The organism is Alteromonas sp. DY56-G5, assembly GCF_041414725.1.
In the GTDB taxonomy this organism is placed as follows: domain Bacteria; phylum Pseudomonadota; class Gammaproteobacteria; order Enterobacterales; family Alteromonadaceae; genus Alteromonas; species Alteromonas macleodii.
On record NZ_JANHZQ010000007.1, the window covers coordinates 1 to 115343 of the forward strand.

Genomic DNA, 115343 nt, shown 5'->3' on the forward strand with positions numbered 1-115343 from the left:
ATCTTCCCCTCAGTCAGGGTGATTCAGGTTTCTTTCAACCTGACGGGTTTGCCAGCTTCGCTGGGCAAACAAAAAAGGCGAACCCAAGTTCGCCTTTCTTCTCATTGCTTCTTACCGAAGTGCACTACTCGGCCGACTTCTCAGCAACCATGATAGTTTTGATATTGACGAATTCACGCATACCGTAACCTCCGTGCTCACGACCGTAACCGCTGTCTTTCACACCACCAAAAGGTAAGTTTGGTTGTGCTAAAGAGTACCCATTGATATTAACCATACCGGTATCAAATTCATCTTTCGCCAATGCTATTGCTTTGTCGGTATCTGTACTGAAGATACCGCCGCCCAAGCCATAACGTGAATCATTTGCTACTTCCATGGCTTGCTTGTCGTCGCGCACGCGAATGAGCGACGCAACCGGTCCAAATAGCTCATCATCATAAGCGGGCATACCTGGCGATACATCTTCCAGCACCGTAATTGGGTAGAAATAACCATCAGAGTCTGGAATTTCTCCACCCAGTGATAGCGTAGCGCCGTTTTCTAGCGACTTTTTCACTTGCTCATGAAGTTCATCGCGCAAGTCTTCTCTCGCCATTGGGCCCAAATCCGTGTTTTCGTTTGTGGGGTCGCCAACTTTTAGCTTTTTACACTGCGCCACAAATTTGTCTCGGAATTCTTCATAGACGCTATCCACAATAACAAAGCGTTTAGCCGCCACACAGGTTTCACCGTTATTAATAACCCGTCCTTGGATACACATTTCTACAGCATGATCGATGTCAGCATCCTCTAACACCAAAAAGGCGTCGTTACTTCCAAGCTCCATTACGGTTTTCTTAGACAAGCTTGCAGCTTCCTTAGCCACTTCTTTACCTACTTCGTCACTCCCGGTAAAAGTAACGCCGCGAACGTATTTGTGCTTGATTAAGTCACTTGCCGTGCTGCCATCAATTAGCAGCGACTGGTAAACATTTTTAGGAAAGCCAGCATCTTCGTACATTTGCTGAATGGCTTGCGCCATACCAAACACGTTTTTAGCATGTTTCAGTACCGTGGTGTTACCCGCCATTATGTTTGAGGCGCTGTAACGAATAACTTGGTACAACGGAAAGTTCCACGGTTGGATGCCAAGAATAACGCCAATGGGCTGGTACGTAATGATTGCTCGACCGCCTTCGAAAATGCGATGTTCGTCTTCCAAAATTGAAGCGCCGTGCTCTGCCGTATAGCGGCATATTTCAGCGCATAGCTGCACTTCTTGCTTTCCTTGCGCGGTAACCTTACCCATTTCCCGTGTCATCAGGCTGGCGAGATCGTCAATTCGCTCTTCCATCAGATTTGCAAGGTTATTAAATAAATCTGCGCGGGTCTCAAATGACGTACGGCGCCAGTTCAAATAGGCTTCTTGTGAACGGGTAACTGCTTGCTCGGCGTCCTCGGCTGACATCAAATGATAATGATCGATCTTTTCACCTGTAGCAGGGTTGTAGGTATTGATTGTCTCACTCATTGTCACTCTCCTTATTCCGTTTGGTCTGAAGGAAGTGCAACTAAAAAGCCAAGGTGTCAAAAAATATTTTTTAACCTATTTTCAATAATATAGAAGTAACTTGAAGTCTAAGTAATGGATAGTGTCAGAAAGGATCCAGAAAAGATTACCTATCGCAGTAAAGATTTCAGGGCGACCGTTGCGATCGCCTTATCATTTTTCCTAAGTAAGGATACCCTTGCGGCGCTCTGTTTGATTAACGGTGTAATGCGCCTTGTTGTACAGCACAAGAGGTTCAACACTAGTCCGTGTATAAGTCAGGGAAATGGAACTTTGCCATAGCAAGCGTTAACGCCACTTCATAAACACTTTGTCGCGAGGCGTGATTAAGAGTAAGCAAACCAATAGCCCCCCCTTTTTGCTTTATGTTTACTGTATCAAAGAGCTTGTCCATAACTGGCCCAAGTTCTTCTCCACGCTGTAGCGCCTGATATACGCTTACAGGAAGAGGCAAGCTTGCACTTCGCGTTACCGACCAGTGACCTTCATGGTATATCGCCACATAGGCAAAGGTAGCAGGACCATCTTCAAATACATCCACACCACCTTCAATTGCCACATACCACGCATCTGTGAGACCACCTTGATGATGAGCAAGCATGGCCTTCACGCGATTAATGGCGCCCAAGCGCGTTTCATCTTCATTCATTGGCTGGTCAGGCACGCCGCTTGGTACAGCCATACCCTGAGCGTCGAAATCGTGCTCTAGTGTGTCAGAGAGTGTATTGAGCGCAGCATTAATTTTTACCGGATTCAGCGACCCTACATAAATTGTGTCAGAAACCATGTGCTTTCGTCCTTTAAAAACGTCCTTTCGAAACAGTCCCAACAGGGTTCTGCTTAATATCTTCTAGCATTAAACGGTAATCGCGCACCGCTGGAAACTCACTAATATTGCGATTTGGCAAAGTACTATCAGGGTTATCGACAGCAAGTAAATGTTTAATACCGTATGTCTTTGCCGCATTTAAAATTGGCAGTGAGTCATCGACAAATAGAGTGCGATGGGCATCGAACTTTACCCGTGCCTGTAATCTTTCCCATAGCAGCTGAGACTCTTTGGTTACGCCGAACTCATGGGTAGAGATGAGGTTGTCGATATGTGCGTCAAGCTGGGTATGTTCTAGCTTTAGCGCCAAACTGTTTGGGTGCGCATTGGTCACTAATACCACCTGCCTGCCTGAGTCATGAAGCGCATCGAGGAACGGAATTGTATCGTCACGAAGGGCGAGCAAATGTGCCAGCTCACGCTTCAGCGGCATAAACTCATTTTCTAAGTCCATTTCAAGAGATTCAGCCCAGTAATCTAAGCAATACCATTGAATTTGCCCGAATACTGACTCATATCGCGCAGTCATTTCACGTTGACTCTGCGCCTCTGAAATTCCTCTTATTTGTGCTAATCGTTTAGGCAAATGATGTAGCCAGAACTGGTTGTCGTAATGAAGGTCCAGCAAAGTGCCGTCCATGTCTAACAGTACAGTTTCTATTTCATTCCAGGGCAGAAAGGGCAAGCGATTTTCCTTATAATGAAGTAAGCTAAGAAATTGTATACAAGTATGATAACAAAGTTGTAGCGATAGACATGCCAAAAATTGATCCGAACAAACCGTTACCACAAATTCATTCTCGTGAAATCGTTGCGCAAAGCAAACTCTTTAGGGTAGAACGCTTAGACCTTGAGTTTTCGAACGGCGCCACCCGTGAATTCGAGCGGATGGCTGGCGGAAACCGGGGCGCGGTAATGATAGTGCCTATGCTTGATGAAAACACCATGGTGTTAATTCGTGAATATGCAGCCGGCACACATTCGTATCAACTAGGCTTCCCAAAAGGTTTAATAGACCCTGGCGAAACTGCCATTGAAGCTGCTAATCGCGAACTGCAAGAAGAGGCAGGCTTCGCGGCCAATGATCTTGTGGAGCTTCATAAGGTCAGCATGGCGCCCACTTTCTTTAACGCCAATATGACCATTGTTTTGGCTCGAGACTTGTATCCAAAGCAACTTGAAGGCGACGAACCTGAGCCTCTTGAGGTGATTCACTGGCCTTTAGATGAAGCAGATGCTTTACTTGCACGAGAAGACTTTGTAGAAGCACGCTGTATAGCCGCGCTGTTTTTAGCTCAAAAGTGGTTTAAGGAACAATAAACAATGCCCGATGACGCCCATGCCGACCTACTAGAACTTGCGAAAGAAATTGCCATCGAAGCCGGTGAAGCCGTATTAGAAGTATACGATAAAGGGGAGTTTGACGCTTATCAAAAAGACGATGAGTCTCCCGTTACCAGCGCAGATTATTTGGCAAATGATATCATCAACAAGCGCTTACAAGCCGCAACGCCTGATATCCCAATCCTCTCAGAGGAAAACAAACATGCAAGTCTAGAAGAGCGAAAGCATTGGCCTCGATACTGGTTAATCGATCCCATCGACGGAACCCAAGAATTCATTGCTAGAAGCGGTGATTTCGCAGTAAACATTGCGCTAATAGAGAACAATGAGCCGACAATAGGCGTTATCTTTTGGCCTCCAGGGCAGTCGTTATATTACGCCCAGAAAGGCAAAGGCGCGTTTAAGTCATCACCTGATGGCGATCACCCAATAAGCGTACGCAAGCTAGACGACCCTAAAAATAGTGTGGTGATGATTGCAATAAGCCGTCGTCAGTCGAGAGAAAAAGTGCTCAGCAGAATGTGCGCCAAGCGCGTATATCAAACGCTTCCATTGGGAAGCTGTTCCCTGAAAGCCTGCTTTATTGCTGAAGGAAAAGCTGATGTGTTTATGCGCATCGGTATTACCGGCGAATGGGACACTGGCGCATCGCAATGCATTGTTTCTGAAGCGGGTGGGAGTATTGCCGCAGCTAACTTCGAACCTCTTACCTACAATCAGCGTCATTCGCTAGAGAACCCAGATTTTGTGGTAATGGGCGATCAAAGGGTGCCATGGCAAGATGTAGTCCAGTATGATGACTTCGTAAACCCACATCAGCACTAGCGCGTAATAATTTACTTAGCGCAGCGTGTTAACCTACGTATAATAGCGTAGTAATGTTGCTGGGCCACATTACTCTGGTAGTGGTTAAATCAAGCCAGATGGAACCAAAAAGTAAAAGGAGTAACCTATGATGACTACACGTATTCGCACGTTGTCTGCAGCATTGCTCGCATGTGGGCTAGCATTTCCCGCCGCAGCCGATTGGTCAATAGACGGCGAAACAAGTGCACTTCACTTCTTATCGACGAAGAATGCACAAGTCACCGAAGTACATAAGTTTGATAGCTTTGATGGTACGCTGTCTGACGGTGGCAAACTTAACGTGGCGGTTGACTTATCGTCAGTGAATACAGCCATTGATATTCGCAACAAGCGAATGCAAGAGATGCTGTTCAACGTGACCAAGTTTGCACAAGCGACATTTGAAGCCAACTTGCCTGAGTCGATGATGAACCTGAAATCGGGCCAAGTTGTTAACGGGAAGGTAGACGGTATTTTGATGTTGCACGGAAAAGCCGTTCCTACGTCATTTGCTGTTAAAGCAAGTAAAGTAGACGACGATACGCTTACCGTATCAACCACGTCACCAACGTTAATTAAAGCAGAGTCTTTTGGACTTGCTGAAGGCGTAGCTGCACTTCAAAAAATTGCAGGGCTTAAGAGCATAACAACAACAGTACCCGTAACGTTTTCAGTTACGTTTACTCAATAAAACATTGTTATTGCCGCCGTCTATCGATAAAAAGCTAGGTGGCACGTGACTAAACGCAATAAAAAACCGCACACATGTGCGGTTTTTTTGTTTTGATATCTACTTTGAGTCCATTATGCGCTGTTAGGAAGCCTGTGGCGCATAGGCAATGGCTTTTGACTTAGTACTTGCTCTGGCATGCTCTGCCACACGTTATCAGGAAGCGCAGGTACTTCTGCCTTGTGCTGTGATATAGCGAAATACCCCATTGCAACGCGTAAACGCTTAAGTGCTTTACACTCATTCACTTCTTGGTCAATGACAAACACGCCCCACTTACGCATGGCCATGCCTAGTTTATCGCTGCTTGTTAAGCGGATAACCGGCGCCGCTAACACCATGCCTACTAATACGGGTAACAACCACATAAATAGCGACGGGGTGAAGTAGAAAGTAGTTACGCCCCACGCTACCGCTAAACAGCTCATAATTTGCGTGTGTTTAATTGCAACTTTCCATGGCACTTTGCGCCCTTCACGCTCTTGCGCTTCCCATTTAACAGAGTGGCCAACAAAAACGCTAATCACAAAATAACTGTGATAGAACATCATTAGCGGCGCAATAAGCACGGCCATAGTTAATTCAATTGCTGCCCCTTTAAGCAAAGACCACGCGCCACCAAATTCGCCACGACGTTTTATTAAAGCTAAAGTAATACCGAGAAGTTTAGGCAAGAATAATAAGGCCGCCGTACCCCACATGGTTACCATCATCATGTCTTGGCGCGCTACCTGCCAACTAGGGAAAAGCTGGTATTCAGACACGAAGAACTCTGGCACTGACGTGGCGCGAATTAACGCATCTGCTGTACCTAGCGCCAACATGCAAAATAGTATGAGTGAAGAGATGTACGCAAACGCACCAAATAAGAAGTGCAGGCGGTTTGCCATTTTAAGACCTTTAACGTTCAATAACCCTAAATGCTGTATGTTGCCCTGCACCCATCGACGGTCGCGAATTGCGTAGTCAACAATGTTACTTGGCACTTCTTCATAGCTGCCCGTGGTGTCGGTAAGCAAGTAGGCCTGCCAGCCAGCACGGCGCAGTAGCGCAGCCTCAACAAAGTCATGACTTAAAATTTCACCACCAAAAGGCGCGCGTCCTTCGAGGGTAGGTAGCCCGCAATGCTGCATAAATGGTGCAATACGAATAATGGCATTGTGCCCCCAATAGTTTGCACTGTCTGTTTGCCAAAACGATAGACCTGTCGCCAACATTGGGCTGTAAAGGTGAGCAGCAAACTGCACAAAACGACCAAAGAAGGTGTTTTGACGTACCGGCATTGGAATGGTCTGCACTAACGCCGTATCAGGGTTTTGCTCAATACGACGCGCCAAGTCTTGCATGCGCTCACCGCTCATCACGCTATCAGCATCTAACACAATCATCGACTCGTAGTTTGCACCCCAGCGTTCACAAAACTCTTTGAGGTTGCCCACTTTTCTGTGCAGATTCTGTTCGCGACGACGGTAAAACACTTGGCTAGAGAAGGCACCTAAACGTTTCTTCAGTCGGGAAAAGGCACGTAGCTCTGCATCCGCTTTTTCCATATCGCGGGTGTCGCTGAGCATGAAAAAGTCGAATTTAGAACTGTTGTCACTTTCCATTAATTCGCGAATACAAGCTTCAAACCCCACCATAATACGGCGGGTATCTTCGTTATAAACCGGCATGACGACAGCGTGCTTTTGCGTTAATGACACAGAAGTATCAGGAGGCGTTTGATTTCTGCGCAAGCTCAACGGGTCGATGTTAAAAAGCTGCAGAAAGAAACCGATAATGCCTGTCCAAAACGCCATACACAACCATGCGAACAGCGTTAGCCCCAACCCCAACTGTGCAATCTCTAAGTTGGTAAGGCCGTTAGGTAAAAAGATCTCGTACAAACTCCAACCGGCCAGTGCCGTGCTTGGAATAACTAGCATTGCCATGATAAACAAACGCATATGCTCTCCTTTTAAGATGAAGTGTGAAGCACGTGCAGTGCCATCACTTTTAACCTGAGGCACGGCTTTAGCCTCGTCCGATACCGCTATGCAAGCGCGATTATTTTGGTTGGTAGACATAATTCCAAACCTCACTCACACGTTTACCGTCTTTCTCTATGTAAGCGCGCATATCTACCGTCTGCTTTTCTTTCGGCTTAACAAAGAAGGTGGCCCGCCACTCTTGTCCATCAGCAACGGGGTAAAGTCGCTGCTGAGAAATCGTGCCGTTAGTACCCTGTACCACCAACTTCATCGACTCGTTATCAAAAGCAATGGCAGAAGGCGCGCTGAAGTCCACGCTGAACTGTCGTGTCGTATTTAGACTGTCGTTTTTAAACTCGTCACCCGGCAACACAGCCTTGCCTTGGCGGGTACGTACAACTGAGGCCAGTTCACTGACAAACGGATTTTGTTCTACGGTTTTAAGCTCGTAAGCGAAATACAGTGATTCGCCCGAATTGAATGGCTTTTCAGGCGTCCAAAAAGCCACGATATTGTCGTGTATTTCGGATTTAGTCGGAATTTCGACGACTTCTAATCGGCCTTTCTCAAAACCAGCTTCTGGCGTCACCCATAGCCCTGGGCGTATATGGTAATTGGCCTCTGCGTCGAGGTAATTATCCCATTCGCCGTCGCGTTGAAGCATGCCGAATCCTTTAGGGTTTGCGTCGCTAAGTGACGTGACTTGAAGGCGTGCAGGATTAGTCAGTGGGCGCCAAATTTCTTCACCAGCGTGAGTTACCATGAGTACACCGTCACTATCATGCACCTCTGGACGATAGTCGTCATGGCGCTTTTCTGTGTTCTCGCCATACAAGAACATACTGGTAAACGGTGCAATGCCTAGCTTGCTCACGTCATCTCTGGCAAATAACCAACTCTCTACCTTAACGCTGGTATCAATATCAGGCTGTATAACAAATTTGTACGCGCCCGCTACAGAAGGGCTTTCAAGACGCGCATAAACAGTAATAGGTTTACCCTCACTCGGTTCTATGACCCAGAACTCAGTGAAGTGGGGGAACTCTTCGCCTTTGGCTAGCGCCGTATCAATCGCAAGACCTCGTGCAGAGATACCGTACACTTGATTTTTACCTACAAGACGGAAGTACGATGCCCCCAAAAATACAGCAAATTCGTCTTTGTACTCTTCGTTCTTGATAGGGTAGTGAACGCGAAATCCAGCAAACCCTGACTTTTCGTCCGTTAGCCCAGCTAACCCCGACGCAGACCCGTCGTAGTTGAACATGTCACTGTTGAACGCTAGGCGTTCAGGCTTATTGCTTTCACCAATAGTGTGGATAGTGACAGGGTATTCATATAAAAACCCCGGGTGAAAAAACTGCAGTTCGTAGTCATTCTCGCCATGCCACAGACTCTGCTCGGGCTTGAAGCGAATTGAACGATACGTGGTGTAGTCAATTTCTTTAAGCTTGCTGTTTAACCCGTGATCGTCCTGCTCGTAGCTCTCTGTCGCTGACTGGCGTGCAGCATCAATAATTGACTGAAGAACCGGCGATGCTTTTTGAGGCTGATTGTCGTTGTTAACCTCAACTGCACCGGCTTGTTGAAACGCAAATAATGCGATGACACTGCTCATCGCTAAAAGAAGGTGTGACAGCTTATTGCGCTGACGCACATTCGTTTGTAAATCTTTACCGAAAATCGAAACTGGCTTAGCCATTTGTCCTCTCCTTATGAAAACAATGGTTATCCAGATGACCATCAACAACTCGTTACACGCCTTACTTACTGAAAAGCGTCATTTACAAAAACGGTATTGATTGAAGCCACGCGAGAAAGGCGCTCTCTTCCTTTCTTTATCCACTAATATCGTGAAAAACCGAATTCCTTGCCGAAGGGCTAAAGTGAATGTTGGATAACACACAGAGACTTGAGCAAAAGCTGTTCCAACACGAAATAGTCGCCGTTATTTTTTATATTTTTCATAATTTACAATACTTTACAAACACACACATTGTGAATTATTGGAGAACACTGGCTTGTAAAAATGTCCGATGAGTTAGACAAAAGGATAACTGTTGTTTTTTAGAGACAGTTTTGTGTGCCAACGTTTTACTAGGAATACATCAAACTTTGATTTTGAACATTTCAAATGTGTAGCCTCTAAAAAGCCAGACGTATTTTATCTATAAATATTAGCGACATAGATAAATTAAGACATATCAAAATAGTGATTTAGTACGAAGTTGGCAAACGCTTTGCTATTCATCATGTTGATAAATAAATCGGTCACTATTTCTTAACGGAAATAATAAAGATGGCATGAAGGCAAGTACGGCTTTGTGTTCATCAACCAAGTAGCCTTTTGCAGTGTGTCGTAAAGCACTGACTTGCAACACGTTTTGCAAACTGTCTAGAGCCATTGTGTAAAGACTAGAACCATTATGAAAAGGTTAGAGCTTTATAGAGTACCTAGAACGTGTTTAAACAACGAAAACGTTTGCGGTGAACAAGGTGGGTTACTGAACATACTAAGGAGTTATCACATGCGTAAATCATTCACACTTATTGCAGCAGCACTAACTGCGGCAACACTTCCTCTTACAGCTATGGCCGACAAGCCTGACTGGCGTTACGTAGAAGGTGGTTACACCAAAATGGACTTTGACGACAATGAGTCTTTTGAACCAGACGGTTTAACCGTTAACGGTAAATACTTATTGAATAGCAACTGGTACCTAAACGGCGAGTATAGCTTCTCTGAAGAGGGCAACTTTGACTTTGATATGCTGACACTAGGTGCGGGTTACCGTTTACCGGTTAACGCGACAACAGACGCGTATTTTGGTGCCAACTTAGAGCGTATTGACGGTGACGTAAACGACGAAACAGGTTACAGCATCAATGCTGGCCTTCGCTCGATGATCACAGAGCAGGTAGAGCTGGCGGGTGAAGTTGGCTACTACGATGTAGACGATGGTGAAGCGACATTTAGAGTAGGCGCTAACTATTACATCACGCCACAATGGGCTGTGGGTGCAAACTACAGAATCATTGATGATTTAGACATTATGCAGGTAACTGCACGTTACGCGTTTTAAGCCTTCCTCTCCTCAGGTAGGTAGCCGGGTTGCTCGACCCGGCTTTTTTGTGTCTATTGTTCTTCAGCTTCGCTTGGCTCAATATCTTCTTTTCTTTTGATATCTACACTTTCATGAAGCTCTGAATAGACCAGCACCGCCTCACCCGACTTGAGTCTGTTTAACACTTGCTGCACTTTCACATCTAGCGCAACTTCTTCAGCGCCGTAGTCCGTGCCCTCTCGCAGAACAAAAGACTCAGCCAGGCTATAAAGCGTATCGGCTTCTAGCGCGTCAATGGGGATTATCATTCACACTCCTGATAAAAAGCGTTTGGGTAAATTATTAGAACATCAACATTAGCGGCTGACATAACGACACGTAGTATTTACAGGTAAGGCTTCACTTACAAAACGTTTCACCCGTTCGTGCAGCCATACTTTAGGATTTAATATAGAACCTTGCATGAACCCAACGTGACCGCCTCGTTCACTTAGCTCCACGGTAACGTTGCGCGCAAGCTCTTCTTCCTTAGGCACAATTAAGTGATTCATAAAGGGGTCATCAATGCTATGCAATACCAGTGTAGGACAGTGGATCGCGCTTAAAAAGTGATACGCACTACACTTTTCATAGTAGTCTTGAGCGTCTGCAAAGCCGTGAAGCGGCGCTGTGATCTTCTCGTCGAATTGGGTAAAGCTGGTGATCTCTTCCACATCAGTTTTTGTTAGCTGTATAAGCTTGCGATAATCGATGTACTCCATCTTCTTACGCAGCGTATCCTTCATGCTAGTAAGTAAATACTTTTGATATACGCGAGAAAAACCCTGGTTAATTGATTTAGCGCATTCAGAAAGTTTAAGAGGTGAAGAAATGGCAATCGCTGCCTTAAGCCACTTTTGCGCAGGGTTTTCGCCCAACAGTTTCAATAGCATGTTGCCGCCAAGGGAAAAGCCGATGGCCACTTTAGGAATTCGTGGAAATTTATCGTGAAGCCACTCTAAGAAAAAGCTGGGGTCTTCTGTTTCTCCACTGTGATACGCCCGCGCTTTTAAATTTGGCACGCCGCTACAGCCGCGATAGTGCATCATCACCACCTGCCAACCATTCACTGACAATTGAACCATCATATCGTTCGCATAATGCGACTTAATGCTGCCTTCTAAACCATGAAACATCACCACGATACCCGATGTTTCCTGCGGTTTTGGCCCCCACGCCACATCGACGAAGTCGTCATCGGGTAATGTGAGACGCTCCATGTCGTAAGACAAAGGCAACCGCTTTTGAATAAAACGCGGCCATATGGTTTGCACATGACGGTTCTTCGCCCACCCTGGCACCTTAAAGCTGCTTTTTATTATCTTTCCATGCGATAGCGCTGATTTACTCATTTTGTGTTCTTATTGTGTTTTTACGATAGTTGGTTAACCACAAGGCTCACTAGTTGGCGCGCCTCGTTGTTGTCTCGCAGTCCGTATGCATTTATAAACGCTGCGATAGACGCGTTAAATACGTTAGACGATACAGATTGCCCTTGACCCAGATGCGTGACTGGCTGCTCATTGAACGACGCAACAATATCGTGCTGCTGCTGTCTTTCAAGCTCTAGCTCTTGTGCTTTGAGTGCGTCATATTCTGCTTGGTCTCCGCCTTTTTCGGGGCTCGCAGCCTTTCGCCTTGCACGGTGATACTGTAACTTTTCTTCGGTCGCATTTGATGCCGCAATCACTGCCTTAAGCTGTGGCAAATTAATGATGACATTATTCTCTAAACACCAGCAAATCAGCAAAAGAACGTTTACATTAACCTTGTGGTTGTCTTGCAGTAAAAGCGCAAGGGGAGCCATATCACCTTTGGTATAGCGAGAAACGCTATACTCCCAAAACGCGCGGTTTTCGATATTAGGCGTTGGCATTGTCATACTCTTCTCGCTTTAGCTCAATTTGCTCTTGAGCATCTAGCCATGCCATCTCTTCTTCTTCAAGCTGTTGCTTAAGCTGAGTTTGCTTGTCGAGTAAGCCCATAAGCTCCGCTTTTTTGTCTTCGCTGTAAAGCGAAGTATCGGCGAGTGACGCTTCCACCTCAGCCAAAGCAGCGCCACATTTTTCCATGGCTTTTTCGTGTTTTTCAATGGCTTTTTTAAGTGGCGCAACCCTTTGCCTAAACTCGGCTTCACGGCGTTTTTCTTCTTTACGATCTAATTTGCGTTCCGGCTTACTCTGCGCGCCAGTCTCTTGTTGCTCTTCGTTTTTGGCGTCGCTATTGGCCTTGGCTTTTTCCGCTGCCTGCTGTTTTAAAATCCAGTCGCGATAGTCGTCCAAGTCGCCTTTAAATGGTTCAACTTCGCCACTGTCTACCAAATAGAAATCTTCACATACCGAGGAGAGTAAGAAGCGGTCGTGCGAGACCAGTACCATGGCGCCCTCAAAACCTTGAAGCGCGATATTTAGCGCATGGCGCATTTCCAAATCTAAGTGGTTGGTAGGCTCATCCAGCAGCAATAAGTTAGGCTTCTGATAAACAATTAACGCCAATACTAAGCGCGCCTTTTCGCCACCTGACATCGGTGCCACGGGCGCTAATGCTTCATCGCCATTAAACCCAAATCCACCGAGATAATCGCGAAGCTGTTGCTCGGTAGCTTTTTCATCAATACGTTGCAGGTGAAGAAGCGGCGTAGCGTTAGCATCTAATGTTTCTAACTGATGCTGAGCAAAGTAACCAATCTTAAGGCCTTTAGCCGAATTAAAAATACCTTGCTTTGGCGCATGCACACCCGCCAATAGTTTGATTAGCGTAGATTTACCCTGCCCGTTTCGACCTAGAAGACCTATTCTGCTGCCAGGCACTAAATTGAGTTTCACCTGTTGCAGCACAATATGGTCGTCGTAACCCAACTGAATCTTCTCCATTTGCACAAGTGGGTTAGGCAGTGCCGACGGCGGCGCAAAAGAAAAGCTAAATGGGCTTGCCATATGGGCTGGCAACAAGGTTTCCATTTTCTCCAACTGCTTAATGCGACTTTGCGCTTGCTTAGCTTTACTCGCTTTAGCTTTAAACCGGGTAATAAACGAATTGAGATGCGCTACTTTTTGCTGCTGCTTTTCATATTCAATGTTTTGCAAGCGAATACGTTCAGCGCGCTGGGTTTCGTAAGACGAGTAGTTACCGGTGTAGGTGATAAGCTTCTGTTGTTCAACACTGATAATTTGCGCAACCGTGTTGTCGATAAAAGCTTTATCGTGAGAAATCAGCAATAGCGTTCCCGCATAGCGTTGAAGCCATTTCTCTAGCCAAATAACGGCGTCTAAGTCTAAGTGGTTAGTAGGTTCATCAAGCAGCAGTAAGTCTGAAGGACAAAGCAGCGCTTGAGCTAGGTTTAGGCGCATACGCCAGCCACCTGAAAAATCGCTAACTGGTGCGCTTAACTGCACATTGGTAAACCCAAGACCCGACAGAATGGTCGCTGCGCGAGCTTCCACGTCGTATGCTCCCGCTTGCTCGAGCTGCCCGTGAATTTGGCCAATCTTTACACCGTCGCCGCTTTTTTCAGCGGCTTCTAATTGCGCTTGTAGATTACGTAAATGTTTGTCACCGTCCACCACATAGTCTATCGCGGTTCGGTCAGTTGCTGGCGTTTCCTGTGCCACGCTTACAATTCGCCAGTCACTCGGTACGCTGCAGTCGCCAGCATCGACACTTAACTCACTTCTCAGCAGTGCAAAAAGCGTGGACTTTCCGCAGCCGTTGCTGCCAATCAGCGCTACTTTGTGGCCTGGAAAAACCTGCGCCGACGCCTCTTCTAGCAACATTTTGCGACCGCGAAGTAGCGATACATTTGAAAGCTTTATCATGAGTAACCTGTGATGGAACAAACTAGGGCGCGTATAATATCAAAAACTTAAGGTAAAAGCTGATCAACACTTACCATTTCAAGGTATAATAATCGCGAAATTCTCCAAAGGTGTATGTATGTCAAAACGTGTAAAACGCCGCTTTGTTGCAGGGGCTACATGCCCAAAATGCCAAGAGCTAGATACGATTTCGTTATATTTTGAAAATAACGTAGAAAAGTTGGAGTGCGTTGCGTGTGGATACAATGAAGCGCAAACTGATGAAAAGGTGAGTGCCGCCACACGCTCAAACGAAAATGTGATTGGCATCTTTAAACCGCACTAACATTCCTACCCACGTCTCAGTAAATCTTACCGTTAAGCCTGTGTAACACCTTACAACGCTGTGCTCAGGCTTTTTGCAAACGTCTCTTCATGCCACGCCAACGCTGGGTATCCTCGTTACCTAACGAAAGAGGTTGCTCAGGCATAATTTTTGTATTTCCTTCGCAAAGGAGTGAAATATGAAACATGCTAAAAAACGTGCCTGCTATGTCCTTATAGCCTTGTTGCTTACGCTTATTGCCATAAGACTTTACTTGCCTTACGCCGCAGCGTCATACATCAACACGACGCTGAGTCAGTCAAAAGAGTATAACGGCCGCGTGGGCGATGTAGATTTAATGCTATGGCGCGGCGCATACAGTTTAGAACATGTTTTGCTTTATAAGGCGAACGGGCAAGTAGATAGGCCGCTGTTTAAAGCTGACTATGTGGAGTTTACGCTTTCATGGTCACAGCTTTTCAAAGGTGCAGCGGTGGGAAAAGTCATTGTTAATTCCCCCGAGATTAATTTTGTAGACGGCAACACGGAGGAGAGAAGCCAGTCTGGTAAGGATGAAAACTGGTTATCTATCGCCGACCAACTCTTCCCGTTACGCATCGATAAGCTAACTATTAACCAAGGAAAAGTCGCTTTCCACAACCCCGATACTTCTCCGGCTATCGACATTGCGCTTCATGATATTCAGCTTGAAGTGAATAACTTGGTGAATAGCGACAACTTGTCAGACTCACGTGTAGCAACGGCCAAAGCGCAAGGACAAACGGCACAGCAGGGCACGATATCCTTAAACGCTAAACTCAACCCCGCAACAACAGCCCCCACATTTGACGTTGATATTCAAGCTGACAACGTTGGACTAGTGAACTTTAAGAACCTACTTGATACCTACGCACCGTTTGATCTGGAAGCCGGCACACTCACGCTTGCGGCTGAAGTGGCGTCTAATGAAGGGAAAGTAAAAGGCTATATCAAACCCATTTTGCATAATGTGGAGGTATTTTCTTGGAAGGGTGACATTGAACGTGACGGCGATGGTTTTATTGAGGGCAGTATCGAAGCCATTTCCGCGTTTGTCACCGAACTGTTTGAAAACCAAAGCGAAGACCAAATTGCCACACGCATTCCTGTTGAAGGCGATTTATCAAGCCCTGACACCCAAACATGGGAGGCATTTACCGCGATTTTAAAAAATGCATTTATCGAAGCTTTTAACGGCGATGTGGAGAAAAGTATAGAGTTGGATAGACTCGAGCTGGATAAGTTGGAAGCGCCGGAAGGCTCTGAAAATTAAGAGCCCTCGCCGCTGAGCGCGCTTAAATAGTACAGCTATCGCCACAGTCGTTGGCGCCGTCGCGCATACCTTCAATCTCTTGACTCTCTTGCTTGTCTTTTTCAGCCTGTTTCTCTGCTACTGACTGCTCAACAGAGTCAAAATCGATGCTATCAAACGCATCCATATCAAAATCGCTCATAACTCACTCTCTTAAATAGTAAAAAAGGCTTCTTTTTGCTGAAGCCTTTGTATCGGGGCGCAAGTGTAATTCAAATGTATATTCTGGCTAAATGAAGACTTCGCCTAACTCATAACAAGATGAACTAGCGTGATGTTTTTTCAACACTACTGCACATCAACGAAGCGCCTTTGATGTCTTCACAGGCCTCTCCCCACGATGAGCGCCCCGCAATAAGTGTCATCGCCAATGGACGTGATCCAAATGAATACCGCGTTGCAATTACTAGTGCGCTTCAATTGTTCTAGTAATGCGGAGGCGGGGTTTCTTCTGACTGCTTAGCAATATTAGACGGCTCGATAGACTTAACGCGGTCAACGACATGGCGTACTTTAAAGGCTAAATCGTCAAGCTGCTTTTGTTGCGAAGACAGCGCATCGTTTAGCGCCTCAATGGTGTGCTCCTGAAACGCAACTTTAGTTTGAAGCTCTTCGATATAGCTATTCGCGCTATCTATTTGCTGTTGTAAATGCTCAGCGCTTTTATCTGTCATGTAAATTCTCTATCTCTCTCGTTGCCATTCTTCGGCAAGGCCACTACTGCTTATGGACAATATATTATCATTGGGGAGGAAGGCGACGCCATACACAACTGCGGTTGGTGGTGAAACTGACTCTCGTGAAGCAACCTGAATGGATTGCACTTGCTCGCCAGTTTCCAAATCCCACAGGTATACTTTTCTGGCGGGAGAGCCTGTTAGTAAAAACTGACCATCTTTGGAAAACTCAACGTCTGTGAAGATTTTCTGACGCGCTGCATATTTGAGGGATGCCACAGGCTGCCCGGTTTGCACATTCCACACTTGCGACTTGCTCTGGCTGTCCGCAGTAAAAGCAAAGCGGCCTTCATCATCAAGCGCTACTTTTGTTACTCGCGTGGGGTGGGTGAATGTATGAATTATTTGCCCAGTGTCAGTGCTCCATAAATACGCTATGTAATCGTTGCCCCCCGTCAATGCGAACTTACCATTAGGGGAAATATCAATGGAGTTAACCTTTTCTTGATGCCCTAAAAACTCTAGTCGACGCGAAGTACGAGGTTCAAAGTACATAACTTTGCCATTTGAGCGCGCCACCAATATGCCGTTACCATTATTGGTAACCACCACATCTCTAATTGATGACTCGTCAATGCGCCAAAAACCTTCAGGCTCGCCGGTCTCCAGACTCCATAAGGCAAACGCCTCGCGGTCAGCGGTCACAACATAGCTTTTGTCGGCGCTAATATGCACTGACATGACCAGGTTGTCACCTTCACCTTGGTGGCTCCAGTGATAAAGGGGATCACTTTGTCCAATTCGCCATACGTTTACCCCGTTATTCACGCCAGAAACCACCGCTAACGTGCCGTCGGTAGAAATATCTGCGGCATAGGCGCCTTCTTCTACATGACGCCACTGCTGTATTGGCGTACTATCAGGGACAGAGCATCCCATGGAATTACCTATAAGTACGATGAGTAACGCTATTCTATGGAACATTTGAGGCCTAAACATAATCAAATGGGTTTCGCTTTGTAAACGCTAGGTTTAACATAGCATGGATCACGCATCTTTAACTATCGTGCACACTGCCTTGGATGCAGCAGTATAGACATAGACGCATGATGATAAAAATTTATGGAGACGTTTTTATGCAGAAGTCGCTCGTTGCCTTATCTACTATCGCTGCGCTAGGCCTTTTCGCTTGCCAGCCAAATACATCTGATGAGGCCGCTTCTACAAGCGCTGATAGTGCAAAAACAACTTCTGTTTCAGCAGAAGAAATGACAGATACGCAAAAGCAAGCTTACGCCATGGGCGCAAGCATGGGTTTGTTCGTTAGCAACCGTGCCGAACAACAAGAGCAACTGGGTTTAACATTAGACCAAGATGCGCTACAACAAGGCTTTAAAGACGGTCTAAACGACACCCTTAAGTTTACGCCAGAGCAGATTCAGCAAATCGCTCAACAAGGCGAAGAAGTACTTCGCGCTAAGCAGCAAGAAATGGCGGAACAAGCCGCTGAAAAAAATATTGAAGCTGGCCTAGCTTACCTAGAAGAAAACGGTAAGAAAGAAGGTGTGGTAACTACCGAGTCTGGTCTTCAGTACGAAGTACTTGAAGAAGGCGAGGGTGCAAGCCCAGAAGCGACAGACATGGTTAAAGTTCACTACCGTGGCACCTTGCTAGATGGCACAGAGTTCGACTCATCTTACAAGCGTGGCGAGCCAGCAGAATTTCCACTTAATCGCGTTATTTCTGGTTGGACTGAAGGCGTTCAATTGATGAAAGAAGGCGCAAAGTATCGCTTCCATATCCCATCTGAACTTGCTTATGGTGCGCGTTCTACTGGCGCAATCACGCCAAACTCGACGCTTATCTTTGACGTTGAGTTGCTAGAAGTGGTCAAGCCTGAAGCAGAAGCGCCAACGGAATAAGTTAGTGCTTTAAGAAAAAGAGAAAGCCGACGCATAGCGTCGGCTTTTTTGTTTTAGTGAGTCAGCGTGATCCTTGCTTACCTTTTCCCTACGAGCCAGTGGGTTTTCACCACGCGCGTACCCAAATAGTAAAGTGGGTTATTCAATATGCTTGGTGCCTCGAATTACACTGATAAGCTTAGTCTAAATCGACCAAATTTCACGGTCTATTCCAAGCCTTTTTGGAACAATTTCGCCTTAAAACTTGGTGCTTAAAACAAAAGGTTTTAACGCTGAGGGGCGCGCCGTCTTTCTGTGTGTACCTTAAACGTAGCAAAATGATTTAACAGAGACTGACCCACCTTATACATAGCACAACCTAAAATAAGATATATCACGGTTTGCATACTATTTAAGCGAACAACGATATCAAGCAAGGCATACAACAATAACAGCGCGCCACTTAAAAACAGCATAAAACCGATGATAGTACCGCTGGTTTGGAACGGATCGTTCCCCGACCTTCGACGGTTCAACATTGGTATCCTGTTACGCATTCATTTCCCCTAATGGTTTGACTATTATTTATACTACGACACTAAACGAAAGGTTTATGTTCAATAATTATTCAATCTGGCTCTTTTGTCACTTTTTGACGTACAGAAAGATTGCGTTTTGCCTTATTACCCACATAAAGTAGGGGTAATTAGCTGGATTATTTATAGGACATTGTGAAAACACCGCTTATCACTCGAAAGGGCTACTTAAAGCTTAAACAAGAACTGGATTTCTTGTGGCGTGAAGAACGACCTGAAATTACTCGCAAGGTAACCTGGGCAGCGAGCCTTGGTGACAGAAGCGAGAATGCCGACTACCAGTACAATAAGAAGAAGTTACGGGAAATTGATCGCCGCGTACGCTACCTTCGCAAGTGCTTGGAAAACCTAAAGGTTGTGGACTACGATTCACAGCAAGAGGGTAAGGTCTTCTTTGGTGCCTGGGTTGAAATTGAAAACGAAGCGGGCAAGGTGATGGAACTTAGGCTCGTGGGCTACGACGAAATTTTCGGCCGAAAGGATTACATTTCTATCGACTCTCCGATGGCGCGAGCGCTGCTTGGCAAAGAAGAAGACGATGAGTTTGTTGTAAAAACCGAAACGGGCACGAAAGAGTGGTGGATAAACCGTATTTGGTACGACGCAACAGACAAACTGTGAGCACTAATATGCCCTATTTAATCACCCATTTGTAACACAATGATCAGACGACTTCCCCTACACCGCGGTGATATACTCACCGCTCATATTTTCACTACCGACGCTGTGTATATAAGCCTTTCACACACCGTTTATTCGCCATTGCCTGACGCGAATTTTTAGTATCTTAGAGCGACTTATGATTATCAATAAAATTGCAGATGAACTTAGCGTTCAACCTTCGCAAGTAACTGCCGCTGTTAAACTTCTTGATGAAGGGTCTACCGTACCTTTTATCGCGCGCTACCGAAAAGAAGTGACACAAGGCCTTGATGACACACAGCTGCGTACCTTGGAGCAGCGCTTAACCTACCTGCGAGAGCTTGAAGAGCGCCGCGATGTAATCCTTAAATCTATCGAGGAACAGGGCAAACTAACCGACGAGCTTAAAAGCAGTATCACCAGTGCTGACAGCAAAACTACCTTGGAAGATTTGTACTTACCGTACAAGCCCCGTCGACGCACTAAAGGCCAGATTGCTATTGAAGCAGGCCTTGAACCTCTCGCTGATACCTTATTCTCTACCCCAGATACCGATGCTGAAAGTGCAGCAAGCGAATACGTTAACGCAGATAGTGGCATTGCTGATACAAAAGCAGCGTTAGAAGGCGCCCGCTATATCTTAATGGAGCGCTTCGCCGAAGACGCTACACTGCTGGCAAAAGTGCGCAAGTACTTAACTGAAAATGCTTATGTAAAAAGCACGGTTGTAACAGGCAAAGAGCAAGAAGCCGCCAAATATAAAGACTATTTCGAACACAGTGAAAAGTACAAGAACGTACCATCTCACCGCGCGCTGGCGATGTTTAGAGGCCGCAACGAAGGCATGCTACACATTCAGCTAGATGCCGACCCGCAGTCAGAAGACAACGGCCCATCGCATTGCGAACATATTATTGCCAGCCATTACGATATTATGCACCGCGGCCGTGGTGCAGATGACTTCTTGGCTCAAGTTGTACAGTGGACGTGGAAAATCAAAATTGGTTTACACATGGAAACTGAGCTATTCAGCGCCCTTCGAGAACGCGCTGAAGAGGAAGCCATTGAGGTATTTGCTAAAAACTTAAACGACCTGTTGATGGCCGCGCCTGCAGGTGCAAAAACCACTATGGGCCTAGATCCTGGTTTGAGAACTGGCGTTAAGGTAGCGGTCGTAGACAGCACAGGAAAAGTGGTCGCAACCAACACCATTTTCCCGCATGCACCACAAAACCAGTGGGATAAATCTATTCGCACGCTCACCACGTTGTGCAAGCAATACAAAGTAGATTTAATCAGCATTGGCAACGGTACTGGCTCGCGCGAGACAGACAAACTCGTTGGCGAAATGCTCAAGAACAACAGCGAGCTTACTGCACAGAAAATTATGGTCAGTGAAGCGGGTGCATCGGTGTATTCAGCCTCTGAGCTTGCTTCAAAAGAATTGCCTGACCTTGACGTGTCAATCCGCGGCGCAGTGTCTATCGCTCGACGCTTGCAAGACCCGCTGGCAGAGCTGGTTAAAATTGAGCCTAAAGCTATTGGTGTAGGCCAATATCAGCATGACGTAAGCCAAAGCCAGTTAGGCAAGTCGCTAGACCGTGTTATTGAAGACTGTGTAAACGCCGTTGGCGTTGACTTAAACACTGCATCGCCCGCGCTTTTGAGCTATGTATCGGGCTTAAATAAAACCCTAGCGCATAACATTGTTAATTTCAGAGACATCAATGGTGCTTTCCCAGACCGTAAAGCGCTATTGAAAGTCGAACGTTTAGGGCCTAAAGCCTTTGAGCAAGCGGCAGGCTTCCTTCGCATTGTAAACGGCACAAACCCACTTGATGCCTCTGCGGTTCACCCCGAAGCGTACCCAGTGGTAGATAAAATTGTAGATACGACCGCTGTTGCGGTTAATGACATCATCGGCAATACCGAGCTGCTAAAAAGCCTGTCGCCAGACACCTTTACCAGCGACGCATTCGGTTTGCCAACGGTTAAAGACATTCTAAAAGAGCTGGATAAACCAGGCCGCGATCCTCGTCCAGAATTTAAAACTGCCGCGTTTAAAGAAGGCGTTGAAACCATTAACGATCTTAAACCAGGCATGATTTTAGAGGGTGTGGTTAGCAACGTAGCCAATTTTGGCGCGTTCGTTGATGTAGGCGTACATCAGGATGGACTGGTGCATATTTCAGCACTGACTAACAAGTTTATCTCAGACCCACGCGAGGTAGTTAAAGCAGGCGATATCGTCAAAGTAAAAGTGCTTGAAGTTGACGTACCTCGCAAGCGTATCTCCTTCACCATGCGCTTAGACGATACACCGAGTCAAAGCAATAATGCAGGCGGTAAACCAGCAGCAGGAAAACCACAAAGTAAAGGGGCTGGGCGTGCTAACGCAAAAGCAAACCCTCGTTCAAATCAGGGTGGCGGCAATCGCAACAGCCAGCCTCAAAACAGCGCCATGGGCAACGCCTTTGCTGATGCATTTGCTAAAGCAAAAAAGTAAACAGTAGCGAATTTACTGTTGCTTATAGAGGGCCTGTCACTGACAGGCCCTTTTTGTATCACGCTTCCATTTAGCCTGCCGTTTTTGCTACATTAGATTGTGGTACATTAGTTCGGGCGCATAGAAATTTTATGTGCCCAAAAACTCTTTAACCAAAAGCACCAAAATAGAGAATACCGAAATAATGAAGAGGTGTAGGTCACACCGAAACCGAAGTTCGTATATTGGTAGCGTTTAGCAAGGCCGTTGACATGCTTTTAGAGCCTTAACGTTTAACGAAGGTAATGTTGCTCATTTGACCACAGCCTTTTTCTAGGCAGCACTTTCGGACAACCATAATGAGCTAAGGGCCACTAACCTTTGGTGTACGAGCGTAATCATCCAACTGTACAGCAAAGATTATCTGCCCTCATCAAAGGATGATTTTATGAACTCGCCTGTCTCAAAAAACATGCTGAATGTCAGCGCCGATTACCCCGACCTTCGGGATCGTTATTACCAACCGAATCTTACTCCACTTAAGCCTTTTATCGACCCGCCAGGCAATTTGGTTATTTTAGACCAAGGAAAAGATGGAGCGTGTACCGGCTTTGCATTGGCCGCTACCATTAATTTCATTTACCGTCAGCAAGGCCGAAAACATACTGTTAGCCCGTGGATGCTTTATGCCATGGCTAAACGTAATGATGAGTGGTTAGGTGAAGCGTATGAAGGCTCTAGCTGCCGCGGTGCAATTAAGGGGTGGTACAACAGTGGCGTATGTAACGAGTCACTAACTGAAGATATTAAGCACAGCAACGAATTTGAAATGACCCTAGCTATTGCTAACAATGCAAGCAATCACAGGCTAGGTGCGTACTACCGTATTGAACGAGAAATTAGCGATTTTCATGCGGCGCTTAACGAAGTGGGCGTAATCTTTGTTTCTGCCAGAATTCATGAAGGCTGGAAAGATAGCGAAGGTGATGTAATAAGCCTAAGGCCTGAACCCATGGGTGGCCATGCGTTTGCCATTGTTGGCTATAACGATGAAGGGTTCTGGATCCAAAACTCCTGGGGGACGGATTGGAAGAAGTCAGGGCTGGCACTTTGGCGTTACGATGACTGGGCGTTAAACGTTATGGATGCATGGGTTGTTCAACTCGCACTTCCTATTTCAGGCACAGGAACTTACCATCAGGCTACGCGCTCTATTGCACAGGGTTTGTTTTCTCGCTCCACACCACGGGTGAGCATTCAAGATCACTTCGTTCATTTCGACGACGGACACTTTGATACCAGAAGTAAATATTGGAGCAATAAAAACCACGTCGATGCCATTATTGAAAAACTTTCCGAAAGTAACCATCGCCATGTAATGCTATATGCACACGGCGGCTTAAATAGCATAAAAGCTTCGGCTAAACGCATTGCAGCAATGAAAGACACCTTTCTTAAAAACGATATTTACCCCATTCACTTCATGTACGACACGGGTATGCTAGAAGAACTCAAGGATATTCTGGGCTTTAAGAATAAAGAGATTAGCAACAAAGTTGGAGCCTTCACTGACTACACTGACCGCATACTAGAATGGGCAACACGTAAAGTAGGCGGCGCACTGTGGCGAGAAATGAAATCAGACGCTTGCACGCCCTTTACCCGTACCACATCAGATGGTACGTACTTCCTAACGCAATTGGCCGCCTACTTGAAAGGCAATTCAGATATTAAGCTGCATGTCGTCGGTCATTCGGCAGGCTCTATTTTTCATGCCCACAGCCTATCTAGGCTGTGTAAAGTTGATGAAAACATAACGATTAAGAGTCTGCATTTACTGGCTCCAGCCATTAGCTACCCCTTATTCAACGAAAAGCTCTCTGAGCTTATCGAAAGGAAACACATTGAATCGACCACGGTTTACAACTTATCTGAAGCGTTGGAAAAAGATGACCACGTGGCGCGCATTTACCAGAAGTCGTTGCTCTATTTAGTATCAAATGCGTTTGAATCCAAACCAGAGATGCCCTTGTTAGGTATGGCTGTGTTTAATCAGCCGCTGCCTAACGTGACGTTTAAGTACAGTGAGGGGAAAGTAGGTGATGCCACCGCCGCCACGTCCCACGGCGGCTTCGATAGCGACGTAGATACCATGAACTCGGTACTTTCAGACATCACTGGCGGCTCACCTAAATATCCGTTTACAAAGGCAATACTGGATTATTAGGGCCTGCTGGTTTGAAGGCAATGCAAGGGAAGTGAAAGTGCTTTTTTCGCGATTTAGCCCTTAGCTATGACGGGCTAAATCGTTCGTGCAATGTTAAGCAGCTAGCGTTAATTGCACGTTATCATGCTTGAAGCGATAAACCTTCTCTAGAGGGGGTGTAAGCTTGCAAATAAGCATTTTGAATGCGGCCAATTCGTGTTTGCATCACATTAGACTCATTTGCCTGAAAGCCTTGTGTGTCTGCTGATGAAGATTGATTATCTAACACCATATCCGCAATAGAATCGGTTGCGGTGCCTATATTTGTATCGGGCTGCACGGCTGCCCCAGTGTCTGCAACAATGCCATTGCTTTGTGCTGAGGTAGAACCTGCTGAAGCCGTTTCTGTTTGGCCTTTGGCAATCTCGCTACGGGCCTCTGTGGCTTTTTGAGAAGCCTCTGCAGCCACTTTTAAATCTTGTGATGAAGGTTCAGCTGGTGCGAGGGCGGCTGCGCGCACTTGCTCCATTTTTTTCAGCGTTTCCTCTGGCGTTTTTTCTTCTGAAACATCAATCGACACTTCGCCATCGGTCACATAGCGTTTATTGTCAGGGCCTGTAGTGTATTCATACTGCGGAGCACCGGCGTACTGACCGCCTGTTGAAGCATGCGCTTGCTCGTGAACCCTCACTTCCTGATCCCGGGCTTTTAACTGCTCAATTTCAGCAGCGTCTTGTTTCTCTTGCTGTTCTTGTTGCCTGTCTTGCGCGCCCTGCTTGCCTGCACTCTCATCTTGCGCATTATCTTTCTGTTGCCCAAATACGTTTTGAAAGGCAGCTTGAAGTTCTGTTTGTACCTGAGGGCGTTCGTAAGTAACCGGCGCTGGCGGCTGGCCGGGGCTCTTCGCTTTATCGGCTTCTGACCCCAAGCCTTTTTGAGAAGCCCCTTGCTGGGAATCTGACGCTTGAGGAATAGTTTCACGCTGCACGTTATCTCTACGTGCAGACTCTGTATTTATGTTCGCCGTGGGATAAGCAATGGCGTTAAGGATTGGTGTAACGATATTCACCGTAACTGTTCCACCTACGCAAGCACGTCTATGATGGTACCAAGCATCTCATCGGCAACACCTAATACTTTGGCAGAGGCTTGGGCATTACGTTCGTTTACATTGAGCGCGATTAAGTCGTCAGTGAGACGCGTGGAGGTAGACGTTGAATTCGATGACGTGTTTATTGTGTCGGTATTGGTCGCAATAGGTTGAGCGGGTGCTACCGCATCCTCAGCAGTTCGCTGAGCAATATTTGATGCTGCCTGCGAAATTCCGTCGCTGGCATTTTGTAAACCATATTGAGCCGCTGCAAATGCAGAGCCTGCACCTAAACCATCAATACTTGTCATACACTACCCCTAACCTCTCATGTGCAATTATTAACCAATTTCACACAAATGGAAAGACATGTATCACACCCTGTCATTAACTTATTGTAAGCAGGCGATTTTTATTAAGCTGTCAAAGATAAGAAAAGCTTCAAACTATCGGCAAGCCGCGGTTTGAAGCTTCATGTCATCGCTTTATTAAGACGCCTTTTGCTGGTAAACGCCAGCGGCAAAGCGAAATAAAATGTCAGCAGTTTGCTGAGGATGTGAAATAAACGGCGCATGCGACGCATGAGGCAGAACAACGGTATCAGCCTGCGGATGTAGCTCACATATACGATCTATTCCGCTGGTCGGCACTAGACTATCTAACCTGCCATACAATCGTAACGTGGGTGTAGTTATTCGCCCCACGTCTTGACGCATATCTTCAGTAGACAATATGCGTAAACCTTTCTTAAGCGCTTCCTCGGCGGGATCTGGGAATTGGGTTACCTGTTCTCTGATCGCCTTAATATCCTGCTTTGCCGTTTCGCTGCCCATCGCTTGAATTGCCAAAAAACGTTCCAGTGTTTTCTGATAGTTCTTTTCAAGCTGAGTCTCGAACATTGAAAGTAAATCGGCAGCAATACCCGGCCAACAAGGCCCTGCTATAAATCGAGGTGTTGAAGCAATCGTTACCAGTCCGGTAAGTTTTTCTGGTGCTAACAGCGCTAACTTTTGCGCAACTAGGCCACCTAATGACCACCCAACCAACACACACTGGTTTGGAAGCTGGTTCACAATGGATTGAGCCAATGTTTCCACGTTATACGGTGACGGGACGAACTCTGCATTTTCCCCAAACCCAGGAAGATCTATGGTGGTGACGCGAAAATTATCGCTTAAATAAGGAATAAAGGATGTGAACGCTCCGCTGTTCATACCCCAACCATGAAGAAATACCACATCTACGCCTGTACCCTGAGTACGGGTGACAAGCTCGCCGTTTGTATGCAAACTTTCCATTTACACCTCCTTAGGCAGTCACGTGTTTTTGAGGCAACACGAAATAATGAAAACAGGTCGACGTTCGACAATTCAAGGAAGTTGATGGAATCAACACTATGAACCTTTCATGCTTGCTATGTTATCAGGCAAGTCCTACGCCAGTATGTCACTGGTGTGAAGATGACATATTTTTTTTCGATGCCACGTTGCACGGAAGTAACTTACTTCAATATGGCCCTGTGGCAGGCCACGTCAAGCATAGCCACTATGACGCGTTACGCGTTTTGGGACTTCATACGTGGCCAATGTCATCGCTGGTTCACCAGTTAAAGTTTACGCATTCCCTTACGGCAGGAAAAGTATTAAGTAACTGGTTTGTCCATAAAATGCGACAGTGCACTTTATCAGTGCCCAATGTGCTGCTTCCGGTGCCAATTAGTGCATGGCGACTTGCTACACGGCACTACAATCAGGCTACGCTTCTGTGTGAAAGCATAAGCAGTGAGCTGAATGTTCCAGTTAACCAGTCGTGGGCCAAACGACGGGGCTTTAGCGTGCAGCATCACTTATCCAAAATGGCGAGAGCCGAAAACGCAAGCCGTGTATTTAGTCTATCGACGCAGTGTATCGATGATGAGATAGCAATAGCGCAAGGCATTAAAGATGGCAGCAACTTCAGCGTTGCAATCGTCGATGACGTACTCACCACCGGCGTGACCGTGAATACATTGAGTAAAAGGCTCAAAAAACGCTACCCAAATTTACACATTCAGGTGTGGGTCGCGGCATTTACGCCACCGCCTAAAAGCAGTCTGTATCAGAAAGCCTAGTGAGCAGAAGCGGTGATACTGAAAAGCGCGGCATTCGCCGCGCCTTTCAAGCTGATTTAGCGAATAAAGTGAGACTGGTAGATTGCATTGGCCAGCATCTTGTTCGTGCCATACCAGTACCCTCTAAACTGCGTATTGTCGGTAAAGCCAATGATAACGCCGCGCCCCATTTTTTGAGTCGTCACAGCAGTTGATTCAGCCATTAGCGCAACCATTCTTTTGTCACTAAACCCAGCCATGAGAGGCTCATCAGTGTAGCGTGCAGGTGTTATAAAGGGTGAGCTACTGGCCTCCACTATCATATTATTGGTTTTAAACATGGGCAGTGTGTCGTCATCATAGCCGTAGAACAATGGATGAGTATTGTCGATATTGGCTTCAAACACAGCGCCAGCCACCAACTTTCTGGCGTATAACGATGCGCCATCTTTATAGCTGAGTTCGCTTTCATCGAACGCGTTATCAATACTCTCTCGACTAACAATTTCTACGTCTAACCATTTATGTTGAGCGAAATAACGCAACGCGGATTTCTGCCCCACGATCACGCCACCGGCTTTCACCCACTGCTCAATTTGAGTTCTTTCACTTTCGGTAAAGCGATATCCACCGCTAGGGAATAAAAGGTGCGTATAAGTAACGCTCGGATCATTAAGCGCGCTTGTCAGATGTTGTTGCTCAACAATACTGGCAGCCAGCCCCACTTTTGTGTCGAAATAGTGCCATATTTCACCTGCTTCGTATTCACTGGTGCCTTCGCCGCCCACTATTAACACCTGTGGCAAGGTAACAGGTGCCATGCTCCGGCTACCCAAATCGTGCCCAGTGGGTGTTAACCCACTGCGCAAACTAAACACAGGCACCTGAAGTTGCTGTTGCGCTTCACGCAAAATAGCCGCCAGGTTTTCTGGCTGACCCAAACCTTTAGGCACAATAATACTGCCAGGCTGAAGCTCAACGTTTTTCCCGTCATATTTAATAGCAGAGAACGCTTCTTCACTGCTGCGTACCTTCACGCCTGCTTCCAATAGCGTTTGCAGCATGGCTGGCGCATAGTACTGCTGCCATGAAAACGCATACGCGTATGCATCTGGATGGATATCGTTAAGTGTTGGTTGTGCAAGTGCGGTGCTGTCGCTAAGTTTTAGGCTTCGCGCATCGCCCCTATCTAGAGGCGCGTAATCCAAATTGAAAGCCAAAGCCAAATTCCACGTTGATACATCGTAAAACGTGTTGTTCTCAAACGAGGTTTGGGTAGAGAAAATTGACTTTACTAAACGGTATTGAGGCTGGTTTGAAGGAATATAAATCGCGCTACCTGCACCATAGCGAACTTTGCTTACCTCAACATCTTTCGTTAACACCTCGTAATTAATATGATGCTGTTCAAGCAATGCAACAAATGCGTTAAAGCGAGCTGTGTCATTCGATGCACTAACAACAAAACCTACCTGCTCATCCTTTTCAGCCAGTGACTGTGTGCTCTTAACAAAACCCGATTGATAATCGAGAATAGCAGCCTTATTTGCCAATGCGCCTCTAAAAGTGCTTAAAGACGTAGTAATTTGATTTGCTATGGTGTCTTTGAAGGCAAGCTTGCCATTAATAGAGTCCTGAATGTGGCCCCGTGAGCTTGCTTGCTCAAAAAGAATACCCACACTGCCGTGTAAATCTGGGTAGGTCGAGCCTTTGCCTGCGTAGAAATCGTCAAACGCTTCTTGGGTAAAATAGAGCTCCCCTTGCTCATCAAACGCGGCAGCATGATACTGGGCAAGCGCTTCAGTTAGCGTTACGTTCTCATCAGGCGTCAGTGGATTTTTACGCGAGCGCACACCAGGCTGGAAAAAATAGGTGCTGTCTGTCCCCATCTCATGAAAATCGGTGAGGATATGTGGGCGCCATTTATGAAACTGTTTAATTCGCGCCTGCGACTCTGGGTGCGCCAGCAATAGCCAGTCGCGGTTTAAATCAAACCAGTAATGATTTGTTCTACCTGACGGCCACCCCTCATCGTGTTCACGATGTCGACTGTCAGAAACCAGCTGCTTGCCCTTGTGCATATTTGCCCACTGAGCAAATCGAGAAAGCCCGTCGGGGTTGAAAGACGGATCAAACAGCACAATATTGTTATTCAACAAGGCATCAATTTCTTTACCTTCAGCCGCGGCCAAATAATAAGCCAACGCAAGTGAAGCATTGGTTCCGGAAGGCTCGTTACCGTGAATACTGTAGCCCATGTAGAAAATAAGGGGAGCATCGCTACCTACTTTCTTGCCGCTTTCCATTGCATCAATGTGTTGCTGCCTCATCGCCTCAATATTGTTTCTATTTGAGGGCGCTGTGATTGTCAGTAACAGAAGTGGGCGGTTTTCGTGAGTACGGCCGGTTTCTTCAATGGTGATACGGTCAGACTTCTCGGCAAGTAGTTTCATATAATTGACGACTTGGTCGTGACGCACATGCCACTCGCCAATGTTGGCGCCTAGTATCGATTCAGGCGTGGGAATAGCTGGGTTGTAGGATACCGTGTCAGGTAAGTATGCTGTCACCGGCTGCCCGCCTACATCAGGTGCAATAGTAACAGTTGAAGCAGAGGCGGGTTGTGCTAATGATTTCTGACTGGCTGTTGCCCCAAAGGCGATGGTACCAAGGGCTAATAATGAAACGAGTGAGAATGGATTCTTTTTGGCGGTGTAATGCAATTTCGCGAACATAGCGCTTCCCGTCTTGTTGTTATGGTTGAGAATAGTGTCGATGTGCACGCCTCTCAACAAATTCGATTCACTGGAATAATTTATTTAATTAATACCTGACTGTTTTACTCAGGTAAATTTGATACAATAATCCAAATTTCAAAATATGTAGGACTTGCTGATGATAACTATATCAGAAGAAGCCCAGGCTCACTTCGTAAAACTGTTGAGTAAACAAGAGTCTGGCACGAATATTCGTGTATTCGTCGTAAATCCGGGCACTTCGTCGGCTGAGTGTGGCGTGTCCTATTGCCCACCAGACGCGGTTGAAGAAACAGATACCCGTTTGCCATTTAATGGTTTCGATGCGGTCGTAGATGAAGAAAGCGCGCCTTATTTAGAGGAAGCGGAAATTGACTACGTTACCGATCAAATGGGCTCACAGTTAACCTTAAAAGCACCTAATGCAAAAGCGCGTAAAGTGTCTGACGACGCACCATTAATTGAGCGAATTAACTATATGATTGAGTCGGAAATCAATCCTCAGTTAGCGAGCCATGGTGGCAATGTTGTATTGACAGAACTGACTGACGATGGCTATGCCATACTTCAGTTCGGCGGCGGCTGCAATGGTTGCTCAATGGTAGACGTAACGCTTAAAGAAGGTATTGAGAAGCAAATGGTCGAGCAATTCGCTGGCGAGCTTAAGGGCGTGCGCGATGCGACTGAGCACCAAGCGGGTGAGCACTCTTACTACTAAGCGTAATATTGCACTTGCTTAAGTGCATATCTCGATAACTATCTCATGCTAAAGCAAGACATTCACAAAAGCTGGCAACGATTCAAAATAGGTCTATCTATTTTCGTTGTCGGCGTCTTGCTGTTGTTTACCTTAAGTGAACTTCATATCACGCTGCATTACCTGAGCCTTCTTATATTATTTGTCGGTTTCGCTATCGCCATGTTGGGTTACTGGGGAATTTTTATTCAGCGCTTTTCTTTTATGAAAAACAAAAAGCCGCCGCCTAAATTCTGATTACTTCCGGCTCTACGCCATATCTTCTTGCCCTATTCTTTATGTAAGCCAGTCGCTTGCACTCAGTTTTACCCATACGCCATACTCTACATTACGCAGCTGTCTCCCGTTCATTTATGTTCGCCTAGCGCTCGTCTCAGGTTATAGGTAGATTAGAGGTTGCGCAAAGTGCCTAACAAAATAAAAGGGAGCTGTGGTGAATACAACAAAGAAGCTGGGCCTGCTTGGCGGAATGAGTTGGGAATCAACGGTCAGTTACTATCAAGCCATAAACCGTGGTGTAAATGCTCGACTTGGCGGCCTTCATAGCGCACCGCTGATAATAAGCAGCGTTGACTTTGCCCACATAGAGCAGCTTCAGCATAAAGGAGAATGGGATAAAACCGCCGATATACTGATCCGCGAGGCGAAGCACTTAGAAACTGCGGGGGCAAAAGCCATATTAATTTGTACCAATACCATGCACAAAGTAGCAGCTGACATAGAGCAGAAGATCACTATTCCACTTATTCACATTGCCGACGCTACGGGGTGCGTGTTGCAACAAGATAGGGTTAAGAAAGTTGGGCTACTGGGCACCCGCTTCACCATGGAACAAACCTTTTATACATCCCGCCTTAAAGAGATTTTTGGCATTGAGGTTGTTACTCCAAATGCCCAACAACGAGACACGGTTCATAACATTATTTATGAACAATTATGCAAGGGCGTGATTTGTGTTGAATCCCGTAACGCGTATATTGACATTATAAATGAACTGGCGGCCGAGGGTGCTGAAGGCATCATTTTAGGCTGCACAGAAATTGCCTTATTAGTTCAACAACATCACACCAAAGTTAAGTTATACGATACTACCGCTATTCATGCTTCAGCTGCGGTAGATTTTGCATTAGCTCCCTAAAGCGTTAGCAAAGGGTAAGTAGCGAAACACACATAACCTAACTTTGATAAAAGGGAATTGGCCCTACTATTTTCAGAGGACACAGCTATGTTTAGCCACGTAATGATTGGTGCGAACGACCTTGAAGCATCAAAAAAATTCTACGATGCTATTTTAGGAGTATTAGGATACGAACCAGGCGTTTTTGATGAATACGGACGGGTTTTTTACTATACGCCGAAAGGTATTTTAGCGCTAACAAAGCCGATTAACGGAGAGGCTGCCACACACGGTAATGGCACCACACTCGGCCTTGCCGCTCGAACACCAGACATCGTTGATGAATGGCATAAAGTAGGAAGCGAGAATGGGGGCGTGCCATGCGAGGACCCACCGGGTATTCGAGGCAATGGGGAACGCCAGCTGTATCTTGCTTATCTGCGAGACCCAGCAGGCAACAAGCTCTGTGCCACGCACATCGTAAGAAAATAGCTCAAGTGCTGCCTGCTTAAATGATCACGCTCTTTTTGCAGGCTATTCACTTTTAGCTGTCTATTTGGCCCAAAGCCCTTTGAATAATAGCACTTTGAGTAATAGCGTTTTGGGTAATGCCTAGTTATGTCTACATATAAGCCCTAACCAAACGAAACTACATAGGTGTTACTGTCTGGCCGCTCAATATCCTAAACGGGTTTCGCCTTTTCTCTTCTTTGCACTATACATTGTTGCTAGATGAATTAACCTTGAACCAGTAAAAGCGCAGCTAACAGAGGGAATATGACACCTGAAGAAACTGGCAAGGCCTACGACACCATTACACACCTTTGGACTCGTCCTGAATTTAATCAGAAAAATGGGTTAACCGCCTACCAAAAAGCATTGTCATTTTTAGCGGACACCCCATCACAAGAGCCTGATACGGTGCCCAGCGAAGCGCTTGATAAGGGAGAAGCGCTTGGTAAGGGCGAAGCGAGCAATAAAGACAAACCAAAGAAACGAGGCTACGCACTAGACATAGGTTGCGGATGCACCAATCGTTTTGTTCCGATTATCGAAAGCGCAGGGCTAGCTTACGAAGGCATTGATGTTTCCAAAGATATGCTGGCCATTGCGACGTCCCAATTACCCGCTCATACCTTCTATTGCGCCGACGTGTGTACATTCACTATCCCCAAGCACTATTCGTTTATTAGCGCTTGGGATAGCTTTTGGCATATTCCCCTAACGCAGCAAGAGCCTTTGCTTAAGAAGCTAGTGGCTCACTTAGACGATGACGGAGTGTTGCTTTTTAGCTGTGGGGGTACAGATGAAAGCGGCCAACACACAAACGAAGTGATGGGTCCAGAAGTCTACTACGCCTCGCTGGGGCTACATAGATACATAGAAATATTGATTGAAGCAGGCGGGTTTGTTCGTCACGTTGAATTCGATCAGCACCCTGAACTACATACTATTATCATTGTGCAAAAAAGAACCGCGAAAAAAACACAGTAGCAAGAATAATACTGAATGATGCCCTAGAAAAACTGAGAGAGGCAGCGTGCTCAGCACGCCTTCCCTAAGTAAGGTCAGCGAAGCATTATAAAACTCTAGCTTTGCGGTATCGCTAGCTCACCGCGTTTATTTAACCGATAAAAGCTCCAAGCCAATGTCACGCCCCGGGCGAGCAAGAAGGCAAGAAGGGCGTACCACAGGCTGACATTACCTTGGTTTTTGGTGAGATACCAAACGGGGAAGTACACGCCTAGTGCACTAATTATCATGGTATTTCGCATTGCGCTGGCTCGGGTAAGGCCAACAAATACGCCATCGTACAAAAAACACCAATGCGCTAATAGAGGAAGTAATACCATTAAACCAAGATAAGGTAGCGCAGCTTTTACAATGTCACTATGTTCGGTAAGCAGCGCGATAATGGCCTCACCGCCAGCGAAAAATATCAAGCTATAAACAAGGGCAAAAATACTCGACCAGACTAACCCTTGGTAGGTGCGTCGTTTCACTTCGCTGCTGTCTGACGCCCCCTTGGCTTCACCCACCAGCGCTTCCACCCCATAGGCTATGCCATCAAGTCCCAATGCAATAAGAACAAAGAACTGCATGAGTATGGCATTGACGGCCGCCGACGTTTCCCCGTAACGTGCACCTTGAATGGTGAGAAACGCTAAGCAGCCCTGTAATGCTAAGTTACGTAATAGCATGTCACCGTTAAGCTTCATCAGTACCTTCCGAGCTGCACGGTTAAACCACGATGCACTCACCGCGACACCGCCAACGCGCTTAAACGCCACCGCTAGCGCCATTATAGCCATGGTATACTCAGCGATAACACTGGCCAGCGCCACGCCAGCTACAGACAAACCAAGCTCGAACACAAACACTACATCGAGTCCCGCATTCAATAAATTTCCCACAATTTGAATAGCCATGACGCTGCGCGTTTTTTGCTGCCCTACTAACCATCCAACTAATGCCAGATTAAGCATGGCAGCTGGTGCGCCCCATACCCGCGTCGAAAAATAGTCTTGAAGATGCAGGGCAACTTCACTGTTTGGCTGAGTTAAAGCTAAACCTATAGACAAGATAGGAGATTGAAGAGCAAGTACCACAGCCCCCAGCACTAGAGCAACCGCCACCGTTTGCCACAGCACTTTTGCTGACTCTAATGTATTGTTCGGTGAGCCTTTAGCTTGTGCACTCAAGCCTGTTGATGACATGCGAAGAAACCCGCACACCCAGTATATTTGCGTTAAGATAAGTGCGCCCACCGAAGCCCCTGCAAGCATGGCTGGTAAAGACATGTGTCCCAAAACCGCGGTATCCACCAAACCTAATAGAGGCGTAGTAATATTCGCTAAGATCATGGGAAGCGCTAACGCCAACAGACGGGAATGGTCGTCAAAAAAGGAGCGCTGAGTTAGTTGGGCAGGGGACATAAATGATCTCAGTAGGGGTTAATTTCGCTATATACTATCAACCTATGCAGCGGCATAAGTGAAATGCGTACCAGCTTGACCATGTATAAGATTGGCCAAGTCGCATTATTTGGAGTTTACCATGCTATTGAATTTGATTAGGCACTCAGTGGATGATGATATGAAAACCAACAATGTAATTCAAAATAGAACGACGAGTCGTACGCGTTTGAAGATCTTATCTTCAATGCTTGCGGGAATTTTCAATGTTTTGTTGGTCTCACCTAGCATTGCTTCAAGCTCAGATGCAAACCCTGTTGCTGATGCGACTTCCACTACAAAGGAACAAAGTGGTAATAACATCGACTCTAGTGTGAGCACCTCGCCTAACGCCGCCATTTTGCTTTATCACCATGTGTCGTCTTCAACACCAGCCAGTACCAGTATTTCACCTGAAGCCTTTAAATCGCACATGGAATACTTGGACGCACACCACACTGTTGTTTCGCTTCAGGACGTTGTTTCTGCGATACAACACAACACTACACTGCCAGAAAATGCAGTTGCGATTACGTTTGACGATGGCTACGCAAACATTTTAGACAATGCTCACCCAATACTGGCTGACCTAGGTTTTCCCTATACCGTGTTTATCAACCCTGATGAAATCGGCGTAGGTCCTAAGCAGCTAACATGGGAGCAAGTTATTGCTATGCATAACGATGGCGTTGTTTTTGCCAACCACACGCTAGACCACCTTCATATGCTAAACGGTGAGCAGGAAATGGGAGAACGCGCATGGTTAGAAAAAGTATGGCAAAACGTAGCACGTGCTGAAAAGAAGATAGAAGATAAATTAGATATCAGTTTTAAATATTTAGCCTATCCATTTGGCGAGTACAATACGGCGCTCGCTAGGAAGCTCAAAGCTGAAGGTTACATAGGATTCGGGCAGCATTCCGGGGCTGTGGGCCCATCTAGCGACATGCAGGCACTACCGCGCTTCCCCGCGGCCGGTCCTTACGCCAATTTGGCAACGCTAAAGACCAAGCTTAATAGTCTTGCCATGCCAGTGACGCAAAGTTCACATAAAGACCCTCGTATGACAGCGCGAAACCTGTCATCGCCCATTAGTTTAACGATAGACAGTGACGATGTTCGCCTTACACAAGTAAATTGTTTTTTCGGCGGCGACCCTATCGAGACTAGCCTAGAAGAAAATGTGCTTACGTTTACCCTCGATGAAACGCTTCCAGTAGGACGTTCACGTGTGAATTGTACAGCACCGTCTAATGCGCAATCAGGGCGTTATTATTGGTACTCTACGCCTTTCTTTGTGGCAGATGAGAACGGCAATTACCCAGACTAGGGCATGTCGATAAGGCACATCTAGGCTTGAGCGCGAGCGCATATCGATTGGGCTCGCACTTATATAAGGAAACGCTTACCTATACAGGTTTAGAAAATCGAATAAAACCTTTATTTATCGACTCTTCCTCAAAACTATGACGCTGATAGAAACGAATGGCTGGCACGTTCGACACTTCAACATCTAGTACCACTTTACGTTTGTTCAGTTTTTCTGCTCGCGCTTGCATAGCATCTACCAGTATCGTTCCCACGCCCGTTCGACGGGCACTTTCTTCAACAGACAGATGGCCTATCATGAGTTCGGTATTAGTAGGCGGCGTAAGATTGATGGCCACGGTCTGATTGCGCATGAGCACTGTCATAGCCTCATCGAGGGTAAAGTACGATGTGATGCTATCAAGGGTCGCCCTATCAAATGTTGCACCAAGTTTGCTGTGCCAAGAGGTCACAACACCGAGTACTTCGTCGCCGCTACACGCCACCCAATGATTCTTAAAGCCATATTGCCCGCCACCGAGCTCCCATGCATGAGACAGGTAGCCCTCAGCTGTTTTATTTTTATTTTGTCCAAAAATAGACGTTAACAAAGACTGCGCCGCATTCAATATAAGCGGCGTAGTTTGCGCAGCATCAGATGCCACACCTTGCCTTATTTTGATTTCCATATTACTGCTTCGAGATTATTATTGGCATATCAGCCAATATTTGCTGGGAATCACTTATCGATAGCTTTCCTGGCTCTCTTTTTGGTTTGAATCTTCCTATCACCCTAGCTTCAGGGTCGACAAGTACGACAGATGCACTGTGATCAACTAAATAGTTGGGGTTATCGGTACTTTCAGCAATGGCATACATCATTCCTAAATTACGTACAAACGGGAATAGCGCCTTGTGCTCTCCAGTTACGGCAATGAACTCCTCATTAAAATAGCTCACATACTCTGAAAGTCTTTCAATTGAATCGCGATTTGGATCAACGGATACAAAAACAATTCGAATAGGTTCGACACTATTTAATGCTTTTAGTTCAGGATATATGCCGTTCAGTTCAGCCATGGTAGTTGGGCAAATATCGGGGCAGAAGGTATAGCCCACAAATACTAAGCTCCACTGCCCTTCAAGCGACGAATTATCAAACACTTCACCTTCATGAGATGTAAGTGAAAACGGTGATAATGCTCTCGGCTCTGGGTAAGTCTGAAAGTATTCAGGCTGACTTTCAACATTTGGGGGCGCGATATACAGCGCCCCTACGATGCCTGCACATAGCGCTAAAAATGCAACAAGGCCGACGGTAGTTCGTTGATTCATAAACTCAGTGGTATGTAGTGATCTAAGAGTAATACGACAAACAATACCATGAGATGAATAATTGAAAACCTAAAAGTTTTCATTGCAGTTTGTGGCTCTGCATCGAATTTTAACTTTAATGCATAGTATAAAAACCCAATGTTAAGCACACTTGAGCCAATCAAATAAATGAGATCGCTCATGCCTGTAAGATAGGGCAGCAAACATACAAGCCCCAACAATACTGTATACAGCAACACTGACGTTTTCGTAAATGACACACCGTGGGTTACCGGCAGCATGGGCACCTTCGCTTTGGCGTAATCTTTTTCTCTATGAATAGCGAGCGCCCAAAAATGCGGCGGCGTCCAGGTAAAGATAATCAGCACTAAAAGCAGGGCATGGGCATGTATTTCCCCTGTAACCGCGGTCCAACCTAGAAGCGGTGGAGCAGCCCCTGCTAAACCGCCAATCACGATGTTTTGCGGTGTCGCTCGCTTTAAATACATCGTGTAGATAAACGCGTAGCCTACTAGACTTGCTAAGGTTAACCACGCGGTTAGCATATTCACAAAAAGAGCTAACACTACAAATCCAACCACACCTAAAACGCCTGCAAACCACAGCGCGTTGTTTACGCTAACCTTGCCTTTTGCGACGGGGCGATTAAAAGTACGCGCCATCACACTATCTATCTTATGGTCGACAACGTGATTAATAACCGCAGCAGACGCAGACAACATACCAATACCCAATAAGCCACAGATAAGTACGGTTGCGTTTACCCACGAAGGCGTAGCTAAACACATGCCTACTAACGCGGTTAACAGCAACAACATGACGACATTAGGCTTAGTCATTTCATAGTAATCTCGCCACGTGACTACATTGTGCTGACGTGAAGTGCGCGCATGTAAAGAGACCGATTTAGCCATGGAAACCTCCTGGAGCTTTAGGGAGAATATGAGAAGACGTTGACGCGTTTAAAGGGTCGTGCAAAGGCGCTTCGTGGATGCTAAATGCACCTGCACCCTGCAGTGGTTTCGAACCTGAGAATGAGCCTGTATTTCGTTTTTCTGTACCGAAGACGTTATCGTTTTCTAGTGCCAAAAATACGGTAAAAATGAGGTTGAGTAGGGAGAGAAGTAACACGGCTGCGACCGCGTTATGCATTACAGCGATAGCCAGTGGCAGCATAAAGATAATGTTGCTAAGTCCTAATGCCACTTGCGTGCACAATGCTACCAACATAAACGCACCCACATATTTTTGTTTACTTGTGGTGTAGCGGCTTACCAACACACTTATACCTAGTGCTAGCAAGTATAAAAACGTGATGACCGCGCCGAACCTATGCACTATGTGCATGGTAACTCGTTCGCCGTAATCGTGAGCACCAAACTCATAGTTGTCTGCATCAGGCACACTGAATGCACCTGCCAAATCAATTCTTTCCTGCCAACCGCTTTCACAGACCGGCATTTCCGTACAGGCCAACGCAGCATAATTGGCAGAAGTCCATCCACCAAGAGCAATCTGGGTAACAAGCACGCCAAGCCCAATGAAGGCGAAAAGTTTAAGGTTTCGTTGAAAGACTTTGGCTTGAGGTAAGTCGGTAATATCCTGATCATGCATAGCTGACGCTATGGGCGCTTGTTTAGTTTTCGATGCATCGCCTGCGGTGTTGCGCAAGCGGAGGTAGAGAATAAACAGGCAAGAGAGTACAGAGAAGCCCCCCAGCAAATGCCCCATAACTACGACGGGAAGCAGATTGAGCGTCACGGTCCACATACCAAGTGCTGCCTGGAAGATAATAAGCCCCAGCAGTAACAGAGGTAATTTAACGGGCATTCCTTTGTCGCGCTGCCGAATAGCAATAATGGCAATAGCCAGAACACACAGCCCCAGCGTTCCTGCAAAATAGCGGTGAATCATTTCATTCCACGCCTTAAACGCCTCAACTGGACGTTCGGGAAAAGCAGCGTTGGCTTGTGCCACTTTTTCCTCACTCAAAGGCACGGTTAAATTACCGTAGCATCCAGGCCAGTCGGGGCATCCTAGCCCCGCGTCGGTCAAACGCGTATACGCACCGAGAATAATAACGACCGCCGCCAAAAAAATACTGAATAGGGTTAATTTTTTCATGGCCATTATCCTATACGCGATAATTTTAGGAGCTTTCTCATATCTGCCAGCATGTTGCGGCTTTCCATCACGGCGTCTTTTCTATCGTCTTTAATGTCGTAAAAGAGCATGGCGTTATTTTGCGTATCAACAATATAAACACTGCTAGAGGCAAGCGCCGTTGGTGTAGTAACGGGTAAGGTTTCGACAAAAGGGTAGTCTTCTAGCGCGGCTATCGCAGTTTGGTCGCTTGAAGCGGTAGTAACGACCACTGCTTGAGCACGGTCCGATTCTTTACCTAGCGCAAGCCACACTTGGTTAATGCTAAAAAGTGCGTTCTCGCACACTGCGTCACATTTACTTGGCATCACATACAACAAACGCCATTTAGGTTCCGCGTTTTCTAAAAGCGCACTCATGTCGATGGTCGGCGCGAGCAGCTGACCTTTATTTGTCGCGCCTTTAGTAAACCAATCGTTATCAAGTGCGAGCTTTGCCAAAACAACAGGTAAAACAAACACGGCTACCATAATAATTAATGTTTTTTTCGAAGCAGCATTACTCATAACTACGTCCTTTCTTACTAATTGCAAAGCCGCCAATGGCTGCAGCGGCAATAGCTAAACCAAACCATTGAACTGCATAGCCAAGGTGCTTTTCAGGAGACATTACGACGGTCTGATGTTCACGAATAAACGCGGGGTCAGGCGTGGTAAGGTGAAGAATAAAGGGTAAAAGTTTGCGCTCTAAGGCGTTGCTTAGTGCAGGGAATTCTATGTGTTGTACCAGCGCGGGGCTTTGCGACAAAGCCATGTTGGTTTCTTTCACTAAGGGGTTGTTACCCGGCACGCTAAGCACGCCGATTAATTCGCGCGTTTGGCTTGTAAAACTTATATCCGGTAGCGTGCGCGTTAAGTCTGGCGCAGGCACCCAGCCAAAGTTAACCAAGAGCCACCCGACATTGGTATTTACCGGTACGATGACATCGAAACCCACCCGCTGATTGTGAATCTGATTATCTAATAGCAACACATGGTTAGCGTCTATTGCGCCGCTGAACGATACGGTAATATCCCGAGGATCATCATGAGACAACGCCTCTTCTAAACTCAAGGTTCCATTACTTTGCTTTTGCGCTATGCTAGCTAAGCGTTGTTGCTTTTGGACCATGCGATCAAGTTGCCAGTACCCTAAACCGCACATAATCGCCACACTAAAGCCCGTGAGTAACCAAGGAATAACGTGGCGAGTGCGAGAAAACATGATTATTTCGCACCATGCAAAATTAGAATAAAAACAGAGGTGAATATGTTGATAAAAATAGTCCTTGTTGCGTTGGTGCTGTACATGATTGTGAACTTGTTCATGGCGATGCGAATCATGATGAAAAACGACACATCAAAAGGGCCTATGAGTAAGTACATTGGTCGACGCGTGCTCACTTCTGCCGTCATTGTTATTATTATTCTTATCGCTATTGGTACCGGTTTAATTACCCCAAACCCAAGGCCTTACTGAGTTTGGGGATTCCTTTTAAAGTACGTAAACAAAGATGTAGAGCATGACCCACACTACATCTACAAAGTGCCAGTACCAGCTCCCCGCCTGAAACGCGAAGTGGTTTTCAGGCGTGAAATGGCCTTTCAAGACCCTAAAAAACAGTACAATTAGAATGATGGTGCCAAGGGTCACATGCATGCCGTGAAACCCTGTGAGCATAAAGAAGGTGTTGCCGTAAATGCCTGACTGAAGCGTAAGCCCCAAGTCGCGATACGCATGTATGTACTCTTCTACCTGTAGGAACAAGAACCCACATCCAAGTAAGATAGTGATACCCAGCATTAGGGTTAGCTGTTTGCGTTTGTTTTGCTCTAGTCCCACATGAGCGAAGTGCAGTGTAATAGATGAGATAAGCAAGATAACCGTGTTGATTGTGGGCAACCCCGCAGCACTCATTTCCTGTGTGGAAGTGCCGCCTGGCGTTGACACCAGCGGCCACATGGCCTCAAAGGTCGGCCATAAGACCTCATTGGTCATAGCGTTGTTCGATGCGCCGCCCAGCCACGGAACGGAAATAAATCTCGCGTAGTAGAGGGCGCCGAAAAACGCAGCGAAAAACATCACCTCTGAAAAGATAAACCAGCTCATACCTTGTCGATATGAACGCCCCAGCTGATCGCTGTAAAGCCCTGCCATAGATTCGTCTATTTGATTTTTAAACCAACCTACAAGCATAACGAGCAATACTGCTATCCCCGCTAAAAGGATATGACCGCCATAGCCTGTTTCACCTTTGGTTGCTTGCACCACATAATTGCCCGCACCTACGGCGATAAGAAATAGAGCAACGGCCCCTACGATGGGCCATGGACTTTGTGCGGGTACATAATATTTTTGGTATTCGTGATTCTGTACTTCGGGTTGCATTTTCTTCTCCTTACCCCTTCGGCCTATTCGCCATTTGATGGTGTTGAAGCCATAAAGGGATTCGGTGTTGTCGTTAGGTCACTGGCTCGCGCTGTGACGTCATAGAGTGTGTACTGCAAGGTAAAAAACGTAATTTCTTCAGGTAGCTGAGGGTCTACATAAAACTGCATGGGCATATAGGCTTCACTACCCGCATCTAATGGCTGCTGATTGAAGCAGAAGCATTCAGTCTTGTTCAGGTACAGTGCTGCCGTTCCGGGGGATACAGAGGGAATGGCCTGAGCTACGATATTGCTTGATGCAGGGTTTCTCACATAAAACGATACCGTATTAAGTTCGCCAGGGTGCACTTTCACGCGCTTGGTTTCAGCACGAAACTCCCAGGGCATACCGGTATTTGTGCGAGTAATAAACTCGACGGTCACTTCTCGCGACTCATCAATCTCAACCGATTGATAAACCGCAGCCGTGCCTTCGGTTTTTCCGTTAATTCCCGTAACGTCGCAAAATACGTCGTACAAGGGAACAAGGGCAAAGCCGAAGCCAAACATGCCAATGACAATAGCAACAAGTTTAATAACCATCTTGTTGTTTGCGCTTTGCTGTGACATCACGTGACCTCCGGGTAAATCCATAGATGAAGGTTGGTAAACGCTTGTTTAGTCGTTTATCTCCCTCACCACCTGCAATGTGTGAATGTCATTCCCATCGGCTTTTGCCGGTTGAAAGGAATGACCTATTCACAACTCCACCTACCGTTACTTAACGACAGGTGGCGTTTCAAACGTGTGATAAGGAGCGGGTGATGGAATTTCCCATTCCAATCCTTCTGCGCCGTCCCAAACTTGCGCTGATACCGGCTCACCTTGCTTTTTGCATGCCTTGATAAGCAGGGCAAGAAAGATGAGCTGAGATAAACCGAATGCAAAACCACCCAGGCTTATCCATTTATTAAAATCAGCGAACTGCAATGCATAGTCAGGAATACGGCGTGGCATACCAGCCAAACCCACAAAGTGCATAGGGAAGAACAACACATTGACCGATACCAGTGAGCACCAGAAATGCCATTTAGCTAAAGCTGTGTCATACATTTTTCCCGTCCATTTAGGCAACCAGTAATACACCGCAGCCATGATGGAAAAGACCGCGCCAGTTACCAGTACATAGTGGAAATGGGCTACAACGAAGTAAGTGTCGTGATATTGGAAGTCCACGGGCGTGATCGCCAACATTAGCCCTGACAACCCACCAATGGTGAACAGCACAATAAAGGCAATAGCGAACATCATTGGCATTTCAAAGCTCAGTGAGCCGCGCCACATGGTCGCTACCCAGTTAAACACTTTTACGCCAGTAGGCACCGAGATAAGCATGGTGGCAAACATGAAAAACATTTCCATGTACACCGGCATGCCCGTGGTGAACATATGGTGAGCCCACACAACAAAAGAGAGCAGCGCAATCGACGCCGTGGCGTAAACCATAGACGCGTATCCAAACAGCTGCTTTCGAGAGAAGGTAGGAACAATTTGCGAGATAATGCCGAAAGCGGGCAAGATCATAATGTACACTTCAGGGTGCCCGAAGAACCAGAAAATATGCTGGAACATAACCGGGTCGCCGCCACCAGCAGCATCAAAAAAGCTCGTGCCAAAGAACTTATCAGTTAACACCATGGTAACCGCACCGGCGAGCACTGGCATTACCGCAATCAGCAAGAATGCCGTGATAAGCCACGTCCATACAAACAGCGGCATTTTCATCCAGGTCATGCCTGGCGCACGCATATTAAAGATGGTCACAATCACGTTAATCGCACCCATAATGGATGAAATACCCATGATGTGAACAGAGAACACAAACAACGCTGTCGAATCGCCACTGTAAGTCGTTGAAAGGGGCGCGTAGAAAGTCCATCCAAAAGCAGGGCCGCCGCCTTCCATAAAGAGCGAGCTCAATAGAATGAGAAAGGCACCTGGTAAAATCCAGAAGCTCCAGTTATTCATGCGCGGTAACGCCATGTCAGGGGCGCCGATCATCATGGGAATAAGCCAGTTTGCGAGCCCAGTAAAGGCTGGCATTACTGCACCAAATACCATGATAAGCCCGTGTACCGTAGTCATTTGGTTAAAGAAGTTTGGCTCTACAATTTGTAGACCGGGTTGGAATAGTTCAGCGCGGATCACCATGGCCATCGCACCACCAACTAAAAACATAATAAAGGCAAACCACAGGTAAAGTGTGCCTATGTCTTTGTGGTTAGTGGTAAACAACCAACGCGTTATCCCTTTAGGAATATGATCGTGGTGTTCATGGTCATCATGTAGGTGACCGTCATGAGGCGCAGAGGTATCTGGCGAAATAACTTCAGTTGCTTTGCTCATTGTCTGCTCCTAGTTTCCGTTTGCCACTGCGTTGACATCTTTGGCTTGAACCATATCGCCAGTTTTATTGCCCCAGGCATTTCGCTCGTAAGTGACTACGGCGGCAATTTCCTTAAGACTTAGCATTTTTCCAAACGCTTGCATGGCTGTTCCTGACTTTCCATGCAGCACGATGTCAATGTGACCTTGCTGATCTTCTAGTGCCATCTTGCTGCCTTTTAATGCCGGGAACACGCCAGGTAAACCTTCACCATTTGGCATATGGCAAGCAGCGCACGTTGCGTTGTATACTCGCTCGCCCTCTTTCATCAGTTCATCCATAGACATATTCATAGAAAGTAGACGCTGCTCTTCTTCTTTTGCTTTACGAACAATCTCTTCTTGTTCGCCCATCCACTTTTCAAACTCGGCGGGTTCTTTAGCAATTACCACAACCGGCATATAGCCGTGGTCTTTACCACAAAGCTCTGCGCACTGTCCGCGATAAATACCCGGCTCATTCACCTTGGCCCAAGACTCGTTAATAAAGCCGGGGTTGGCATCTTTTTTCACGGCAAAGTCAGGAACCCACCAAGAGTGGATAACGTCGTCAGAAGTAATAAGAAAGCGTACTTTTTTCCCAGTAGGAATAACCAAGGGACGGTCGACTTCCAGCAGGTAGTTATCTGTTTTCTGAAATTTGTTTTCTATTTGCTCGCGCTGAGTGGCGAGTAAAGAATAAAACTCTACATCGCTATCCATGTACTTGTAGTGCCATTTCCATTGAGAGCCTGTTACTAACACCGTCATGTCAGGCTCAGACGTGTCTTCCATAGCAATTAGAGTATTCGCTGCGGGTACCGCCATGAAAATAAGAATAAGGAAAGGAATAACGGTCCAAGCAATTTCGACCTTCACGTTTTCGTGAAAATTAGCTGGCTTGGCACCACGGGACTTTCTATGTAGATACATTGAAGCGAACATCACGCCAAAAACTACAACCGCGATACCTACACAAATGAAGAACATCAACATATGGAGGTCGTATACCTGCCCACTGATGTCGGTAGCACCGCGTCTCAAATTAAGCGAAGAGGCTTCTTCGCTTGCTTCTTGCGCAAAAAGCAAAGGGGAAAAAAGCAAAATTGGTATACTAGAACACCATTTTGCGAAAACGGTCGTTAGTTGTTTCACTCAGCACCTCCGTAATGGCGTGGTCAAAGACGCTGATTAATTTGCGCGATGCCCTACCAAATGGTTTGCGAACGATTGACCCATAACCTCAACTTGTAAAACAAATTTAGAGTCATTGTTATTATTTTGTTAATCTCTGTATAAGAATTGCGCAATAATGTCGTGCCGTCTAGTCTTTTCTATTAAAAATTTAACGAAGTGGTTAATTTTTAATCATTTACTAAAATGGTCGCGGGGAATTTCACGTGCAAAAAGAGAAAGCCATTGCTGTGGGATGCCCTTGGAATCAAACAGGCATTTTGAACACGGGGTTAAAGTAAGTGCTCGACTAACTAGTTAAGAAATCAATAAGTAATCGATTACTCAATGTCGATTTCAAACAAAATTCAAAATAAAAAATGGAAAATACTTGAAGCATTCATAGAAAGAATAACGTGAGTAATGATAAAAATAAGCGCGCAGAAAACCAACAGGTTTGCTGGGCAGGATAAAACCTAAGTTGGCAGATTGAAGAAAAAAACAGGAACAAAAGACATAAAAAAAGCGGCTAACGCGCCGCTTTTATACAAACAAGCTAAAATACTACATCCAGTCAGCGTTTCTGATCACACCCACCGCAATGCCTTCTATCGCAAAATGTTCAGTCGCCAAATCAACTTTTATTGGTGCAAACTCATCATTCTCAGCATGAAGCAATACTTCACGCCCGCGTTTCTCTAGACGCTTTACGGTGACGTCTTCATCTACACGCGCCACAACCACCTGACCGTTGTGTACATCAGTGGTGCGATGAACAGCGAGAAGGTCACCGTCTAAAATACCAATGTCTTTCATGCTCATACCGTTGACGCGTAGCAAAAAGTCGGCATGGGGTTGAAACAGTGCAGGATCTACTTTGTAGTGCGATTCAACATGCTCTTGCGCCAAGATCGGCTCACCAGCTGCAACACGCCCAATTAACGGTAGGCCTTCTTCTTCTTGTGCGTCGTTATCAAGAGGGATATTGAGCTTAATGCCACGAGACGTACCAGGCAAAATTTCAATCACGCCTTTACGCGCCAATGCTTTCAAATGTTCCTCTGCTGCATTAGCAGAACGAAAGCCAAGCTGACGGGCTATTTCCGCACGAGTAGGCGGCATTCCCGTTTCTAACATGGTTGTTTTAATAAGTTCTAAAACTTCGGTTTGTCGAGCTGTGAGTGGGCGCATAAAAGACCTGTCTGTTCATACAGTTCCTGTAAGTATATACACCTAAAACTAAATAACAAGCACTTGCCGCGTCTTTTGCGATCTGCAATAGCCTACGACAAGTGCTTTCCTCTTATTTTACGAGAAGAGCCATGTTCGGGTTACTAATTTGTAACTCCAGCTCCCCATCACTATTTTGACGTGTGCGCATGCCTTCAACATTATCGAGCCCAAGTCCAGGGCTTTGCCACACCACATTGCCTTTATTATCAACCTCAACCACGCGATATGCGATGCTGTCATAATAATTGTACGAATAGTCATTCTCGTTAGGCTGGTAGATAGCGAGAATCGACTGATTAGACGACGTCGTTGGAACAGCCGCTATATACTGAGGGTAGAATGACGGTGCTATAGTGTCTTTGAGTTCTAATGCATCGCTCGCCACGTCATAAACATTGATGGTGTTGTAGTTTCTATTTAAACACGCAAATTCAAGTTCGCTATCACTATCAAAATTTACCGTGAGCAATTGGTCACAATTGGTTTCCAATTCATTCAATCCAACAAATTCACCATCCTGCATTTTATAGAGCTTGAGCGAACTATAGCCCCCAACAGCAAAATAATGCACACCGTCTTTTTCAGAGGCAGCAAGCGCATTAATTGAAAAATCGTTAATGATTGAGTCGATAAGCACCTGATTCTCGATATCAAACGCTTTAAGTCGATTGTTCTCAATAATAACTGCATCGGCGTAACTATCGTTATTTACGTCAATGGCTTCAATAAACGAAATTTCACTATTCTGATTATTGTTCAGTGTCCACTGAATAGCGTTATCTGTAAGTCTCACGACATTAAACGACGAACTATAATCCAGTGCCCCTATTAGTAACTCACCCACACCGTCATTGTTGTAGTCTGTAACGACCGGTTTGCTATAGTTATAGACATCTTCGCCAACCTCAGCACTTATCGCAAAGTTATCCTCTTTATCTACCGATAAAATCTGAATAGATGATTCGTAACTACTTGTATCGCTAACAAAGACGGCTCTTTCATCATTATCGCCATAAGGTGCCCAACCCGCGGCATGATATCTACTCGCGCGCGGCGCACCTTTTATATCTGACAAGGCATATTCACCGTTGGCATCTTGTTGCGCTACTAAAATTTGATTCTCACCAGTCCAAATAATGTCGTCCACATTGTCATTGTCTAAATCGTCAATGAGAAGTGACATGCCACTGTAAGTGTTGTGGTTAAGAGCCCACTGCTCAGAGATTTGTCCCGCTTCTAATGCAAAACCTCTAACTTGTCCCCACTGACACTCGGAGACAACCACTATTCCTTCTGTAGCTGGGCTTTCTTTACTATAGGCGATATCACAAATGTCACCATGTTCCGCCGTTGCCAAACTGCTTTTCGATACTGCAGAGTAGATTGAGATATCATTCCAACTATCGGCACCGATGATTTCATCTACACCATCGTTATTCATATCACCCAGCACAACAAATGCGTCGCTGAACCCGCTACCGTATAGCCATTGGTTGGCACCGCTTTCGATATCAAATACATAACCATTGTTCGTTACCATTTCTATCGATGCGTCATCATCTACGTTACCAAAAGCAAGGTTATTGACGCCGTCAATATCGTACTGTTGCAACTGCTCACCTGTGCGAACATCTACAATGGCAATAGAAGTCGCATTGTAATATTCGCTCCCATATAAATAAGCAACTTCATCAACCCCGTCACCATTGATGTCATAAAATAAGCCAGAAATAATACTATCTTCAATAATAAACACCGCTTCTGCGTTACTTTCGCGGTCTTTTATTACAGACAATCCCTGTTGAGTAAGAAGGTAGATTTCATCATTATTGTCACCATCAACATCTTGGGTATGCACGCTTCTAATTTCGCCTTTAGTAGGCAGTTTATACGGATACACATAGGTATTTTTAAGCGTATTACCTTCTAGCGAAAATGCGCCCACGTTGCGAGCATTTACCGTGATAAGTTCACTTGCACCATTGGTCGAAGCAATAGCAAAGCCGTGATTATAAATTGGTGTCATCACAGTAGTACGAGCATAAGCCGGGGCCTTGTCCGCATAAGAAGTGATTTCGAGCGTTTGTTGGGATTCAGTTCCGTCTAAGCTAGCGAAACTAAACATATAAGTTTGAGCGTTGAAAAGTTGATTCGCAGGTACATTCCAGGTCATCAGACCTTCCGCATTTAACGAAGCACCGGGAGGCGCTGAAATAAGCTCTCCCGCGACGTCATCGTCAACTCTGTCTGGGTCACTCATCGATACGGTAAACTCTACGTATCCGCCCGCAGTTACTACTTCAGGCATATTCGATGCAGTGAGCGTCATAGGAGAATTGCCGATCTCAACGAAAGTAGGCTGGGATTCAACAACGTTAATACCGTCTGACACCACCATGGTAACTTTAACTTCATCACCGAAGACTGCGCTGTAAGGTGGCAGCGTGGTACCATTAACATCGTCAAGGACTACACCATTTACATACCAGCGAAACGAAATCACCAGCTCTGAGTCGGGAGTATCTGAATCATGATAGTAGCCAGGCTCAACGGTGACTTCATCTGTGGTATAGACAGTCTCATAGGCATAGTAATAAGGCTGATTCACTACAGGAGGTACGGATATCGCATCGATATCTGAAAGCGCAAGGCCAGTATGATTTCCGCTGGCAAACGCTGTTAGATTATTAAAGTATACACCTACATCGTAAATATCATCGCCGTTGTTATCTTCGCCATAGCGAACAGCGCCATCAATAACGTCAATTCCAGCCGTTTTATCTCCTTTTACGACCAGCGAGCCAGATGACGAATAGGGAAGGTCGCCCTGATCAGAAGAATATGCAAAGTCCAATTTGCCTTTAGACGCAATGTAGATTGAACCATTAAGTTCAGACACGAAGGTGTTGTTTGTCACCCCTTCTGCTGATGTGCCACTGACCTTGTAAGTTTCACCATTGTGCGTGACAGTAAGATACTGCCTCGTCTCTTCATAAAACGTACCTGTTTGTGGGCGGTAGCGAAAATCAACACTTAAGTAGCCTTTTAATGTTGTGCGCACGCCACCGTCTAGCATAGACAAAGTAGTGAAATAAGACGTTACTTCGGAGCTGTTTTCACCTGCGTCAGTAATAACTAGCGAAAATTGTCCGTCATACCGAGTGGAGTCGTAATATTGAATGCACTGATCATAGTCTACAGTAATCGTTCCTTTACCCGTGTCTTCATCAAGCTTACCTGAGTATGTTACTGATCCTGATTCATAGCACTCGGTCGTACCTTCAACGTTGCCGTTCTCATCTAGGAAGGTGTAGATATCATATTGATCTACATAGGGTGAGCCACTTGTATTGTCACCAAAGAGCGTGATGTAAACCTCTTGTACTGCGCTGATATCCACAGTAGAGACTTTCGTTTCTCCACTGTAGTTCGCATCAGCATAGGTGGTTGCCGCCGAGTTTAGTCGTGACTCTGAGTAATCTAAAGGATTTGATAAAATTTCTAGTGCTGTCGGCTCAGGTGGAGGTGGTGGGTTTGTAGGTGGAGAAGAATCAGAGCCACCTCCACCACCACACGCAGTTAGAGCTAAAAGAGAAAAAAGGCCAGAAAAACCCAAGCGCGAAGTTTTCATACATCGTCCCTGATTTAAAAGGCATGTCGGCTTTTTAGTTAAAAGCTCAAAACAAGCCTAATTATTAAGTTTAATAAAATATTCGTTTTTTATAACTTAACTTTATCAATCTAGCAACAGCGCCTTGAGCGTATACGCTTATATTTAATGTAGGCGAAGCCACGTACTATTATTATTCATCCCATACGACTTGGTTTCTGCCCTGCTCCTTGGCTCTGTACAGCGCCTTGTCAGCAAGCGATAAGAGGGCGCTGAAATCCGCCTCAAAGGTGTCTTTGATAAATGTTGCGCCGATGCTGATCGATAAATTCATCGTGTCTGTCTTGTAGGTCACCCTTCCTTCTTCAACAGCAATGCGCAGTGCTTCTAGCTGCCTATGGATCTCTTCTTTCTTGTCACCTATCATGACTATTGCAAACTCTTCTCCTCCTAATCGAGCCACGACATTTGGCGTTTGATTATGTTTAGCTATTTTTCTCGCAACAGCAATAAGCGCCTGATCTCCAGCATCGTGACCGTAGGTATCGTTTACTTTTTTGAAGTGATCAATATCGACGATAGCAACACATCCACGACAATGTTGTTTTGAAAATGAAATGCACTCGTCAAGGAACGCGCGTCGGTTATAAAGGCCCGTTAAAGAATCGGTCATCGCCAAATGCCTAAGCTTCTCTTCAGCAACGGCTCGGGCTTCCTCAAGCTCTACTGCGTAGAACAAGCCAGCCAATGCATCTAAAAAGGGCTGTAGAAACTCAGCATCTTCGTCAGTGTAGGTATCAAACTTATTCGCTAAACCGACCATTCCCACTACTTTATCTTTCACTTTTATAGGTAGGCCTAAAAATCGGCTAATGCGCGGATGACCGTGCGGAACACCTTTGGAATTAGGGTGACTGTTTGGCGCATTACTAATGGTAACTTCTCCCGTTAAAATTGAGGTTCCAAAAAGGTTGTCGAAGTTACTAAAGTAGAGGTTTCGTTTTTTGTACTCTGCATATTGAGAAAAGCTACTGTTATCCCAAACAATTTCAGAAATCGCATGAATGAAAAGTCTAGATGAGCTACCGTCTCCTTTCATTTGGCCGACAAAGGCAAACTGGCTATCTGAGATATCTATGAGTTCAGCCAGTACGGACTGACACGCCATCGTCAAGTCATTGTTTTGCAGATATGATGCCCGGGTTTTATTGATAAATTGAAGGAGCTGGGTTTTCTTTCTCTCATGCAGTTCGCTTTCCATTCGCTGCGTTATATCTCTGTGAATACCTGCTATACGAACCGGCTTACCTTGGGCATCTGTCTCAACGGTTTTCCCATAACTTTCAACCCAAACCCAAGAGCCATCAGTGTGTTTCATGCGAAATGTGGTGTTAAAGACTTTGCTCTTACCAATTAGATGCATGTTGAGCTGCTTTTCAACTTTGACGTAGTCCGCGGGATGAATGAGCTGTCTAAAAAAGCGGGAGCCACTGTCGTAGTATTCATACTCAAGACCAACAATGTCGCACCAGCGCTTGTTGACTTGATTAACATCGGCGGCCAAGTTCCAGTCCCATGTTCCTAACTCTGAAGCCTCGAGTAATAAACGCATCCGCTGATTGGTTTTGTTGAGCTTATCTTCCACATACTTTTGGTCACTAGTGTCAAACAAAAATGCTTGAACCGAGTACAACATGCCGTCTTCGCGAAAATTTGCCGTTGATATCATGCTCACCCAAATAGTACGCGTTGGCGTCTTTATCTGAAGACGGCAGGTGTGCGTTTCCACACCTTCCATGTGGGCCTGCATAGCAAAGGTAAAATCACCCTCCGCCTCCTCAGACAGCACCTCACTCAATGCCACCGTTCCAGTGAGCAAATCTTGGGGGGAAACTCCCAATACACGCTCACTATTTTTCGAGATATACACCAGCCTCAACGACGTATCATAGCGCCACGTTGCCAACACAATAGGAGACTTCTCAATAAGCCCATGCTCGCGTTTAAGCGCTTCGTGTTCTCTTGAAAGCGAAATATGCTGACTAACCAAAGCACCTATTCTCTCTAAAACTTCTAAGTGTTTTGCGTCTATTTCTCTTGGCACGGTATCAATTAAACATACGGCACCGATTACCTGATCATTTATCTCGATCGGCGTTCCTGCGTAAAAACAAATGTGAGGCTCTCCGGTGACGAGAGGATTATGCATAAACCGTGGATCTTCTTGCGCGTTGCTAACAACCACCTGCTTGCGCTCTTCAACAACGTGACTACAAAACGCATGTTCACGAGTGACTTTAGAAAGAGTGGTTCCGTAGTGTGCTTTAAAGGTTTCTTCAAACTCTCCGACGACGCCAATGAGTGCGATCGGCACCTTGTATGCCTCTGCGAGCACCATCATTAAATCATCAAGATCTAACGGCACTTCGCTATTGAGCATAAAGTCATTAATTGTCTTTAAACGGCTTTGATCATCCACTACTGCTTGCTCATATTCATTTGCCCTTATAAAAGTAGTAACAGTCCGGCTGTACCGCAATTAAATACAGCTAATGTTACGTTCTCTGTATTCGAACCCATTATAGAAATGGCTGTGACTCACAAGAAAAGGAGAAGGGCGCTTTTGAACTTCCCATGTTATGGATAGTCATTACAGCATGAGAAGCGATGAAATTGGCTTGTCGCGAGATTGTGACGCGTTTGTGTTACACTTCACCCGTTTATATTTCATAGGATTACATAATTCATGTCGTGGATGCGAAAAGCCCTTCTGTCGGTATTTCATTATCCTGTTAAGTTACTGGTTAAAGCCCACAGCATTCCAGTTAACGTTGAAACCGAATTAGGAATAGATAAAAGTAAACCTATCGTTTATCTACTTCCCACCAACTCAGTGACAGACCAACTTGCACTGAGAATGTCGACTAAAGCGCTAGGTTTACCTAGTCCTACAGAAACCCTTACATTAGCGGGGCGAGAGTATTCGTCGACCTTATTTTTACGTAAAACCCAGCCTCTTTTCCGCTCGTCGGCTAAAGATACGGGAATTGAAGACGTTTTTACTGACCTCTTTCATTTGCATAGAGACCATGAAAACCTAGATTTACAAGTTGTTCCTGTCTATGTGACGTGGGGCCGTGCCCCGGGTCGTGGTAAGCCAGGCTTAAGCGATCTCATTGCTGATAAAGCGGCGCCAAGTTGGCTTCGTAAGTTGTTCATTGTGCTGTTTTTGGGCCGCGACAACTTTATTAACTACTCTAAAGCCGTTTCTGCACGCGCGATGTCCAATCAACATGGTAGTGACCAAAGTATTGCACATAAGCTTGTGCGCGTAGCAAGCACTCACTTTCAAAGAAAGCGCCAAAGCATGACTGGCCCTACGCTGTTAGAGCGCCAAGAACTCAATAATAGTGTGTTGGGCTCTGATGCAGTGCGTCGCGCTATTGCTGAGGAATCACGAAGCAAGAAGGTGTCTCATGAAAAAGCGAAAGAGACTGCCCAAACCTACATCACAGAAATCGCGGCAGACTACCGCGAAGGGCTAATTCGTTTTGGCGACAGGCTACTTACCCGTATCTGGAACAAAATTTATAACGGTATTAGTGTAGGTCATGCCGATCGCATTCGTGAATTGGCGGCTAATGGTCATGAAATCATCTACGTACCGTGCCACCGTAGCCACATGGATTACCTATTATTGACCTACGTGATTTATCACGAAGGTATGGTTACGCCACATATCGCTGCAGGTATCAATCTGAACTTTTGGCCGGTTGGAAAAATGTTCCGTCGTGGCGGTGCTTTTTTCTTACGCCGCAGTTTTGCAGGCAACAAGCTCTACACAGCTGTTTTCAGAGAATATCTAGAACTGCTGTTTAACAAAGGCTATTCGGTAAAATACTATCCCGAAGGTGGCCGCAGCCGAACCGGCCGTTTGATCCCACCGAAAACGGGCATGCTAGCCATGACCATTCAAGCCATGCTCAAAGGCGTTAACCGTCCAGTTAGTATCGTGCCTGTCTATATTGGCTATGAGAACGTGATGGAAGTGAAAAGCTATTTGAACGAACTCAAAGGCTCTAAGAAGAAAAAAGAATCTAACCTTCAGGTGTTCTCGGCTATTCGTAAACTCAAGAATTATGGTCACGGATACGTGAATTTTGGCGAACCCATTGCGCTTAACCAGTTTCTTGAAAATCATGTGCCTAACTGGCGAGATTGTCGCGATGCCGAGCCAGAGAAAAAACCAGCGTGGCTGACACCTGCGGTTAACGAACTGGCCAATAATGTCATGACGCGAATTAACCGCGCAGCGGCATTAAATGGTATGGCGTTAGCGTCGTTATGCTTACTGTCTTCTAAACGACAGACCATGAGTGAAGCTGAGTTAAAACAAGCAATGGGCGATTTCATGGACTTGTTTAAAGCGGTACCGTTCAGCGATGATGCCACCATTCCAGATTCATCAGCGGAAGAGCTACTGCGCGATACGCTGAAATTAGGCCGCTTTGACGTAAAAGAAGACGATTATGGGCGTTTGATCAGTCCTCAACCAAAATCAGCGGTATACCTTACTTATTATCGCAACAACATTTTGCACTTATTCGCGATCCCAGGTCTTATTATGGCGTCTATCTTCGCGAAGAAAGGCACCACGAAGAACAGTATTTTTCAGCTTATTGCGGCGCTTTATCCGTTGCTGCAAAAAGAGCTGTTCTTGCACCTTACCCAAGATGAGGCGCTTGCGCATACTGATGCGCTTATAACAGCGCTACTAAACAAAGGATTGTTGCGTCAGGAGGGCGATGAACTGTTGCCGCCAGATGCACACTGCAAACAATTCCACTCAGCATGGCTGTTAAGCCGATGTATGCAGGAAACGCTTCAGCGTTACGCGGTGGTATTGACCATTCTAGATAAAGAAAAGGTCATTAGCCGAAGTGCACTTGAGCGCGAAAGTAAGCAAGTGGCTGAACGCTTATCTGCTCTCTACGGGCTAAGCTCACCAGAGTTTTACGATAAGAATGTGTTGTCTAGCTTTATCAGTGCATTGAAAGAAAACCACTGGCTGGACTCTGAAAAAGATGGCAGCTTAAAGTACTCAGAAGAGTGTGAAGCCTTACGCGCTGACGTTATGGCCCTGATTTGGCCAGAAATGATGCAGCATTTGGAGAACGTTACACTAAACGCTTCGAATTAAGGCGACGCTAGCTGGCTGAATTTGCCAGCACTACGGAGCTTAGGTAAAAAGAGAAAGCCCATGCTACTGCATGGGCTTTTTATTGCGCGTCAATCTATCTTGGCAGGCATTGAAAATCCCCATACTTCATTGATAGATAGACGCTAGATAGTGCCGCTTCGTATCGCTCCCCGGTAAACCTGCGCTTAACGCGAAGCAATACAAAGCGAAAACGGGAGATAGGCTCCTTTCGCCTGTTTCGCTATTTAGACCTTCGTTGGTTGCGACAGGAAAAAACGATAGGCGGGGTTGTCTGTTACTTCTTCAACCTTATAGCCTAACTCAGCAACATGCTGGTTAAAGTCATCTCTACTTTCTGGTGCGATATCAAAGCCTGCCAATACCAAACCTTCTGCTGCGCCATGGTTGCGATAGTGAAATAGGGTAATATTCCACTGTTCACCTAACGTATTTAAGAAGTTCAGTAGCGCACCCGGACGCTCAGGAAATTCAAAGCTGAAGACTTGCTCGTTGAGAATAGTTGGCGGACGGCCACCAACCATGTGACGAACATGGAGCTTCGCTAACTCATTATCGGTTAAGTTAACGCAGTCATACCCTTTGCTTTCAAGGTCGCTTTGCAGTGCAGTAAACTCTTGCTGCCCGCCTTTAAGCTTAACGCCCACAAAAATATGTGCTTCGCTCTCACTGGCATAGCGATAGTTAAATTCTGTGATTGCTTTTGCCCCAACGCACTCGCAAAACTGTTTAAACGCACCTTTGTTTTCAGGAATTTTAACCGCAAAGACCGCTTCTTTCCGCTCACCTAATTCACAGCGTTCAGACACATAGCGAAGGGTATGAAAGTTGATGTTTGCGCCACACAGAATGCCGCCTAACTTCTTACCTTTGAGGTCGTGTTGCTTAGCGTACTTGCGAATTGCCGCCACCGACAATGCGCCCGCAGGCTCTGCAATAACACGGGTATCATCAAAGATATCCTTAATTGCTCCGCATATTTCATCATTAGTAACCGTAATGGTTTCATCAATTAAACGATTACACAGACGGAAAGTTTCCTGCCCCATCACTTTAACAGCAACGCCATCAGCAAAAATGCCGACGCTTTCAAGCTCGGTTGGCGCGCCTTGCGCCTTTGCTTTAATGAAACAGGCCGACTCTTCCGACTCTACCGCAACGATTTTTATGCTTGGTTTTAGTTGCTTTAAGTAAACCGCAATACCAGCGGCTAAGCCACCGCCGCCCACAGCAATAAATAAGATATCGAGGTGTGGGTTTTGCTCTAGCAGCTCTCGCGCGACTGTACCTTGCCCTGCAATGACATCGGGGTCGTCAAAGGGCGGAACAAAGGTATAACCGTGGGTCTCACATAATGCTTTTGCATGGCTACTTGCTTGATCAAAGCTGGTGCCATGCAATACCACATTCACGTTTTCACCGCCGAAGCGTCGTACTGCGTCTACCTTGATATCAGGCGTGGTTTCAGGCATGACAATAGTCGCCTGAATACCTTTCATTTTTGCACTGTACGCTAAGCCTTGCGCATGATTACCCGCCGAGGCGCCAATTACGCCAGCTTGCAATTGCTCGTCGCTTAGTGAGCAAATACGGTTATAGGCACCGCGCAGCTTAAAGCTTTTTACCGGCTGCTGATCTTCGCGCTTCAGAAAAATTTCATTGCCAAGCTCGGCTGAAAGCAAAGACATATAGGAAAGTTCACTTGCCACTGCTACATCGTAAACAGGGGCAAGTAAGATCTTCTTCAAATATTCATGATCGCTAACGTGTTCGGCTGCCATTACAGATTTTCCAGCTTAGTCACATCACGCACTGCACCTTTATCGGCACTGGTTGCTAACGCCGCAAAGGTTTTAAGTGATGTGGAGACTTCACGAACGCGATCTTTCGGCTTCCAAGGCTTATCACTGGCTTCCATTTTCGCGCGACGCTCTGCTAGTTCTTCATCGCTAATAGCAATATTGATACTTCTATTGGGGATATCTATTTCAATTTTATCGCCATCTTCCACTAGGCCAATGCCACCACCACTGGCGGCTTCAGGTGAGCAGTGACCTATAGACAACCCACTGGTACCGCCACTAAAGCGTCCGTCTGTTACCAAAGCGCAGTGCTTACCTAACCCTTTAGATTTCAAGTAAGACGTTGGGTATAGCATTTCTTGCATACCCGGGCCCCCGCGAGGACCTTCGTAGCGAATGAAGACCACATCACCGGCTTTTACTTCATCGCCCAAGATACCTGCTACCGCGTCGTCTTGGCTTTCGTAAATACGGGCAGTACCGTTAAATTTAAGAATAGACTCATCTACGCCAGCCGTTTTTACAATACAGCCATCTTCAGCCACATTACCGTAAAGCACGGCTAAGCCACCTTCTTGACTGAACGCATTCTCGATAGAGCGAATGCAGCCGTTTTCGCGGTCGTCATCGGCTTCATCCCAGCGACAATCTTGGCTAAATGCTTTTGTCGTGCGAATACCCGCAGGACCCGCGCGATAAAAGGTAATAGCGTCTTCGTTTTCAGGGTTAGTGATGTCCCACTCGCTGATAACGTCGGTAAGCGGTTTTCCTAAAACATGATTAACATCGGTGTTCAGCAAGCCAGCCTTATTTAGCTCGTTCAAAATACCCAAAACGCCACCCGCTCGGTGTACGTCTTCCATGTGGTATTTGGGTGTTGAAGGTGCCACTTTGCATAGGTGAGGCACTTTGCGAGACAATCTGTCGATGTCTGCCATAGTAAACGGCACTTCGCCTTCCATTGCCGCTGCTAACAGATGCAAAATGGTATTGGTCGACCCACCCATGGCAATATCCAAGCTCATGGCATTCTCAAAAGCCTTAAAGTTAGCGATATTACGTGGTAATACACTGTCATCATCGTCGCCGTAGTAACGCTTGCACAGCTCAACAATTTGTTTGCCCGCTTGTTTAAATAAACCTTCACGGTCGGCGTGGGTAGCCAGCATAGAGCCGTTGCCCGGCAAGGATAAACCTAACGCTTCGGTTAGACAGTTCATGGAGTTCGCGGTGAACATCCCTGAACATGAGCCGCAGGTAGGGCAGGCTGAGCGTTCAATTTCGTCGGTATCAGCATCGCTAACTTTGTCGTCAGCAGCCGCTACCATGGCGTCAACCAAATCTAGTTTAATAAGCTGGTCTGAAAGCTTGGTTTTACCCGCTTCCATTGGGCCCCCAGACACAAAAATGACCGGTACGTTCAAGCGCATAGACGCCATTAGCATTCCCGGGGTGATCTTGTCGCAGTTAGAAATACAAACGATGGCATCGGCGCAATGTGCGTTCACCATGTATTCCACTGCATCAGCAATGATTTCTCGAGATGGTAAGCTATACAGCATACCGCTGTGCCCCATGGCGATACCGTCATCCACTGCGATAGTGTTGAATTCTTTCGCCACACCACCCGCTTCTTCAACGCTGCGCGCCACTAATTGGCCGAGATCTTTTAGGTGAACATGCCCAGGTACGAACTGCGTAAATGAGTTCGCAATAGCAATAATAGGCTTGCCGAAATCAGAGTCTTTCATTCCAGTTGCTCGCCATAACGCGCGAGCTCCCGCCATATTTCTACCTTGGGTGGTAGTTGCTGAACGTAACTTGGGCATAAATCCTTCCCGTTAATTTAAGGTTCTAGGTTTTGGCGCTAGACCTTTTTGTGAAACTAAAAAACAGTGGTAAACCAGTAATGCTTTGGCTCAACTTCCAATACGCGCTGTTTTACTCAAAATTGCATGTCATACTGATGATGTAACACATCATCTAAGGTCGTTCAAAGCGAGGAGCAACAAAGCCTAACTGCTAACACATCAGTAGCGCTTTGTTTTATATGATATATTTGACATACAATACCTATATCCATTGGCATTGTAATTATGAAATGTTGTTCGTTAGAGGTTATGGCTTTACCTCATCACTCAATATCACGAACCGTAATATCAACAGTACGTTTCGATATTGGGCAAAGAAATAGCATGAAACATAAGGCCTGATCAAGTATTTTGCGGTAGGAATGGCGAGTTTTTAAGGGTAGTAAAAGGGTACAAGAAGATGTTTGATTGGTTTCATTGGTTAAACTTAGCGGGGGTTGCAGTGTGCGCAATTTCCGGCACCCTGATGGCCTATCAAAAGCGTATGGATGGATTTGGCGTGGTCGTGCTTGCCAGCGCAACCGCCATTGGCGGCGGAACACTGCGTGATGTCATGTTAGATGTCCCGGTCTTCTGGATTGCCGATACCGATTATTTATACACCACACTGATAGCCGCCTTTATACCCATTATCTGGCTGCGTATTAGTCCACGCTTTCCTTTTCACTATTTATTAATTGCCGATGCTTTCGGGCTGGCGCTTTTTAACGTAGTAGGCATAGAGAAAGCCTTGGCAAACGACACAGGCATGGCCGTGGCGGTTGCCATGGGCACCATTACCGGCGTGTTTGGCGGTCTGTTACGGGACGTTATTTGCCGAGAGGTACCGCTGGTACTCAACGGCGAACTGTATGCAATGACCTGTATTGCAGGGGGCGTGGTTTATGGAATAGGCATGCAAATGGAACTCGCCACACAGTGGTGTGGTATTGCGGCCCTTGTCACAACCGTACTGTTTAGGCTTGGCGCCATGCGCTGGCATTGGCAGCTGCCCGTTTTCTACAACGACCACCACTAGCACTAGCCTAAGTTTGCTGAGCAGGATCATTACATGCCAAGCGTTTTATGCACTCTCAGTAGATCCCATCGTTAGTACAGTTACATCTTATCCCGACTCTCTCTAAAGTTTACGCCGACTGCGTTGGCTTACATTTTTACCGCGCTGACACGTTTGCGTTTCATAACCACGAATCATAAGTATTCAGCGAGAGGAGGTTGTTTAGATTATGGGAATGGCTGTTGTTAAAACCTTTGCAGGGCAGGGCGTGGCAGCGCCAGAGGTAAGTGTAGAGATTCACCTAGCTAATGGTTTACCTGCTTTTCAACTGGTCGGCATGGCAGAAACCAGCGTTAAAGAAGCGCGAGAAAGAGTACGCAGCGCCCTGATAAACAGTGGTTTTGAGTTTCCCGCAAAACGAATAACCGTCAATTTAGCGCCAGCAGATATTCCCAAGTTTGGCGGGCGGTTCGACCTTCCCATCGCCGTAGGCATTTTAGCTGCGTCGGGCTACATCTCAGACATTAGCCTGCTCAACATTGCCTTTGTGGGCGAGCTTGCATTAAACGGCGAAATAAAGCCAGTAAACGGGCTAATTCCTGTGGTAATGGCAGCTGCACACGAAGACATTGCGCTCGTATACCCGGGTGATAATGACGTAGAGGCTGCATTGGTTTCTCACGCAACACGCTATCCTGCTTTCGATTTACAGTCTGTTTATGAACACCTTGCCGGCAACAAAAAACTTGCTAAAGGCCAACCGTTTACCTCGCGAGCACTTAACAGCCCCCTTTCAGGGTGGGATGACATTATCGGCCAAGAGCAAGCCAAACGAGCGCTTGTTATCGCAGCAAGTGGAGCACACAATTTACTTATGGTGGGGCCTCCTGGCACAGGTAAAAGCCTGCTCGCCAGCCGAATGCTATCGCTATTACCCGATATGAGCGAGGAAGAAGCGTTGGAAGTGGCTGCCATTCACTCTGTGAAAGGCGAAAAACTGCATGCAGAGCGTTTTCTAACTCGCCACCTCCGCTCGCCCCATCATACTAGCTCTGCGGTGGCGCTTACTGGCGGTGGCTCAAACCCTGTACCGGGTGAAATATCGCTGGCTCATAATGGTATTTTGTTTCTAGACGAACTCCCTGAATTTGGGCGAAAGGCACTGGATGTATTGCGCGAACCACTTGAAACTGGCGACGTGCATTTGTCTCGTGCTTCAGGAAGCGCCACATACCCCGCCAACTTTCAATTAGTAGCGGCAATGAACCCAAGCCCGACGGGTGATATTGATGATAACCGACTAACCCCGCAGCAACAGCTCAACTACTTGAACCGGTTATCGGGCCCACTGCTTGATAGAATTGATATACAAGTCGAAGTGCCTCGGCTACCTGACTACGACCTGCCAGAGCGTGCCAATAGACCTGACGACTCGCTACACGCAACGCGAGAGCGAGTCATTGCAGCGCGTCACAAACAAGGGCTACGGCAAGGTAAGCCAAATGGTGCGCTGCACGCGGGTGAGCTTGCCGATATATGTTTGCTAGATGACGCTGATTTGCAGTTTTTACAAGCCGCTGCTAAACAGCTTAATTTGTCTATGCGGGTGTTTCATCGCACGTTAAAAGTGGCAAGAACCATTGCAGATCTTGAAGATGAGCACGCCGTATCGCGGGCGCACATTGCAGAAGCATTGGGCTATCGCGCCCTCGATAACCTTATTAAACAGTTGAGCGCTAGCTGAGCACCAGCTATGCCTTAAACTTAGCCACGCGTTTGCGAATTAAGCTGCATAAAGGCGTTAATAAGCGGCTCGTTTTGCTTATCCTGCAAGCAGCACAATCCTAGGGCATAAGGCTCAATATCTTCAACAGGTATTTGGGTTACAGCATTGGCCATACTGGAGTGATCAAGTACCACTTTAGGCACAAAACCCACGCCACATTCAAGTGCCACCATGCTCACGATAGCCTCGTTACCGCCGACATAAGCATACACATTTGGACGAATACCGTGTTCAGCAAACCAGTGGTAGGCAGTACGACGGGTTGGGCCGGTTTCAGGCATAATCACCTGATGTTTGGTCCAGTCCAACTGGCTTAGTTGAGTCAGTCGCCACTCTCTTGGGGCAATAAGTACCAAAGGCACATTATCAAGCGCAGTGAAATGCAAATCTGTCGGCATATCAGGGGTGTAGATAGCAATAGATAAGTCGCACTCTTTGCCTTTCACTTTTTCTATCGCAAGGGCAGGATCGCCGGTAATTAGGCGTATATCAACACCCGGGTGCTGTTGCCTGAACTGTCTAAGCATAGCAGGTAAGTGGCTTTGACTGGCGGTAACCGAGCAAAACACGCTGAGCTCGCCCTGCAATGCGTCGTTATCTTCTTTTAAGTCGACCTTTAACTGCTGCCAATCTTTCAGCGCTTGCTTTGAAAAAGACAGCAGCTTGTGCCCACTGTGGGTTAGCGCCACTTTGCGGTTATCACGTTTAAACAACGTGCAGCCTAACTCGTCCTCAAGGCGTTGAATAACCCGGCTTAATGTAGAAGGCGACACATACATGGCCTCGGCGGTAATGCCAAAATGTAGGCTGGTAGCTAGGTGATTGAACAGCTGTAGACTGCGAAAATCCATAAACATTTCACTTTATGCAACATTATCTTGCAAATATATCATTTTCCAAAACAAAAGAAATCTTTTAGTCTCAATATCAAGTCGTCATAGACGAGGTCTGTCAACACCAAGGTCGGTGTTTGATATTGACAAAAATGAATGTTGTTCGGAAATTTTTATGGCTAATTATTTCAACACCCTGTCACTTCGCCAGCAGTTAGATCAGCTTGGCCGCTGCCGTTTCATGGCACGCGATGAATTCGCTGACGGTTGCCAGTTCTTAAAAGGCAAGAAAATTGTCATTGTAGGCTGCGGCGCGCAGGGCCTTAACCAAGGCTTGAATATGCGTGACTCAGGGTTGGATGTTTCTTATGCGCTGCGTCAAGCAGCCATTGATGAGCAACGCGACTCATATAAGCGCGCAACCAGTAACGGATTTACCGTTGGTACTTACCAACAGCTCATTCCAGAAGCAGACGTAGTATATAACTTAACACCTGATAAGCAGCACGCTAGCGTAGTCGAAGCCGTTATGCCGCTTATGAAAGAAGGTGCAACGCTAGGTTACTCTCACGGTTTCAATATCGTTGAAGAAGGGCAGCAAATTCGTAGCGATATCACAGTAATCATGTGTGCGCCGAAAAGCCCGGGTTCTGAAGTACGTGAAGAATATAAGCGTGGCTTCGGTGTACCAACTCTGATTGCTGTACACCCAGAAAACGACCCTGAAGGTAAAGGTTGGGATCAAGCCAAAGCACTTGCAAGTGCAACGGGCGGTGACCGCGCAGGTGTACTTGAGTCATCATTTGTGGCTGAAGTTAAATCTGACCTCATGGGCGAGCAGACCATTTTGTGTGGTATGCAACAAGTTGCAGCGGTACTTGCGTTTGAAAAAATGGTTGATGACGGTATCGAGCCAGGATACGCAGGTGCACTTATTCAGTACGGCCTAGAAGCTATTACTGAAGCACTTAAGATTGGCGGTGTGACTAACATGATGGACCGTCTATCAAACCCTGCAAAAGTGAAAGCGTTTGAGCTTTCTGAGCAGTTAACGGATTTACTTCGTCCGCTATTTGAAAAGCACCAAGACGACATCATCAGCGGTGAGTTCTCTCGCACCATGATGGAAGATTGGGCCAATGGCGATGCGAACCTGCTTAAGTGGCGTGAAGAAACCGGTGAAACCGCGTTTGAAAACGCACCGGCTTATGAAGGTGAAATCAGTGAACAAGAATTCTTTGACCACGGCATCTTACTGGTTGCCATGATCAAGTGTGGTGTTGAAGTTGCGTTCGACGTAATGGTTGAAGCCGGTATTTTACCTGAGTCTGCGTACTATGAATCACTGCATGAAACACCGCTTATTTCTAACACAATCGCACGTAAGCGTTTGTATGAAATGAACGTGGTTATTTCAGACACAGCAGAATACGGAAACTATTTGTTTGCTAACGCAGCAATTCCAATTTTGCGTGAGAAATTTATGCCTACCATTGATACCAGCGTTATCGGTAAGGGTTTAGCCGCTACTTCTAATCAGGTAGAGAACAAACGCCTTGTTGAAATTAACGAAGCCATCCGCTCACACGGTGTGGAATCGGTAGGTAAGACCTTACGTGGCTACATGACTGACATGAAGGCCATCATAGGTTAGGACAGTTTCTGTCGTTAGGTGCTTAACTAAGCCCTCTTGCCCGACCATTTTGGTCGGGCTTTTTTATGTCCGTAAGCCTGCTAATAAGTATCTTTCTTACGCAACTGACCACTGCGACACGCCGATACACCTTCTAAATAGAACCTTCACGAACGCGCTCAGCATAGCGTACGGATACGTAAGACAAAGCAAAAAAGACGAGAAATCCCCAGCCGATAGGCATTAAATTTCCATTTAAGAAACTGTCGACGAACAGTGCAACAGGCACCGAGAAAAGGCTAGAAAATGAGCCAATTATGGCCGCGCCTAAACCTGCCATATCGCCAAGCGGCTGCATCGCCATGGCGTTTAAGTTACCAAACAGTATGCCCACAAAGAAAAAGCCTACAAACATAACCGCAACCGTAGGAATTAAAGGCGGCAAGCCGTCGTACGCCAACAGCAACGCTAAATACACAACAGCAAACCCGTTAACCCCTTTAAGTGCAAAACGACAAAGCTTGCGCATCCCAAAACGCATCACCATTTTGCCGTTAAAGTAAGAGGCGAGACCAATTGAAAAAGCAAGCGTTGCAAAGATGTAGGGAAACCATTCACCTACGTTGTAAAACACAGTAAATATGGTTTGCGAAGCGCTTAAATACGCCAGGAATGCCCCAAAAATACAGCCCATGGCAAAGGTGTAACCCATCACTGCTGGGTTAGTGAGAATGAACTTTGACGATGCAAAAAACTGCGCCCATGAAAACTTTTTACGCCTTGCTCTTGGCAAGGTTTCCCCTTGACGAGAAAAAAACCAAATGCCGGCCATGGTAGCCACAATGAGAAACATAGTGAAAATATGGAACCATGAGGTCAACTCCATCACCGTTTGCCCAATAATAGGCGCCAACATAGGCACTAATATAAACACCATCATGATAAACGACATGACTTTTGCCATCGCATCGCCAACGTAAAGGTCGCGAATAATTGCCATAGAGGCTATTCGTGGCCCAGACACCCCAAATGCTTGAATAACGCGACCTACCAGCATGGTCTCCAAATTGGTGGCCATCATGCAAACAAATGTACCTAAGGCGAAAATACACAGGCCCACTAATATAGTTAGGCGACGGCCGCGGCTATCGGAAAAAGGCCCAAAGAACATTTGACCCAGTGCCATGCCTAAAAAGAACACGGTAACGATTAAGTGGGTTTGATGCGCCTCGGCGACCTGTAGTGACTCGCCAATTTGAATCAACGCAGGCAGCATAGCGTCAATGCTCAACGCGACAAGGGATGTCATCGTAGCCATTAGCGCAACAAATTCAACAAGGCCAAGCGCTGGCTTTTGCACAACTGCAGTATCCTCAGATACGCCATTAGAAGTCTGGGGCATAAAGTCTCGAATATGAAATAAAGTGGGGGAAATTAAAAAGGCGCGAAATTAACGCGCCTTGTTGAGTATACCTGAAACTTGGTTAAAAAGCCGCCAGCCAAGCAAAATCTTGTCGTAAATACTGGTGCATTTAACGGGTGTTACTCGGAAGCTGAAACGTTTGCCGTTGCAGCACTCGCTTTACTCGCTGGCCTAAGGTGTTGGTCTAAAAATGCATCCATTTCCTTAAAGAAAATATGACGATTTCGCTGAATAGACAAATTGTGGTCGCCACTTTCAAGCTCTACATATTTGTAGACCTTGTCGTAATCATCTAACTCGTCAGCCATGTAGCGACTATGAAGTGGAGGGACAACTCTATCTTCATCTCCATGTACCAGCAAAATTGGCGTCTTTATCCCTTTCGCATTGTAGTAAGGCGAGCGCGCTTCAAGGTCATCATAATCATCCCCAATTTGGTTTTTCACAAATTCGTTGTTCAGGAAACGGCGAGAATGAATAATGACGTGTTTAAGTGAACTTACGCCAGCAAAGCTCACCGCACACTTAAACAGATCCGGGGTTTTGACAGTTGCCATCAGGGCGGCGTAACCGCCATAGCTAGCGCCCACAATACACATGTTGTCTTGCTCAGCGTGCCCCTGCTCTACCATCCAGTTTGCCGCATCGGTGATATCATCTTGCATAGCCAAGCCCCAACCTTTCATTTGGCTTTGCGCAAAGCTGTACCCATACCCTCTAGAACCTCTAAAGTTAGGCCTTAGTACTGCATAACCTTTCGACGTAAAATATGCTGTCCAATAGTCGAAACCACTGAAATCTCTTGCTCCAGGGCCACCGTGGGGATGAATAATGGTAGGAAACGGGCCTTCGCCTTTTGGTAAAGTCAAATACGCTTCGATTTTGATGCCGTCTCTGGCTTCATATTCAATTAACGTATGCTCAGATAATTTTGCCGGGTCTATTTGAGCATATTGCTCAAAAAGCATCACTAACGTGCCTTCTTTACGGTCACCCAGCAAATAAACTCCTGGTAAGGTGTCAGACTCTGAATAAACAATATATGTTTGTTCGTCGTCGCTAAAGCTCACTAAGGTATTGTCGTAATCAGGAAGACCAGCATCGATACCATTTTGAAGAGCAACGTAACGTTCATCCCAATAATGTCGACCGTCATGGCGTACTCCTATTGCATCTCGGGTAACCGGTGAATAGATAAGGCTACCATTAACATCGTACCCTTCATCAGCATACACCTCTGTTCGCTCATTAGTAGTAAGGTTCAAGGTGTACAATGCACGGAAGTCTCCTTTATAACCTTTGAAATAAAGAATATTTGGGTCTTTTGCAAAGCCAACTGGGTATTCACCCTTGTCAGACATAGCGTTGTAAGCAAATAAGGTGCGCCAATCGTCTCCTTCTTTTAGAAAGACTTCTCGCTCCCCTGTATCGTAATCAAGCGAAACACCTATACGAACGTTATTTTGTTGGTCCGTCATCCAATCTCTAATGCGTTTTTTCCCGCGAATAATGCGACTTACGCCACCATCATTAACATTGATTTTGTAAACCGACGGCAGCCCCAACACCTCAGCGTCTAAGGCAATTAGAATATGTTCTGGATCGTCAGGCAGCCAGTCGATAACGTCATCGTGAAATTGAGGAATGTGGTTCGGATTACCTGCTCGACGCTTTATTCTCTCCCATTCAACCAAGTTGAATGCACCGCCTTCACCGTCAAACTTAATGCTTAACAACCGTGTGTCGTGAACTTTCGTGGTGCCACGGCGGGTTTCGTAACGAGCGCTAACCACCAGCCGTTCATTGTTCACCCAGTTGTACCAGTTAATTTTTACGCGTTCATTGTCCGATCGCAGTAGGTAGTGCTTTTCACCCTTTTTTAAGTCGTAAGTGGCAAGCATGGCAAACGCTTCTTCTTGCTCAACGTTTTGAACAAAAGCGATTTTTGAGCCATCGGGTGACAGCGACGGAGTCCAATAAGTTGGCAAAGAACTGAATTTTTCGTACTCGGGTTCTGCCTTAGTTTGATCTGCGCCCAGTGTGGAGAAAGAGCAAACCAACAGTAGCAAAGTAACTAGTGTCGTAGGTAAGAGAGCCTTATTAGAAGACATAACATTCCCTTGTTGTTTTTTATTGTTAGTGGAACTTAGCTTAGGCAAAAAACTCGAAGTTAAGTTACACAGAGTATACTCACTCATGCCCAGATGTACAAAAACAAAGCAATGCTAGGCTCTATGTTCAGTGAGTGGATGTGCCAGATATGTTCTGAAGAAGAGCATTCTAGTCAGGAAAATACGTTGAGTGCATTCTATACCAATCTGCATAGATCATTACCCACTCAGCGAGAGTTAAAATGTTCGTAATCGCGGCGTGTTACCGCAGGTATAGTGGTCTACATCAAGGTGACACAACAAAGAGTACGGACATTTTAAACTCGCCCTTCGGGAAGGTCTGGCAAGCTTCCTAGCTTCATTCTGGGAATTTGAAAGGGAACAGCCATTCCTGCATTCCCACGCTTTGCTAGGAAACTTGCCAGCGCCTTCTGAGTGGGGAATTATCTATGCGGATTGGTATTATTTACCGACGTCAGCGCAATTATTTGATCTCTCGTCGTAGTTTGCGGATACAAATTGCAAATGTGGTATCATTAACCACAGACATAATATGGATTTTACCATCAAGCGGTAAGCTTCACAGCCCAGCGTTACCTTAAGGATTTAGCCTTTTCATGCCTTCGATTTGGAGCGGGCTTGCCAGTTTGCAAGACCATCTTTTCCGACAATTTATGTTCAGAATCACCAAAGCAGTCCGAGTTTTGGTGGGCAGTACATTGTGCACGCTAGCGTGTGCTCTCTTTACTTTTTCACATGCCCAAGACGCTATTTCCTATAACATTCAGGGCGTAGAAGACGACAAACTGCGTAATAATATTCGCCTGCATTTAAACAGTCTCGACGTGGAAAAATCGTTGCTTACTGACCCTTACTGGCAAGATGAAGTGGGCGAAACGGTAGCGACAGCGGTTCAACCCTATGGTTATTACAACAGCGAGACCAAGGTAAGTATTGAAGAGGGCGACAAGGTTACAGTGAATGTTGCTTTGAATGCGCCGCTTACCATAAATAAAGTTACTCGCGAAATAATAGGTGCGGGACGTGAAGATAAGGCTTTCAGAGAACGTTTTAATTCACTAAAGCTTAAAGAAGGCGACGTGTTAAACCAAACCATTTACGAGTCGTTTAAGTCGTCCATGTTTAACTACGCCTTATCTAATGGCTATTTTGATTATTTTTGGCAGGCGACGCGTCTCGACCTAGTGCGTGACGAAAAACAAGCAAACGTACTTTTGATTGCGCAAAGCGGGCCCCAGTACCAATTTGGAGAGCTAAAATTTATTGGCGATGACAAGGCGAAAGCCATCATTGAGCGGCTAAAGCCGTTTAAAACAGGCGATGCGTACTCTTCATCAACACTTGCCGATTTCAACAGAAGCCTTAATCAATCTGGGTATTTTACCCGCGTTATTGCTCGCCCGGTTGTAAGTGAGGCTGATGGTTTGCTGGTACCGGTTGAGGTATCGTTACTTCACAGACCCACAGACGCATTTAACGTTTCTGTTGGCGCAGCCACTGACACGGGCCCACGGGTTCGCTTAGGATGGGAGCGTCCTTGGGTGAATAGTAAAGGGCACTCTGTTTCATCTGATATTTTCATTTCAGCGCCAGAACAATCAGTGACTGCCGACTACCGTATACCGATGAGAAACATAACGCGGGATTACGCGAGTATAGAGGCGGGTTACCAATTTATAGAGTACAGCAACACTTCCTTTGAGAGTGAAACCCTATCTTTGTCTGCACACCGTTACTGGCAACATGACAATTCACCATGGCAACACGATGGCTCGGTGACCTATCTACGTGAAACTTATGATCAAGGGGAATTGAGCACAAACACCACGTCCCTAGTATTACCCGGGTACTCGTTAACCTATCGCGATAAAGACAGTGAGCTCAACATTAATAATGGTACCTACCTTCAAATGCTCACTCAAATAGGCAGAGAAGGTTATGGTTCTGATATCGATTTTGCCAAGGCAGTAGTTGAAGCCACGCTTATCCGTACCTTTAACAAGGTGCACAGAATAACCATACGCGGTGAAGCGGGGGTTATTAAAACCAATAGTTTTGATGAAGTGCCAACGTCGTTGCGTTTCTATGCAGGGGGCGATAAAAGTGTTCGCGGCTTCGACTATCGCGAAATTTCTCCGACAGCTGAAGTCATTGATCCAGAAACAGGAGAACTCATTGTTGACTCTATTGGAGGGAAGTACCTTGCTACATCGAGTGTAGAGTATGCCTATCAAGTGGCAGATAATTGGAGAGTGGCAGCGTTTGTCGATGCAGGTACAGCAACAAACGACACCAGCACAACACTGACATATAGCGTTGGACCTGGTGTACATTGGCTTTCACCAATTGGTCCAGTCAGACTTTACGTGGCAAGAGGCTTTGCGCCAGACGAGAATACATGGCAGTTACATATTTTGTTGGGGCCTGAGCTATGAGAAAACGTACGCTTTCGGCTATTTTACTTTCACCGGTTCTTATACTTGTCGCGTTGTATGCCGTTTTGATAAGTCCCTTAGGCGGCCCTACCGTTAAGTTACTGGCCAACACGTTTGTTGAAAACCTCTCCATCGATGCCATTGACGGTGGGTTTGCTGACACACTAGAAGTGCATAATGTGGAGTGGGAAAACCCGCAATGGAAGGTGTCTGCACAATATGCCTACATTGATATTACCTGGCGTTGTTTGTTTGAGCCTAGAGTGTGTGTCAATGAAGTCACGCTGGAAAACGCTACGCTCACACAGCGCTCAAACGCGCCTGACTCTTCCGATGATGCACCTGCAGGTGGCCAGATTGAATTACCGCTGCCTATTGATGTTGGGTATTTAGCGCTAACGAATATCAAACTTGCTCTACTTACGACAACAGTAGAAATTGATGAACTAGAGCTAACCGATTTTGAAGGAAATAGCGACCTCATACTTGACAGCATAGCCGCGAAAGGTGTTCGCATTGCTCTGCTAAACCAAGATGAAGCTGCCAGCTCTTCACCGGCAGCCATGACCAATGCATCGGAAACTAATAGTGAGCAGCCTGCTCCCAAAAAAGATCAGGCTCCAAGTGCTGATAGCGCTTTGCCTACGTCATACTCACTAAGCTACGACGTCCCCGTACTACCAAATATAGCTACGCCTATTCCTTTGTCTCTTGGTACTTTTTTAGTAGAAGATCTACACATAATTCAAGGGGAGAGCAAACAGCACATTTCACTCATCTCACTGTTAGAGGCTCACTTTAAGGGCAGCGATGTCGCTATTGAAGAAATGACCGTTGTACATGAACAAGGTGAGGTGAAAGGAAAAGCGAGCGCAACACTTGACGGAAACTTCCCATTAAATGTGGCGATTAACGCGAAAACCAAGCTTGGTGACACACCACAAGAACTGAGTGTAGCGGCCGCGGGTGCGTTGGACGATTTAACGCTGTCAGTTGTTGCCAGAGGCGCGGTAACCGCAAACGCTAACCTAATGGCCAACATTCTAGACAGTAACCTTCCCATAGAATTCACTGCGAACTGGCAAGAACAAGCCATACCGACACTGGAAAACACTACGCTCAAAGAAGGACAGTTAACGCTTTCCGGCACCATGGGTGATTACGTACTTAAAGGAGCAGGCGCAGCTACATTGCCTGACATTGGCAATGTACCAGTATCACTTGATGTGGTGCTGAAAAAGAACAATATTTTTGTTAATGAAGCCAATATAAACGCTTTGGATGGGAGCTTAACCAACACTGGTACCCTTTATCTAAATGAAAGTATCGCGTGGGAAGGTAAGACAACGCTTAAGAATGTATCAGGGCGGCAATTCAGCACTTATGCGCCTGAAAAAATTAGCGGAGAAATAGACAGTATATTGCAATACTCTGAGCGCGGCGGATTACACATGAGCCTAAGAGATATGACTGTCTCGGGTGTACTTCAGGGCAAACCGCTTCAGGTGAAGGGGAATGCGGTTTATGCTGGCCCCAGCGACTTATTCGTTACTAACGTCAATATCATTCAAGAACACGAGCAAGAGCGAAACACGATACGCGCCATTGCTCAGGTACTGAATAAGCGGCATTTAAATGCAAATATTGCGATAAACGTTAACGCTATTTCAAGCCTATACCCAGAAGTGACAGGTGCGGTAAGTGGCAATATCACAGCCGCCGGTCCTTGGCAAAATCCAAGTGCTAACGGCACGCTCGCCCTATCTAATATCGCTGTGTCACCCAATTTAAATGCCTCTGCCGCGCAGCAAGGACCATTGAACGGCGAAATCAAAGTTAACGGTACCTATCGCGACCATACCGCAGATATTGACCTAGCTGTGCCCAACAATAATATTGGGCTGTCTTTAAAAGGTGCATGGACTAACAATCACTGGGTGGGAGAAATTAGTGATACCGCATTGAAGCTCGCTAATATGCAGTGGACGCTATCAAGCCCGTTCAGTGTAGATATAGGCACCACACCTATAACGGCTAAAATAGGTCAGCATTGTTGGACCTCTCGAAAAGAAGGTGAGCTGTGTATTTCAAACGTGAATTATCAACAAAACAAAGCCAGTTGGGATATCAGCGCGACGGCGCTGCCCATCGGGTTGTGGGCGAACGAGTTAGCGCCTACTGTTGTTTCAAGTCCTTCACAAGCAACACTTACCGTAAAAACCAAAGGCAGCTACTCAGCTAACGACCCAATCGATGCCACATTTACTGCGTCTATGAGTTCTGCGCCATGGCAACTTGGTGAAACGCGCCCGCTAACGCTCACTATTAACTCCATAGAAACTAAAGGAGAGATAAAGCAGGGGCAGTTAGCATCAACATCTGTGATCTCAAGCCAAGATGTCGGGGATGCAACACTAACCTTAAATACCCGTCCTTTCGAATCGCGTATACCACTTGATGGTAAACTAGAGATGCAAGGGCTTAATGTTGCACCATTCAAACCTCTTTCCCCTGCTATCAGAACCCTTACAGGAAAGTTAAATGGGAACGTATCGTTACGTGGTTACATTGACGACCCTACGCTTAACGGTGAATTGACGGTTTCAAATGGCGCTATCGATATACAAGATACACCTGTGACACTGGCCGATTGGAATCAAAAAGTATCGCTTAATGGTCAAACCGCTGCACTAGACGGCACCTTCTTACTAGGCGGAGGAAAAGGGGCGTTAAAAGGCGAGTTAGACTGGTCATCCAACCCCAGTGCGACATTTAATCTAAAAGGAAACGGTTTCGAAATTCGTCAGCCAAACATTCGACTCAAAGTGTCACCGAATATCGATATCGCCGCCACAAAAGAAAAAGTGGACGTGAGTGGCGAGGTAAATATTCCTTGGGCGAGAATTGAAATAGAATCGCTACCTGAGAGTGCTGTTTCCCCATCAAAAGACGTGCACCTGCGTGGCGAACCGGATAGAGAGGAACCGCTAGATATCGTCCACGCTTCGGTATTGGTAAACATCGACAAAAACAAAACCGAAGAAGTAAAACTCGAAGCGTTTGGCCTTACTGCAAGTTTGTATGGTGGCATTCGCGTAAACACTCAACCTGCACTTGTAGGCTATGGTGACCTTCAAATTTTAAATGGTCGATACAACGCTTACGGACAACAGTTAATTATTCAAACCGGTGAAGTACAATTTAACGGCCCAATTGACCAACCTTTGTTGCTGGTCGAAGCCATCCGCGACCCGGCTAAAACCGATGACGACGTAATTGCAGGTATCCGAATTGATGGCGCGGCTGACTCGCCAAGTATTAACCTTTTCTCTGAGCCTGCGATGGATCAACAGGGCGTATTGTCATATCTACTCACAGGTTCTGGACCGAACTCGGGCACACAAGATCCTAACTACGCTGCGCTGCTGGTAGGTTTTGGTTTATCCAACACCAAAACCCTAACAGGACAAGTGGGAAGCGCGCTAGGCATTGATGATTTTAGTTTAAGCACTAACGAAGATTTACTGTCGGTAAGAGGGCAGATTAACGAGCGATTATCTGTGGAATACAATGTGGACGTTGGTCTAAGTAACAACGACGCTAATAGCACGCTACGACGCAGACAACTACCGCCTGACTTGGCGGTAAAATATCAGCTTCTACCTAGTTTATATTTAGAAGCCATTCAAACCACACTGGAAGACCAATCTGAGTTCGCGTTAGACCTTTATTATGAGTTTTTCTTGGGTGATAACAGAACCCGCAGAGATAGTGATGAAGACGACAGTGAATCTGACGAGTCCAATGAAAGCGCAGAGCAAGATCTGAAAGATAATGTGAGCACTCCGAGCACAAGTAATAACAATTAAGCGCTCAAAGTCAAAACATCGTACTTTTGCACTCATGCGCCCTTAACGCTGCTGTGCCATCTTCTCAAGCGTTTCGAGTTGACGCTCAAAACGCTTTTGTCTTTTGCTCGCCCACACATACCACACTAGCATCACAACGCTCATGGTCGTCATAACTATAGCCATCTTCATAACTTTCGCTGGGGTAAGCTCCCCATAAAAATAGCGCTCCACCAGAAAGGCACATCCAAATAACACTGCAGTCCATGTCGAGTGTTTAGTGATTACAGCAATCTTCACGTTATTCTTAATTTGCTTTATTAGCTGCGTTAGGTGGTCAGCGGTTTGAGTGTCTCTTGAAAATGCAGCCACTCTTCTTAACCACAGCTGATAAACAAGCAAGGGAAGAGCCGTGACCAGCATAAAAACAAACATCGCGTGGGCGACAAAAGTGAACTTTTCCCAAGTAACAACTAGCAAGTAGATCGCTGGGATAAACGCTAAGGAGTCAACCAACATATACCAGCGTTGCTTGGTTCGCTCGCTGCTTAAACTGGCTTTTACTTCCGAGAGGTTGATAGTCGTAACTGGCTGAGCTTGCCATAGCGCAGAAAGGCCATCATTTTGCGCATCGTCTACTGATACGGGCGGGTTCGTTTGATTCTCTTTATCTGAATTATGCATGCGGTTGCTCCTGCATGATACTTTGCTTGGCGCGCTTTAATATCACACCAACATGATTTTTAGTCAGACCACAGACGTCTGCAATTTCATTGTAACTTAAGCCTTCAAGAGAAAGCGTTAGCACTTGTCTTGACTGCAATGGAAGTGCCCGTACCGCGCGAAGTAGGCGTTCTAATGACTGGTGTTGACTAGACATTTCCTCTGGTGAATGGGTAGTACTCGCGAACCCGTCAGAGCCCAAATCATCGTGGTCATATTGATGGGTATCGAGACGCTTCACTTGATTTGGTACGTGAGTAACTGCGCGGTTATGAGCTATCTTCAAAATATAGGTTTTCACGCTGCTATCGCCCTTAAAACGTGACAGCCCCTGCCAAACGGCAATAGCAATTTCTTGCAATAATTCTTGCTGCATCGCTTCGTTTGCTTCATAGCTGTTGGCTACACGGCTCAATATTGCCCCGTATTGCGCAAAAACATCTTCAAAACCCTGCCCCAACGTCACATCCCTAATCACAAAAACTGTTGTTATTTTATTGTGTTACTTCTATCAGTCTGCCCCCACGAATTTTTATTACAAACTTTTTTCGTCAATACTGTAATTTTTTTAAGCAGCAAACGACTAGTTAAAACAGTAAGTGCAGTAACGTGCGTTTAGGGCATTTTCCCTAAAAGCTTTCAACCTTGAAATTTGGATTAGGAAAAAATTATGTCTACGTTAAGTATAGTTTTGTTAATTGGCAGCCTGACGTCGCTTGTGCTTTTGGCAAGCTACTTAGACGCAAAATTTCAGTGGCGACTAAACGACTGGATGAACGGCGAGTGCAGCAACCCGTTCGTTAAAAGCGTGACCGACAAACAGCAGCAGCGTTTAGAGGAAAAAGATGCGCAGATTGAAGCTTTGATGGCGCGAATCGAAACCCTTGAAACCATTGTTACCGAGCCTGCTTACGAACTGAATAAGAAAATCAACGCGCTCAAATAAACGGTTTTACCAGCTCCTAGCTCGACACCGGTGGGCGACGCATAAAGCGGGGAATTTTTCCCATTGCAATGGCGTTGCCTACCAGCACAATGACCACCCCAACCACAGATAAAACGCTCCAGGTATAGCCTTCGAAAAAGGTGGAAATAACCAGTGCAACCATGGGGTATACCAAGACCACATATGCAGCCTTGTCAGCGCCCATTTGCTTTAACAGTTTCATGTACGCGCCAAACGCAAACACAGAGCCAAAGATAGCCAGATAAAGCAGCGACAGATAGAACTCGGGTTGGGTAGGAATGACCAACTTACCCGGCATTGCCAGTGAGGTGATGAAAAGCAGCACCATGGCATAGCTCATGGCATAGAAGTTCATTTGGATAACAGGCGTACCCGAGGTCAAAATACGCTCGGAGATAACGTTACCTGTTGAGGCGCAGAAAAAGCTGACAAACGCTATAGCGAGGCCGGTAGCAAGCGCCGCATCCATGGAGACTTTGGAAAACTCTGGCACAAACAAACACACAATGCCCAGCAAGCCAAATGTAGCACCTATAACCACTTCTTTTCTTATAGGCTCTTTAAGCCACCATCGCCGAAGCACAACATTAATGTAGATAATACAAGAACTCATAAGGGCTAACAGCGCGCTAATTATGTGCGCTTGCGCCATATACAGCAGCGTGTAATTTAAGCTGTATAAAAAGAGACCGACTGCGGCCATTTTCACATGAACATGTACCGGTAGCTTAAGCGGCAAACGCCTAATAACACAGTAAATCCCTAAACAGGCCGACGCCAATAAATAACGCAGCGCAATGGCAAACGTTTCAGAGGTATGCCCTATTTGGTAAGTGATGGCTATCCATGTTGAGCCCCAAATCAGGCAGCACAGAGCAAATAAGGTTGCGTTATTCATAGCGGTGTTCTAGCCCTGGGAAGCTGATAAACAAGAAGATAAATGGGCAGATAAATGGTCAATAGCACTATCGAGCAGTTTTTGCCTAGCGCCATTACCAATCCACGCATTATGCGGCGTTACCAGCAAGTTAGGTAGTGCCTCTTTAAGCAATATATGATCAACAGGCGGAGGCTCGACACTTAATACATCTAATCCCGCGCCACCAATTTGATTGTTTTTAAGCGCATGATAGAGTGCCTCCTCATCAATCAAACCGCCGCGAGCCGTATTAATGAGAAAAGCGGTTGGCTTCATCAGCGACAACGTCTTGGCATTAATCAGCTTATCGGTGGCTTCAGTAAGCGGGCAATGAAGACTTGCCACATCGGCATTTGGTAAAAGCGATGCAAGACTTGGACGAGGGTCGTCTTGTTTACCTGGGCGAGCAGCGATACTCACCTGCATACCCATAGCCTTAAACAATGCCTCTACACGCTTGCCAAGCTCGCCATGCCCAACAATTACCGCATGCTTACCCGCCAATTCCACCACGGGATGATTGAGTAAGCAGAAATGAGAAGATGCAGACCATGCTTGGTTGCGCATATCGCGCTGATACGTCACAAAATTGGTGGCCAAATTTAGTGCCAAGGTCAACGTATGTTGAGCGACGCTGTCTGTGCCGTAGCCCTCTACATTTTGAACGGTAATACCAGCCTGTTCGCAGTAGTCACGGTCGATATTGTTCATGCCGGTCGCAGTTACACCAATATAGCGCAGCTGACTGGCCTGCTGTAAATCTTTGGCTTGTAGCACGACTTTGTTAACCAGCACAGCATCGGCATTTTTAATGCGCTCGGCAACGTCTTCGGCTTGAGTTTGTTGATGAAGCGTAATCGCGGCGTCGAAATTTTTTTGTACGTCATCGAGTGAAGAGGTATCAAGACTGGGCAAATCCATGGTTTCGGCGTCCAGAAAAACAACCTGCTTTTGTTTGCCGTTGCTCATCGCTTGTGATGCATTGTGTTTCGTCATTTTTGCCATGCTCTACATTACTTCCACAATCGACTCTAACGCTGTTTTCACATTAACAGGAATAGGAATGGCCTTGTCGGTTTTTCTATCTACAAACACATGCACAAATTGGCCATGAGCCACGCGTCGCTTATTCTCTCCGGCGTAAACCGATAGACCATAAGTCACTGAACTTCTTCCAATTTTGATAACGCGCAAGCCTACAAAAATGTCTTCAGGGTAGGCTGCCGGAGCAATGTACTGACACTGACTGCTTACCACATACGCCACGGATTGCCCGTTGTGTATATCTAGCCCACCTTCTTCAATTAAAAAACGGTTTACCGCGGTATCAAAGAAACCATAGTACACAACATTGTTGATATGTCCGTACGCATCATTGTCTTGCCAACGCGTGGCGATAGTGACTTTGTAAGGGTAGTCGGCAAGTGTAGGTGTGATATCAGTCATGATCGTCCCTTAGTGAATAAATGTATCGCTTTGTTGTTGGCGCAAATAATGGAAATCGATGAACGACTAACGCCAATTAATGTTTAATGTGCGGTAGTCTATTGCAGCGATTCTTTTGAGTAGCGCTATGAGTAAAGCACCATATCGTCACGGTGAATGGCAACATCCGTTGTTTCATAACCTAACACACTGGCAATTTCTTTCGACTTTTTCCCTTTTATAAGCGTTAAGTCTTTTGCGTTATACAGGCAAAGCCCCTTGGCAATAACTTCGCCTTGGCACACCACTTCAACAGCATCGCCTTGTTCAAACAAACCGACGACATCAACAATACCCGATGGCAGTAATGACGCGCCTTTTCGCACTAACGCCTCTTTCGCACCGCTATCAACGTCTATTCTGCCAGCGGTTTTAAGAGTATGGGTAAGCCACAGTCTGCGCGCGCTGGCGGGAGTGCTACTAGCATTGAATAGGGTTCCCGGCACTTTACCTTCAAGTAATGCATCGAAGGTTTCGCCTTTTCGCCCGTTTACAATAAGAGTTTGAATACCGCTACTGGTGCACTTATCTGCCGCTTCAATTTTTGTGCGCATGCCGCCAGTTCCTACCGCAGTTCCAGCGCCGCCGGCAAGGCCGTAAATAGTGCTGTCTATTTTATCTACCTGTGGAATGAGTGTGGCGCTGGCGTCTTTTCTTGGGTCTGCGGTAAATAAACCGTCGATATCTGAGCAGATAATGAGGGTGTCTGCTTGGGCGACCAGGGCAGTGTAAGCACCCAAGTTATCGTTATCACCCACTTTGAGTTCGTTGACAGCTACGGTGTCGTTTTCATTCACAATAGGTAACGCATTGTGATTCAAAATTTCGCGCAAGGTATTTTTAATATTTACGTAGCGGGTTCTATCGCGTAGATCATCCGCCGTTAACAATACTTGTGCACAGGGAAAGTCGAAAAAGCGCTGCCAGTTGGCCATCATTAAATTCTGGCCAATCGCAGCCATGGCTTGTTTTTCTGCAATAGATGCGTTGTGACGAACCTTCACTTTGCTGCGGCCCGCGGCAACACTGCCAGAAGAGACAAGAATAATTTCTTTGCCAGCTTCGCGACTAGCAGTAATAAATCGAGCAAGAGACAGTAAATAACGCCCACTACACTCATTGCCTTCAGGAGCAATAAGCGCACTGCCAACTTTTATAACGGCACGTTGCCAATTAAAACGGTTCATAGGGGGAAGAAAAAAGAAAACAAGAGCTTAAGAATACGACAGTTAAAGCGCGAAACAAAACGATCTGTTACAGTTTTTTTGCGTTAAAACATGGTTAGTTTACGGTCAAAAAATTGGATTGTGACAGGCATACTTATATACTAGGCGGTGTTATCTTATAACAATTCTAACTTACAAGTTGCAAGGAACCTGCATGAGCACCGCAAAACGACACTTTTTCTGGCTAGCGCCAGTGTTGTCTATGCTGATTTCTCTTCCTAGTACCGCCGCTATTAAACAAACTAAAGGCGATTTCGAAGATAAATTCCGTCAGCTGGACGAAGTTCTTCCTACTCCAAACGTATACCGTAACGCCGCTGGTGAGCCAGGCCACCAATATTGGCAACAACAAGTAGATTACGATATTGACGTAAAGCTACTTGAAGACAAACGCCGCATTGAAGCAAGCGAAACCATTACTTACCACAACAACGCGCCAGACACGCTTAAGTACTTGTGGATCCAGCTTGACCAAAACAAATTCCGCGACGATTCAATGTCTGCGCTTACTACCACGTTTGGCGGTATCGGTAACCGCGGGCCGGGTACGCAAGCTGCTAGCGGCGATGCGCCAGCTAAGCTAAGCATGGGTGCATTGCGCCGTCAGCAGTTTGTTGACGACAACGAGCTGGGCTATACCATTTCTCGTGTTGAAGACAAAGCGGGCAACGACTTACGTCACACAGTAGTTGGCACCTTAATGCGTGTTGACTTGGCTCAACCGTTGAAGCCAGGCAGCAAAGTTACGTTTGATATCGATTTTGCGTTTAACATTGTTGAAGAAGACGCTGTTTCAGCACGTGCAGGTTACGAGCACTTCCCTGATGACGAACGTGAAGGTGGTAACGACATCTTCTTGCTAGCACAGTGGTTCCCACGCCTAGCTGCATACACCGACTACGAAGCATGGACTAATAAAGAATTTATTGGCCGTGGTGAGTTCACGCTAGAGTTCGGTAACTACGAAGTAGATATTACGGTTCCTGCTGACCACATCGTATCGTCAACGGGTGTGCTTCAAAACCCGAAAGACGTGTTAACTAAAACACAGCGTGACCGCCTGAAAAAGGCAGAAAAAGCTGACCGTATCGTATTCATCGTTTCACCAGAAGAAGCGATTGAGAACGAAAAAGAAGGCACGACTAAGCTTAAAACTTGGACCTTTAAGGCAGAAAACGTACGTGACTTTGCATGGGCCTCTTCGCGTAAATTTGCGTGGGATGCGCGTGGTTATCAGCAAGGCGGTGACACTCAACCATTGGTAATGGCCATGTCTTTCTACCCGAAAGAAGGTGGCGAGCTATGGCAGAAGTATTCTACAGAATCAATCATCCACACCATGGATGTTTATAGCCGCTTTAGCTTCGATTACCCATACCCAGTAGCCCAATCAGTAAATGGACCCGTTGGCGGCATGGAATACCCCATGATCACCTTTAACGGTCCGCGTACAGAGCTTCGTGACGATGGTTCACGCACTTACTCGCTTGCTGAGAAACGTTTCCTTATTGGCGTAGTTATTCACGAAGTGGGTCATATCTATTTCCCTATGACCGTTAACTCTGACGAGCGCCAGTGGACATGGATGGATGAAGGTCTGAACAGCTTCCTAGACGGCGTTGCCGGTCGCGAGTGGGATCCTACGATCCCTTGGGGCGTTGAGCCACGTGATATCACTGGCTACATGAAGTCTCAGACACAGGTGCCAATTATGACCCAGTCTGACTCAGTACTTCGCCTTGGCCCAAATGCCTATACCAAGCCTGCAGTAGCGCTTAACATTCTTCGCGAAACCATTCTTGGCCGTGAGCTGTTTGACTTTGCATTTAAAGAGTACGCACAGCGTTGGATGTTCAAGCGTCCCACACCTTCAGATTTCTTCCGCACCATGGAAGAAGCCTCAGGCGTTGATCTAGACTGGTTCTGGCGTGGTTGGTTTTACACCACAGACCATGTAGATATTAGCCTAGACAGCGTATACAAGCTTCGTTTAGACACTGAAGATCCAGATATCGATTTTGCTCGCGAGCGCGAAGCAGAAATGGAAAAACCAAAGTCACTTACCGACCTTCGCAATAAAGAAGAAGGTAAAAAGCTTTGGGTAGATCGCTTTGAAGATATCAGTGACTTCTACGACGAAAACGATCGTTACACCGTAACTAACAAAGAGCGCAACAAGTACAAGAAATTCTTGAAAGATCTTGAGCCTTGGGAGCGTAAAGCGTTTGAGCGTGCGGTGAAAGAAGACAAAAACTACTACGTGCTAGATTTCAGCAACAAGGGTGGGTTGGTGATGCCAATCATTCTTGAACTAACGTTTGAAGACGGCACGAAAGAAGAAATGCGTATTCCTGCGGAAATCTGGCGTCGTACACCTAAAGCCGTAAGCAAGCTTATTGTTACCGACAAAGACAAAGAGCTGGTAAGCGTAACCGTTGATCCACACTGGGAAACAGCAGACGTAGATGTGGAAAATAACCACTACCCGCGTCGTATCATTCCTTCGCGTATTGAAGCGTATAAGAATAAGCCGCGTAACACTTACGAGTACCGCGACCTTATGCACGACTCAAAGACCGAACTGAAAACCGACGACGAGGACAAAGATGACGAATAAGTTGTCTTTGGCTCGCTTGCAGCAGAGCGCGCATGCTCTGCTTGCAAGCGTAAGTGCATTCGCAATTACGGCTGCGCTATTAGTTAGCGCAATGTCGTACAGCACTGCAGCCCAAGCGCATCAAATAAAAGCAGCAATTACCACGGTACTGTTCAATCCTAGAACAGAAAATATTGAGGTGATGCACCGCTTTAATTTGCACGATGCTGAACACGCGGTTAAGGCGTTGTTCGACAAGCACGCAGATATTATGGACGACATAGAAACGCAGCAACAATTCGCTGATTACGTCGCCCACCACTTTGCAATTTTAAATGCAGCAGGCGAGCCATTAAAGCTTGCTGATGTTGGCTTTGAAGTTGAAGGTAAGCACTTTTGGGTTTATCAGGAAACTGCTGAGCCGCCTGTACTTGAAGGCATTAAAATTCGCCATGATGCATTGCGTGACTTGTGGCCAAAACAAGTGAATACACTAAATGTAGAAGGCAAGGGTGATATCAAAACCCTGACCTTTGCTGATAGCGTAAATTTGCTGGAAGTAAGCTTCAAAAGCCAAAATAGCGACCATCACTAATACCTAACGGTATAAGTTTGTGAAAGCCCACCCGCATTCCTTGTCAAACGGCAGTGATTGCGGGTGGGCTTTTTTGTTTGCGTGCTTCACGGTGTTCTTGTAGATAATGCATGCCTACCTGAGCCTTTACCCCCTCTAATTCGAGCGCCGCATTAGAATAGGGAAAATCTAAAACACGTTTTCTAATTGTCGTGTGAGACCGAAGTCGTATAGTCATCTTGGCATGCATGCTCTACCTTAACTATGGATAAACAGTTACTAAATTCAGTTAATGAGGTACATCATGACCCATAGCGCTGCATCACCGTTGCCTTCACAGGTCAAGAAACCCCAATCAAGAAGTGAGCGTAGTGCACGAAAACTACGTGCATCCAAAGCAGCTCAGTGCGCTGTTCAAGCAGAAAATGCACAGCAAACGCAAGATGCCGATGCAAAGAACGTCGAACAAAACAATGCGTTCGCAGATAAGAAAAATATCATGTGGGTGCTGTTAAGTGGCGCAATGGCGCTAACTTTTGTCGTCATGCTGTTTTTGCCAGATACAGGGATGGGCGGCGGCCTTGTTTCCACCTATTCTGCCATGCTTTGGTGTGGCTTTTTTGGTGCAGCACTTTGGCGTTATAGAGCGACAAGTGGCTGGGCTGGGTTTGCTTATGGAAGCGTTGTTGGACTAGTGATTCAATTTATTTCACAGATAATCTAGCACACAGTGTTTATACAATTGCCTTGTACAACTCGCCTAGTAAGAAACCGCTGAGCGACTAGGAACGGCAAGTACACATTTCTTTTAAGTACAATATGGGCAATCTAAACGCGGCTTTTAAATCAGAATTCTGTTTAAACAGCTGTCTTATCCGTTGATCGCCCTGTTGGCAACCTCACTTCCTAAACATTAAGTCCTGTTGATCTTTGATGTACAGCAATGGTCAACAGGTCCTCAATGACTTTTGGCTGGAAACCCGATCCAGACGTTTTGTCCGACAGTATAATTTATAAACTCTAGTTACATTTTTAGGTTATGTTTAGACAATAACAAACCAAACGTTACCCTTCGCCTTTAATAAAACTGAGTGAGCCTATGGCAGAGAAGCCCAATAAATCCGCTGAATCACCAACCCGTTCTAGTAGAGCGGTACCGTCGTCGCGTTTATCGCGCATAGGCCGCTTGGGCTCACTGGCAGGTAGAATTGCAGGTAACGTAGTATCACAAGGTGCAGGACAACTGTTAAAGGGCGAGAAGCCCGCGTTGTCTTCGCTGCTCTTAACGCCCAAAAACATTTCAAACATTGCAGATCAGCTTGCCAGTATGCGTGGTGCAGCTATGAAGCTCGGGCAGCTTATTTCAATGGATGCAGGAGATTTTCTCCCAGAAGAGCTTGCGGTAATTCTAGGGCGATTACGGGACGACGCTGACCCGATGCCAAAAGACCAGCTAATTGCCACGTTGAATCAGTCTTGGGGTGAAAAATGGCAAGATGACTTACTTTACTTTTCCTTTGCCCCTATAGCTGCGGCCTCTATTGGCCAGGTGCATAAAGTCATTACGATGGACGGTCGGATGTTAGCAGTAAAAGTGCAGTATCCTGGCGTGAAAAAAAGCATAGATAGCGATGTAGACAACGTAGCTACACTTATAAAACTTACTGGCTTGGTACCCAAATCATTAGATATCAACCCGCTTTTACAAGAAGCGAAAGCACAGCTTCACCAAGAAGCTGATTACGTGCGAGAAGCTGACATGCTCAACCGTTATCGCGCGCTGGTTGAAAGCACCGACATCCTATGCAAAGGGAATAAGGCGTTTGTCATTCCGCAAACCTTTGCTCCCCTTACCACCAGTACCGTGTTAGCGATGGATTTTATAGAGGCGCAAGACTTAGATGCGCTATTAAATGAGCCTCAGGACGTCCGAGATGCTGTGATGACGGCGCTAATGACTTTATTTTTTAATGAAATTTTTCATTTTAAGCTGCTGCAGAGCGACCCTAACTTAGCCAACTATCAGTTTAAACCCGATACAAAAGAAATCGTTCTGTTAGATTTTGGTGCTACACGAGATGTGCCTGACGCCATTTCAGCCCAGTATCAAGCGTTACTCAACAGCGCCGCAGCCAACGATAGAGCGATGATGCAGCAAGCCGCGTTTCGCATAGGATTAATTGACGAAAGCCACTCTCAAACGCAAGTCGACGCCGTCATAAACATTGGTATGGAGGCGTGTGAAGCGATTCGCTGCGAGGGCGCTTATGACTTTGGACAAAGCGATCTTATTGCAAGGCTTCACGAAAAGGGAATGGCGCTGACTATGGAGCATAATTTTTGGCATACGCCGCCAGTAGATGCCCTGTTTATACACAGGAAGCTAGGTGGCTTATTTCTGTTGGCTAAACGATTGAAAGCTAAAGTAGATATGCGAAAGGCTGCAGGTACATGGCTGAATCTATAACCTACACTTCGTTGGTGTGTTAAGCGAATAAGAAACTACTTATTACGCAGCTTATATATCGTTTATACCGGTTTTGCGGTGCTATGCCATGTTTTACTGTTAAAACGTTGCTCTGCGACCTTACAGAACTCAAATAGGACCCACTTCAAAAGCGTATAGCACTCGCACAACAGTCTAATAAGGCAAATCCATGCTGAACGGTAACGCCATCTGCTCTTTGCTTTTTGGCGGGTTGCCAATCATTTCATCGTAAGGCGTATCGTGCTTCATTACCGCCTGCTGAACATGACAATGCGCGAAGGCTTCGCGAATGTGGCCAGCACTAAAAAAACGCATGGGCTTATCTTTGTTGTCGTAAAGCATGCCACTTTGACTGCCGATAGTGAGATAAACCAGGTAAACATTCATCTCATACGACTGAACTTCCAGATAATCTATCGCGGTTGGCGACTCTTCAATATCTCGAAAATAGAACTTCTGCATTTTTCTACCTCATGAACTAAGTATGCACCTTGCACGCCCTATATTCTTATTTAATGACGGAAGTTAGGGCGAAAAAGCAGAATATATACGTTAGGCAAGGTGCTCAGGTTCATTAGATAGATCTAGCGGAGGTCGGTGGTTTTTAAACCGTACTGCATTTGCCAACACCAGTAAGGATGCAAGAGAGCAGGCACTGTATAGGAACGCCGCCGTTCCCATTCCAGAAGCAATCCATAGTAATGGAAATACCAGCAACCTAGGGCCTTCAACAGCTAAAGCGACTTTCGCTTTAGACAGTATAAAGCCATTTTGTATACTCATAACAATGACAGTCGCCACAGCAATGATCTGATGCTTGGTTGACAAGTTATTGATATTTAGAAGGAGATAAAGCATTACTCCCAGCATGATTAGATGCTGCATAACACTGTAGCGTTTTACTGCTCGGTGTAATTTGGGGTGATACTGTCTAAACTTACTCACGCTAATTATCCTATAAGGGCACATTTAAGTTGAAACGGGGTCGTGAGGCTCGAAATATTCATTAATTATTATAGATAACAACGAGCTAGCATTTGCTTTTCAATGACTAATCAACACATTAGTACACAAACCCAATTTGTTAAACATTTGTTTTAAAATTATTTTTGCATTTACATAATATCGAATGTGAATGAGAAGAAAAAATGAGGGTTTTCCACTAAATTTGTATAAAAAGAAATCGGAAAGTGACTTTTTTACGTTAAAAAGTGTTCAAAATAAGGAATTTACAATCTAAGGGAACATTTCTCTTGATTGATTTTCTAAATTTGGGTGTTATCTCTGGTAGTATTACCAAAAGGATAGTTTTGTAGCGGAGTCATTATGAGCGAATCGTCGGAAAAGAAATCGTTAGGCCCACACATTATCATTGTAGGCATCCTTCTTGTTGTTATTCTGGCTGTTGTGTTTTGGCCCAGCGACGATGAGCCTGAGCCTGTAGTTACTCCTGAGCCCGAAGTGACCGAACCTGAAGTGACTACGCCAGAAGAACCTGAAGTATTTGAGCCTACTCAGCCAGCCCCAACAGTAGAGCTTGAGGAAAAAGACGAGGTTGAGCCGCTTCCAGAGCCAGTTGAACCAGAACCGGAACCTCTGGATACCAGCGATCCTGCGGTGAAAGCTTCACTTATTGAGAGTTCGTCTGCGAGCGAAGAAACCGTTAACCGCATGCTGGTTGATGAAGGTCTAATTCAACGCTTTGTGGTGTCGGTTACGAATCTAGCAAATGATGAAATGGCGCCTAATCACCAGTTACTAACGTCACCTGAGCAGAACTTCCGCGTATACTCTCAAGCAGGCAAGCAATGGATTGATGCAGCAAGCTATAAACGTTATACACCATACGTAGATATGTTGGAGTCATTCAATAACGAAGCACTGCTTAACATATACGGTATTTATAAAGACGATATTCAGGCGAAGTACGCCGAAATTGGAAGCCCTGACCAAGATTTCAACAGCGTATTGCTTGAAGCGATTGATCAGCTTCTTGATACACCTGAAGTGCCGGTTCCTGTAGAGGTTTACACCGACTCGGTCGCCTTCAAGTATGCTGATGATCGTCTAGAGAGTTTAAACGAGCCACAGAAACAACTTCTTCGTACTGGCCCAGATAACATGCGTCGCATAAAGGCAAAGCTACGCGAACTAAAAGTATTGGTTGAAGAGCGTGGATCTAACTAGATTTCAACAGCAGCTTAAGGGCACGTCGTCAAAAGCGCGCCCTTTACCTCCTGTTGAACAATGGAACCCCGATTTTTGCGGTGACATTAATCTAACTATAGCGCTTGATGGAAGATGGTTTTATGAAGGCAGTCCTATTGGGCGCGCAAGCTTAGTTCAGATTTTTGCTTCGGTATTAAAGCGGGAAGGTGACAAGTACTTCTTAGTTACTCCCGTAGAGAAAGTAGGCATTACCGTTGAAGACACACCTTTTCTTGTAACTCAATGGCATAGGGAAGAGGGTGAATCAGCGAGTGACAGCACCTATGTGTTTACCACACAAACGGGCGACATCGTAAGGTTAGAGCGAGCTGATCAGCTCGAACTTCGCGTTCCGCCTAAAGCCATACAAGATCCAGAGGCAACGCCCATTCCCTACCTATGCGTTCGCAGAAACTTGTGGGCAAGACTACATCAAAATGCCTATTATCAACTGCTTGAACAAGCTGATGAAAAACCGGATGAAGCCGGCACGCAATTTAGTATTCAGTCAAACGGCATCACCTTTATTTTAGGTGAAGTAAGCAACTAGCCTACTTTGCTGCTTCTGTCTCTTCGAACATATCAAAACGTAATTCATCTTCAATAAAGCACCGTTAACAGCGCTTTGTTTTGCGTTATACCTCTGACTGCATTACATTCGATATAGTCTATAAAACAATCAACAAGAAGACCTATATCATGAACAAGCCTCTGTTTACGCTGGCCGTTGCCAGTGCCTTACTCTCATCGCCCTTTTCCACTGTAGCCGACACGCTGATTCATGCAGGAAAAGTGTTTACTGGCACATCAAACTCTCTTCAGGAAAATGTGACTATTGTTGTTGAAGACAACAAGATCAAAGCGGTAAAAAAGGGGTTTGCTGAAGCCCAAGAAGGCGATACTGTCATCGACTTGAAGACGTCAACCGTTATGCCAGGTCTGATGGACATGCATGTTCATTTGTCTTCTCAACATGGTGGTCCACAAACGTATCTGGAGCGCTTTTCACTAAATGAAGCCGACTATGCATTACGGGCAGCGAACTACGCTAAGATTACGTTAGATTCGGGCTTCACCACGGTTCGCAACTTAGGGGATGGTTACAACGAAACCGTTGCGCTAAGGAACGCTATTAGTAAAGGCTATGCAACAGGCCCGCGTATTTATACCGTTGCTAAATCTATTGCTACTACAGGTGGACATGCCGACCCAAGTAACGGCTTATCTCATTTACTTCGCCCGGATGTAGGCCCTAAGCAAGGAGTGGTTAATGGCGAAGCTGAAGCGCGAGAGGCAGTAAGGACTCGTTACCAAGATGGCGCGGACTTGATCAAAATTACGGCAACCGGCGGTGTATTAAGCGTTGCCAAAAGCGGCCAAAACCCGCAGTTCATGACCGATGAACTAGAAGCAATTGTTGAAACGGCAAAAGACTACGGTATGACAGTAGCAGTGCATGCTCATGGGAAAGAAGGCATGAAGCGGGCTATTGAAGCCGGTGTGGACTCTATTGAACACGGCACTTATATGGACGACGAAATTCGCACATTAATGAAGAAGCACGGCACCTACTATGTGCCAACAATACTGGCAGGAAAGTTCGTAGCAGACAAAGCTAAAATTGATGGTTTCTTTCCAGAGTTAGTACGCCCGAAAGCGGCCGCTATCGGTCCGCTTATCCAAAATACGTTTGAACAAGCGCATAAAGCAGGCGTAAAAATTGCTTTTGGTACAGACAGTGGTGTATCAGCCCACGGCGACAATGCGCAAGAGTTCTCTTTAATGGTTGAAGCGGGTATGAAGCCTTCTGACGCTCTGCTTAGTGCTACCGTGAATAGCGCGAGCTTACTAGGCATAAGCGATATTCTTGGCACCCTAGAAGAAGGAAAACTGGCTGACATTGTCGCGGTTCAAGGCAACCCGCTTGACGATATATCGCTTATGGAAAGCGTGTCTTTTGTCATGAAAGACGGAGTTGTTTACAAGCAGTAGAGAAAAATAAAGTGGTAGAGATTACATGGAACTAGGTAAAAAGGTTAAGCACAAAACCAAAAAGCTTGTCGATTCTAAGCATATGTTAAAGGGCATCACTCTTGCCTCATTTTTAGAATCAACTATTGTTCCTATACCACTAGAAGCCGTAATGGTGCCACTAATGCAAGCAAGACGGGAGTCACTTTGGCAAATTGCATTAATGGCCACCGTAGGCTGTGTGATTGGCGCAGTCTTCGGCTATGCCCTTGGTTACTACCTCTTCGATATGGTTGGTCAGTGGCTTATAGATACTTTTTTTAGCCAAGACCAATTCGACAATGTAAAACAGCAGATGCAAAACCAAGGTTTTTGGTTCGTAATGACCTTAGGTATTGCCCCTATTCCTTTTCAGGTTGCGATGCTCGCAGCAGGTGCAACCCAATACTCACTTCCACTTTTTCTTTTAGCTACTGTTATTGCACGTTCAATTCGCTATTTCGGACTCGCAGCCGTGGTCTATTACGCAGGAGACAAAGCTGAGCAGCTCATTAAGCGCTACAAAATGAAAGCGGTTATTGCTATCACAGCTGCGGTTCTTCTAATATGGTGGCTGTCAAATTTACTCAGCCAGTAAACCAAAATTCCTTTTCTTTATATACGCTTACCAATGGGGTAGGCGATAAATCACAATAGATGGAACCCAAATTTTAAATTAACCTGATAGATTTTTTGAACTTTACATTTGATAATGATTCTTATTTGCACCAGTGTAATAGAAAACAGGAGGTGCTTATATGAATGTTCAGCGACTGTGCCCGGTTTATAAAAAGTGGCTACAGCTAAACCCTTCAAATGCGCGACAGTATCGCTATGCTATGCAAGCGCAGACGCAGCAAGCCCATCAACAGGGCAGATTGGATTATGCGAGAGAGTTAGGCTATCAAACCTTTGAGGCCGCAAAGGTTATCCTTAATGCACTTCAGCCAACCTCTTCGCAGAAAGTCAGTGTAGTTCAAGAAGACGTACTCGCCTTTTCCACCATGGGAATGTACTTATCTTCTCTGCTTGCCGAAGAACATAGGAAGCGAGAATCTCACGCTATTTTGCAAGAATGTCAGCAACAGCTTATTGCCATATTACCCCTGCATGCCACCAATCCTTCTATATGCAGGCTAATCGCGGCCATTCAGCATACCCTTGAGCAAAGTTATGTCCCCCAAGCAAGTAAACAGCTTGCCTCTTTTGCCGTGCATTAAATACTTTAGATAAAGGAGATAGTTATGGCGTCGAAACAAATTTCAAGCGAAGACGGCTTTGTCTCTTTAAGTTTTATACCAGTCCGCACAGATAATCACCCACTCAGAAGGCGCTGGCAAGTTTCCTAGCAAAGCGTGGGAATGCAGGAATGGCTGTTCCCTTTCAAATTCCCAGAATGAAGCTAGGAAGCTTGCCAGACCTTCCCGAAGGGCGAGTTTAAAATCTTCGTACTCTTTGATGTGTCACCTTGATGTAGAACCACTATACCTGCGGTAACACGCCGCGATTACGAACATTTTAACTCTCGCTGAGTGAGTAATTATCTGTGTGAACTGGTATTAGAGCTTCTGTACTTCAAAAAATGCTTAATGGTGAAGTGCTACACATGACAGATATTCACTGTACCTGTGCAAATAGCAAACGCATGTTACAAAAGCTGCTCCTTCAAGCTGTAACGGAGAGTTCGGAGCGCTAACTCTGCACTAAGATTAAAGGAAATAGCAAAACGGAACGTAACTTGATAGGCAAATTATTAACTTAACATTTTATTTTGCAATCAAGCTATGAGAGGACACCGTGGAGCCTTCATCTAAATGGAAAAAGCTAACAGCAAGAGTAGGATACAGCGCAAAAACTGTGATGTACGTTATGCTAGGGGCATTTATTCTCACGTCTGTGGTTAACACGCTAAACCGTGAAAAAGCCTCTCAATCCCATGTCTTTATTACACTCAAGCAGCAGCCACTTGGGCAGGTTTTTTTAGCTATACTCGTCGTGGGTTTAGCGTGCTATGCGTTTTGGCGCTGGCTGCAGATTGTAATTACTGAGAAATCGAATGACGACAATATATTCGTCCATTTTATCAATAAGCTGTTCTTCTTTATTTCAGGTGCCTTCTATCTCGTTGCCGCTTACGCGGGAGGCAAAACTTTATTAGAGGTACGAAGTAGCGAGTCATCCCAAGACAATGAAAAGAGAATTAGTGAATTTCTAATGCAATACGAATGGGGGTTGTTGTTGGTGGCCGCCATTGGTTTATGCATTATTATTTTTGCTATTGTGCAATTTAAGCACGCTTTTACGTCTGACTTCTTAGATAAGTTTTCAATGTCTTCACTGAGCGTTTTCGTTAAAAGGTGTATCAAAATCACCGGGCGTTTGGGCTACACCGCAAGAGGTTTAGTGTACAGCTTAGTGGGTTGCTTCTTCGTCATTGCCGCATTACTGAGTAACCCTTCAGAGGCAGGTGGCTTACAAAAAGCCCTCGAAATACTGATGGAGCAACCTTTCGGACCTTACCTTATTGCTGGGGTAGGCGTTGGGTTTATTATGTTTGGACTTTATTGTGCACTAGAAGCGAGATATAGAAAGGTAGATGAGTAAAGTGAAGTAAATGGGTGGTCTAACTCTTTACGACAGTGTTATTCGCGATATAAAAAAGGCGCTCAAGCGCGCCCTTTCTTAATTACGTATTGGTAAGGCATGGTCTCGGTTTGGGACGCAACCAGCGTGTGGTCCATAAAGCGGCAAAAGCTAGGAATATCTCTGGCCGTTGAGGGATCGTCAGCCGTGACCGATAAAGTTTCCCCATCGGCCAGCTTTCGAATATTCAGACGCACCATCATTACTGGCTCTGGGCAACGCAATCCTAGCGCATCTAAATGCTGACTAGCCGCGCTAAATGCGCTGTCAAAATCAGATGCCATAGTTTTCACGATAGGCGTTAATAGCATTGATTTCATTATCAAAACCGCCTTTCTCGGTCAGATAAGCCACGACATCGGCAAGCGATACAATAGAGATAACCTGAGTGCCAAAATCGCGCTCGACCTCTTGAATAGCTGACAGTTCGCCATTACCGCGCTCTTGTCTGTCTAGCGCAATCAGCACGCCAGACAAGCTAGCCTGCTGCTGCTCGATTAAGGTCATCGATTCGCGAATAGCCGTACCCGCAGTGATCACGTCATCCACCAGCATAACCTTACCTTCTAGTGGGCTGCCAACTAGATTGCCGCCTTCACCGTGGGTTTTCGCTTCTTTGCGGTTGAAGCAATAAGGCACATCAAGGTCGTGGCTATCTGCCAATGCAACAGCTGTTGTTGTCGCAATTGGAATGCCCTTATAGGCTGGACCAAAAAGTACATCGAACTCAACGCCTGCGTCCATTAACGCATCAGCGTAAAAACGCCCCAACTTAGCCAAATCGCCACCGCGATTAAACAAACCTGCATTGAAAAAGTACGGGCTTACGCGGCCTGACTTTAAAGTGAATTCGCCAAATTTCAGTACGCCACGCTCAATGGCAAACTCAATAAAATCTCGCTGAAACGCTTTCATGATGACCTCTTAATTTCTAATTTACGCGTTGGTTCTAACTACGTGCCGATGACTCGCTTACGCTAGCGCCGCTTTTTGAATGTCGAACAATTCACGTAAACCGTGCTTACCAATTTTCAGCATCTCGTCAAGCTCTTCAAACGAGAACGGTTCGCCCTCTGCAGTACCTTGAACTTCAATCAGCTTGCCGGTTTCGGTCATTACGATGTTCATATCTGTCTCTGCCTCAGAGTCTTCGGTGTACTCAAGGTCAGCGATTGGTGTACCTTCGTAAATACCCACTGAAAGGGCGGCTATCATATGTTTAAGCGGGTTAGTTTTGATAATGCCTTTTGCACGCATGTAAGTAAGTGCATCAACAAGAGCTACACACGCACCGGTGATTGACGCTGTGCGCGTACCGCCGTCGGCCTGAATAACGTCGCAGTCTAACGTAATGGTGTTTTCACCCAGAAGTTTTAAATCTACCGCTGCGCGTAGTGAACGCGCAATTAGACGCTGGATCTCTAACGTGCGCCCGCCTTGTTTACCGCGCGCCGCTTCACGGCCGCTTCGCGTATGGGTAGCACGTGGAAGCATGCTGTACTCAGCTGTAATCCAGCCTTTCCCTTGGCCCTTCATAAAGCGTGGCACACCTTCTTCTACCGTCGCATTACACAACACCTTAGTGTTACCAAACTCTACAAGAACAGAGCCTTCTGCGTGACAAGTGTATTGGCGAGTAATTGTAACAGGGCGAATTTGACTGGCGGTTCTGCCGCTTGGACGCATAGTGTTCTCCACAACGTAAGTGCTTAAAAAAGGGTAGCGTTTTACAGGTTTGATTGGCGATATGTGAATAGAAAGCCCCATTCGCGGTCAAAACCTATAAATTCGATGTAGCTACGAAATTGCGCCTAAGTATAACGCAATACCCGCGGCCGTTAAAAACGAACTTTACATGTTTGCTTATTGAATTACGTAAATGTGCGCTAATATACAAAATACAAGAAAACCTGCTGTAGATATTCACGTATACAACACGACGTTCGGGTTGTTTTTGCAGGCTTTTAGTTAAATTTAAAGGATATTTATGATTTACAGCATGACAGCGTTTGCGCGCGTAGAAACCAAAAAAGAGTGGGGCTCAGCCGTGTGGGAAATACGCTCGGTCAACCAACGCTTTTTAGAAACTTACTTTCGCCTGCCGGAACAGTTTCGCTCATTGGAGCCGGTTTTACGTGAGCGATTCCGTAAAAAGCTAGCTCGAGGTAAGGTGGAATGTGCGCTGCGTTTTACTGCCAACGATGCTGCTGTAACTAAGCTAAGCTTAAACGAAGAGTTGGCTAAGCAAGTGCTTCACGCCGCTGACTGGGTGCAATCCCATGGCCAATCCACAGGGGTTAACCCTCTAGACGTTTTGCGCTGGCCTGGGGTAATTGCAGCGGAAGAAGCCGATATGGACACCATCCACGCTGACGTAATGGCCGCGTTCGACCAAGCACTTAACGATTTTATTAGTGCCCGCGCTACCGAAGGGGAAGCCCTTAAAGGTATGATCACGCAGCGCCTAGATGCCATTGAAGTGGAAGCTGAAAAAGTGGCCGCACGTATGCCTGAAATCATGGTGTGGCAGCGAGAAAAAGTGCAAACCCGCTTTGAAGAAGCAAAGGTAGAGCTTGATGCAGGCCGTTTTGAACAAGAAATGATCATGCTTGCGCAAAAAGTAGATGTGGCGGAAGAGTTAGATCGTCTGAATGCTCACGTTAAAGAAACCCGCAATATCCTTCAAAAGGGTGGAGCAGTAGGCCGCCGTCTTGATTTCATGATGCAGGAGTTTAACCGCGAATCGAACACGTTAGGTTCAAAGTCTATCAGCACCGACATCACACAATCGGCGGTTGAACTTAAGGTACTGATTGAGCAGATGCGCGAACAGATCCAGAATATAGAATAATATCCGTTGGAGTCCAAAAGCCTCCGCTAAAGCCCAGACATACTGGGCTTTTTTATTTCTTATGAAACCCCATGGCTTGATGCACCTCAAAGATATTTTTATATATCGCGGCGAACTGATCGAACAGAAAGTTGAAAACCACCAGGCGCTAAAATTTTATTTAGTACCGATACGCGAGGATCGGTATTCCCTTTCTCGATATCGCGCAATGTTTTATCAGACACTTTAATAAATTTCGCGTACTGTGTTTGGGTCATGCCATAAAGTTGGGTACGAACCTGCTTTACTAGTTCGCCTATGCCGATAATATTGTTTGCAAGATCATCTTCAAGCTGAGCTAAAATTTCTTTTCGTTGTTCGCCCGTCAACCTAACCATCATAGACTCCCATTGCAACTAACTTAGTTTTAGTGTTACTAAAACCAATCGCCGGAAAATTCAATATCTCATCTGGGCAACGCAATCTTTTCAACCTCTCAGGCAAGTCGATTAGTTTTTCTGCCAGTTGCCGCAAAAATAAAATTATTTCATTAGGCTCACAAAAATCTGAAAGCTGCTCTGCAATGATTAAAAAATTAACGTGCCCACCTACTTCGCAACTTCGCCCCCACTTAAATAAACGGGTTATCCCTTCTTCATCGGCTTTCATAGGAGCAAAATCATAGATGGGTGCAAAACAAATATCGCCGTCATATTTTAAAAATGAAATGTTGCGGCCGTGATTGTCTGAGTTACCGAAGACAATATTTAAAAAATCTCTAACAACATATTGCTTAGCAAATTCGTTTTTCGTCATCTGAGTTGCAGAATTTATTCTTCGCCACACCGTCTCCATCACATCAAAATGATCTTGATAGCTGCCAGGCTCGGCATTAATGATTGAATAAATACTTTCCAATCCAATACGACTAGCCACACCACTTTCTATGCGGACGTCAAAGCGAGGTAGCCATAAACTAGCTTGGCCACTTTGTTTATCTTCTAATATTTTTAGCTTTTCAACATTGATGGTGGAAACATTGGTATCCTTCAGAATCTCCGAAAGCGCCTTATAAAAAACGCCCTCAGCTTTTAAGATGTTGTTATCTCGAGCTGAGCGTCTATTTCTAGCAAACTTGGTTAAATAAGGTGTGGCGGTCAACGGCTTACCTGCAAAGTCCCCATCAATGAAAACATTATCATCTTCAAGCATGAGTAGCAGTTTTGGTGCAACACCACCAGCTCCTGTCGCCCCTCCTACTGCGGCGCCTTGTTCATTAGCATACTCTAAAAAGTCATATTGCAATGAAATCACGTTCTCAATTGGAAAACGGCGAGAGTCGATATTAGCTTCTGTCGGTACGGCTTCTTTTATTCTTAAGTTACCAACGGGCGACATACAAGCACTAGTCAACAGTGCGTAATTTTGCTGAAACTCGTCTGAGCGGCTGACATTAAGATAACTAAGCCACCAATCTCGAGACTTACCCACCGGCAAAATATCATCTAACAGAGCTGGCCAATGAGGGTAGTCTTTAGGAACAATGCTAATAGGCGCATTGACGGAGCATGCCCAGCAATCTTTAACCTCATAGCTTGCGACCTTAGCAATATATTCATGCTCATAATACAGCGAACAACTTGCATTGAGCCGCTCATCAGAGAAACACAGAGTAGCAGCATCCCACCATTGACCTTGATTAAATAATTGCAGTGTGACTGTTTGCATCATTTATCCAGTAGTTTGTTACCGTTAAATATTAAACATTAGCAGTATTTCGGTAGAAATCTACCGTTTAATTACAAAGAAGCAATCATTTCCAATAACAAACTACCGCTATATACAAAATGGATTATCATTTTCAGTACTTTTTTGCGTTTTTCCCGATTTAGATAGCACTAAATTCAGATTTCTAGCTGGGTATGGTGCTTATGAAGTGTGCTTGGTAACTCTTTAGTTAGCAGGCGCTTGGCTCACCGCTAACCTACTTTTTGCCGCCAACATCTAACGCTTCTAATAACTCATCTCAGATACTGTGTTAAGAAGGCCTCGTGCGAGGGGAGTTTAGCTACGTGATTATCCACCTGCTGCTTTAATCCTGCCATAAACTGCTTAAGTGACTGTTCGCTCATCTCATCGGCAACACGATGATACTGGCTAGGTGTCATGCCTTGGCCCATTAATACTTGGGTCCAGGAATCAACACGGAAAATATCTCCGTCATCTAAAAAAACGCGGCCAGATTCAGCAAACAAATCCAATTTATGTTTAAGAGAAGACGGAATCTCCATGCGTTGGCATTGCTGCCAAAAGGGACTGTCCTCGCGCTGTGTCACCTTGTAATGCATAACAATAAAATCGAGTATGGCCGACATTTCGCTATCAAACTTATTATTGTATTCGTCGATTGCACTTTGGGTTATGCCATCGAAAGGGAATAGGCGCATTAAGCGTATAAGGCCTGTCATGATAAGATGAATACTGGTCGACTCTAAAGGCTCAATAAAGCCACTGGATAGCCCTAGCGCTACGCAGTTTTTATTCCAACCGCGCCTGCGTTTTCCAGGCGTAAAACGAATCACTCTCGGCTCATTAATGGGCGCGCCTGTCACCTGCGATTTAAGTGTATTGATGGCGTCTTCATCGCTCATAAATCGGCTACAAAATACCAATCCATTACCCATTCGCTCTTGAAGTGGTATCTGCCATCGCCAGCCCGCCTTATGGGCCACGCTTTTGGTGTATGGCACAGGCGGCGCAGTAAGCTCAGTTTGCATGGCCACCGCACTATCGCAAAAAAGATAGTGTCGCCAATCGTCGTAACCGGTATGAAGGGCTTGTTCAATAAGCAGCCCTTTAAAGCCCGTGCAGTCTATGAAGAAATCACCATCTATGACTTCATTGCTTGCTAATCGAAGGGACTGGATGTTGCCTGATTGCGGGCATACTACAACCTCTTCTATGTCTCCTTCCTTGTGAGTTACCCCAGCATCACACGCTAGAGACTTTAAAAAGCGACCGTAAGCAACGGCATCAAAATGATAGGCAAAGTTAAGCGGCATGGCTTCTAATGTGGCGAACTTGCTCTGTTTAGCGGCAATAAGTTCCGGGCAATAATCACCAAATTCACCACCAAATCCGTATTCTTTAGCCCTCAGCCAAAAATGGTGAAACTCGCCAGCCCAACACTCTCTTCCGGTTATACCAAAAGAATGGATATAGCTGTGACCTTGTTCACGCCAATTTTCAAACTCAATACCCAGTTTGAACGTGGCTTGTGTGGCACGCATAAATGCTTTTTCGTCGATGCCAAGTAACTTGTGAAATGTTCTAATAGGCGGAATAGTCGCCTCGCCTACACCTACAATGCCAATATCTTTAGACTCGACTAGCGTAACGTTTATTGACTGCCCCAAAAGCCGTGACAGCGCTGTGGCCGCCATCCACCCTGCAGTACCGCCCCCCGCAATAACAACGTTCTTAACGGGCGTTTGATTTTTACTGCTATCTAAACCCGATACGGTCATAAGAGGTGTCCTTTTTATCTGAAGTATTTTTTATGTCATTACAACTCGAAGCTGAAGCGTGTTCGTTCTTTTCACGTTGAGCATGCGAGGGCACGTGTTGTTTTTCATTGTTGTAGCGCTTTGCAATATCATTGAGCAAAACTCTGTTAGACGGCAATCCCTGCAGATAAGCGTTTTTAGTTTGTTGTAACGTTTCGCGAATGTGAACTGCTTTACGCTTATGCTCTTCATTTAGCCGTAAAGGCGAGGTAGAAGAAGAAAAGCCCATTCCATATAGTACATACTGATAGCTAGCAGAGGGGAAAATCTCTTCGTTCTCGATAAGATCTAAGCGTGAAGGGCTTTGATACTTCCACAGTTCAAGCAATTCAGCGAGAGAATCGGGTATAGACGCCTTATCTCTTTGCGCTAACCAATACGGCTCTTCTCTATCGCTTAAAGCATAATGTAGTTTTAGAAAGTCGATAACGCGCTGCCAGCGATATGCAAAGCGCGAGTTGTAGCGCTTACTGGCTATTTCCATGTGTGCTTTGTTTTGCGGAAAAGCCTCACAGAGCATACGTAAGCCAAGTTCGACCATGGCAATAGCTGATGCTTCAAGCGGTTCAACAAACCCCGAAGACATACCTAAGCTCAAACAGTTTTTTACCCAAAACTGTGATCTATAGCCAGGCTCAAAGGAGAGTGTACGAAAAGAAAGCTCTGCATCTTGTGCACTAGGGTAGCGTTCACGAACGTAGTCAATCAGCACCTGCTTTGCTTGATCTTCATTTGCGAATTGAGAAGAGTAAACTAGGCCTACACCTCGGCGGTGCTGCAACGCAATATCCCACGTCCACCCACAGGTTTGTGCAGTGGCCACTGTGGTACTTTTTATTTCAGCATCTTCGTTTGAATAAGGCACTTGAAGCGCGACGGCGCGATCATTGAGCATTGTGCGCTTAACGGGTATCCAGGGAATAGTAAAGTGTTTATTGATGAGCAGGCCGCTGTGGCCTGAACAGTCAATAAATAGATCGCCCACTATTTTTTTCCCGTCCTTTGTTGATACGCTTTCAATATCTCCGTTTTGATGAGAGTGAACACTGTCAACATGACCAACGACATGAGCGACACTTAACTTGTCTACGCAATGACTTTTTAACAGCTCAGCAAGCTTTGTGGCGTCGAAATGGTAACCGTAATTGAGCACATGGGCGTAGTCCGGCGTAGCAATTTGCTTGGGCGCCTTGCCTGCGGCACACATGGCGGCTTGTAACGAAAACACATCTTCGTACGATGTGTTTGGTGCGATTGCTTTCCAACATGTATAAATATCGAGCTCGTTGTAGCCTGTTGGAACGGTAAAAGGATGATAATAGCAGTGCCCGCCTTTACGCCAATTAACAAAGCTGGAGCCTTGCTTGAAAGCGCCATGACACAGCGTTAAGAATTCCGTTTCACTAATACCAATATCAAGAAGGGTATCGCGCAGTGACGGCCAAGAGCCTTCGCCCACACCTAAAGAAGGGATGTTGGGTGACTCTATCAAGGTAACGGTGTGATTCGCGCTTAGTTTTGCGGCAAGTATCCCTGCTGCAAGCCACCCAGCCGTACCACCACCGACAATGACGACCCGATGCATACTGCTATGACTTTCGTTATCACTCATACGTTAAGAACCACGATATGCCCCGCTGCACTTCTACAAACATGTTCAGTCGATTTTCTGGTTACTATTCAAACAGCACTATGACAAAAAAGCCCGCTAAAGCGCAACCCTAAGCACTTTAGCGGGTAAACACACCCCAATCGTTAAAACTTGTAGCGAACTCCCAGTGCATAGCGAGCGCCAAGCTCATCTAATTTCCACAACATAGCACTTGTTCTGCCGTGTCTACGGATATTTTCATCTGTAATGTTAATCCCTTCAAATGACACCGTAAGATCTTCAGTGATGTCGTAAGAAACATTGAAGTCTATTTGTGAATAGTCTTCGGTATAGCCCGGTTCATTAATGTACTGAGAGGTTGTATCAAGGAACTTATCTCGCCAGTTATAGGCAATACGCGCTTGCAAAGCATCTTTCTCATACATCAAGATGAGGTTTGCTGTGTCACTTAGTCCCACAAGGGCAAACTGAGTTATCGATGGATTTGCGTCATTATCAAAACCAATATCACCTTGCACTGTGGTGTAGTTAGCCAGTACCCCGAAGCCGCTATCACCAAAGAAGTGCTGCGCAGCAAGTTCGAAACCGTAAATATTCGCTGCTTTATTATTAACTGGTTTAGAGTTAATGAAGGTAATCAACGGATCTTCGCTATTGGGCAGCACATCGAATTGCTGCTCAAACTGTTCGTCAGTCAACGAGTCATACTCGATACCGTTTTCCATCGCAGCAACCATGTTAAACAATGACGTGTCATTAATTGGAATACCACGCGCCTCTAATTCAGCGCGAGCCGCCTCTGCACGCGGTCCATTGGTAACGTCTCTCAACCCAAAGATATTTTCTTCAACTTGTTCATTACCGATAAAGTTCTTAACACGCTTATCGTAAAAACCAACCGACACATAGCTTGTCTCATCGAAATAATATTCGAATGAAAGATCAAGGTTGTCTGATTCTAATGGGATCAGCGATGGGTTACCTGAACTCGCGGTGGCGGTAATGCTGTCAGTAAGAATTGTCGGCCCGCTTTGAGGCGATACTGTCGCAGCGGCGCTCAAGTTGTTGTACGTGGGTCGCGCTATTGTCTTACTGTAAGAGAATCGCGCAATCATGTTTTCAACAACTTCGATATCGAAATCTAATGCAGGAAGTACATGGTCGTAACTTGATTCAACTTCAACATCTTCCATGTCGCTTCCAAAGCGGACGTTGAAGTCATTATTACCTTCCCACGCAATGCCGCTAGGTAAACTTATATTTGCAATTGAAGTTACATCGGTATTTTCGTAGCGTACACCTGCCAACAGGTTGTACTCCATGCCGTTTAACTCGCCAGATAAATCCAATTCGAAATAAACCGCTGTTATGTCTTCTTCAATAGTACGGTTAGTTGCAAACGGGTTGTTGGCAAGAAAATCAAAACCGTATTCTTGAGCAGCGAATGCACCAATTTGCGCAACACTACCGGTAAAACCCTGAGAGAACATCCCCTCAGTATTGAAATCGCTAAACTCACTCGCCAAATCCAGCGGTGTTAAAGAACCAGCAGGAAGCTCACCCGGGTTCTCAATTCCCCAGTTGCCCATGGTGTGGCGGGTTAGAGATTGGAGCGATGTGCTCTCCATTGAGCGTGACTCAATACCAAAGTTAATGCTTCCGGTATCCATAACGTAAGAGCCATCAAGACGAGCTTGAGTAATTTCGGTGTCTTGCGACGAGAAATTCATGTCCAATATCGATGTACCTACGTCATCTTGGTCAAGCACGCCATTACCGTTAAGATTATCACGAGCTTCATCGTCAAAATCGACGAACATAATAGGGAAGTCGCCTCTGAAATCGACACCTTGCCCTTTAACTACGTTTGCACCTAAACCCAGATTGGTCCACGTTCCATAGGGCGCATCTGGGCGTCCTTCTGCCGTCGAATTATGAAGGTCGAAGACTAGAGTTAGCTCGTCATTTACGAAGTACTCAAGATTTAAACCGATTGACTTGTTTTCGTTGACTTGGTTTAGTTCTTGAAGCGCCAAACCTAGATCACGAGGTAGCAAATCTCGGCGTTCTTGAGTGATTAATACCGGCGTTTTTACCGTTTCATCATCAAAGGTTAGTTCGGTGAAGTACCTATCATCCATCCATATCGATTGCTCGGCTCGAGCTTCGTATAAGTCTTGCTTTGAATAGGTGTAATCAAGCGTGGCCGTCATTTTTTCTGAAGGAGCAAATTGGAACGTTAGCTGTGCATTCGTTCTTTCACGCTCTCGGTCTGCCATGTAATAGCGTAAATCTGAGGGAATGGCGAAAAGCTGTCCCATGGCTGGTGCGTTGTTCAGCACAATTGGGTCACCGCTATCTGGGTTCGCTGGATCAGGTGATTGCGGCACCGTGCCATCAAATGGATTAACGCGCCACTCGTTCACAAACGCACCTTGTGCAGCACTGTCACGCTGTTGGAATGAACCGGTAAACGTAACGCCAAAGGTATTGTCATCATTGAGGTAATTGATAAAGCCTGAGACTTCAGGCGTAACATCATCACCTACACGGTTAGTCGTATCATGTAGTGCTTTTGCGCCTACACTTGCGGTAATGCCATTGTCAGATGCTTGAAAGGGACGTGCTGTTCGTATATTTACCGTAGCCCCAATACCCCCAGTTGCAATACTCGCTCTACCTGTTTTGTACACTTCAACCGCTCTAACACTTTCAGAAGCAAGGTCAGAAAAATCGAAGGCGCGAGAATTTGCTGCTCCGCCACCACCAGGTAACGCAGAACCAGGCATCGTACGTCCATTCAGCGTTACCATATTAAAGTCAGGTCCAAAACCACGCGCTGTGACTTGGCTTCCTTCACCATTATTCCGACTAATTGAAATACCAGTGATACGCTGTAGTGACTCTGCTAAGTTGGTATCAGGAAATTTACCAATATCTTCTGCTGAGATTGCATCAACAACACCAGCAGAGTCACGCTTGATACCCATCGATTCTTGAACACTACTTCGTATACCTGATACCTGAATAACTTCTATATCTTTTTCTGTTTCTTGCGCCGTCGCAGATGACATCACGCCGCTACTCAAAGCGGTCCCGAGTATCAATGACAAACTTGCTGCGATCTTGCTTTTATTTGGTGTTGTTTGTGTCACGGTCTATCTCTCTTTAATAGTGGCTTTTATGTATGTTGTGAACCTAACGCGCCGCCAGAAAGGGCTTTCCCAAAGAGAAGCTAGAACACCCAGACGTAAGAAATCGCTTTCCGAACATTAATTCAACAAAAGTTTAAGATCAACACATTTTTTACAATTAATTCACAGGTAACAACTATATCGAAAAACACTAAACTCCTCATAAAAAACACAAAACCATTAAATTCATCATCTTATAAGAAATACAAAACTCTATTAGATTACGGTGATAGTCATAGAAATATTAGCAGTCACTTAATTCCATTAACGTAAAAGTGACATAAATATGAGAAAGCGCTTTCTAATTGTTTTTTATTTGTGCTATAAACCGTTTTGTTATTTCTGATTCATTGTACTGCCAGCATCCGTTTAGAATTTGTGCAGTAAGAAAAAGGTTATCGATATATGAACAGCATTTCGCTTCCCGCAGGCAGTCCCTTACTCAAAAATTCGTTTCTTTATGGAACTGCCACGTCAAGTTTTCAGATAGAAGGGGATGTCGATAACCGTCTCGAATGTATTTGGGATAGATTTTGTGAACGGCCTTCAGCCATTGCTGATCACACCAATGGCGATGTCGCCTGCGATCATATTGCTCGCTGGAGAGAAGATTTCGACATTTTGTTAGACTTAAATGTAGATGCTTACCGTTTCTCTATTTCTTGGCCGCGCGTTATCACTCAAGAAGGTGAGCTAAACCCAAAAGGCGTTGCCTTTTATAAAACGCTAGTTAATGCGTTAAATGCAAAAGGCATTAAGCCATTTGTTACCCTTTATCACTGGGATCTCCCGCAGCACCTGGAAGATAAGGGTGGGTGGCTTTACCGACAAACCGCTTTTGCATTTGAAGACTATGTTGACAAAATAACGCAGGCGTTAGGCGAGTCCGTTTTTTCCTATGCAACGTTCAATGAACCTTTTTGCAGTGCTTATTTAGGGTATGAAATAGGCGTACACGCCCCGGGCAGAACGGGTAGAAAATACGGAAGAACTGCGGCACATCACATTTTGCTAGCACACGGCCTTGGGATGAAGGTGCTTAGAAAAAATGTCCCAAATAGCGAAGCCGGTATAGTATTGAATTTTACGCCATGCTACCCCGCCACACAAAAGACAGAAGACCTATTAGCCACCCGCAAAGCAGATGACTATATCAACCAATGGTATATGCAGCCTGTAATGGAGGGAAGCTACCCCGAAGTGTTATTTGATATAGACGAAGCGGATAGACCACCGGTTGAAGCTGGTGATATGGAGACAATCTGTCAGCCCATCGATTTCTTAGGGGTAAATTTCTACACGCGATTACACTATTCTGCGCCCAAAGAGAAAGGCGCATTGTATTTCGAGCATCCTCATCAAGGTCCGTTGACCGATATTGGTTGGGAAATCTATCCAAAAGCACTTTATGATTTGCTTACTTCATTAAACGAACGATACACGCTCCCTCCCATTTTTATAACTGAAAATGGTGCTGCAATGGCAGACGAACTCAAAGATGGTCTTGTTAATGATGTGGATCGGGTTGATTACTACAATGCCCATTTAAACATGGTACACAAAGCAATGATTGATGGAGTAGAAGTGAGTGGTTACTTCGCATGGAGCCTACTTGATAACTTCGAGTGGGCGGAAGGTTATGAAAAGCGATTTGGGCTAGTTTATGTGGATTTTGAAACGCAAAAGCGTACGCTTAAACTTAGCGCCAATGCTTATAAAGCGCTCATAGCAAGTCGAACATAACAACAGTGGAAATAGCAATGAACCATAAGCTGACATTAAAAGAAAAAGTAGGTTATGGCATGGGCGACGCTGCGGCCAATTTAGTTTGGCGGGGCGCACTTGCATATTTGGCGGTATTTTATACCGATACGTTCGGTATTACAGCCGCTGCAGCTGCGATGCTATTTCTTGTCGTTCGTCTTTCTGACGGTGTGACCGATATTATCATGGGAATGATTGCTGACAGAACCCAGACTAAAATGGGAAAGTTTCGCCCTTGGATATTAGGCTCCACTCCTTTTCTTGGCCTTTTCATGGTCCTTTGCTTTACCACACCTGATCTCTCGTATTCAGGCAAACTCATTTACGCTTACCTGACCTACATCGGACTAACCTTAGCGTATACGGTTAATAATGTACCGTACTCAGCGCTAATGGGCGTGATGACCAGTGATGATAGAGAGCGTACAAGTTTGTCTGGCTTTCGTTTTGCTGGGGCATTCTTTGGTGGACTGCTTGTTATGGGGTGTTTGCCTATGCTGGTGGACTTGCTAGGCCAAGGGAACACTGCTGTAGGGTACCAATATACCATGTGGTTGTTTGCCACGTTGCTTGTCATATTAATGTGTGTAACAGTTTTTACCACGAAAGAGCGCGTTACGTTGCAGCAGGTTTCAAAGCCTCAAGACACTAAACTGGACTCTCCAAAAACAGAGACAGGTACCCAAGTAGCGCCCGCTCCTCGTTCACTAACATCTGAACTCATCGACTTGGGAAAGCAACTACCGTTAATTCTCGTTCCTCTTTCAGCAATAACCGCCTTCTTTTATTATCGAGACGTTTTAACTGGGGCAATCTTCATTACTGTTATAGCGCTTACTACTATTGCAATTAAACGGTTAACTCGCCGACCGGAAGCCGAGAACACCCGTTCTCAGCAGGATATTATCGACCTGCTTTCCAATAAACCCTGGCTAATTCTGTTAGGAATGGGTTTTCTAACCATGATGTTTAATGGCATCAAATATGGCGTTATTGCCTACTATTTCAAATATTACATGGGCAATGAGCTACTCACAGGCTACTTTTTCATTTCACTGCTGGTGGTGTCGATTTTCGGCGCATTAGCAACGTCCAAATTAGCCGCTATGTTTGGTCGCAAGAAGCTCTTTATTATCGCGCTGTTAGCAAGTAGCGTATTGACCTCTGGCATTTATTTTGTTCCTCAGAAAAGCGTGAGCGCCATATTCATTTTAGGTTGCAGTGCAGAGTTTTTTGCAGCCATATTGCCTACCTTATTTTTCTCTATGCTAGGAGACTCGGCAGACTACAGCGAATATAAGACAGGTCGAAGAGCCACCGGACTCGTCTACTCTGCAGGCTCTTTTGTTCAAAAAACAGGGGGAGGCTTCGCAGGGGCGCTCGTCTTGTTGGTACTAGGAAGCTATGGCTATAACGGTCTTGATATCAATACAATTAATCAAACGCTTCCAGGTATGAAGTCTTTAATGAGTTGGATACCGGCCCTATTTGGCTTTGCTGGCGCGGCGTTAATCTGTCTGTACCCATTAAATGACGAAAAACAAAAAGAAGTTACACAAGCTTTACTCTCTCGACGTAGCGAACAACCGCCGATATCGGCATAATACAGTCAGTTAGAGTGATTGTTTTAGAGAACGAGGTCTTATCACGTGCCCACCATTTATCAAGTTGCCGAGCGTGCAGGTGTTTCTTTATCTACGGTATCCCGCGTATTAAATGGTAAGGCTTCGGTAAACAAAGTACTGAAAGAACGCGTAGAGAAAGCGGTTAAAGAGTTAAATTACCGCCCAAATTCTGTCGCTCGTTCATTGGCAAATAACCGCACTGACAGCGTCGGGGTACTCGTACCTGAACTCAACGCCCCGTTTTTTGGCGATCTGATGCAAGCTGTGGAGTCAACGCTGCGTGCCGCAGATAAACATGTCATTATTTCGGTAGGACGAAATTGCCTAGAAACAGAGAAAGATGCGGTAGAGTTTCTTATTAGCCGTAACTGCGATGCACTCATCATGCATGCTGAAGCATTATCCGATGAGTATTTATTGGAGTTAAACCAGTCGAAACTTCCCGTTGCTTTGGTTAACAGGCAGGTAGAAGGGCTACCTGAGGCATGCACTAGCCTCGATAATGAAAAGGGTGGATATCTGGCTACCCGCCACTTACTCGAGCTAGGCCATAAAGACATTGCATATATCTCTGGTCCGACTGACAAGTGTGACGCGAGCTTGCGCTTGGAGGGACATAAACGCGCCTTGTCGGAAGCAGGGTTGCCCATAAACCCACAGTTGATATTTAACGGCGACTATTCTGAAGAAGACGGGAAAATTGGCTTGTTAGAGCTCATGGCACGCGATGTGCCTTTCACGGCTTTAGTGTGCGCCAACGATTGGATGGCATCGGGTGCGATAAGCTGCGCGAGAGATTTAGGCATGAGCCTTCCCCACGACTTGTCTGTGGTCGGTTTCGATGACGTGGTATTTGCCCACCATGTTTTTCCTCGTCTTACCACGGTCAGTAACCCAATTGCGGAAATGGCTGAAATGTCAGCCAAATACATACTTAATAAAGTATATGGTCAGGCTAATAACGTTCAGCTGTATTTCGAACCTTCCTTGGTTGTTCGGGAGTCTACGGTAAAACATGAAGGATGAAGCCAAGTTGGTAAGTCGTAAACCGACTTTCATCTAAACTCTTAATTAAAACTTTCAATTAAGCGCCTTTCGCTCCCAATAGCGCACTTTGCTACCCACCTTAATGATGATACGACCCACAATAGACGCGAAGGCCTGTCTTACAAGTATTTAAGCCAAGGGGCGTGGTGCTTTGATTTATAGGCGCTAAACCATTTAACAGGGAAATAAAGCACTAAACTAAGGCCAGCAGCTATTAACCATATTTGCCAAATATGGTCTACTCCCACGTATTTTCCTTTATTCGCCTCCCAAATAAAGAATGCAATACCGTACATCACCAGCAATACGTACAAATGCAGGATGTAGAAAAACATCGGGACCGAGCCAAAGGTGTCAAGAAACGCAAACTGCGTATCCTTAACGCGCTCGAAAGCAAACAACAATAGAAACATGCCGGCCAGTGTAAAGAGCAAAAATGCTAAAGACGGGGGGTACTTAGTCAAATTAAGTAATGACATCAACGTAGTGATGGCACTTTGTTGTAGCTCCCAAGGCAAGGTCTCACCATAAATATTTAAACCGCGAAGTAGGAAAAATAGGCTGAGCGACACTGCAAATAAACCAAGCAACCACCGACCGCGTCGCGCTTTATCAAGCTGTTGACTGTAAAGAGGCCCACATGCATAACCGAGCAGTATTACCCCTATCCAAGGAAGCACGGGATAACTCACTTTAATGTTTAGGGCGGCTGACTGAAGTATATATCCTCTATCGTGCAGCATTGTCCAAAGCGTATAGCCTGTTTCATGTGGAACATAGCTAATTGGCGTTAGTGCATTATGTCCAAAGACAATTAAGAGGCCTAAAATGAGCAACAGAGTTCTTGGAAGATAACTCAATACAGCCAGAGCAATCATGCTGATACCTATGGCCCACATCACCTGAAGATAAAGCGTTTGGAAACTCGCCCCCCAGCTAAACGTAATAAATGTGACCTCTAAGAACAAAATAAACAATCCACGCTTAATTAAGAACTCTCTGACATTACGTGTCGGCTTAGCCTTATTCGCTGAGTCCATTGGATTGGGATAGAGCCATGCAGACAGCCCCGTCAAAAACACGAATGTGGGTGCGCAGTAATGGGCGGCTAACCGTGTGAAAAATAGAGAAGGTGACGTAGTATCGATATCCATAGGATCAGATACCTGCAAATGCAGAAAAAAGCGCTCTCGCACGTGATCGATAAGCATAATCAGCATGACCAAGCCACGCATCATATCGATGCTTCGAATACGGTTTCGTTGAATACTAGAAGACATTTTAGCCATTACATCAAGGAGGAAATATTTGCTATCAACACAACTTCGTTCAGAATTTCGCGGTAGTTTTAGCCACTTACTGCATCGATAGTTAAACGATTAACCCAATGCTATAACATTGCAGTAAACAGTGGCAATTATTTGCTTCGAATATACTAATGATGCGTTCAACAGCATAATAAGAAATACTAGAAGAAAAACGGAGTCACTATGAAATATCTATTGTTAGGTCTGGTCATGCTTGCTGTTGCGACGACGGCCGTTGCGAACAACGACCGCGACGCAGTGAATCAGACACTTAATGCTCTACATCACAATGCGTCTATTGCAGACTTTGAGTAGTATTTTGGTTTGTATCACGACAGCGCTATCTTTATTGGCACCGACGCATCTGAGGTATGGACCAAAGAAGCGTTTAAGGCGTATGCCAAACCTCACTTTGACAAGGGCAGAGGATGGACATACCACCCGCGAGACAGGCATATCTATTTTTCCCCTAATCACGACGTAGCCTGGTTCGATGAACTGCTCGATAATGAAAGCCTGGGAGAAACACGAGGCACGGGTGTCTTAATAAAAGAGGGAGCGAAGTGGAAAGTAACCCAATACCATTTAACGATCCCTATCCCCAACGCGCTTGCAGATAGCGTTGCTAGTCAAATTAAAACCATGCAATAAAAAAAGCCCCGACGTAACGGGGCCTTTGTTTCTCTTTGTGTCTTAACTACCTTTAGGTATTAGACTGTGTGAGTGGTTGAATTTCCATCTCTACTCGACGGTTCATCGAGCGGTTTGCTGCACTATTGTTAGGTACTTTAGGTGCGTATTCGCCCATACCTACCGTCGTGATACGCGTCGGGTTAACGGAATAGTTAATAAGTAAATTCTTAACCGCTCCTGCACGACGCTCAGATAAAGACTGGTTGTACTGCTCAGAGCCAGTGTCATCCGTATGGCCTTTGATCATAAGAACGGTTTTTTCGTAATTGTTTACGACTTTGGCAACGTCTTGAAGAACCGGATTGAAGTTAGGGCTGATGCTAGAACTGTCAGTAGCAAAGGTAATGTCGCCCGGCATGATTAATCGTAGATTATCACCTTCTCGCACAACTTGAACGCCAGTATCAGAAAGCTCATTTCGAAGCTCTTCTTCCTGTTTGTCCATGTAGTTACCTATCGCACCACCTGCGATTGCACCTACCGCAGCGCCCCACGCATAACGACTTTTGTCGTTATCACCTGTCGCTTTACCCAGCAATGCGCCTACTACCGCACCAATAGCGGCACCTTTTTGCGTATTATTCGGATCGGTTGCGCAACCTGCTACCGTTAGTGACGCAGCAATCAAACTTACAGCAAGAGTCTTTTTCATAACTTCCTCTTATTTCAATTAAAAGCTTAATATTGATGAGTTGCATTTATCCATTGCCACTCTCAATAAGCTCAGTGTTAGTTTTGCATTAAACAATTACAGTGATAGCAATTAGCGTTCCACTGGCAAATGTTCTGTATGTAAGCAATAACAAGTACCTGATCGCCACGAGTTCGTTTCCACCTTAACTTTTCCTAAAGATCAGCACTCAAAGGCACTACAGCACTTCATGTTTAGAGGATTGTAGGACATCAAACCTGAACGTTAGCTAAATGAACGTTGGAATAAAGAAGAAAAAATGCGTTGGTACACAGTGTAAATACTACACTGTGTTGCTAAAAAGTAACGTTTTAGCCTATTGAAACTGAACGCTCAAAGAATGCGTTCACATCAATCTTATAGTCAGACGCTATGACGGCTTTGTTGATACTGATTGTTTTATCCGATGATAGATCAACATCTTTCGGCGTTAGATAGTGGTTACTGCGAACCGAATAAAAAATCTTTACGAGTGGCGTAAGCGGGGAGTCTCTCTGTTCAAGCACCATCGCTAATTTATCATTTGATAATAGAACTAGGCTCCCTACGGGATAAACGCCCAGACACTTTATAAACTGTTGAACAAGTGACTGGTCAAGACGCGTTGGCGCATCACTCATCAAAATAGAGAATGCCTTTTGGCTAGACATACCGGCCTTATACACCCGGTCCGCGGTGAGTGCATCGTACATATCGGCAATGGCAAGCATTCGGCCCGCTTGGCTAATATCCTCACCTTTGGTCCCAGCAGGGTAGCCTAATCCATCCAATCGCTCATGATGCTCACTAATCGCTTGAATCAGTGGCTGCGCAATTTCCGTACTTTTTAAATAGTCGACCCCGTGCTTTACATGACCTTTCATGATCTCCATTTCGCTGTCTGTAAGGCGGCCTGGCTTATGAAGAATTTCATCTGGAATTTTGATTTTGCCCAAGTCGTGTAGAAAGCCAGCATAGGAAAGGTCTTGCACCTCTTCTTCAGACATCCCTAAATACTTGCCAAAATTGGCGAGTAAAATAGCGACGTTCAGAGAATGCTCTAGTAAATAGTCGTCTTTTTCTCGAATTTTTGTCAGACAAAGCAACGCATCGGGGTTTCTATCTACCGACTCGACTAACTTATTTGAAAATGCTTTGGGAATACTCGCATCAAAAGGCGTCTCTTTTTGTACATTGGCAAGTAACAACTTTTGAATTGCCTTTCCTTGCTCGTGAAGCTTTGCGGCTCTTACCAGCTCATTTTCGAGTGATATCTTTTTTGATTTTACCGGCTGATCAGAAGACGAGTTTTGGTGCTTTTCCACAGTGGCCGATGAGCTAGGTTGCTCAACGTCAAACGCCTTATCTGTATCAATGGCGAGGGTTTTCACACCTCGCTTTTTAAGTGTTTCAACCACATCACCAGACGTAACGCGTCCTTGGCTCGTGACCGTCAACGCACCTTTTTGCTCTAAAATTTGATGAACAAACATGCCTGGCACTAACTGATCAATAGTAATCTTTTTTATCATCTTATATGCACTGCACTATATTAATCGCCATATATTTGCTAACTGCTTTCATATAAAAAGTGAAAGCTCAGTACTCTAACTCTACTAGTATAGTGTGTAAATCTGGCTTCCAACCAAACTTCGTCATATTCACTCTGTAGTTTTTAACGACCACACCTTCCTCTGCTAATCGCTCTCGCTGCTCATCCGCTTTGTCAGAGCCAGCAGGAAAAGCAATTTTACCGTCAGCACGTAGTACGCGATGCCAGTGACAGTCAGCATTTATCTCTCTTAAACACTTTCCCATCATTCTAGCTCTGCCGGGTAACCCACACAGGTCAGCGAGCAAGGCGTAACTTATTACCTGTCCCTCAGGCACTAAAGAAAGCGTTTTCTCTACTCGAGATTGTACTGCTTCATTCGGCATGTTGTATATTATCCTATCTATTAAGTTACTTAGTTAATAAGTGCGATAAACGTTCAAAAGAGAATAAAGAAATTCAGTTATGCGCCTTTATTGTGAACACTGTGGATATCCTCAAAAAACCTGTATTTGCTCTCACATTAACACAGTAGATACATTATTAGAGATTGTGATAATTCAACACGAAAAAGAAGCACTTCACGCCAAGAATACGGCGCGCTTAGTTTCATTGTGTATTCCTTCGACGCGAATCATACTTGCTAATGATGTCGTCGCGATGCAATCCCTATCCGAACACTGCTCACGTCGACATTCAGTGCTTGTTTACCCAAGTGAATGCAGTACACCGATAGAAAATGTCGATGCCGTTGCACGTTCTGAGATCACAACGCTAATTCTAATAGATGGAAGTTGGAAACAAGCATTTGGTCTAGTTAAACAGAACCCATGGTTAACAAAGTTACCAGCGTTTCACTTCATTTCTGCACCCACTTCTAACTATGCTATTCGTCATACAACATTAAGCAATGCACTTTCTACGCTAGAAGCAACAGCTTATGCTCTACAGTGCTTAGATCAAATCGACGTTTCTGGGCTTTACAGAGCACAGAGAGCCTTACAAGATAAGTGGCAAGGCCCTATGTCACATAGAAGGCATTTGTAGCGTAGAACTTCGTTTAGCGCACATTACGCGTTCATGGGAATGAAGCCCTTTTGATCTTTGACTAAACTTATCCAATTTCGAATGGCAGGATAGGCGGAAAGATCAAACCCACCCTCGTGGGCAACGTGGGTATACGCAAACAATGAAATATCCGCAAGAGTTAACGTGTCACCTAGCAAAAACGGCGTAGTTTTAAGTTGATGCTCCATGACAGCTAGTGCGCGATATCCACCCGCTTGTTTAGATTCGTACTCCGCTTTCCTGTCCTCGGGTAGCCCTAAATAAACATTGATGTAACGAGCAACGGCGATATAAGGCTCGTGACTGTATTGTTCGAAAAACTGCCACTGTAAAAGTTGCGAAAAACTATAGGGAGAAGAGGGGATTAAAGGAGTGTTAGATGCTAGATAGTGCATGATGGCATTGGATTCTGACAACACCCTGCCGTCGTCTAATTCAAGCAACGGAATTTTCCCATTAGGGGTCTTTTCTAGGAAAGAAGGAGCGCGTGTTTCTCCTTTCATAATGTCCACATCAATCCATTCGCAGGTTTTACCTAACAAAGAAAGAAGCAGTTGGAGTTTGTAACAGTTTCCTGAACGCGTGTCGCCGTATATTCGCACAATGATATCTCTATGACCTAAGAAGATTTACCATACCAACGCAATGTGAATACGACAATTATTAATAGCTGTTAGGGTGCGAGAAGGGATTAAGCGTGCCTTGTCTAAATACCACATAGACCTCTGCGAAAAGATAAGGCAAAGAACAACAGACCCGAATAGACTAATGATAGCGAGGGAGTTGAATTAACCATTCAACAATGAACAATAGAACCCAAGAAATCGGTATTAACGCAATACATGCAGCCACTCTAGCCTTATCTCTTGGGGCAAAAACCCGCGCCCCCATTTTTAAGACTCGTTCTTTTTCGCTTTCTAGTTGCTCAATTGACGCAGCTGTAGAGAATTCTTCGTGCTTTGCACATCGTTTAATACCGTCTTCTATATTTTCCTCAAGGTGCAGAACAGCAGCTTTCTGCTCTTTCTCAAGCATACTTTTAAGCTTTATTACCGGCCAAAATAGATAAACGCTCACTATCCCCGTGAAGAACGTCACTACTAGTACATCAATGGAAGGAATGTCTTTTTTCAACCAAAAGATAGGAAAGATGGCCAGTGCCCCCATCGCAAATATGCTGTTAGTTGTTCCTAATTTTAAAATTGTCATGATGGACTTAAGTCGGTCAATATTTCCACCGGCTTGGGGCAAAACTTTAGAAGTTAGGTACTTAATGTTGGAGGAGATCTGAAACAAAAATAAAATGGCCAAGAACCAAAAGGGGACGGCTGTGGCCGTTAAGAATAAAACGTGTATTTCTTGTTTTACCGTGATCAATCCTTCGAATATGCAGTACACAATCGTGATCATAATAGAAATGATGATTGCATTGAAAATATGGTGTCTAAATTCAATGGCGAGTTCTCGCCTATGCGCCGAAAACTGACTAAGCTGGTTGGTTTTTACAAGCAAAGAAATAAGGGTGCTAGCCACGTTTTGATGCATTAAACGAAGCGCAAACCAAAAGTATCCTGTAATAAGCGACATACCAATAGCAGAGTTGAAGTCGCGCTGTGCACGTACATTTCCCACTTCAGGCCAATCTAACGCACCCGTAAAATAATGCACTGAAAGTAAAATCAGTGTTGTTAGCAGAGGAAAAAATCCAATAGAGGCACCTTTGTGCATGTTGGAATACGGGTTAAGCTTCATTTCTATAATTCGTTACAGGCAAAGGTGGCACTAGAATTAGCGCCGATTACGTTTTAATTTAAATCGGTTAAAACGCTCTAACGATAAGCTTTGTGTAGTGCGATAGCAATAAAAATAAACGTAAGAGAATGTGAACG

99 protein-coding genes are annotated in these 115343 nt (G+C 45.6%); 41 read left to right on the forward strand and 58 right to left on the reverse strand.

Annotated features, from left to right (window positions below; genetic code table 11):
* Positions 1-124: 124 nt before the first annotated feature.
* The 3 genes from NO989_RS05040 to yrfG all read right to left on the reverse strand — a co-directional run bounded on the left by NO989_RS05040 (position 125) and on the right by yrfG (position 3066).
* Positions 125-1513 (reverse strand): NAD-dependent succinate-semialdehyde dehydrogenase, encoded by a 1389-nt coding sequence (locus NO989_RS05040; RefSeq protein WP_014951319.1) that lies wholly within the window; start codon positions 1511-1513, stop codon positions 125-127.
* Positions 1514-1793: 280 nt separating this feature from the next.
* Positions 1794-2339: an inosine/xanthosine triphosphatase gene (yjjX, locus tag NO989_RS05045; RefSeq protein ID WP_014951320.1), complete on the reverse strand. Its 546-nt coding sequence runs from the start codon at positions 2337-2339 to the stop codon at positions 1794-1796.
* A 13-nt stretch (positions 2340-2352) separates the two neighbouring features.
* Entirely contained in the window at positions 2353-3066 is a 714-nt protein-coding gene (gene yrfG / locus NO989_RS05050; RefSeq protein WP_014977781.1) for a GMP/IMP nucleotidase, read from the reverse strand.
* Positions 3067-3137: 71 nt separating this feature from the next.
* Here yrfG and nudE point away from each other — a divergent pair, with 71 nt between their 5' ends.
* The 3 genes from nudE (at position 3138) to NO989_RS05065 (ending at position 5262) form a co-directional block, all read left to right on the forward strand.
* Entirely contained in the window at positions 3138-3701 is a 564-nt protein-coding gene (gene nudE, locus NO989_RS05055) for an ADP compounds hydrolase NudE (RefSeq protein ID WP_014951322.1), read from the forward strand.
* Positions 3702-3704: 3 nt separating this feature from the next.
* Positions 3705-4550, forward strand: a complete 846-nt coding sequence (gene cysQ, locus NO989_RS05060; protein WP_014951323.1) for a 3'(2'),5'-bisphosphate nucleotidase CysQ — start codon at positions 3705-3707, stop codon at positions 4548-4550.
* Between the two features lie 127 nt (positions 4551-4677).
* Positions 4678-5262: a YceI family protein gene (locus NO989_RS05065; protein ID WP_039235753.1), complete on the forward strand. Its 585-nt coding sequence runs from the start codon at positions 4678-4680 to the stop codon at positions 5260-5262.
* 113 nt (positions 5263-5375) lie between these two features.
* Here NO989_RS05065 and mdoH read toward each other — a convergent pair whose 3' ends face one another.
* On the reverse strand, positions 5376-7367 hold the full coding sequence (gene mdoH / locus NO989_RS05070; RefSeq protein ID WP_239217837.1) for a glucans biosynthesis glucosyltransferase MdoH: 1992 nt from the start codon (positions 7365-7367) through the stop codon (positions 5376-5378).
* Positions 7348-8973, reverse strand: coding sequence for a glucan biosynthesis protein (locus NO989_RS05075; RefSeq protein WP_156079023.1), 1626 nt, complete (start codon positions 8971-8973; stop codon positions 7348-7350). Before NO989_RS05075 ends, mdoH begins: the two co-directional genes overlap by 20 nt.
* An 826-nt stretch (positions 8974-9799) precedes the next feature.
* Between NO989_RS05075 and NO989_RS05080 the strand changes: the two genes are divergently transcribed.
* A complete protein-coding gene (locus NO989_RS05080; protein WP_239217839.1) occupies positions 9800-10354 on the forward strand; it encodes an outer membrane beta-barrel protein in 555 nt (184 codons plus the stop codon).
* Between the two features lie 53 nt (positions 10355-10407).
* Here NO989_RS05080 and NO989_RS05085 read toward each other — a convergent pair whose 3' ends face one another.
* The 4 genes from NO989_RS05085 to NO989_RS05100 are packed head-to-tail and all read right to left on the reverse strand — an operon-like array spanning position 10408 to position 14190.
* Positions 10408-10644, reverse strand: a complete 237-nt coding sequence (locus tag NO989_RS05085; RefSeq protein WP_014951328.1) for a YheU family protein — start codon at positions 10642-10644, stop codon at positions 10408-10410.
* Between the two features lie 48 nt (positions 10645-10692).
* Complete coding sequence (locus NO989_RS05090; protein ID WP_281715903.1) at positions 10693-11727, reverse strand: hydrolase; 1035 nt, start codon at positions 11725-11727, stop codon at positions 10693-10695.
* 20 nt (positions 11728-11747) lie between these two features.
* Positions 11748-12257 carry a TIGR02444 family protein gene (locus NO989_RS05095; protein WP_231513130.1) on the reverse strand — a complete coding sequence of 170 codons (510 nt, stop codon included), beginning with the start codon at positions 12255-12257 and terminating at the stop codon, positions 11748-11750.
* Positions 12238-14190: an ATP-binding cassette domain-containing protein gene (locus tag NO989_RS05100; protein WP_371342168.1), complete on the reverse strand. Its 1953-nt coding sequence runs from the start codon at positions 14188-14190 to the stop codon at positions 12238-12240. Before NO989_RS05100 ends, NO989_RS05095 begins: the two co-directional genes overlap by 20 nt.
* Positions 14191-14308: 118 nt before the next feature.
* On the opposite strand from NO989_RS05100, the gene NO989_RS05105 reads away from it, so the two are divergent.
* Together NO989_RS05105 and NO989_RS05110 are read left to right on the forward strand one after the other, a co-directional pair.
* Positions 14309-14515: a YheV family putative zinc ribbon protein gene (locus NO989_RS05105; RefSeq protein ID WP_012520152.1), complete on the forward strand. Its 207-nt coding sequence runs from the start codon at positions 14309-14311 to the stop codon at positions 14513-14515.
* A gap of 178 nt (positions 14516-14693) precedes the next feature.
* On the forward strand, positions 14694-15806 hold the full coding sequence (locus tag NO989_RS05110) for a DUF748 domain-containing protein (RefSeq protein ID WP_014977789.1): 1113 nt from the start codon (positions 14694-14696) through the stop codon (positions 15804-15806).
* Between the two features lie 22 nt (positions 15807-15828).
* On the opposite strand, the gene NO989_RS05115 is transcribed toward NO989_RS05110, so the two are convergent.
* The 3 genes from NO989_RS05115 to NO989_RS05125 all read right to left on the reverse strand — a co-directional run bounded on the left by NO989_RS05115 (position 15829) and on the right by NO989_RS05125 (position 17461).
* Complete coding sequence (locus NO989_RS05115; protein WP_012520154.1) at positions 15829-15987, reverse strand: hypothetical protein; 159 nt, start codon at positions 15985-15987, stop codon at positions 15829-15831.
* A 283-nt stretch (positions 15988-16270) separates the two neighbouring features.
* On the reverse strand, positions 16271-16519 hold the full coding sequence (locus NO989_RS05120; protein ID WP_014980717.1) for a SlyX family protein: 249 nt from the start codon (positions 16517-16519) through the stop codon (positions 16271-16273).
* 9 nt (positions 16520-16528) lie between these two features.
* On the reverse strand, positions 16529-17461 hold the full coding sequence (locus tag NO989_RS05125; protein ID WP_168463679.1) for a WD40 repeat domain-containing protein: 933 nt from the start codon (positions 17459-17461) through the stop codon (positions 16529-16531).
* Between the two features lie 197 nt (positions 17462-17658).
* Between NO989_RS05125 and fkpA the strand changes: the two genes are divergently transcribed.
* Entirely contained in the window at positions 17659-18444 is a 786-nt protein-coding gene (gene fkpA, locus NO989_RS05130) for an FKBP-type peptidyl-prolyl cis-trans isomerase (protein ID WP_014951335.1), read from the forward strand.
* Between the two features lie 266 nt (positions 18445-18710).
* Here fkpA and NO989_RS05135 read toward each other — a convergent pair whose 3' ends face one another.
* On the reverse strand, positions 18711-18980 hold the full coding sequence (locus tag NO989_RS05135; RefSeq protein ID WP_170826521.1) for a hypothetical protein: 270 nt from the start codon (positions 18978-18980) through the stop codon (positions 18711-18713).
* Between the two features lie 174 nt (positions 18981-19154).
* Here NO989_RS05135 and greB point away from each other — a divergent pair, with 174 nt between their 5' ends.
* The 3 genes from greB (at position 19155) to NO989_RS05150 (ending at position 24373) form a co-directional block, all read left to right on the forward strand.
* A complete protein-coding gene (gene greB / locus NO989_RS05140) occupies positions 19155-19640 on the forward strand; it encodes a transcription elongation factor GreB (RefSeq protein WP_014951337.1) in 486 nt (161 codons plus the stop codon).
* Between the two features lie 178 nt (positions 19641-19818).
* Positions 19819-22167 (forward strand): Tex family protein, encoded by a 2349-nt coding sequence (locus NO989_RS05145; RefSeq protein ID WP_371342170.1) that lies wholly within the window; start codon positions 19819-19821, stop codon positions 22165-22167.
* 427 nt (positions 22168-22594) lie between these two features.
* Entirely contained in the window at positions 22595-24373 is a 1779-nt protein-coding gene (locus NO989_RS05150; RefSeq protein WP_371342171.1) for a C1 family peptidase, read from the forward strand.
* Between the two features lie 121 nt (positions 24374-24494).
* On the opposite strand, the gene NO989_RS05155 is transcribed toward NO989_RS05150, so the two are convergent.
* The 3 genes from NO989_RS05155 to bioH form a co-directional block, all read right to left on the reverse strand.
* Positions 24495-25421, reverse strand: a complete 927-nt coding sequence (locus tag NO989_RS05155; RefSeq protein WP_061486835.1) for a putative metalloprotease CJM1_0395 family protein — start codon at positions 25419-25421, stop codon at positions 24495-24497.
* Positions 25422-25435: 14 nt separating this feature from the next.
* Positions 25436-25753 (reverse strand): hypothetical protein, encoded by a 318-nt coding sequence (locus NO989_RS05160; RefSeq protein WP_014951365.1) that lies wholly within the window; start codon positions 25751-25753, stop codon positions 25436-25438.
* A gap of 177 nt (positions 25754-25930) precedes the next feature.
* The gene (gene bioH / locus NO989_RS05165; RefSeq protein WP_014977794.1) at positions 25931-26740 is read right to left on the reverse strand and encodes a pimeloyl-ACP methyl ester esterase BioH; all 810 of its coding nucleotides are present in this window, start codon (positions 26738-26740) and stop codon (positions 25931-25933) included.
* A gap of 98 nt (positions 26741-26838) precedes the next feature.
* Here bioH and NO989_RS05170 point away from each other — a divergent pair, with 98 nt between their 5' ends.
* Positions 26839-27552, forward strand: a complete 714-nt coding sequence (locus NO989_RS05170; protein ID WP_014951367.1) for a ComF family protein — start codon at positions 26839-26841, stop codon at positions 27550-27552.
* 56 nt (positions 27553-27608) lie between these two features.
* Here the strand turns inward: NO989_RS05170 and NO989_RS05175 are convergent, their stop codons facing one another.
* Positions 27609-30266, reverse strand: coding sequence for a M14 family zinc carboxypeptidase (locus tag NO989_RS05175; RefSeq protein ID WP_156079053.1), 2658 nt, complete (start codon positions 30264-30266; stop codon positions 27609-27611).
* A gap of 160 nt (positions 30267-30426) precedes the next feature.
* Here NO989_RS05175 and nfuA point away from each other — a divergent pair, with 160 nt between their 5' ends.
* The 4 genes from nfuA (at position 30427) to NO989_RS05195 (ending at position 33655) form a co-directional block, all read left to right on the forward strand.
* Positions 30427-31005, forward strand: a complete 579-nt coding sequence (gene nfuA, locus NO989_RS05180) for a Fe-S biogenesis protein NfuA (RefSeq protein ID WP_014951369.1) — start codon at positions 30427-30429, stop codon at positions 31003-31005.
* A gap of 472 nt (positions 31006-31477) precedes the next feature.
* Positions 31478-32182 carry an aspartate/glutamate racemase family protein gene (locus tag NO989_RS05185; protein WP_014951371.1) on the forward strand — a complete coding sequence of 235 codons (705 nt, stop codon included), beginning with the start codon at positions 31478-31480 and terminating at the stop codon, positions 32180-32182.
* Between the two features lie 87 nt (positions 32183-32269).
* Complete coding sequence (locus NO989_RS05190; protein WP_014951372.1) at positions 32270-32653, forward strand: VOC family protein; 384 nt, start codon at positions 32270-32272, stop codon at positions 32651-32653.
* 285 nt (positions 32654-32938) lie between these two features.
* Positions 32939-33655, forward strand: a complete 717-nt coding sequence (locus tag NO989_RS05195) for a class I SAM-dependent methyltransferase (RefSeq protein ID WP_239239001.1) — start codon at positions 32939-32941, stop codon at positions 33653-33655.
* A 95-nt stretch (positions 33656-33750) separates the two neighbouring features.
* On the opposite strand, the gene NO989_RS05200 is transcribed toward NO989_RS05195, so the two are convergent.
* The gene (locus tag NO989_RS05200; RefSeq protein WP_371342173.1) at positions 33751-35097 is read right to left on the reverse strand and encodes an MATE family efflux transporter; all 1347 of its coding nucleotides are present in this window, start codon (positions 35095-35097) and stop codon (positions 33751-33753) included.
* A gap of 121 nt (positions 35098-35218) precedes the next feature.
* On the opposite strand from NO989_RS05200, the gene NO989_RS05205 reads away from it, so the two are divergent.
* On the forward strand, positions 35219-36445 hold the full coding sequence (locus NO989_RS05205) for a polysaccharide deacetylase family protein (protein ID WP_371342174.1): 1227 nt from the start codon (positions 35219-35221) through the stop codon (positions 36443-36445).
* Positions 36446-36524: 79 nt separating this feature from the next.
* Here the strand turns inward: NO989_RS05205 and NO989_RS05210 are convergent, their stop codons facing one another.
* From NO989_RS05210 to NO989_RS05235, 6 genes are read right to left on the reverse strand one after another with little or no spacing between them, the layout of a single operon-like run.
* Entirely contained in the window at positions 36525-37112 is a 588-nt protein-coding gene (locus NO989_RS05210) for a GNAT family N-acetyltransferase (protein WP_371342175.1), read from the reverse strand.
* 1 nt (position 37113) lies between these two features.
* The gene (locus tag NO989_RS05215) at positions 37114-37758 is read right to left on the reverse strand and encodes an SCO family protein (RefSeq protein ID WP_014977801.1); all 645 of its coding nucleotides are present in this window, start codon (positions 37756-37758) and stop codon (positions 37114-37116) included.
* A complete protein-coding gene (cyoE, locus tag NO989_RS05220; RefSeq protein WP_014980735.1) occupies positions 37755-38672 on the reverse strand; it encodes a heme o synthase in 918 nt (305 codons plus the stop codon). Before cyoE ends, NO989_RS05215 begins: the two co-directional genes overlap by 4 nt.
* Positions 38665-39882: a heme A synthase gene (locus tag NO989_RS05225; RefSeq protein ID WP_239217864.1), complete on the reverse strand. Its 1218-nt coding sequence runs from the start codon at positions 39880-39882 to the stop codon at positions 38665-38667. The genes cyoE and NO989_RS05225 overlap by 8 nt, the downstream gene beginning before the upstream one ends.
* Before the next feature lie 5 nt (positions 39883-39887).
* The gene (locus tag NO989_RS05230) at positions 39888-40427 is read right to left on the reverse strand and encodes a hypothetical protein (RefSeq protein WP_014951380.1); all 540 of its coding nucleotides are present in this window, start codon (positions 40425-40427) and stop codon (positions 39888-39890) included.
* Positions 40420-41124 carry an SURF1 family protein gene (locus tag NO989_RS05235; protein WP_239238992.1) on the reverse strand — a complete coding sequence of 235 codons (705 nt, stop codon included), beginning with the start codon at positions 41122-41124 and terminating at the stop codon, positions 40420-40422. Before NO989_RS05235 ends, NO989_RS05230 begins: the two co-directional genes overlap by 8 nt.
* A 45-nt stretch (positions 41125-41169) precedes the next feature.
* On the opposite strand from NO989_RS05235, the gene NO989_RS05240 reads away from it, so the two are divergent.
* Positions 41170-41379 (forward strand): DUF2909 domain-containing protein, encoded by a 210-nt coding sequence (locus NO989_RS05240; protein ID WP_039221374.1) that lies wholly within the window; start codon positions 41170-41172, stop codon positions 41377-41379.
* 15 nt (positions 41380-41394) lie between these two features.
* Here NO989_RS05240 and NO989_RS05245 read toward each other — a convergent pair whose 3' ends face one another.
* The 7 genes from NO989_RS05245 to NO989_RS05275 form a co-directional block, all read right to left on the reverse strand.
* Positions 41395-42288: a cytochrome c oxidase subunit 3 gene (locus tag NO989_RS05245; RefSeq protein WP_239238989.1), complete on the reverse strand. Its 894-nt coding sequence runs from the start codon at positions 42286-42288 to the stop codon at positions 41395-41397.
* A gap of 23 nt (positions 42289-42311) precedes the next feature.
* Positions 42312-42899, reverse strand: a complete 588-nt coding sequence (locus tag NO989_RS05250) for a cytochrome c oxidase assembly protein (RefSeq protein ID WP_014951384.1) — start codon at positions 42897-42899, stop codon at positions 42312-42314.
* 147 nt (positions 42900-43046) lie between these two features.
* Positions 43047-44675 carry a cytochrome c oxidase subunit I gene (ctaD, locus tag NO989_RS05255; protein ID WP_014951385.1) on the reverse strand — a complete coding sequence of 543 codons (1629 nt, stop codon included), beginning with the start codon at positions 44673-44675 and terminating at the stop codon, positions 43047-43049.
* A gap of 9 nt (positions 44676-44684) precedes the next feature.
* The gene (gene coxB, locus NO989_RS05260; RefSeq protein WP_014951386.1) at positions 44685-45848 is read right to left on the reverse strand and encodes a cytochrome c oxidase subunit II; all 1164 of its coding nucleotides are present in this window, start codon (positions 45846-45848) and stop codon (positions 44685-44687) included.
* Positions 45849-46430: 582 nt separating this feature from the next.
* Positions 46431-47057 (reverse strand): transcriptional repressor LexA, encoded by a 627-nt coding sequence (gene lexA / locus NO989_RS05265; RefSeq protein WP_014951387.1) that lies wholly within the window; start codon positions 47055-47057, stop codon positions 46431-46433.
* A gap of 112 nt (positions 47058-47169) precedes the next feature.
* Positions 47170-50730 carry a hypothetical protein gene (locus tag NO989_RS05270; protein ID WP_371342178.1) on the reverse strand — a complete coding sequence of 1187 codons (3561 nt, stop codon included), beginning with the start codon at positions 50728-50730 and terminating at the stop codon, positions 47170-47172.
* Between the two features lie 172 nt (positions 50731-50902).
* Positions 50903-53188, reverse strand: coding sequence for a diguanylate cyclase (locus NO989_RS05275; protein ID WP_371342179.1), 2286 nt, complete (start codon positions 53186-53188; stop codon positions 50903-50905).
* Between the two features lie 267 nt (positions 53189-53455).
* Here NO989_RS05275 and plsB point away from each other — a divergent pair, with 267 nt between their 5' ends.
* Positions 53456-55909: a glycerol-3-phosphate 1-O-acyltransferase PlsB gene (gene plsB / locus NO989_RS05280; protein WP_014951390.1), complete on the forward strand. Its 2454-nt coding sequence runs from the start codon at positions 53456-53458 to the stop codon at positions 55907-55909.
* 245 nt (positions 55910-56154) lie between these two features.
* Here the strand turns inward: plsB and ilvA are convergent, their stop codons facing one another.
* Complete coding sequence (ilvA, locus tag NO989_RS05285) at positions 56155-57708, reverse strand: threonine ammonia-lyase, biosynthetic (RefSeq protein WP_371342181.1); 1554 nt, start codon at positions 57706-57708, stop codon at positions 56155-56157.
* The gene (gene ilvD, locus NO989_RS05290) at positions 57708-59558 is read right to left on the reverse strand and encodes a dihydroxy-acid dehydratase (RefSeq protein WP_283626660.1); all 1851 of its coding nucleotides are present in this window, start codon (positions 59556-59558) and stop codon (positions 57708-57710) included. Before ilvD ends, ilvA begins: the two co-directional genes overlap by 1 nt.
* 442 nt (positions 59559-60000) lie before the next feature.
* Between ilvD and NO989_RS05295 the strand changes: the two genes are divergently transcribed.
* On the forward strand, positions 60001-60618 hold the full coding sequence (locus NO989_RS05295) for a trimeric intracellular cation channel family protein (protein ID WP_014951393.1): 618 nt from the start codon (positions 60001-60003) through the stop codon (positions 60616-60618).
* Positions 60619-60826: 208 nt separating this feature from the next.
* Positions 60827-62341 carry a YifB family Mg chelatase-like AAA ATPase gene (locus tag NO989_RS05300; RefSeq protein ID WP_283623048.1) on the forward strand — a complete coding sequence of 505 codons (1515 nt, stop codon included), beginning with the start codon at positions 60827-60829 and terminating at the stop codon, positions 62339-62341.
* A gap of 20 nt (positions 62342-62361) precedes the next feature.
* Here NO989_RS05300 and ilvY read toward each other — a convergent pair whose 3' ends face one another.
* Positions 62362-63234: an HTH-type transcriptional activator IlvY gene (ilvY, locus tag NO989_RS05305; RefSeq protein ID WP_283626659.1), complete on the reverse strand. Its 873-nt coding sequence runs from the start codon at positions 63232-63234 to the stop codon at positions 62362-62364.
* Between the two features lie 157 nt (positions 63235-63391).
* Here ilvY and ilvC point away from each other — a divergent pair, with 157 nt between their 5' ends.
* On the forward strand, positions 63392-64870 hold the full coding sequence (ilvC, locus tag NO989_RS05310; protein ID WP_014951396.1) for a ketol-acid reductoisomerase: 1479 nt from the start codon (positions 63392-63394) through the stop codon (positions 64868-64870).
* Between the two features lie 133 nt (positions 64871-65003).
* Here ilvC and NO989_RS05315 read toward each other — a convergent pair whose 3' ends face one another.
* Together NO989_RS05315 and NO989_RS05320 are read right to left on the reverse strand one after the other, a co-directional pair.
* A complete protein-coding gene (locus NO989_RS05315; RefSeq protein ID WP_170826522.1) occupies positions 65004-66251 on the reverse strand; it encodes a multidrug effflux MFS transporter in 1248 nt (415 codons plus the stop codon).
* A 140-nt stretch (positions 66252-66391) separates the two neighbouring features.
* A complete protein-coding gene (locus NO989_RS05320; RefSeq protein ID WP_202941484.1) occupies positions 66392-68383 on the reverse strand; it encodes a S9 family peptidase in 1992 nt (663 codons plus the stop codon).
* A gap of 617 nt (positions 68384-69000) precedes the next feature.
* Between NO989_RS05320 and NO989_RS05325 the strand changes: the two genes are divergently transcribed.
* On the forward strand, positions 69001-70839 hold the full coding sequence (locus NO989_RS05325; RefSeq protein WP_371342182.1) for an autotransporter assembly complex family protein: 1839 nt from the start codon (positions 69001-69003) through the stop codon (positions 70837-70839).
* On the forward strand, positions 70836-74708 hold the full coding sequence (locus NO989_RS05330; protein WP_371342183.1) for a translocation/assembly module TamB domain-containing protein: 3873 nt from the start codon (positions 70836-70838) through the stop codon (positions 74706-74708). Before NO989_RS05325 ends, NO989_RS05330 begins: the two co-directional genes overlap by 4 nt.
* A gap of 42 nt (positions 74709-74750) precedes the next feature.
* Here NO989_RS05330 and NO989_RS05335 read toward each other — a convergent pair whose 3' ends face one another.
* Together NO989_RS05335 and NO989_RS05340 are read right to left on the reverse strand one after the other, a co-directional pair.
* The gene (locus NO989_RS05335) at positions 74751-75371 is read right to left on the reverse strand and encodes a hypothetical protein (protein WP_171337456.1); all 621 of its coding nucleotides are present in this window, start codon (positions 75369-75371) and stop codon (positions 74751-74753) included.
* The gene (locus NO989_RS05340) at positions 75364-75870 is read right to left on the reverse strand and encodes an RNA polymerase sigma factor (protein ID WP_371342211.1); all 507 of its coding nucleotides are present in this window, start codon (positions 75868-75870) and stop codon (positions 75364-75366) included. The genes NO989_RS05335 and NO989_RS05340 overlap by 8 nt, the downstream gene beginning before the upstream one ends.
* A 210-nt stretch (positions 75871-76080) precedes the next feature.
* Between NO989_RS05340 and NO989_RS05345 the strand changes: the two genes are divergently transcribed.
* The gene (locus tag NO989_RS05345; protein WP_014951413.1) at positions 76081-76356 is read left to right on the forward strand and encodes a hypothetical protein; all 276 of its coding nucleotides are present in this window, start codon (positions 76081-76083) and stop codon (positions 76354-76356) included.
* Between the two features lie 16 nt (positions 76357-76372).
* Here the strand turns inward: NO989_RS05345 and NO989_RS05350 are convergent, their stop codons facing one another.
* From NO989_RS05350 to proB, 4 genes are all read right to left on the reverse strand, one after another.
* Positions 76373-77275, reverse strand: a complete 903-nt coding sequence (locus NO989_RS05350) for a DMT family transporter (RefSeq protein WP_049586437.1) — start codon at positions 77273-77275, stop codon at positions 76373-76375.
* A gap of 9 nt (positions 77276-77284) precedes the next feature.
* Positions 77285-78301 carry a D-2-hydroxyacid dehydrogenase gene (locus NO989_RS05355; RefSeq protein ID WP_171337457.1) on the reverse strand — a complete coding sequence of 339 codons (1017 nt, stop codon included), beginning with the start codon at positions 78299-78301 and terminating at the stop codon, positions 77285-77287.
* A gap of 3 nt (positions 78302-78304) precedes the next feature.
* Positions 78305-78742, reverse strand: a complete 438-nt coding sequence (locus NO989_RS05360; RefSeq protein ID WP_014951416.1) for a thioesterase family protein — start codon at positions 78740-78742, stop codon at positions 78305-78307.
* 125 nt (positions 78743-78867) lie between these two features.
* Entirely contained in the window at positions 78868-79968 is a 1101-nt protein-coding gene (gene proB / locus NO989_RS05365) for a glutamate 5-kinase (protein ID WP_014951417.1), read from the reverse strand.
* Positions 79969-80161: 193 nt separating this feature from the next.
* On the opposite strand from proB, the gene NO989_RS05370 reads away from it, so the two are divergent.
* The 4 genes from NO989_RS05370 to NO989_RS05385 all read left to right on the forward strand — a co-directional run bounded on the left by NO989_RS05370 (position 80162) and on the right by NO989_RS05385 (position 85644).
* Entirely contained in the window at positions 80162-82624 is a 2463-nt protein-coding gene (locus NO989_RS05370; protein ID WP_014980757.1) for a M1 family aminopeptidase, read from the forward strand.
* Positions 82614-83198 carry a DUF6702 family protein gene (locus tag NO989_RS05375; protein ID WP_014977821.1) on the forward strand — a complete coding sequence of 195 codons (585 nt, stop codon included), beginning with the start codon at positions 82614-82616 and terminating at the stop codon, positions 83196-83198. The genes NO989_RS05370 and NO989_RS05375 overlap by 11 nt, the downstream gene beginning before the upstream one ends.
* Positions 83199-83481: 283 nt before the next feature.
* Positions 83482-83901 carry a hypothetical protein gene (locus tag NO989_RS05380; RefSeq protein WP_156087288.1) on the forward strand — a complete coding sequence of 140 codons (420 nt, stop codon included), beginning with the start codon at positions 83482-83484 and terminating at the stop codon, positions 83899-83901.
* 375 nt (positions 83902-84276) lie between these two features.
* The gene (locus NO989_RS05385; protein WP_156087289.1) at positions 84277-85644 is read left to right on the forward strand and encodes an AarF/ABC1/UbiB kinase family protein; all 1368 of its coding nucleotides are present in this window, start codon (positions 84277-84279) and stop codon (positions 85642-85644) included.
* A gap of 174 nt (positions 85645-85818) precedes the next feature.
* Here NO989_RS05385 and NO989_RS05390 read toward each other — a convergent pair whose 3' ends face one another.
* Together NO989_RS05390 and NO989_RS05395 are read right to left on the reverse strand one after the other, a co-directional pair.
* Positions 85819-86127: a DUF6482 family protein gene (locus tag NO989_RS05390; protein WP_014951422.1), complete on the reverse strand. Its 309-nt coding sequence runs from the start codon at positions 86125-86127 to the stop codon at positions 85819-85821.
* Positions 86128-86217: 90 nt separating this feature from the next.
* Positions 86218-86610, reverse strand: a complete 393-nt coding sequence (locus NO989_RS05395) for a hypothetical protein (protein ID WP_014951423.1) — start codon at positions 86608-86610, stop codon at positions 86218-86220.
* A gap of 381 nt (positions 86611-86991) precedes the next feature.
* Here NO989_RS05395 and NO989_RS05400 point away from each other — a divergent pair, with 381 nt between their 5' ends.
* From NO989_RS05400 to NO989_RS05425, 6 genes are all read left to right on the forward strand, one after another.
* Positions 86992-87852, forward strand: coding sequence for a DUF3014 domain-containing protein (locus NO989_RS05400; protein WP_156087290.1), 861 nt, complete (start codon positions 86992-86994; stop codon positions 87850-87852).
* On the forward strand, positions 87839-88423 hold the full coding sequence (locus tag NO989_RS05405; RefSeq protein ID WP_156087291.1) for a DUF1285 domain-containing protein: 585 nt from the start codon (positions 87839-87841) through the stop codon (positions 88421-88423). Before NO989_RS05400 ends, NO989_RS05405 begins: the two co-directional genes overlap by 14 nt.
* Before the next feature lie 149 nt (positions 88424-88572).
* Entirely contained in the window at positions 88573-89865 is a 1293-nt protein-coding gene (locus NO989_RS05410; protein ID WP_156087292.1) for an amidohydrolase family protein, read from the forward strand.
* Between the two features lie 25 nt (positions 89866-89890).
* Positions 89891-90481, forward strand: coding sequence for a YqaA family protein (locus NO989_RS05415; RefSeq protein ID WP_156087293.1), 591 nt, complete (start codon positions 89891-89893; stop codon positions 90479-90481).
* 160 nt (positions 90482-90641) lie between these two features.
* Entirely contained in the window at positions 90642-91103 is a 462-nt protein-coding gene (locus NO989_RS05420) for a hypothetical protein (protein ID WP_156087294.1), read from the forward strand.
* 577 nt (positions 91104-91680) lie between these two features.
* On the forward strand, positions 91681-92487 hold the full coding sequence (locus tag NO989_RS05425; protein WP_371342184.1) for a DUF1206 domain-containing protein: 807 nt from the start codon (positions 91681-91683) through the stop codon (positions 92485-92487).
* Positions 92488-92549: 62 nt separating this feature from the next.
* On the opposite strand, the gene tusA is transcribed toward NO989_RS05425, so the two are convergent.
* From tusA to rph, 3 genes are read right to left on the reverse strand one after another with little or no spacing between them, the layout of a single operon-like run.
* The gene (gene tusA, locus NO989_RS05430; RefSeq protein ID WP_014951430.1) at positions 92550-92810 is read right to left on the reverse strand and encodes a sulfurtransferase TusA; all 261 of its coding nucleotides are present in this window, start codon (positions 92808-92810) and stop codon (positions 92550-92552) included.
* Positions 92800-93441, reverse strand: coding sequence for an orotate phosphoribosyltransferase (pyrE, locus tag NO989_RS05435; protein ID WP_371342186.1), 642 nt, complete (start codon positions 93439-93441; stop codon positions 92800-92802). Before pyrE ends, tusA begins: the two co-directional genes overlap by 11 nt.
* A gap of 57 nt (positions 93442-93498) precedes the next feature.
* Positions 93499-94212 (reverse strand): ribonuclease PH, encoded by a 714-nt coding sequence (gene rph / locus NO989_RS05440; RefSeq protein ID WP_014951432.1) that lies wholly within the window; start codon positions 94210-94212, stop codon positions 93499-93501.
* Between the two features lie 301 nt (positions 94213-94513).
* Between rph and NO989_RS05445 the strand changes: the two genes are divergently transcribed.
* On the forward strand, positions 94514-95377 hold the full coding sequence (locus tag NO989_RS05445; RefSeq protein ID WP_156087296.1) for a YicC/YloC family endoribonuclease: 864 nt from the start codon (positions 94514-94516) through the stop codon (positions 95375-95377).
* A 98-nt stretch (positions 95378-95475) separates the two neighbouring features.
* On the opposite strand, the gene NO989_RS05450 is transcribed toward NO989_RS05445, so the two are convergent.
* The 5 genes from NO989_RS05450 to NO989_RS05470 form a co-directional block, all read right to left on the reverse strand.
* Positions 95476-95757, reverse strand: coding sequence for a helix-turn-helix transcriptional regulator (locus NO989_RS05450; RefSeq protein ID WP_231506591.1), 282 nt, complete (start codon positions 95755-95757; stop codon positions 95476-95478).
* Positions 95747-97087, reverse strand: coding sequence for a HipA domain-containing protein (locus NO989_RS05455; RefSeq protein ID WP_371342188.1), 1341 nt, complete (start codon positions 97085-97087; stop codon positions 95747-95749). The genes NO989_RS05450 and NO989_RS05455 overlap by 11 nt, the downstream gene beginning before the upstream one ends.
* Positions 97088-97377: 290 nt before the next feature.
* Positions 97378-98883 carry a tryptophan halogenase family protein gene (locus NO989_RS05460; RefSeq protein ID WP_371342189.1) on the reverse strand — a complete coding sequence of 502 codons (1506 nt, stop codon included), beginning with the start codon at positions 98881-98883 and terminating at the stop codon, positions 97378-97380.
* The gene (locus NO989_RS05465; RefSeq protein WP_371342190.1) at positions 98861-100534 is read right to left on the reverse strand and encodes a tryptophan halogenase family protein; all 1674 of its coding nucleotides are present in this window, start codon (positions 100532-100534) and stop codon (positions 98861-98863) included. Before NO989_RS05465 ends, NO989_RS05460 begins: the two co-directional genes overlap by 23 nt.
* A 143-nt stretch (positions 100535-100677) precedes the next feature.
* Positions 100678-103608, reverse strand: coding sequence for a TonB-dependent receptor (locus tag NO989_RS05470; protein ID WP_014977831.1), 2931 nt, complete (start codon positions 103606-103608; stop codon positions 100678-100680).
* Between the two features lie 525 nt (positions 103609-104133).
* Here NO989_RS05470 and NO989_RS05475 point away from each other — a divergent pair.
* The 3 genes from NO989_RS05475 to NO989_RS05485 are packed head-to-tail and all read left to right on the forward strand — an operon-like array spanning position 104134 to position 108143.
* Positions 104134-105471 carry a GH1 family beta-glucosidase gene (locus tag NO989_RS05475; RefSeq protein ID WP_321824949.1) on the forward strand — a complete coding sequence of 446 codons (1338 nt, stop codon included), beginning with the start codon at positions 104134-104136 and terminating at the stop codon, positions 105469-105471.
* Positions 105472-105488: 17 nt separating this feature from the next.
* Positions 105489-107096: an MFS transporter gene (locus NO989_RS05480; RefSeq protein ID WP_039228864.1), complete on the forward strand. Its 1608-nt coding sequence runs from the start codon at positions 105489-105491 to the stop codon at positions 107094-107096.
* A gap of 45 nt (positions 107097-107141) precedes the next feature.
* Complete coding sequence (locus tag NO989_RS05485; protein WP_014977832.1) at positions 107142-108143, forward strand: LacI family DNA-binding transcriptional regulator; 1002 nt, start codon at positions 107142-107144, stop codon at positions 108141-108143.
* Positions 108144-108283: 140 nt separating this feature from the next.
* Here the strand turns inward: NO989_RS05485 and NO989_RS05490 are convergent, their stop codons facing one another.
* Positions 108284-109453: a DUF1624 domain-containing protein gene (locus tag NO989_RS05490; RefSeq protein WP_239247344.1), complete on the reverse strand. Its 1170-nt coding sequence runs from the start codon at positions 109451-109453 to the stop codon at positions 108284-108286.
* A 201-nt stretch (positions 109454-109654) separates the two neighbouring features.
* On the opposite strand from NO989_RS05490, the gene NO989_RS05495 reads away from it, so the two are divergent.
* Both NO989_RS05495 and NO989_RS05500 read left to right on the forward strand, forming a co-directional pair.
* Complete coding sequence (locus tag NO989_RS05495) at positions 109655-109786, forward strand: hypothetical protein (RefSeq protein ID WP_371342193.1); 132 nt, start codon at positions 109655-109657, stop codon at positions 109784-109786.
* A gap of 9 nt (positions 109787-109795) precedes the next feature.
* Positions 109796-110122 (forward strand): nuclear transport factor 2 family protein, encoded by a 327-nt coding sequence (locus NO989_RS05500; protein WP_371342194.1) that lies wholly within the window; start codon positions 109796-109798, stop codon positions 110120-110122.
* Positions 110123-110174: 52 nt separating this feature from the next.
* On the opposite strand, the gene NO989_RS05505 is transcribed toward NO989_RS05500, so the two are convergent.
* The 3 genes from NO989_RS05505 to NO989_RS05515 all read right to left on the reverse strand — a co-directional run bounded on the left by NO989_RS05505 (position 110175) and on the right by NO989_RS05515 (position 112772).
* Positions 110175-110816, reverse strand: coding sequence for an OmpA family protein (locus tag NO989_RS05505; protein ID WP_014951442.1), 642 nt, complete (start codon positions 110814-110816; stop codon positions 110175-110177).
* Between the two features lie 350 nt (positions 110817-111166).
* Positions 111167-112366, reverse strand: a complete 1200-nt coding sequence (locus tag NO989_RS05510; protein ID WP_061486874.1) for an HD-GYP domain-containing protein — start codon at positions 112364-112366, stop codon at positions 111167-111169.
* A 67-nt stretch (positions 112367-112433) separates the two neighbouring features.
* Positions 112434-112772, reverse strand: a complete 339-nt coding sequence (locus tag NO989_RS05515) for an MGMT family protein (RefSeq protein WP_014951444.1) — start codon at positions 112770-112772, stop codon at positions 112434-112436.
* Between the two features lie 79 nt (positions 112773-112851).
* Here NO989_RS05515 and NO989_RS05520 point away from each other — a divergent pair, with 79 nt between their 5' ends.
* Entirely contained in the window at positions 112852-113433 is a 582-nt protein-coding gene (locus NO989_RS05520; RefSeq protein ID WP_061486876.1) for a tRNA-uridine aminocarboxypropyltransferase, read from the forward strand.
* A 23-nt stretch (positions 113434-113456) separates the two neighbouring features.
* On the opposite strand, the gene NO989_RS05525 is transcribed toward NO989_RS05520, so the two are convergent.
* Both NO989_RS05525 and NO989_RS05530 read right to left on the reverse strand, forming a co-directional pair.
* Entirely contained in the window at positions 113457-114056 is a 600-nt protein-coding gene (locus tag NO989_RS05525; protein WP_039228873.1) for a glutathione S-transferase family protein, read from the reverse strand.
* A gap of 163 nt (positions 114057-114219) precedes the next feature.
* Positions 114220-115206, reverse strand: coding sequence for a hypothetical protein (locus NO989_RS05530; RefSeq protein ID WP_039228875.1), 987 nt, complete (start codon positions 115204-115206; stop codon positions 114220-114222).
* Between the last annotated feature and the right edge of the window lie 137 nt (positions 115207-115343).

Bases quoted from the DNA above. Each gene is read 5' to 3' on its own strand.
- NO989_RS05040 (WP_014951319.1), bottom strand. From the start codon at position 1,513: ATGAGTGAGACAATCAATACCTACAACCCTGCTACAGGTGAAAAGATC.
- yjjX (WP_014951320.1), bottom strand. From the start codon at position 2,339: ATGGTTTCTGACACAATTTATGTAGGGTCGCTGAATCCGGTAAAAATT.
- nudE (WP_014951322.1), top strand. From the start codon at position 3,138: ATGCCAAAAATTGATCCGAACAAACCGTTACCACAAATTCATTCTCGT.
- cysQ (WP_014951323.1), top strand. From the start codon at position 3,705: ATGCCCGATGACGCCCATGCCGACCTACTAGAACTTGCGAAAGAAATT.
- NO989_RS05065 (WP_039235753.1), top strand. From the start codon at position 4,678: ATGATGACTACACGTATTCGCACGTTGTCTGCAGCATTGCTCGCATGT.
- mdoH (WP_239217837.1), bottom strand. From the start codon at position 7,367: ATGTCTACCAACCAAAATAATCGCGCTTGCATAGCGGTATCGGACGAG.
- NO989_RS05075 (WP_156079023.1), bottom strand. From the start codon at position 8,973: ATGGCTAAGCCAGTTTCGATTTTCGGTAAAGATTTACAAACGAATGTG.
- NO989_RS05080 (WP_239217839.1), top strand. From the start codon at position 9,800: ATGCGTAAATCATTCACACTTATTGCAGCAGCACTAACTGCGGCAACA.
- NO989_RS05085 (WP_014951328.1), bottom strand. From the start codon at position 10,644: ATGATAATCCCCATTGACGCGCTAGAAGCCGATACGCTTTATAGCCTG.
- NO989_RS05090 (WP_281715903.1), bottom strand. From the start codon at position 11,727: ATGAGTAAATCAGCGCTATCGCATGGAAAGATAATAAAAAGCAGCTTT.
- NO989_RS05095 (WP_231513130.1), bottom strand. From the start codon at position 12,257: ATGACAATGCCAACGCCTAATATCGAAAACCGCGCGTTTTGGGAGTAT.
- NO989_RS05100 (WP_371342168.1), bottom strand. From the start codon at position 14,190: ATGATAAAGCTTTCAAATGTATCGCTACTTCGCGGTCGCAAAATGTTG.
- NO989_RS05105 (WP_012520152.1), top strand. From the start codon at position 14,309: ATGTCAAAACGTGTAAAACGCCGCTTTGTTGCAGGGGCTACATGCCCA.
- NO989_RS05110 (WP_014977789.1), top strand. From the start codon at position 14,694: ATGAAACATGCTAAAAAACGTGCCTGCTATGTCCTTATAGCCTTGTTG.
- NO989_RS05115 (WP_012520154.1), bottom strand. From the start codon at position 15,987: ATGAGCGATTTTGATATGGATGCGTTTGATAGCATCGATTTTGACTCT.
- NO989_RS05120 (WP_014980717.1), bottom strand. From the start codon at position 16,519: ATGACAGATAAAAGCGCTGAGCATTTACAACAGCAAATAGATAGCGCG.
- NO989_RS05125 (WP_168463679.1), bottom strand. From the start codon at position 17,461: ATGGGATGCTCTGTCCCTGATAGTACGCCAATACAGCAGTGGCGTCAT.
- fkpA (WP_014951335.1), top strand. From the start codon at position 17,659: ATGCAGAAGTCGCTCGTTGCCTTATCTACTATCGCTGCGCTAGGCCTT.
- NO989_RS05135 (WP_170826521.1), bottom strand. From the start codon at position 18,980: ATGCGTAACAGGATACCAATGTTGAACCGTCGAAGGTCGGGGAACGAT.
- NO989_RS05145 (WP_371342170.1), top strand. From the start codon at position 19,819: ATGATTATCAATAAAATTGCAGATGAACTTAGCGTTCAACCTTCGCAA.
- NO989_RS05150 (WP_371342171.1), top strand. From the start codon at position 22,595: ATGAACTCGCCTGTCTCAAAAAACATGCTGAATGTCAGCGCCGATTAC.
- NO989_RS05160 (WP_014951365.1), bottom strand. From the start codon at position 25,753: ATGACAAGTATTGATGGTTTAGGTGCAGGCTCTGCATTTGCAGCGGCT.
- bioH (WP_014977794.1), bottom strand. From the start codon at position 26,740: ATGGAAAGTTTGCATACAAACGGCGAGCTTGTCACCCGTACTCAGGGT.
- NO989_RS05170 (WP_014951367.1), top strand. From the start codon at position 26,839: ATGAACCTTTCATGCTTGCTATGTTATCAGGCAAGTCCTACGCCAGTA.
- NO989_RS05175 (WP_156079053.1), bottom strand. From the start codon at position 30,266: ATGTTCGCGAAATTGCATTACACCGCCAAAAAGAATCCATTCTCACTC.
- nfuA (WP_014951369.1), top strand. From the start codon at position 30,427: ATGATAACTATATCAGAAGAAGCCCAGGCTCACTTCGTAAAACTGTTG.
- NO989_RS05190 (WP_014951372.1), top strand. From the start codon at position 32,270: ATGTTTAGCCACGTAATGATTGGTGCGAACGACCTTGAAGCATCAAAA.
- NO989_RS05195 (WP_239239001.1), top strand. From the start codon at position 32,939: ATGACACCTGAAGAAACTGGCAAGGCCTACGACACCATTACACACCTT.
- NO989_RS05200 (WP_371342173.1), bottom strand. From the start codon at position 35,097: ATGTCCCCTGCCCAACTAACTCAGCGCTCCTTTTTTGACGACCATTCC.
- NO989_RS05205 (WP_371342174.1), top strand. From the start codon at position 35,219: ATGCTATTGAATTTGATTAGGCACTCAGTGGATGATGATATGAAAACC.
- NO989_RS05210 (WP_371342175.1), bottom strand. From the start codon at position 37,112: ATGGAAATCAAAATAAGGCAAGGTGTGGCATCTGATGCTGCGCAAACT.
- NO989_RS05215 (WP_014977801.1), bottom strand. From the start codon at position 37,758: ATGAATCAACGAACTACCGTCGGCCTTGTTGCATTTTTAGCGCTATGT.
- cyoE (WP_014980735.1), bottom strand. From the start codon at position 38,672: ATGGCTAAATCGGTCTCTTTACATGCGCGCACTTCACGTCAGCACAAT.
- NO989_RS05225 (WP_239217864.1), bottom strand. From the start codon at position 39,882: ATGAAAAAATTAACCCTATTCAGTATTTTTTTGGCGGCGGTCGTTATT.
- NO989_RS05230 (WP_014951380.1), bottom strand. From the start codon at position 40,427: ATGAGTAATGCTGCTTCGAAAAAAACATTAATTATTATGGTAGCCGTG.
- NO989_RS05235 (WP_239238992.1), bottom strand. From the start codon at position 41,124: ATGTTTTCTCGCACTCGCCACGTTATTCCTTGGTTACTCACGGGCTTT.
- NO989_RS05240 (WP_039221374.1), top strand. From the start codon at position 41,170: ATGTTGATAAAAATAGTCCTTGTTGCGTTGGTGCTGTACATGATTGTG.
- NO989_RS05245 (WP_239238989.1), bottom strand. From the start codon at position 42,288: ATGCAACCCGAAGTACAGAATCACGAATACCAAAAATATTATGTACCC.
- NO989_RS05250 (WP_014951384.1), bottom strand. From the start codon at position 42,899: ATGTCACAGCAAAGCGCAAACAACAAGATGGTTATTAAACTTGTTGCT.
- ctaD (WP_014951385.1), bottom strand. From the start codon at position 44,675: ATGAGCAAAGCAACTGAAGTTATTTCGCCAGATACCTCTGCGCCTCAT.
- lexA (WP_014951387.1), bottom strand. From the start codon at position 47,057: ATGCGCCCACTCACAGCTCGACAAACCGAAGTTTTAGAACTTATTAAA.
- NO989_RS05270 (WP_371342178.1), bottom strand. From the start codon at position 50,730: ATGAAAACTTCGCGCTTGGGTTTTTCTGGCCTTTTTTCTCTTTTAGCT.
- plsB (WP_014951390.1), top strand. From the start codon at position 53,456: ATGTCGTGGATGCGAAAAGCCCTTCTGTCGGTATTTCATTATCCTGTT.
- ilvA (WP_371342181.1), bottom strand. From the start codon at position 57,708: ATGGCAGCCGAACACGTTAGCGATCATGAATATTTGAAGAAGATCTTA.
- ilvD (WP_283626660.1), bottom strand. From the start codon at position 59,558: ATGCCCAAGTTACGTTCAGCAACTACCACCCAAGGTAGAAATATGGCG.
- NO989_RS05295 (WP_014951393.1), top strand. From the start codon at position 60,001: ATGTTTGATTGGTTTCATTGGTTAAACTTAGCGGGGGTTGCAGTGTGC.
- NO989_RS05300 (WP_283623048.1), top strand. From the start codon at position 60,827: ATGGGAATGGCTGTTGTTAAAACCTTTGCAGGGCAGGGCGTGGCAGCG.
- ilvY (WP_283626659.1), bottom strand. From the start codon at position 63,234: ATGGATTTTCGCAGTCTACAGCTGTTCAATCACCTAGCTACCAGCCTA.
- ilvC (WP_014951396.1), top strand. From the start codon at position 63,392: ATGGCTAATTATTTCAACACCCTGTCACTTCGCCAGCAGTTAGATCAG.
- NO989_RS05315 (WP_170826522.1), bottom strand. From the start codon at position 66,251: ATGCCCCAGACTTCTAATGGCGTATCTGAGGATACTGCAGTTGTGCAA.
- NO989_RS05320 (WP_202941484.1), bottom strand. From the start codon at position 68,383: ATGTCTTCTAATAAGGCTCTCTTACCTACGACACTAGTTACTTTGCTA.
- NO989_RS05325 (WP_371342182.1), top strand. From the start codon at position 69,001: ATGCCTTCGATTTGGAGCGGGCTTGCCAGTTTGCAAGACCATCTTTTC.
- NO989_RS05330 (WP_371342183.1), top strand. From the start codon at position 70,836: ATGAGAAAACGTACGCTTTCGGCTATTTTACTTTCACCGGTTCTTATA.
- NO989_RS05335 (WP_171337456.1), bottom strand. From the start codon at position 75,371: ATGCATAATTCAGATAAAGAGAATCAAACGAACCCGCCCGTATCAGTA.
- NO989_RS05345 (WP_014951413.1), top strand. From the start codon at position 76,081: ATGTCTACGTTAAGTATAGTTTTGTTAATTGGCAGCCTGACGTCGCTT.
- NO989_RS05350 (WP_049586437.1), bottom strand. From the start codon at position 77,275: ATGAATAACGCAACCTTATTTGCTCTGTGCTGCCTGATTTGGGGCTCA.
- NO989_RS05355 (WP_171337457.1), bottom strand. From the start codon at position 78,301: ATGGCAAAAATGACGAAACACAATGCATCACAAGCGATGAGCAACGGC.
- NO989_RS05360 (WP_014951416.1), bottom strand. From the start codon at position 78,742: ATGACTGATATCACACCTACACTTGCCGACTACCCTTACAAAGTCACT.
- proB (WP_014951417.1), bottom strand. From the start codon at position 79,968: ATGAACCGTTTTAATTGGCAACGTGCCGTTATAAAAGTTGGCAGTGCG.
- NO989_RS05370 (WP_014980757.1), top strand. From the start codon at position 80,162: ATGAGCACCGCAAAACGACACTTTTTCTGGCTAGCGCCAGTGTTGTCT.
- NO989_RS05375 (WP_014977821.1), top strand. From the start codon at position 82,614: ATGACGAATAAGTTGTCTTTGGCTCGCTTGCAGCAGAGCGCGCATGCT.
- NO989_RS05380 (WP_156087288.1), top strand. From the start codon at position 83,482: ATGACCCATAGCGCTGCATCACCGTTGCCTTCACAGGTCAAGAAACCC.
- NO989_RS05385 (WP_156087289.1), top strand. From the start codon at position 84,277: ATGGCAGAGAAGCCCAATAAATCCGCTGAATCACCAACCCGTTCTAGT.
- NO989_RS05390 (WP_014951422.1), bottom strand. From the start codon at position 86,127: ATGCAGAAGTTCTATTTTCGAGATATTGAAGAGTCGCCAACCGCGATA.
- NO989_RS05400 (WP_156087290.1), top strand. From the start codon at position 86,992: ATGAGCGAATCGTCGGAAAAGAAATCGTTAGGCCCACACATTATCATT.
- NO989_RS05410 (WP_156087292.1), top strand. From the start codon at position 88,573: ATGAACAAGCCTCTGTTTACGCTGGCCGTTGCCAGTGCCTTACTCTCA.
- NO989_RS05415 (WP_156087293.1), top strand. From the start codon at position 89,891: ATGGAACTAGGTAAAAAGGTTAAGCACAAAACCAAAAAGCTTGTCGAT.
- NO989_RS05420 (WP_156087294.1), top strand. From the start codon at position 90,642: ATGAATGTTCAGCGACTGTGCCCGGTTTATAAAAAGTGGCTACAGCTA.
- tusA (WP_014951430.1), bottom strand. From the start codon at position 92,810: ATGGCATCTGATTTTGACAGCGCATTTAGCGCGGCTAGTCAGCATTTA.
- pyrE (WP_371342186.1), bottom strand. From the start codon at position 93,441: ATGAAAGCGTTTCAGCGAGATTTTATTGAGTTTGCCATTGAGCGTGGC.
- rph (WP_014951432.1), bottom strand. From the start codon at position 94,212: ATGCGTCCAAGCGGCAGAACCGCCAGTCAAATTCGCCCTGTTACAATT.
- NO989_RS05445 (WP_156087296.1), top strand. From the start codon at position 94,514: ATGATTTACAGCATGACAGCGTTTGCGCGCGTAGAAACCAAAAAAGAG.
- NO989_RS05450 (WP_231506591.1), bottom strand. From the start codon at position 95,757: ATGATGGTTAGGTTGACGGGCGAACAACGAAAAGAAATTTTAGCTCAG.
- NO989_RS05455 (WP_371342188.1), bottom strand. From the start codon at position 97,087: ATGATGCAAACAGTCACACTGCAATTATTTAATCAAGGTCAATGGTGG.
- NO989_RS05460 (WP_371342189.1), bottom strand. From the start codon at position 98,883: ATGACCGTATCGGGTTTAGATAGCAGTAAAAATCAAACGCCCGTTAAG.
- NO989_RS05465 (WP_371342190.1), bottom strand. From the start codon at position 100,534: ATGAGTGATAACGAAAGTCATAGCAGTATGCATCGGGTCGTCATTGTC.
- NO989_RS05470 (WP_014977831.1), bottom strand. From the start codon at position 103,608: ATGTCATCTGCGACGGCGCAAGAAACAGAAAAAGATATAGAAGTTATT.
- NO989_RS05475 (WP_321824949.1), top strand. From the start codon at position 104,134: ATGAACAGCATTTCGCTTCCCGCAGGCAGTCCCTTACTCAAAAATTCG.
- NO989_RS05480 (WP_039228864.1), top strand. From the start codon at position 105,489: ATGAACCATAAGCTGACATTAAAAGAAAAAGTAGGTTATGGCATGGGC.
- NO989_RS05490 (WP_239247344.1), bottom strand. From the start codon at position 109,453: ATGGCTAAAATGTCTTCTAGTATTCAACGAAACCGTATTCGAAGCATC.
- NO989_RS05495 (WP_371342193.1), top strand. From the start codon at position 109,655: ATGAAATATCTATTGTTAGGTCTGGTCATGCTTGCTGTTGCGACGACG.
- NO989_RS05505 (WP_014951442.1), bottom strand. From the start codon at position 110,816: ATGAAAAAGACTCTTGCTGTAAGTTTGATTGCTGCGTCACTAACGGTA.
- NO989_RS05510 (WP_061486874.1), bottom strand. From the start codon at position 112,366: ATGATAAAAAAGATTACTATTGATCAGTTAGTGCCAGGCATGTTTGTT.
- NO989_RS05515 (WP_014951444.1), bottom strand. From the start codon at position 112,772: ATGCCGAATGAAGCAGTACAATCTCGAGTAGAGAAAACGCTTTCTTTA.
- NO989_RS05520 (WP_061486876.1), top strand. From the start codon at position 112,852: ATGCGCCTTTATTGTGAACACTGTGGATATCCTCAAAAAACCTGTATT.
- NO989_RS05530 (WP_039228875.1), bottom strand. From the start codon at position 115,206: ATGAAGCTTAACCCGTATTCCAACATGCACAAAGGTGCCTCTATTGGA.